The sequence below is a fragment of the Marinomonas arctica genome (assembly GCF_003259225.1).
Lineage (GTDB): Bacteria > Pseudomonadota > Gammaproteobacteria > Pseudomonadales > Marinomonadaceae > Marinomonas > Marinomonas arctica.
In genome coordinates this window covers 57672-173014 of record NZ_QHJF01000010.1, presented here as the reverse complement: position 1 = coordinate 173014, position 115343 = coordinate 57672, and the positions used below count along the sequence as shown (strand labels likewise).

109 protein-coding genes, 1 tRNA gene and 1 pseudogene (2 of these 111 cut by a window edge) are annotated in these 115343 nt (G+C 45.0%); 60 read left to right on the top strand and 51 right to left on the bottom strand.

Annotation, left to right across the window (positions count from 1 at the left end; all coding sequences use genetic code 11):
- The 5 genes in view from DK187_RS07955 to DK187_RS07935 are tightly spaced (at most 9 nt apart) and all read left to right on the top strand, a layout consistent with a single transcriptional unit that may run on beyond the window.
- On the top strand, window positions 1-338 hold the 3' portion of the coding sequence (locus tag DK187_RS07955) for a Na+/H+ antiporter subunit C (protein WP_111606809.1). The gene continues 28 nt to the left of window position 1, outside the view; the window shows 338 of its 366 coding nt (coding positions 29-366); its start codon lies beyond the left edge, outside the window; it ends in the stop codon at window positions 336-338.
- On the top strand, window positions 339-1850 hold the full coding sequence (locus tag DK187_RS07950) for a monovalent cation/H+ antiporter subunit D (protein ID WP_111606808.1): 1512 nt from the start codon (window positions 339-341) through the stop codon (window positions 1848-1850).
- Window positions 1847-2332: a Na+/H+ antiporter subunit E gene (locus DK187_RS07945; protein WP_111606807.1), complete on the top strand. Its 486-nt coding sequence runs from the start codon at window positions 1847-1849 to the stop codon at window positions 2330-2332. The genes DK187_RS07950 and DK187_RS07945 overlap by 4 nt, the downstream gene beginning before the upstream one ends.
- Window positions 2326-2595 carry a K+/H+ antiporter subunit F gene (locus DK187_RS07940; RefSeq protein WP_111606806.1) on the top strand — a complete coding sequence of 90 codons (270 nt, stop codon included), beginning with the start codon at window positions 2326-2328 and terminating at the stop codon, window positions 2593-2595. The genes DK187_RS07945 and DK187_RS07940 overlap by 7 nt, the downstream gene beginning before the upstream one ends.
- 9 nt (window positions 2596-2604) lie before the next feature.
- On the top strand, window positions 2605-2982 hold the full coding sequence (locus tag DK187_RS07935; protein ID WP_111606805.1) for a Na+/H+ antiporter subunit G: 378 nt from the start codon (window positions 2605-2607) through the stop codon (window positions 2980-2982).
- A gap of 67 nt (window positions 2983-3049) precedes the next feature.
- Here DK187_RS07935 and DK187_RS21385 read toward each other — a convergent pair whose 3' ends face one another.
- Entirely contained in the window at window positions 3050-3226 is a 177-nt protein-coding gene (locus tag DK187_RS21385) for an EAL domain-containing protein (protein ID WP_223232243.1), read from the bottom strand.
- A 133-nt stretch (window positions 3227-3359) separates the two neighbouring features.
- Between DK187_RS21385 and DK187_RS07925 the strand changes: the two are divergent.
- A pseudogene (locus DK187_RS07925) lies at window positions 3360-3565 on the top strand (transposase domain-containing protein); the annotation flags it as partial.
- Between the two features lie 59 nt (window positions 3566-3624).
- Window positions 3625-4566 (top strand): CaiB/BaiF CoA transferase family protein, encoded by a 942-nt coding sequence (locus tag DK187_RS07920; RefSeq protein ID WP_223232244.1) that lies wholly within the window; start codon window positions 3625-3627, stop codon window positions 4564-4566.
- Between the two features lie 120 nt (window positions 4567-4686).
- Here DK187_RS07920 and DK187_RS07915 read toward each other — a convergent pair whose 3' ends face one another.
- From DK187_RS07915 to DK187_RS07905, 3 genes are all read right to left on the bottom strand, one after another.
- Window positions 4687-6045: an MFS transporter gene (locus tag DK187_RS07915; protein WP_111606803.1), complete on the bottom strand. Its 1359-nt coding sequence runs from the start codon at window positions 6043-6045 to the stop codon at window positions 4687-4689.
- A 123-nt stretch (window positions 6046-6168) separates the two neighbouring features.
- A complete protein-coding gene (locus tag DK187_RS07910) occupies window positions 6169-7395 on the bottom strand; it encodes an MFS transporter (protein ID WP_111606802.1) in 1227 nt (408 codons plus the stop codon).
- Window positions 7396-7466: 71 nt separating this feature from the next.
- Window positions 7467-8486, bottom strand: coding sequence for a carbon-nitrogen hydrolase family protein (locus DK187_RS07905; protein WP_111606801.1), 1020 nt, complete (start codon window positions 8484-8486; stop codon window positions 7467-7469).
- A 683-nt stretch (window positions 8487-9169) separates the two neighbouring features.
- Between DK187_RS07905 and DK187_RS07900 the strand changes: the two genes are divergently transcribed.
- The 3 genes from DK187_RS07900 (at window position 9170) to DK187_RS07890 (ending at window position 12221) form a co-directional block, all read left to right on the top strand.
- Window positions 9170-10189 carry a TRAP transporter substrate-binding protein gene (locus DK187_RS07900; RefSeq protein WP_111606800.1) on the top strand — a complete coding sequence of 340 codons (1020 nt, stop codon included), beginning with the start codon at window positions 9170-9172 and terminating at the stop codon, window positions 10187-10189.
- 239 nt (window positions 10190-10428) lie between these two features.
- Window positions 10429-10938, top strand: a complete 510-nt coding sequence (locus DK187_RS07895) for a TRAP transporter small permease (RefSeq protein ID WP_111606799.1) — start codon at window positions 10429-10431, stop codon at window positions 10936-10938.
- The gene (locus DK187_RS07890) at window positions 10935-12221 is read left to right on the top strand and encodes a TRAP transporter large permease (protein WP_111606798.1); all 1287 of its coding nucleotides are present in this window, start codon (window positions 10935-10937) and stop codon (window positions 12219-12221) included. The genes DK187_RS07895 and DK187_RS07890 overlap by 4 nt, the downstream gene beginning before the upstream one ends.
- 175 nt (window positions 12222-12396) lie before the next feature.
- On the opposite strand, the gene DK187_RS21565 is transcribed toward DK187_RS07890, so the two are convergent.
- The 4 genes from DK187_RS21565 to mdlC form a co-directional block, all read right to left on the bottom strand.
- Window positions 12397-12528, bottom strand: a complete 132-nt coding sequence (locus DK187_RS21565; protein WP_373289521.1) for a helix-turn-helix domain-containing protein — start codon at window positions 12526-12528, stop codon at window positions 12397-12399.
- Between the two features lie 106 nt (window positions 12529-12634).
- Window positions 12635-13555 carry a helix-turn-helix domain-containing protein gene (locus DK187_RS07880; RefSeq protein ID WP_111606797.1) on the bottom strand — a complete coding sequence of 307 codons (921 nt, stop codon included), beginning with the start codon at window positions 13553-13555 and terminating at the stop codon, window positions 12635-12637.
- A 281-nt stretch (window positions 13556-13836) separates the two neighbouring features.
- Complete coding sequence (locus tag DK187_RS07875) at window positions 13837-14811, bottom strand: ketopantoate reductase family protein (RefSeq protein ID WP_111606796.1); 975 nt, start codon at window positions 14809-14811, stop codon at window positions 13837-13839.
- 33 nt (window positions 14812-14844) lie between these two features.
- On the bottom strand, window positions 14845-16431 hold the full coding sequence (gene mdlC, locus DK187_RS07870; protein ID WP_111606795.1) for a benzoylformate decarboxylase: 1587 nt from the start codon (window positions 16429-16431) through the stop codon (window positions 14845-14847).
- 101 nt (window positions 16432-16532) lie between these two features.
- Between mdlC and DK187_RS07865 the strand changes: the two genes are divergently transcribed.
- A complete protein-coding gene (locus tag DK187_RS07865) occupies window positions 16533-17426 on the top strand; it encodes a LysR family transcriptional regulator (protein ID WP_111606794.1) in 894 nt (297 codons plus the stop codon).
- A gap of 58 nt (window positions 17427-17484) precedes the next feature.
- Here the strand turns inward: DK187_RS07865 and DK187_RS07860 are convergent, their stop codons facing one another.
- From DK187_RS07860 to DK187_RS07810, 11 genes are all read right to left on the bottom strand, one after another.
- Window positions 17485-18732, bottom strand: a complete 1248-nt coding sequence (locus tag DK187_RS07860) for a methyl-accepting chemotaxis protein (RefSeq protein WP_162623483.1) — start codon at window positions 18730-18732, stop codon at window positions 17485-17487.
- Between the two features lie 2 nt (window positions 18733-18734).
- Window positions 18735-20804 carry a methylmalonyl-CoA mutase family protein gene (locus DK187_RS07855; protein ID WP_111606792.1) on the bottom strand — a complete coding sequence of 690 codons (2070 nt, stop codon included), beginning with the start codon at window positions 20802-20804 and terminating at the stop codon, window positions 18735-18737.
- Window positions 20801-21751 carry a Pnap_2097 family protein gene (locus DK187_RS07850; protein ID WP_111606791.1) on the bottom strand — a complete coding sequence of 317 codons (951 nt, stop codon included), beginning with the start codon at window positions 21749-21751 and terminating at the stop codon, window positions 20801-20803. Before DK187_RS07850 ends, DK187_RS07855 begins: the two co-directional genes overlap by 4 nt.
- Window position 21752: 1 nt before the next feature.
- Window positions 21753-23039, bottom strand: coding sequence for an MSMEG_0569 family flavin-dependent oxidoreductase (locus DK187_RS07845; RefSeq protein WP_111606790.1), 1287 nt, complete (start codon window positions 23037-23039; stop codon window positions 21753-21755).
- Window positions 23040-23050: 11 nt separating this feature from the next.
- Window positions 23051-23338, bottom strand: coding sequence for an MSMEG_0570 family nitrogen starvation response protein (locus tag DK187_RS07840; protein WP_111606789.1), 288 nt, complete (start codon window positions 23336-23338; stop codon window positions 23051-23053).
- Entirely contained in the window at window positions 23329-24321 is a 993-nt protein-coding gene (locus DK187_RS07835; protein ID WP_111606788.1) for a sll0787 family AIR synthase-like protein, read from the bottom strand. Before DK187_RS07835 ends, DK187_RS07840 begins: the two co-directional genes overlap by 10 nt.
- Window positions 24302-24934 (bottom strand): MSMEG_0567/Sll0786 family nitrogen starvation N-acetyltransferase, encoded by a 633-nt coding sequence (locus tag DK187_RS07830; protein WP_111606787.1) that lies wholly within the window; start codon window positions 24932-24934, stop codon window positions 24302-24304. Before DK187_RS07830 ends, DK187_RS07835 begins: the two co-directional genes overlap by 20 nt.
- Window positions 24921-26075 carry an MSMEG_0568 family radical SAM protein gene (locus DK187_RS07825; protein ID WP_111606786.1) on the bottom strand — a complete coding sequence of 385 codons (1155 nt, stop codon included), beginning with the start codon at window positions 26073-26075 and terminating at the stop codon, window positions 24921-24923. The genes DK187_RS07830 and DK187_RS07825 overlap by 14 nt, the downstream gene beginning before the upstream one ends.
- Entirely contained in the window at window positions 26032-27072 is a 1041-nt protein-coding gene (locus tag DK187_RS07820) for a Nit6803 family nitrilase (RefSeq protein ID WP_111606785.1), read from the bottom strand. Before DK187_RS07820 ends, DK187_RS07825 begins: the two co-directional genes overlap by 44 nt.
- Window positions 27073-27086: 14 nt before the next feature.
- Complete coding sequence (locus DK187_RS07815; RefSeq protein ID WP_100188205.1) at window positions 27087-27569, bottom strand: MSMEG_0572/Sll0783 family nitrogen starvation response protein; 483 nt, start codon at window positions 27567-27569, stop codon at window positions 27087-27089.
- Between the two features lie 382 nt (window positions 27570-27951).
- Window positions 27952-28875, bottom strand: coding sequence for a carbon-nitrogen hydrolase family protein (locus tag DK187_RS07810; protein ID WP_111606784.1), 924 nt, complete (start codon window positions 28873-28875; stop codon window positions 27952-27954).
- Window positions 28876-28958: 83 nt separating this feature from the next.
- Here DK187_RS07810 and DK187_RS07805 point away from each other — a divergent pair, with 83 nt between their 5' ends.
- The gene (locus DK187_RS07805; RefSeq protein ID WP_111606783.1) at window positions 28959-30359 is read left to right on the top strand and encodes an aminotransferase-like domain-containing protein; all 1401 of its coding nucleotides are present in this window, start codon (window positions 28959-28961) and stop codon (window positions 30357-30359) included.
- Between the two features lie 67 nt (window positions 30360-30426).
- On the opposite strand, the gene DK187_RS07800 is transcribed toward DK187_RS07805, so the two are convergent.
- The 3 genes from DK187_RS07800 to DK187_RS07790 all read right to left on the bottom strand — a co-directional run bounded on the left by DK187_RS07800 (window position 30427) and on the right by DK187_RS07790 (window position 33045).
- Window positions 30427-30552, bottom strand: coding sequence for a DUF2474 family protein (locus DK187_RS07800; protein ID WP_111606782.1), 126 nt, complete (start codon window positions 30550-30552; stop codon window positions 30427-30429).
- 73 nt (window positions 30553-30625) lie between these two features.
- Window positions 30626-31633, bottom strand: a complete 1008-nt coding sequence (gene cydB, locus DK187_RS07795; RefSeq protein WP_111606781.1) for a cytochrome d ubiquinol oxidase subunit II — start codon at window positions 31631-31633, stop codon at window positions 30626-30628.
- Between the two features lie 11 nt (window positions 31634-31644).
- Complete coding sequence (locus DK187_RS07790) at window positions 31645-33045, bottom strand: cytochrome ubiquinol oxidase subunit I (RefSeq protein WP_111606845.1); 1401 nt, start codon at window positions 33043-33045, stop codon at window positions 31645-31647.
- 141 nt (window positions 33046-33186) lie between these two features.
- On the opposite strand from DK187_RS07790, the gene DK187_RS07785 reads away from it, so the two are divergent.
- A complete protein-coding gene (locus DK187_RS07785) occupies window positions 33187-34596 on the top strand; it encodes an aminotransferase-like domain-containing protein (RefSeq protein ID WP_111606780.1) in 1410 nt (469 codons plus the stop codon).
- Window positions 34597-34615: 19 nt separating this feature from the next.
- Here the strand turns inward: DK187_RS07785 and DK187_RS07780 are convergent, their stop codons facing one another.
- From DK187_RS07780 to DK187_RS07765, 4 genes are all read right to left on the bottom strand, one after another.
- Window positions 34616-35113 (bottom strand): DUF934 domain-containing protein, encoded by a 498-nt coding sequence (locus DK187_RS07780; RefSeq protein ID WP_111606779.1) that lies wholly within the window; start codon window positions 35111-35113, stop codon window positions 34616-34618.
- Window position 35114: 1 nt separating this feature from the next.
- Window positions 35115-36773, bottom strand: coding sequence for a nitrite/sulfite reductase (locus DK187_RS07775; protein WP_111606778.1), 1659 nt, complete (start codon window positions 36771-36773; stop codon window positions 35115-35117).
- Between the two features lie 409 nt (window positions 36774-37182).
- Window positions 37183-37259 (bottom strand) — tRNA-Arg (locus tag DK187_RS07770).
- Window positions 37260-37462: 203 nt separating this feature from the next.
- On the bottom strand, window positions 37463-37756 hold the full coding sequence (locus DK187_RS07765) for a putative quinol monooxygenase (protein ID WP_111606777.1): 294 nt from the start codon (window positions 37754-37756) through the stop codon (window positions 37463-37465).
- Window positions 37757-37898: 142 nt separating this feature from the next.
- Here DK187_RS07765 and DK187_RS07760 point away from each other — a divergent pair, with 142 nt between their 5' ends.
- Window positions 37899-38270, top strand: a complete 372-nt coding sequence (locus DK187_RS07760) for a c-type cytochrome (protein WP_111606776.1) — start codon at window positions 37899-37901, stop codon at window positions 38268-38270.
- A gap of 50 nt (window positions 38271-38320) precedes the next feature.
- Here DK187_RS07760 and rep read toward each other — a convergent pair whose 3' ends face one another.
- The gene (rep, locus tag DK187_RS07755) at window positions 38321-40372 is read right to left on the bottom strand and encodes a DNA helicase Rep (RefSeq protein WP_111606775.1); all 2052 of its coding nucleotides are present in this window, start codon (window positions 40370-40372) and stop codon (window positions 38321-38323) included.
- A 232-nt stretch (window positions 40373-40604) separates the two neighbouring features.
- On the opposite strand from rep, the gene DK187_RS07750 reads away from it, so the two are divergent.
- The 6 genes from DK187_RS07750 to DK187_RS07725 are packed head-to-tail and all read left to right on the top strand — an operon-like array spanning window position 40605 to window position 45981.
- Window positions 40605-43076 (top strand): AHH domain-containing protein, encoded by a 2472-nt coding sequence (locus DK187_RS07750; RefSeq protein WP_162623482.1) that lies wholly within the window; start codon window positions 40605-40607, stop codon window positions 43074-43076.
- On the top strand, window positions 43073-43615 hold the full coding sequence (locus tag DK187_RS07745) for an imm11 family protein (RefSeq protein WP_111606773.1): 543 nt from the start codon (window positions 43073-43075) through the stop codon (window positions 43613-43615). Before DK187_RS07750 ends, DK187_RS07745 begins: the two co-directional genes overlap by 4 nt.
- Window positions 43616-43655: 40 nt before the next feature.
- On the top strand, window positions 43656-44204 hold the full coding sequence (locus DK187_RS07740) for an imm11 family protein (protein ID WP_111606772.1): 549 nt from the start codon (window positions 43656-43658) through the stop codon (window positions 44202-44204).
- Window positions 44205-44223: 19 nt separating this feature from the next.
- Complete coding sequence (locus DK187_RS07735; protein WP_111606771.1) at window positions 44224-44847, top strand: AHH domain-containing protein; 624 nt, start codon at window positions 44224-44226, stop codon at window positions 44845-44847.
- The gene (locus tag DK187_RS07730) at window positions 44848-45393 is read left to right on the top strand and encodes an imm11 family protein (protein WP_111606770.1); all 546 of its coding nucleotides are present in this window, start codon (window positions 44848-44850) and stop codon (window positions 45391-45393) included.
- Window positions 45394-45432: 39 nt separating this feature from the next.
- Window positions 45433-45981, top strand: a complete 549-nt coding sequence (locus DK187_RS07725; protein ID WP_111606769.1) for an imm11 family protein — start codon at window positions 45433-45435, stop codon at window positions 45979-45981.
- Between the two features lie 61 nt (window positions 45982-46042).
- Here the strand turns inward: DK187_RS07725 and DK187_RS07720 are convergent, their stop codons facing one another.
- Both DK187_RS07720 and DK187_RS07715 read right to left on the bottom strand, forming a co-directional pair.
- Window positions 46043-46972: a bile acid:sodium symporter family protein gene (locus DK187_RS07720; protein WP_111606768.1), complete on the bottom strand. Its 930-nt coding sequence runs from the start codon at window positions 46970-46972 to the stop codon at window positions 46043-46045.
- Window positions 46973-47200: 228 nt separating this feature from the next.
- Window positions 47201-48712 carry a YifB family Mg chelatase-like AAA ATPase gene (locus DK187_RS07715; RefSeq protein WP_111606767.1) on the bottom strand — a complete coding sequence of 504 codons (1512 nt, stop codon included), beginning with the start codon at window positions 48710-48712 and terminating at the stop codon, window positions 47201-47203.
- 94 nt (window positions 48713-48806) lie between these two features.
- Between DK187_RS07715 and DK187_RS07710 the strand changes: the two genes are divergently transcribed.
- Entirely contained in the window at window positions 48807-49028 is a 222-nt protein-coding gene (locus tag DK187_RS07710; protein ID WP_111606766.1) for a TIGR02450 family Trp-rich protein, read from the top strand.
- Window positions 49029-49083: 55 nt separating this feature from the next.
- Here DK187_RS07710 and DK187_RS07705 read toward each other — a convergent pair whose 3' ends face one another.
- Window positions 49084-49329 carry an accessory factor UbiK family protein gene (locus DK187_RS07705; RefSeq protein ID WP_111606844.1) on the bottom strand — a complete coding sequence of 82 codons (246 nt, stop codon included), beginning with the start codon at window positions 49327-49329 and terminating at the stop codon, window positions 49084-49086.
- A gap of 492 nt (window positions 49330-49821) precedes the next feature.
- Here DK187_RS07705 and glnK point away from each other — a divergent pair, with 492 nt between their 5' ends.
- The 4 genes from glnK to radA all read left to right on the top strand — a co-directional run bounded on the left by glnK (window position 49822) and on the right by radA (window position 54623).
- Window positions 49822-50160, top strand: a complete 339-nt coding sequence (glnK, locus tag DK187_RS07700; protein WP_012071322.1) for a P-II family nitrogen regulator — start codon at window positions 49822-49824, stop codon at window positions 50158-50160.
- 38 nt (window positions 50161-50198) lie between these two features.
- Window positions 50199-51464 (top strand): ammonium transporter, encoded by a 1266-nt coding sequence (locus DK187_RS07695; RefSeq protein ID WP_111606765.1) that lies wholly within the window; start codon window positions 50199-50201, stop codon window positions 51462-51464.
- 174 nt (window positions 51465-51638) lie between these two features.
- Window positions 51639-53171, top strand: coding sequence for a carbon-nitrogen hydrolase family protein (locus DK187_RS07690; protein ID WP_111606764.1), 1533 nt, complete (start codon window positions 51639-51641; stop codon window positions 53169-53171).
- Window positions 53172-53234: 63 nt separating this feature from the next.
- Window positions 53235-54623: a DNA repair protein RadA gene (gene radA, locus DK187_RS07685; RefSeq protein ID WP_111606763.1), complete on the top strand. Its 1389-nt coding sequence runs from the start codon at window positions 53235-53237 to the stop codon at window positions 54621-54623.
- On the opposite strand, the gene DK187_RS07680 is transcribed toward radA, so the two are convergent.
- The 3 genes from DK187_RS07680 to DK187_RS07670 form a co-directional block, all read right to left on the bottom strand.
- Window positions 54620-54904, bottom strand: a complete 285-nt coding sequence (locus DK187_RS07680) for a DUF1289 domain-containing protein (RefSeq protein WP_111606762.1) — start codon at window positions 54902-54904, stop codon at window positions 54620-54622. The genes radA and DK187_RS07680 overlap by 4 nt on opposite strands.
- Window positions 54905-54954: 50 nt before the next feature.
- Complete coding sequence (locus DK187_RS07675; protein ID WP_111606761.1) at window positions 54955-55569, bottom strand: COG3904 family protein; 615 nt, start codon at window positions 55567-55569, stop codon at window positions 54955-54957.
- A 132-nt stretch (window positions 55570-55701) separates the two neighbouring features.
- Window positions 55702-57192: a CoA-acylating methylmalonate-semialdehyde dehydrogenase gene (locus DK187_RS07670; RefSeq protein ID WP_111606760.1), complete on the bottom strand. Its 1491-nt coding sequence runs from the start codon at window positions 57190-57192 to the stop codon at window positions 55702-55704.
- Window positions 57193-57391: 199 nt separating this feature from the next.
- On the opposite strand from DK187_RS07670, the gene DK187_RS07665 reads away from it, so the two are divergent.
- From DK187_RS07665 to DK187_RS07650, 4 genes are all read left to right on the top strand, one after another.
- Window positions 57392-58297 (top strand): LysR family transcriptional regulator, encoded by a 906-nt coding sequence (locus DK187_RS07665; protein WP_111606759.1) that lies wholly within the window; start codon window positions 57392-57394, stop codon window positions 58295-58297.
- 116 nt (window positions 58298-58413) lie between these two features.
- A complete protein-coding gene (locus tag DK187_RS07660) occupies window positions 58414-59529 on the top strand; it encodes an efflux RND transporter periplasmic adaptor subunit (RefSeq protein ID WP_111606758.1) in 1116 nt (371 codons plus the stop codon).
- The gene (locus DK187_RS07655) at window positions 59529-62615 is read left to right on the top strand and encodes an efflux RND transporter permease subunit (protein ID WP_111606757.1); all 3087 of its coding nucleotides are present in this window, start codon (window positions 59529-59531) and stop codon (window positions 62613-62615) included. Before DK187_RS07660 ends, DK187_RS07655 begins: the two co-directional genes overlap by 1 nt.
- A gap of 83 nt (window positions 62616-62698) precedes the next feature.
- Window positions 62699-63679, top strand: a complete 981-nt coding sequence (locus DK187_RS07650; RefSeq protein WP_111606843.1) for a LysR family transcriptional regulator — start codon at window positions 62699-62701, stop codon at window positions 63677-63679.
- A 28-nt stretch (window positions 63680-63707) separates the two neighbouring features.
- Here DK187_RS07650 and DK187_RS07645 read toward each other — a convergent pair whose 3' ends face one another.
- Window positions 63708-63929 carry a DUF1653 domain-containing protein gene (locus DK187_RS07645; RefSeq protein ID WP_111606756.1) on the bottom strand — a complete coding sequence of 74 codons (222 nt, stop codon included), beginning with the start codon at window positions 63927-63929 and terminating at the stop codon, window positions 63708-63710.
- A gap of 182 nt (window positions 63930-64111) precedes the next feature.
- Here DK187_RS07645 and DK187_RS07640 point away from each other — a divergent pair, with 182 nt between their 5' ends.
- From DK187_RS07640 to gshA, 5 genes are all read left to right on the top strand, one after another.
- The gene (locus DK187_RS07640; protein WP_111606755.1) at window positions 64112-65125 is read left to right on the top strand and encodes an arginine N-succinyltransferase; all 1014 of its coding nucleotides are present in this window, start codon (window positions 64112-64114) and stop codon (window positions 65123-65125) included.
- Between the two features lie 68 nt (window positions 65126-65193).
- Entirely contained in the window at window positions 65194-66249 is a 1056-nt protein-coding gene (astA, locus tag DK187_RS07635) for an arginine N-succinyltransferase (RefSeq protein ID WP_111606754.1), read from the top strand.
- A 27-nt stretch (window positions 66250-66276) separates the two neighbouring features.
- Window positions 66277-67749: a succinylglutamate-semialdehyde dehydrogenase gene (gene astD / locus DK187_RS07630; protein ID WP_111606753.1), complete on the top strand. Its 1473-nt coding sequence runs from the start codon at window positions 66277-66279 to the stop codon at window positions 67747-67749.
- A 72-nt stretch (window positions 67750-67821) separates the two neighbouring features.
- The gene (gene astB / locus DK187_RS07625; protein ID WP_111606752.1) at window positions 67822-69168 is read left to right on the top strand and encodes an N-succinylarginine dihydrolase; all 1347 of its coding nucleotides are present in this window, start codon (window positions 67822-67824) and stop codon (window positions 69166-69168) included.
- 162 nt (window positions 69169-69330) lie between these two features.
- A complete protein-coding gene (gshA, locus tag DK187_RS07620; RefSeq protein WP_111606751.1) occupies window positions 69331-70923 on the top strand; it encodes a glutamate--cysteine ligase in 1593 nt (530 codons plus the stop codon).
- Between the two features lie 126 nt (window positions 70924-71049).
- On the opposite strand, the gene yihA is transcribed toward gshA, so the two are convergent.
- Window positions 71050-71694, bottom strand: a complete 645-nt coding sequence (gene yihA / locus DK187_RS07615; RefSeq protein ID WP_111606750.1) for a ribosome biogenesis GTP-binding protein YihA/YsxC — start codon at window positions 71692-71694, stop codon at window positions 71050-71052.
- Between the two features lie 236 nt (window positions 71695-71930).
- On the opposite strand from yihA, the gene DK187_RS07610 reads away from it, so the two are divergent.
- From DK187_RS07610 to lhpI, 9 genes are all read left to right on the top strand, one after another.
- Window positions 71931-72551 carry a thiol:disulfide interchange protein DsbA/DsbL gene (locus DK187_RS07610; RefSeq protein WP_111606749.1) on the top strand — a complete coding sequence of 207 codons (621 nt, stop codon included), beginning with the start codon at window positions 71931-71933 and terminating at the stop codon, window positions 72549-72551.
- 16 nt (window positions 72552-72567) lie between these two features.
- Entirely contained in the window at window positions 72568-74097 is a 1530-nt protein-coding gene (locus tag DK187_RS07605) for a GGDEF domain-containing protein (protein ID WP_111606748.1), read from the top strand.
- A 103-nt stretch (window positions 74098-74200) separates the two neighbouring features.
- The gene (gene ubiE, locus DK187_RS07600) at window positions 74201-74956 is read left to right on the top strand and encodes a bifunctional demethylmenaquinone methyltransferase/2-methoxy-6-polyprenyl-1,4-benzoquinol methylase UbiE (protein WP_111606747.1); all 756 of its coding nucleotides are present in this window, start codon (window positions 74201-74203) and stop codon (window positions 74954-74956) included.
- 2 nt (window positions 74957-74958) lie between these two features.
- A complete protein-coding gene (ubiB, locus tag DK187_RS07595) occupies window positions 74959-76602 on the top strand; it encodes a ubiquinone biosynthesis regulatory protein kinase UbiB (protein WP_111606746.1) in 1644 nt (547 codons plus the stop codon).
- 16 nt (window positions 76603-76618) lie between these two features.
- Complete coding sequence (locus tag DK187_RS07590) at window positions 76619-76951, top strand: phosphoribosyl-ATP diphosphatase (protein WP_111606745.1); 333 nt, start codon at window positions 76619-76621, stop codon at window positions 76949-76951.
- Between the two features lie 15 nt (window positions 76952-76966).
- Window positions 76967-77185: a Sec-independent protein translocase subunit TatA gene (tatA, locus tag DK187_RS07585; protein ID WP_111606744.1), complete on the top strand. Its 219-nt coding sequence runs from the start codon at window positions 76967-76969 to the stop codon at window positions 77183-77185.
- A 3-nt stretch (window positions 77186-77188) separates the two neighbouring features.
- Window positions 77189-77599, top strand: coding sequence for a Sec-independent protein translocase protein TatB (tatB, locus tag DK187_RS07580; RefSeq protein WP_111606743.1), 411 nt, complete (start codon window positions 77189-77191; stop codon window positions 77597-77599).
- A gap of 43 nt (window positions 77600-77642) precedes the next feature.
- Window positions 77643-78413: a twin-arginine translocase subunit TatC gene (gene tatC / locus DK187_RS07575; protein ID WP_111606742.1), complete on the top strand. Its 771-nt coding sequence runs from the start codon at window positions 77643-77645 to the stop codon at window positions 78411-78413.
- Window positions 78414-78571: 158 nt separating this feature from the next.
- Entirely contained in the window at window positions 78572-79522 is a 951-nt protein-coding gene (gene lhpI, locus DK187_RS07570; RefSeq protein WP_111606741.1) for a bifunctional Delta(1)-pyrroline-2-carboxylate/Delta(1)-piperideine-2-carboxylate reductase, read from the top strand.
- 18 nt (window positions 79523-79540) lie between these two features.
- Here the strand turns inward: lhpI and dtd are convergent, their stop codons facing one another.
- The 3 genes from dtd to thiI all read right to left on the bottom strand — a co-directional run bounded on the left by dtd (window position 79541) and on the right by thiI (window position 83677).
- Window positions 79541-79975: a D-aminoacyl-tRNA deacylase gene (dtd, locus tag DK187_RS07565; RefSeq protein ID WP_111606740.1), complete on the bottom strand. Its 435-nt coding sequence runs from the start codon at window positions 79973-79975 to the stop codon at window positions 79541-79543.
- 178 nt (window positions 79976-80153) lie between these two features.
- Complete coding sequence (typA, locus tag DK187_RS07560) at window positions 80154-81974, bottom strand: translational GTPase TypA (protein WP_111606739.1); 1821 nt, start codon at window positions 81972-81974, stop codon at window positions 80154-80156.
- A gap of 251 nt (window positions 81975-82225) precedes the next feature.
- Window positions 82226-83677, bottom strand: a complete 1452-nt coding sequence (thiI, locus tag DK187_RS07555) for a tRNA uracil 4-sulfurtransferase ThiI (RefSeq protein ID WP_111606738.1) — start codon at window positions 83675-83677, stop codon at window positions 82226-82228.
- A gap of 333 nt (window positions 83678-84010) precedes the next feature.
- Between thiI and glnA the strand changes: the two genes are divergently transcribed.
- The 5 genes from glnA to tsaC all read left to right on the top strand — a co-directional run bounded on the left by glnA (window position 84011) and on the right by tsaC (window position 89495).
- On the top strand, window positions 84011-85417 hold the full coding sequence (gene glnA, locus DK187_RS07550) for a glutamate--ammonia ligase (RefSeq protein ID WP_111606737.1): 1407 nt from the start codon (window positions 84011-84013) through the stop codon (window positions 85415-85417).
- A 272-nt stretch (window positions 85418-85689) separates the two neighbouring features.
- Window positions 85690-86775 carry a nitrogen regulation protein NR(II) gene (gene glnL / locus DK187_RS07545; RefSeq protein ID WP_111606842.1) on the top strand — a complete coding sequence of 362 codons (1086 nt, stop codon included), beginning with the start codon at window positions 85690-85692 and terminating at the stop codon, window positions 86773-86775.
- The gene (gene ntrC, locus DK187_RS07540; RefSeq protein ID WP_111606736.1) at window positions 86772-88205 is read left to right on the top strand and encodes a nitrogen regulation protein NR(I); all 1434 of its coding nucleotides are present in this window, start codon (window positions 86772-86774) and stop codon (window positions 88203-88205) included. Before glnL ends, ntrC begins: the two co-directional genes overlap by 4 nt.
- A 151-nt stretch (window positions 88206-88356) precedes the next feature.
- Window positions 88357-88737 carry a DUF3461 family protein gene (locus tag DK187_RS07535; RefSeq protein WP_111606735.1) on the top strand — a complete coding sequence of 127 codons (381 nt, stop codon included), beginning with the start codon at window positions 88357-88359 and terminating at the stop codon, window positions 88735-88737.
- A gap of 200 nt (window positions 88738-88937) precedes the next feature.
- A complete protein-coding gene (gene tsaC, locus DK187_RS07530; protein WP_111606734.1) occupies window positions 88938-89495 on the top strand; it encodes an L-threonylcarbamoyladenylate synthase type 1 TsaC in 558 nt (185 codons plus the stop codon).
- A 166-nt stretch (window positions 89496-89661) separates the two neighbouring features.
- On the opposite strand, the gene DK187_RS07525 is transcribed toward tsaC, so the two are convergent.
- From DK187_RS07525 to amaB, 12 genes are all read right to left on the bottom strand, one after another.
- On the bottom strand, window positions 89662-90375 hold the full coding sequence (locus tag DK187_RS07525; RefSeq protein ID WP_111606733.1) for an ABC transporter ATP-binding protein: 714 nt from the start codon (window positions 90373-90375) through the stop codon (window positions 89662-89664).
- Window positions 90372-91253 carry an ABC transporter ATP-binding protein gene (locus DK187_RS07520; RefSeq protein ID WP_111606732.1) on the bottom strand — a complete coding sequence of 294 codons (882 nt, stop codon included), beginning with the start codon at window positions 91251-91253 and terminating at the stop codon, window positions 90372-90374. The genes DK187_RS07525 and DK187_RS07520 overlap by 4 nt, the downstream gene beginning before the upstream one ends.
- On the bottom strand, window positions 91250-92524 hold the full coding sequence (livM, locus tag DK187_RS07515; protein WP_111606731.1) for a high-affinity branched-chain amino acid ABC transporter permease LivM: 1275 nt from the start codon (window positions 92522-92524) through the stop codon (window positions 91250-91252). Before livM ends, DK187_RS07520 begins: the two co-directional genes overlap by 4 nt.
- Complete coding sequence (locus DK187_RS07510; protein WP_111606730.1) at window positions 92525-93448, bottom strand: ABC transporter permease subunit; 924 nt, start codon at window positions 93446-93448, stop codon at window positions 92525-92527.
- A 109-nt stretch (window positions 93449-93557) separates the two neighbouring features.
- Entirely contained in the window at window positions 93558-94670 is a 1113-nt protein-coding gene (locus DK187_RS07505; protein ID WP_111606729.1) for a branched-chain amino acid ABC transporter substrate-binding protein, read from the bottom strand.
- 473 nt (window positions 94671-95143) lie between these two features.
- Entirely contained in the window at window positions 95144-96334 is a 1191-nt protein-coding gene (locus DK187_RS07500; protein ID WP_223232245.1) for a divergent polysaccharide deacetylase family protein, read from the bottom strand.
- A 42-nt stretch (window positions 96335-96376) separates the two neighbouring features.
- Entirely contained in the window at window positions 96377-97651 is a 1275-nt protein-coding gene (locus DK187_RS07495; RefSeq protein ID WP_111606728.1) for a S41 family peptidase, read from the bottom strand.
- A 52-nt stretch (window positions 97652-97703) separates the two neighbouring features.
- Entirely contained in the window at window positions 97704-98843 is a 1140-nt protein-coding gene (locus tag DK187_RS07490; protein WP_111606727.1) for a murein hydrolase activator EnvC family protein, read from the bottom strand.
- A 7-nt stretch (window positions 98844-98850) separates the two neighbouring features.
- The gene (gene gpmI / locus DK187_RS07485) at window positions 98851-100380 is read right to left on the bottom strand and encodes a 2,3-bisphosphoglycerate-independent phosphoglycerate mutase (protein ID WP_111606726.1); all 1530 of its coding nucleotides are present in this window, start codon (window positions 100378-100380) and stop codon (window positions 98851-98853) included.
- 111 nt (window positions 100381-100491) lie between these two features.
- Window positions 100492-101394: a LysR substrate-binding domain-containing protein gene (locus DK187_RS07480; RefSeq protein WP_111606725.1), complete on the bottom strand. Its 903-nt coding sequence runs from the start codon at window positions 101392-101394 to the stop codon at window positions 100492-100494.
- 227 nt (window positions 101395-101621) lie between these two features.
- Window positions 101622-102893, bottom strand: coding sequence for an NAD(P)/FAD-dependent oxidoreductase (locus DK187_RS07475; RefSeq protein WP_111606724.1), 1272 nt, complete (start codon window positions 102891-102893; stop codon window positions 101622-101624).
- Between the two features lie 81 nt (window positions 102894-102974).
- Window positions 102975-104519: an L-piperidine-6-carboxylate dehydrogenase gene (gene amaB, locus DK187_RS07470; RefSeq protein WP_111606723.1), complete on the bottom strand. Its 1545-nt coding sequence runs from the start codon at window positions 104517-104519 to the stop codon at window positions 102975-102977.
- Between the two features lie 192 nt (window positions 104520-104711).
- Between amaB and DK187_RS07465 the strand changes: the two genes are divergently transcribed.
- The 9 genes from DK187_RS07465 to DK187_RS07425 all read left to right on the top strand — a co-directional run bounded on the left by DK187_RS07465 (window position 104712) and on the right by DK187_RS07425 (window position 112091).
- Complete coding sequence (locus DK187_RS07465) at window positions 104712-105581, top strand: LysR family transcriptional regulator (RefSeq protein ID WP_111606722.1); 870 nt, start codon at window positions 104712-104714, stop codon at window positions 105579-105581.
- Window positions 105582-105679: 98 nt separating this feature from the next.
- Entirely contained in the window at window positions 105680-106483 is an 804-nt protein-coding gene (locus tag DK187_RS07460) for a DUF1338 domain-containing protein (RefSeq protein ID WP_111606721.1), read from the top strand.
- A gap of 210 nt (window positions 106484-106693) precedes the next feature.
- Complete coding sequence (locus tag DK187_RS07455) at window positions 106694-107113, top strand: rhodanese-like domain-containing protein (protein WP_223232246.1); 420 nt, start codon at window positions 106694-106696, stop codon at window positions 107111-107113.
- Window positions 107114-107124: 11 nt separating this feature from the next.
- The gene (gene grxC / locus DK187_RS07450) at window positions 107125-107379 is read left to right on the top strand and encodes a glutaredoxin 3 (protein ID WP_111606720.1); all 255 of its coding nucleotides are present in this window, start codon (window positions 107125-107127) and stop codon (window positions 107377-107379) included.
- Window positions 107380-107443: 64 nt separating this feature from the next.
- The gene (secB, locus tag DK187_RS07445) at window positions 107444-107917 is read left to right on the top strand and encodes a protein-export chaperone SecB (protein ID WP_111606719.1); all 474 of its coding nucleotides are present in this window, start codon (window positions 107444-107446) and stop codon (window positions 107915-107917) included.
- A 231-nt stretch (window positions 107918-108148) separates the two neighbouring features.
- Entirely contained in the window at window positions 108149-109816 is a 1668-nt protein-coding gene (locus DK187_RS07440) for a COG3014 family protein (RefSeq protein ID WP_111606718.1), read from the top strand.
- A gap of 70 nt (window positions 109817-109886) precedes the next feature.
- The gene (locus DK187_RS07435; protein WP_204355599.1) at window positions 109887-110513 is read left to right on the top strand and encodes a penicillin-binding protein activator LpoB; all 627 of its coding nucleotides are present in this window, start codon (window positions 109887-109889) and stop codon (window positions 110511-110513) included.
- A gap of 2 nt (window positions 110514-110515) precedes the next feature.
- Window positions 110516-111544, top strand: a complete 1029-nt coding sequence (locus DK187_RS07430) for an LPP20 family lipoprotein (protein ID WP_111606717.1) — start codon at window positions 110516-110518, stop codon at window positions 111542-111544.
- 214 nt (window positions 111545-111758) lie between these two features.
- Window positions 111759-112091 carry a PBPRA1643 family SWIM/SEC-C metal-binding motif protein gene (locus DK187_RS07425; protein ID WP_111606716.1) on the top strand — a complete coding sequence of 111 codons (333 nt, stop codon included), beginning with the start codon at window positions 111759-111761 and terminating at the stop codon, window positions 112089-112091.
- 89 nt (window positions 112092-112180) lie between these two features.
- Here DK187_RS07425 and pobA read toward each other — a convergent pair whose 3' ends face one another.
- Window positions 112181-113383 (bottom strand): 4-hydroxybenzoate 3-monooxygenase, encoded by a 1203-nt coding sequence (gene pobA, locus DK187_RS07420; protein WP_111606838.1) that lies wholly within the window; start codon window positions 113381-113383, stop codon window positions 112181-112183.
- A gap of 256 nt (window positions 113384-113639) precedes the next feature.
- Here pobA and DK187_RS07415 point away from each other — a divergent pair, with 256 nt between their 5' ends.
- From DK187_RS07415 to DK187_RS07405, 3 genes are all read left to right on the top strand, one after another.
- Entirely contained in the window at window positions 113640-114533 is an 894-nt protein-coding gene (locus tag DK187_RS07415; protein WP_111606715.1) for a helix-turn-helix domain-containing protein, read from the top strand.
- 106 nt (window positions 114534-114639) lie between these two features.
- Entirely contained in the window at window positions 114640-114828 is a 189-nt protein-coding gene (locus DK187_RS07410) for an RSP_7527 family protein (protein ID WP_111606714.1), read from the top strand.
- Between the two features lie 286 nt (window positions 114829-115114).
- Window positions 115115-115343 carry the 5' end (the start) of a GGDEF domain-containing protein gene (locus DK187_RS07405; RefSeq protein ID WP_111606713.1) on the top strand. 1538 nt of this gene lie beyond the right edge of the window, so only the first 229 of its 1767 coding nucleotides appear in the window; it begins with the start codon at window positions 115115-115117; its stop codon lies beyond the right edge, outside the window.

The window sequence follows — 115343 nt, the reverse complement described above, 5'->3', positions numbered from 1 at the left end:
GTTTGTTAACCGCTTGCGGCATTTTTCTGGCCTTAAGAGGCCGCACTTTTTCTGTGGTTATTGGTTTGACCCTGCTATCTTATGCGGTGAATTTATTTTTATTCGCCAGCGGTAGATTAAAACTGAATGCCGCCGCTGTGCTTGAGCAATCAGAGCAATACAGTGACCCTCTTCCACAAGCTCTGGTGCTGACCGCGATTGTTATCGGCTTCGCCATGACGGCTTTTGTGGTGATTTTAGCCATGCGTGCCAGAGCCGATTTAGGCAATGACCATGTTGACGGTACCATCCCAGAGCCACCCAATAATACGACGCAAAAATCCGGAGGGAGCCAATAAATGCAACATTTAAGCATTTTCCCTATTCTGATCCCTTTGTTGTTTGGCACCATCATGTTGCTGCCACCCATCTCTCGTGACATTCATGCACAACGTGTCACCTCGATCATTGGGACCTTATTCTTACTGATTTCTTGCGCCTTTTTGCTTTATCAAATTAATAACCAAGGCGTACAGCTCTATGCATTAGGCGGCTGGCAGGCGCCTTTTGGTATTGCTCTAGTGGCCGATAAAGTGTCTGGATTACTGGTATTACTAACGGCATTCTTAGCGTTTGCTGTCATGCTGTATGCGGTTGCAGGACAAGATAAGGGTGGCGCGTATTTTCATCCCTTGTTTATGTTCCAAATCATGGGCATTAACGGTGCTTTTTTAACGGGCGATATTTTTAACTTATTCGTCTTTTTTGAAGTCCTATTAATAGCCTCTTACGCTCTATTAATTCATGCTGGTGGTAAGCAAAAAACCCAAGCCGCTTTGCACTATGTGATTCTCAACCTTGTTGGTTCGAGTTTGTTTCTATTCGGACTTGGCATTTTGTATGGCACGCTTGGTACGCTCAATATGGCAGACATGGCCATTAAGGTTGGTCAGCTGCAAGGGGAAACCGCAACATTGGCCAAAACAGGCGCCCTGTTACTCTTGGTGGTGTTTGGTTTAAAAGCCGCTATGCTGCCCATGCATTTTTGGTTGCCTAAAACCTACGCCAGTGCGAGTGCGCCAGTTGCTGCGCTCTTCGCTATTATGACAAAGGTTGGGGTTTACAGTATTTTCCGTGTTTACACTGTGATTTTTGGTGAACACGCTGGAGAACTCGCGAATATTGCCACGCCATGGCTATGGCCTCTCGCTTTGTTAACCATCACGATTGGCAGCATTGGTGTGCTCGCCAGCCCAGGCATTAAAACGCTCAGTGCGAACTTGGTTATCGTTTCAAGCGGTAGTTTACTAGCTTGTGCCGCGATCAACTCCGAAGCCGCCACGTCTGCTGCATTGTATTATATGGTGCACAGTACACTGGCGTCGGCTGGGCTGTTTTTGCTCGCTGACATTATGGCTCGCCAGCGTGGTAAAGCGGAAGACAGATTTGTCCGCTCTCGCCCTTTTGTGCAGCCTAAGTTACTTGGTTTCGCGTTCGCTATTCTGGCTTTAGCCTTGGTTGGTATGCCGCCTCTGTCAGGCTTTGTCGGAAAAATAATGATACTGCAAGCGACTCAGTCAACAGCACAAACCATGTGGGTATGGCCGTTGATTTTACTGGGCAGTTTAGCCGCACTAGTTACCTTCTCCAGAGCTGGAACCACGCTGTTCTGGCGCCACAATGGCACTGTCTTAGCAGAAGCTGAACAAGCAAAGCCTATGGAAATAGCCAGTATCGTACTCTTGTTGTTGGCGGCCCCAGTGTTGGTGTTATTCGGTGGCGTCGTCAGTGAATTCACGCAACAAGCTGCGCATTACTTGCATGATATTCAGTCTTCTGCCTATGGGTTATTACCAGGAGTCACGCCATGAAGTTATTCCCAATGCCATTTCACAGCCTGTTACTTTTTGTGGTCTGGTTGTTATTGAATAATTCCATCAGCGCCGGTCACATCGTACTGGCGACCTTCTTCGCCATTACAATACCTTGGCTTGTTACAGGTATGCGGGATGAACACCCTAAAATTCTTAAGCCTTGGTTGGCTATTCGTTATGTGTTGATGGTCATGAAGGACATTTTGACCGCCAACGTAGAAGTCGCTTTGTTAATTGTTGGGCCAGTGAAAAAATTAAAACCTGGCTTTGTCGCCATTCCAATCGACGTTGACTCTGATTTGGGCATTACCATTCTGGCGAGCACCGTGTCGCTCACGCCAGGTACTGTCAGCGCGGAAGTATCGAAAGACAGAGCTTGGCTTTATGTCCATTCCCTTCATTTAGAAAATGAAGCAGAGCTGATTGAATCCGTTAAGCAACGTTATGAAAGGCCAATCAAGGAGATTTTCGGATGCTAAGTTATACCATCATTATTGTGGCCATTTGTATTTGCATCGCTTTGATTCTGAATTTATGGCGTTTGCTGCAAGGGCCAACAGCATCAGACCGAATTTTGGCGTTAGATACCATGTACATCAATGCCATTGCTCTGATTTTGTTGTATGGAATACACGTCAAAAGTGCGCTTTACTTTGAGGCGGCGGTATTAATCGCCATGCTTGGATTCGTCAGTACGGCGGCACTTTGTAAATACTTACTTCGCGGCGACATCATAGAATAAGGACAAGTTATGCCTTTTTATCTCGAAATTATTATTTGCGTATCCTTACTGACTGGCGGCGCTTTTTTGTTAATCGGTTCTTATGGGCTAGTGCGTTTGCCTGATATTTATATGCGCTTGCACAGCCCCACGAAAGCGTCCACCCTTGGTATTACCGGGGTGTTGGTGGCATCAATGATTTTTCAAAGCCACCTAAAAGGGTTTCTTTCGATTCAAGAACTCTTAATCACGCTGTTTTTGTTAATCACAGCACCAGTTGCTGCCAATATGATTGCCAAAACGGCGTTGCATTTTCGCACTAAACCTATCGATAAAACGCAAGGCCAAGAGTTAATGGAGACGATTAGAGATCGAAAATCGACTAAGCCTCCACACACTCCTCGCTAAGCAATAGAGCGACCTCACTGCTTTTCATGGGCTTATAGAAATAGTAGCCTTGAAAAACTTCGCAACCTCATGACTGTAACATGTCGGCTTGCTGAGCGGTTTCAACACCCTCAGCAACGATTCCGAGTTCCAAACTTCGTGCGAGGTGAATAATCGTTACGTAGATTTTGGCGTCTTCTGTGTGACTATCACACTCTTCCACAAATGACATAGTAGTGCTGTGTACAAAAATTCTCTTAGACATATCCTGTCTTGCGGTATAAGCGTCTGGGGAATAGCACCTTAATTTAGCTTTTTCCATCCGACATAGTTGTGATTTTTGGAGTCATCACTATGTTCAATACCAGCGATTCTTTACCTGTGATCCTGATCTGTGGGCCATAAAGCCCTTCGTTATTGGGCGTAAAAACTGGCTCTTCTCAAATACGGAAAACTGTGCCAAGGCGAGTGCGATGCTCTACAGCCTCATCGAAACAGCCAAAGCAAATGGGCTTATCCCTTACAATTACCTCGTCAGACTGTTTGAAAAACTGCCAAAAAGACAATAGAGGATCTGCTGCCTTGGAACGTTAAGCTAGGCTAGGTGGGATCGCCGGACGCTTACCAGAAAGTGATTGGCCTACGGGCCCTGTAAAGATGATCATGCACACCAAAGCTGGCGGTTCTGCCGATGTGTTTGTTGAAAACTATCGTCCAGGTGCTTTTGACGCCCTTGGTTTAGGTTATGAAGAGATGTCTAAACTGAATCCAAAGCTGATTTACTGCTCTATTTCTGCATTCGGCTCAAACGGCCCACGTCGAGAACAAACCGCTTATGACAACGTCATTCAAAGTTTTTCTGGCATGATGGCCATGACAGGTCACGGCGATGGCAGACCATTAAAAAGCGGCGCACCTGTGGTAGATTATGCCACTGGCACCACCGCTGCGTTTGCTATTTCAACGGCACTTTTTCAAAGAGAAAGAGAAGGCGGTAAAGGCCAATTTATTGATGTATCCATGCTTGACGTGGCGATGATCCTCTATAGTTCCCACCTAACCAGCTACATGTGGAATGGAAAGCACCCAGAACAAAAAGGCAATGTATTTCCTTTTGCCTCCATTGGTTGTTATGAAGCGGCAGACGCTCCGCTGATGATTGCCGCATCAAACTTAGCCCAGCAAAAAGCCTTATGGATCGCTCTTGAACGTGAAGATATGATCAAAACTAACAATAACCAGCGCTTAGACGGCCATGCCGAAGAAGCAGCAACGCTAGCCAGTATCATCAAAACCCAAACAGCCGATTATTGGGAAACGTTTCTAAACGAAAAACGCGTTCCAGCCTCTCGAATTCGTCGCATGGAAGAAGCTCTTGCCGATCCACAAGTCGCCGCTCGTAATGCGATACAAACGCTGAATGACCCAAACAGCCAAGTAAATGGCTTAAAGGTGCCAGTGTCTGCGTTTAATTTATCCAGCAGCCCTGCACAAGTGAACACAGCCCCTCAGCCAATTGGTGCACAAAGCATAGAACTACTCAAAGAACTTGGCTATTCAGAACAAGACATTGCCAACATGCGACAACAGGGAACGACTAACTAGAGGCATCCACTCCCTCTAGTTTTGATAGTGTGTTTATTAAAGGGCGAATAAAGTACTTTTATAAACAAAAAAGACACCTATCAAAGGTGTCTTTTCGTAAATTTGGTAACAAAATAATAGTTAAACAGCTCTTTTTTCGTTTTCTAAATCGTCTAAAATAGTTGGGGAAATTTTATCCAGATGATAAAAGCACAGCACGATAAAGGCCAAAATCGCCACCATCAATGGATACCAAATAGAAACAGATAAAATGGCATTGAGTGCGCTGTCTGGTTGAACTTCTAAGGAGCCAACATAATCCCCTGCCCCTAATATCCAGCCTACCATTGCCGTTCCTAAACCCACACCAACCTTAGAGCCAAAGCTACCCGCTGAATACACTAAACCTTCTGTTCGTTGTCCTGTTTTCCACTCACCGTATTCTACAGTGTCGGCCAAAATCGCAAAGAAAGAACCTATCAAGGGCGCAATACCAATACCTTTAATCACATTAGCCGCCAACACTAAATCCACATTATAAGGGTCTATTTGAATTAATAGATAGCTGATAGCCAAACAGACCAAACCAAACTGACAGGTCAAACGCTTACCCCAACACTTTACTATCTTGGGCATTAAAAACAACGTTGGAAATTGGGGAATGATAAGGCACATAATGATTGTGCCTATGATACTGGGGTCTTTCAGTATGTATTTTGCATAATAGACTGGTGAGTTAAAAGTTAATCCTATAATCACAAAAAATAATGTACCAAACAAAAGCGCTAACCACCAATATTTATTACGAACCAAAGCACCAAGGGCCGGTTTTAAATTATGTTGCTGAGGACTTTGTGCCTTTACGTTTTCCTTGGAAGACAAAAACGTAATCAAGAATAATATAGCGCTTACAATACTTAAAATAATAAAGGTGTATTGCCAGCCTTCTTTTCCACCACCAAAAAAGTTCACCAGTGGCATCACCAATTGCCCTACCGCAATCACACCAATATTAGCCATAAAAGCACGAGCAATATTCAGCAGAGATCGCTGGTATGGATTATTGGTGATCAGGGAATTTAAAACACCGTAAGGAATGTTAATGGCGGTATAGCACAAACTCACTAAGTTATAGGTGATAAAAATATACGCAACTTGCAGCGTTAAACTGTCTGATTCTGGAACAAAAAAGACCAAAGCAGCAGACACGCCAAAAGGAATTGCCATCCAAAGCAACCAAGGTCTCGCCTTACCAAAGCGACTCTTGGTTCTATCCACGACAATACCCATAATTATATCCGTTACACCATCAAAGATGCGTGAGACCAGCATCACAGTACCCACAATAGCAACTGGGATACTGACGATATCGGTATAAAAATATACTAAAAAGAAAGAAAAGCCCGTAAAAATAATATTACTGGCCAAATCTCCTACCCCATAACCTATACGGTTTTTTAATGGTATATGATCCGTTCCAAGGCTTGATTGCATGCCCATATGTGTCCCCAATTCTCTTGCTTTCCCCACTAATAATTGCAGGAAAATATTAAACCAAGGGCGCTTTCGCTTGACAATACAACCAAGGAAAGCGCTTAAATTTATAGTGTTACTCTTGTGACGCTATGCACTAGCCGCCATGTCCACTTTGCCAAACTTGGGTGAGGTTTCTAACAACATAAAGGAGCCAAGAAAAGCCAGACCAGCCAAGGCTGCCGCAAAGTAAAACGGTGCAACCAAACCATACATATCAGCCAACACCCCACTAATAGAAGGTCCTAAGAACCCCCCCATCAGTTCGGTGATACCCATCACAAGACCCAGCGTTCCAACCACATATTGACGAGGCACACTTTCTGATGGAACAGTCGCCATAACAATAGGAATGGCTCCTAATCCAAAATAAAACAAAAATAAACTGATCATCATGTAGGCTTGGCTCTCTGCCATATACAAAACGCTTAATGGACACAACAGAGCAATCAAGGCAAACAGACGAAAAACGCGAGCCCTGCCAAACATGTCAGATAAAAGAGGAACCAACAAACCAGAAATAACCGCCGATACACCTAACACACTCATGACACTGCCCATCTGAAATGAGCTATATCCAACCACCTTAGTCAAATACACAGGGATAAAAGTCAATTGTGAGAACATCCACGCCACCATTAAGCAAGACAGGCTAATACTCACCATCACGTTTTTATTATGCAGCAATTGCTCTAAACTAAAGGCCTTTGCATCGGTATTTTTTACTTTTACAACTGGGGTGTGAGGCGGCAACTTGATATATTTAAAAATCAGAAATGCCACTACCAGACCGGGCACGCCAGCTACAATAAAAGCCTGACGCCAGCCATAAGCTTCTGCGACGTAAATCAATACAACCGGCGCGATAACAGAGCCTAAAAGATTGCTCGCAGCATTTTGTACAAAGCCCATATTAAAACCACGGCGTTTTTCGGAAGACTCTTCAAGCAAGATAGATTGAGCAATCGGCAATACAGGACCCTCAGCAATGCCCATTAAAATCCGTACAATTAGCAGCATCATAAAGCTAGCAGCAATCGATGACAGCAGGGTAAAAAGGGAAAACAAAATAACAGATACAACCAAGACTTCTACCCGACGTCCAAACCTCGTGCAAAAGTTACTTAACACAAATCCTGAAATCGCCCAAGACATGGCCAGCGCCGACGCCAAAAGGCCAATTTGGGAGTTATTAATATCCAGTTCTTGAGTGATAAATGGCATCAAAAAATTGATGGATAACCTATCAACAAATACAAAACCGAACGTCAATCCCATAATAGCTAAGATTGAGTTCTCTCTACTCATGATTTTCATTTTGCGTTCCTTTTAGTTCTGAACTATTAAATAGATCCGTTATTATTTTATTACTTTCAGTACAAGAATTTTTATTCCTCTGTGCTTTCGTAGAGACTTTCACCTTCTTGTTCTTCTGCTTTCATCGATATAACTTCTTTTGTTTCATCTGCAACAATGCGTTTACGTCTGCCATCAAAAACAAGCTGATATACGTCTGGTCGAGAATAGTGGCCAGCACAATCTAAAAAATGTTTGCAGATATCAACCGTATCTAGATCAACTTCGGCGTATAAAATACCTTCTTCAGTTGGGTCCAATTTTTCACACAGTGCCTCGCCGCTGGGGCCGTAAATCACGCTATGACCGCCTCCAACGCTGATCAGCTCATGCTTTTCGGGCTTATCACATAGCTCATCCAACATGATTTGTGATAACACGGCAGATGGCGCTATGACGTAACAAGCGCCTTCGACGGCATAGCTACGGGACACGGCATTATTGACTTCCCAACCCATGCCACTTGAAAATTCATAGGTGGTAAAACTGGGCCAAGACGCCACATGAATCTGCTCATTTTGAGAAAACATGATGAATTTGTTCAAAGGTAGGACATGCTCCCAGCAGTTTAGAGCACCTAATCGACCCAGCTCGCTATCGTGAACTGCCATATCACTACCATCACCCTCACCAAAAACGGTGCGTTCAACATGAGTCGGTTTTAATTTACGACGCTGAGCAATGGTCTCGCCTTGACTGTTGATCAACCACTGAGCAATATAAAGCGAGCCGTTTTCCCTCTCAGACAAGCCCAACACAACATTAATATTGTATTCACGCGCGGCATCGCTGACTAATTTTGCACGGGGATCATCATAAGAAAGGGAATTTTTGTAATAACGAGAAATGAAACCAGAAGCCACAGCGGCAGCAGGAGTATCAAGCCAAATCCACCATGGGTACCCAGTTAGCCACAGCTCAGGAAAGGCAACGAGCTTAGCGCCAGCCTTCGAGGCTTCTTTAATAAATCGAATGGTTTTCTGAATACCAGCATCTAAGTTTAGAAATTCTGGCGCGGCTTGAACCGCCGCCACTTTATATTGAGTTAGCATAATCAACCTCACTTATTTCAAACAAGTTAGAGGTTAATCTTTTTTAAATAAAACGAGTGGTAAAATTAGGAATAAAAGGTTGGACTTTTTGACACGCAAAATTCTATTAGAAATCAAGCGTGACTATTAGATTACATAGATTTAATAAACACCAGCATACCTTTTCAATAATATTAATATTCTCTCCTTAAACTATATATTTTTTTAAGAATTCCCCCTCTAAAACGTGAAGAGTTCTTTACTTGGATAAATAATTCAGAGACTCACTTGAGAATAGTCTGAAAATCAAGTTTAGCCCTTCAACCCAAAAACCAGGTAATAGCCGAATAGCCGATGTCCCATCACATTTGTTTACACTTAAGTAACCTCTAAATTAACGAAAGTTGGAATAAGCACCCAAATAGAAGTAAAGCCCAACTTAAATCACTGACTGTAGAAGCGAATAGAGTGCGGAAGATGCTCAGAAAACTACCAAGTTTGCTCATAAGCTGCTATCTACATTATTGAAGGTAGTCTATCGCCTAGAATCATAATAAATAGTATCTATTTTTGTTAGAGATAATATTGATTTGTTTAATTTAAACATAAGGGATATCGTTGTTACGAGTTGAATTTACTAATAAATATCAATTTTAGAGCATTCAAATTAACTAATAAAAACAATAGTAATTATGAGGCAAAAAATGAAAAACATAGTTCAAAACTGTCTAGTAGCCGCATCTCTTTCTCTCGCCTCTGCCTCTGTTTTGGCAGAAACAACCATTCGTTTTGCACACATATGGCCAGCAACCTCCGACGTTCAAACTAAATTGTTTGATGAGTGGGCTAAAACAGTTATGAAAGAATCCAATGGCGAACTAAAAGTTGAGATGTACCCTTCTCAAACGCTTGTTAAAGCCAACAAAGCATACGATGGTGCAGTCAACGGCTTGGCAGATGTCAGTGCGGTCGTTCAAGGCTATAGTGCTGGACGATTCCCATTATCAGAAATAGTTCAACTACCTGGTGTCTCCTCATCGGCACTTCAAGGCGCGTGCATTTTTCAAACCCTTTATGATGAAGGGGACATTCGCCAAGAATACGATGATAGCCATATCCTTTTCTTATTTACCACTGGTCCAGCCTATCTTCACACAAGAGACAAAGATATTCAGAAACCAAGTGATTTTGAAGGCCTGAAAATCCGTCGCCCTAATGCAGTAGGTGGAGAGATGTTAGTCCAAATGGGAGCTTCTCCAGTTGGTATGTCCGCACCAGATATTTATCCATCGCTTGAGCGAGGCGTCATTGACGGCTTAAGTTTCCCTTTTGAAGCAATGAAAGTCTTTCGAGTGAATGAATTAGTGAATTATCATTTACAGATTCCCTATGCCAGCGGGCTTTTTGCAGTCACTATGAACAAGGGGGCTTATGCTCGTTTATCACCCGAAATAAAAAAAATCATTGATCAAAATAGCGGCATGAAATGGTCCATGAAAGCTGCAAATGTATTTCATCAACTAGATAAAGAAGGTCTTCAAGAAGCAAAAGACCAAGGCGATGTTATTCATACAATAAATGAACCCTTCAAAGATCCAGAATGGAGAGCAGTACTGCAAAAAGGTACTGAATCATACCTAAACCGCATTGAGGGAGAAGGACGTTCAACAGCACGTGATGTTTATAAAAAAGCAATGTCGCTTACTAATAAATGTAAGGCATAAATTAGCTTATCTTTTATATAGAAAAAGAGAGAAATCTATTTAGGTATTACCTAAAATGAATACTTTATATAAGCGTATTCCTTGGATAAATATCATACTTTTCTCTATTTTTATGGAGCCCTAGGTTCGAGTGAAAAAATAAAGACCAACAATATAATTTAAAGATTCATGCTTATATTGTTGGTTTGTTACCTCTGCGTAGATCCATTTAATTTCCCTGCAGTAGTAGGAGGTATTTAATGAAACTAATCGTTCAAATAATAGAGCGAATTACTCACATCATGCACTCATTAGGCGGTGTATTCTTAATAGCAATGATGACGGTCACTTTGGCTGATGTAATCACCAGAAGGGTATTTACAATGACAGGTGGCGCTGTAGATTTAACCTTCCTAGGCGGTATTGAAATTGTTCAATACAGTTTGCTTTTTACAGTGCTTTTCATTTTACCTCACTCAGTGAGCCGCTCGCAGGTCATCGTTGACTTGTTTACTGAGCGACTACAACCAAGAACTAAGCAAGCATTAGAAGGAGTTTATCTCTTTTGTTTTGGACTCATGGGCGTGGGGATGAGTTATAGCTTTTACCACCACTTTAACGAAGCAGCAGCGACTTATGAAACCACTTTGGATTTGATGATTCCATTGACCTATTTTTATGCTATTGCGTGTTTTGCAACCGTTATGCTGGCTATTTCCGCTGCGACCCACTCTTTTCAATTAATATTTTGTGGGAAAGCTAAGTCATGAGCACTTCAATTATCGGTCTTATTTGTATTGGCGTTATGTTGCTATTAATTGTGTTACGTGCACCAATTGCGTTGACCATGGCGCTAGTAGGATTCGTTGGCTTCGGATGGATTGTCGCGTTTGATCCAGCTATTTCTATTCTCGCAAGCGGTCCATTCGAAGCTCTGTCTAACTACAGTTTTAGCCCCATTCCTATGTTTATTCTAATGGGGGTGTTTGCGTCAAAAGCGGGTATGTCTCAAGAATTGTTCCAAGGAGCAAAGTCCATGTTTGGTAGCTGGCGCGGCGGTATGGCCTTAGCTGCTGTCACTTCTTGTGGAATTTTTTCCGCTATTTCAGGGTCCTCTTTGGCAACGGCGGCCAGTATGTCCCGCGTGGCACTGCCGGAAATGGAGAAAAACGGCTATGCCCCTACTTTAGCCACTGGCGTACTTGCTGCGGGCGGCACGCTGGGGATTATGATTCCACCTTCCATTGCCCTATTGCTATACGCGTTAATTACCGAGCAATCAGTTGGCGATATGTTTATTGCGGGCATCATACCTGGGATGCTTGGGTTAGTGATGTACGGATTAACAGTAGCCGTGCTAGTCACGTTATTTCCTCACATTGCTCAGCCAGGTCAGGCCACTACGCTAAAAGAGAAGTTACTGGGTTTAAAGGGTTTAGTGCCTTTTACTGGGGTCTTCTTATTTATCATTGGCGGTATTTATACGGGATGGTTCACACCAACTGAAGCGTCTGCCGTAGGCGCAGGAGCGACCTTGCTGATCGCTTTATCAAGAGGCATGGGGTTGCTACAGTTTAAAGAAGCGGTGGGTGAGACATTGGTTATGTCGGCGATGATTTTCTTTATGGTTATCGGCGCTGAGATCTTTGGTTATTTCTTATCTGTGTCACGTATTTCTTTTTCGCTGGTGGATTTCGTAGCCAGTTTGCACCTAAGTCCTTACATGGTGCTATTGTGCGTGCTTATCTTGTTTATGTTACTAGGGTGCGTAATGGACAGCATTGCAATGCTGTTGTTGGTGGTACCAGTGGTCTACCCTTTGGTCAGCGCTGCGGGATTTGACCCTATTTGGTTTGGTATTGTGGCTGTAATCACCGTAGAGCTTGGCTTGATTACCCCTCCTGTTGGAATGAACGTATTCGTAATAAAGTCGGTAGCGCCTCATATATCAATTGGTGATATGTATAAAGGTGTAATGCCGTTCGTTATTTCAGACTTATTACGTCTGGCACTCGTTGTCGCATTTCCTGTTTTAGCCATCGGTTTATTGTAGCAATATGAACTTGGAGTACAGTGCGCCTTTTTGTACCCCAAGATCAGCAAGCTCATATCACTTACTTAAGAAAAAAGGAACCGTGATCGTAGTTAAATACGTAAACGGATGCCTTGAGGTAAAAGCAGTCGACAATCCGAACAAAAAAAACCGTAAGCATACCCAAGTATTAGAGTCATACACTATGGAATAAATTGCTAGAGTAATGTGAATTTTTGCTTATTATGATAGCTAAATGAGTGCGATTTTTACAGCCAAATTTTCGAATTATATTATTGATTTGATTACGGACTGTCGTAGAACTAATGAATAGTTCATGTACAATTTAAAAATTAGAGCATTACTCATATCTTAACATCATACATAGAAAATAAAATCACCCACTCCTCTTTAAGCTTCAACTATTGGCCAGATTAAGAATATATAATGGGAGCTTTATTCAATCTAAACTCTTTTGGCGATAATCCTGTATAGCCCTTAAATTGCCTAGAAAAATAAGTGTTATCATAAAAGCAGTAGTCACTAGCGATAGAGCAAATCGTTTTTTTAGAGTTTTCAGGCGACAAAAGATCCGCCATCACATAATCCATTCGCATTTGAAAAATAAGCTTAAGCAGGGACAAGCCTTTTACACTCAATATTTTATTTAAGTACCTTGATGTATACCCCATTTTCTTAGCAATAAAATCAGGGGAGAGATACTCTTGTTTCAAATGATTTTCCACGAGCACAATCATTTCCTTCAGGAGATAAGAAACATGATCACTACTTTGAACAATATCACGGTCATCATTGGCACTTAACACTCCTGATATAAGACTCAAAAAGCTGCTTTCAACATAATTTGATAGCGCATTATCAGGAGGAGAGATCAATTCTAAATATGGATTAATTAAAGCTAAGTATGATGCGTCAATATGAGGATTTAATCTTGAATTCGTCTTAGATAAAAAAATATTTTCTGGCACAGACAGCTTATTCTGTGGAATATACAGGGTGTTTAGATTTACCCCATCTGACGTTTCTATCGAATAAAACTCACTGGCTCGACAAAAAAATGCCGAACCTGCTTGAAATTCAAATTGATCGTATTCGCGCTCTAGAAAACATTGACCAGATTTAACCGATGTAACCACAACCCCCTCTTGCGCTGAATGCACTGGTCGACGTACGACACGATGACGTGACGCATTGATATCACAAATCATCAGCTGCCCCAAACGCTTTTCAGCTAAGCCGCCTTCAAAATGGCAGTCGTTTTCTGCCATACACTCAAGGTTCAAAATGGAGCGGGATACACGTTGTTCAAACTCGCTTAACTTCATGGAATTCATGATTCATGCCTCCTAGAACATACTAAAAACAAGCAATATTCACACCAATTAAAGCCCCCAGTTATTATGTATAAATCATTGATAAATTTACGATTTATTCGGGTTAATTGATCAGAAACAAACTCTATTAAATGAGAACCATAATTGCGCTTTTTTTTGGTGCAGAAAAGTAACACTTTACCTTATATTGTGCAGCGTTCGATCTGAAAGAGAGGCCAAAAAAACCACCTTACCAGAGTTCCAATAAGGTGGCGAAAGAGTAAACCTTAGTCGTTGTCTTACTAAGACTTTTTATTCTTGGCAACTTGCTCAGAGAGTCGAACCAATTGTGCCAAGGTTTGATTCACTGGGGCTTGTAATCCCGCAAAGCATGCGGCTTCGACAATGGCACCATTAATAGCATCCACCTCCGTTGCTCGCGCCGCTTCAATGTCTTGCAACATAGAAGGCTTGTGGTTAGGGTGCTCACGCATGGCCATTTCCACATTGTTCCAAATATAGTTTTCATCCAAGGTTACGCCGTTAGCTTTCCCCACCCGCACAGTTTCATGGACTACCTGCTTAGCGAGTTCTTTAAACGCTGGCGACGGTGTTAGACCACCAGTAGACGAACCTGTAATGGAACAAATGGCGTTCAATGCCGCATTAAAGGCGACTTTCGACCAAATCACCGTCATAATTTCAGGATCAATATTGGTCGTGAGTTCCGCTTGATTAAACATATCAGACAAATCAGACAGCCACTCAGGATTATTTAACGTCGAATCCATAATGTGCGAACTGGATGGACCGTGCGATGCCACATGACCGGGACCTTTCAAATCGGCCGGAACCAATGTTGTACCCACCACAATTTGATCAGGGTTCACAAATTGACCTATACGTTCAGCATTGCCAAGGCCATTTTGTAGAGATAAAACAACCGTCTTGTCTGTCAAAATATGACGAATAGATTCCATCGCACCAATGGTATGAATTGTCTTAGTGAAAAGTACCACCAAGTCGGCTGACTGGATTACATCTTTTGCTAAGGCAGCGCGAGCTGGCATTTCATACGAACCATCATCGGTTTCCAGAACCACACCGCGCTGATTAATCAGCGCAATTTGCTCTGGATTAACATCAACAAATGTCACTTGATGGCCCGCTTTCGTCAGCATCCCACCAAAGTAACACCCCATTGCTCCAGCCCCGACCACAACAATATTCGGTTGCTGACCAAATGCACCAAAGTTTTTCTTGGTCTGTGTCGACATTTTGCATTACTCCTAAATCAATAAAATGACCGTCTAAGGCTCAATCGTTGTGGTTGGCACTTCAATTAACATCGGCCCCTTGGAAGACAGTGATTTTTTCAACGCAGCCCTAAACTCTTCGCGAGTCTTAGTTTCTATCGCTTCTACTCCATAGCCCTTAGCAATCGCACAAAAATCCAACCCTGGCACATCAAGACCCGGCGAAGTTTCAGCCCCCAATAAACGCGAGAACCAACGCAACGCACCATAGGTCCCATTCTTCAGAATAATAAACACCACGGGGACATTATATTGAGCTGCTGTCCATAATGCGGTAATGCCATAGTTCGCCGAGCCATCACCAATCACAGCAATCACTTGACGATCTGTGGCAAGCTGAGCACCCACGGCAGCTGGCAAACCGAACCCCAAACCACCCGACGCAGGAAAAAAATAACTGCCCGGATGACGCATCTCAACACGTTGCCAAAATGCGGTAACAGTCGATGTCGATTCTTTTACGTAAACAGCATCATTAGGAGCTAATTCATTAATGTCATCAAACACTTCTTCTGGCGCTAATGGCCCTTCTGATGTGGCAGGATAAGGCGCAGGTAAAGGCAGGCCTTGTGGCATCGGACGTGATGTTTGCTCGGTGTGTGCCAAAATACCTTCTAGCATAGCCGTGATATCCGCAACATAAGCGTTACCCATCGGCGCTCTTGCCGCTTCTTGTAGATCACAAGTAATCTGCACCAGCTCAGCTCCCTCAGGTAAATAGCGACCCGGTGCATGTTGGTGATAACGAAAAACCGGCGCGCCAATAACAATAATCAAGTCGTGTCCGGCTAATTTTTGTGAAATACCAGCAATGGCAGCCGATAACGCTCCTCTAAAGCTAGGGTGACGAGTTGGAAAAGGACAACGTGGGGCGGAAGGTGCCACCCAAACCGGTGCAGCAATTTTCTCTGCTAGCTCAACAGCCAAGTCATTGGCCAGATAAGCATCAACATCTGGCCCCAATACAAGTACCGGATTACTGGCTTGATTAATGCGCTGAGTCAAAGATGCCAATTGCTCAGGAGAAGGATTACCCGCCGTCGTGACGTCTCGCTGAGCCAATAACAAAGCATCGTCTTCAACCTCTTTGTCCCAGTCATCATGAGGAATGGAAACGTATACAGGGCCTTTTGCTGGCTGATTTGCCATATGGATGGCTTGACTAATCGCTCTTGGAACATCACCAGCCCAACACGGCTCATAGCTCCATTTTACCAAGGGTTTTGGAAGCTGAGCTGCCTCCACATTTGATAACATGGCTTCAACGCCAATGAGAGAGCGCGCTTGCTGGCCAGCCGTAATAATTAACGGGGAATGGGAATACCATGCATTCGTTAAGGCGCCCATAGCATTACCTGAGCCTGATGCGGCATGCAGATTGACCAAAGAAGGCTGACGACTTACCAAAGAGTAACCATCTGCAATCCCAACAACCACACCTTCATGCAGCGCAAGTATGTATTCAAAGTCTTCTGGGAAGTTTTTTAGAAAAGGCAGTTCGTTTGAACCTGGGTTGCCAAAGACTTTAAACATGCCATTTTTACGTAACAAAGCATACGTTGCTGAGTGTACTGTATTCATATTCCTTCTCTCTGATAAAATTCACGATTGAATAACCTTATCCCTCCTGCTTTAATTGAACAAATCGATATTTTTTCTAACCAAAATAGATAGTATTTATCATGTCAAATATAGACCTAAATCTTATTCGTACTTTTGTGATCCTGTATGAAACCCGAAGTGTGACTAAGACAGCTGATCTATTGTTTGTAACACAACCCTCCGTTAGCTATGCCCTATCTCGATTACGTGACCTATTCAAAGACAAGCTCTTCATTCGCAATAAAAACGGCATGGAGCCTACGGCTATCTCTCAACAACTTTATGAAGAATTCAGTCATTCTTTGAGCATGATAGAAAACACGGTGGCAAATGTTCAGACATTTGATCCCTTGGTATCTCATAAACGCTTTAGAGTCGCGATGACGGACTTGGGTGAAATGGCACTATTGCCTGCTATCTTCGCTCGCTTGCAAATAGAAGCGCCTAATATTGAAGTGAAAGTCATTCCACTGGAAATAGACAAAGTCGACGAATGGATGTCATCAGGAAAAATTGACGCGGTTATTTGCAGTCGTCCCATAGAAGGACAACACATACAACGTCATGTCATGCTTGAAGAACACTATGTCTGTGTACGCCACAAACAGTTTGCCTCAGATAAAAAATTAACCATGGAAGCGTTTATTGCACACAAACATGCGCTTGTTACAAATAACTTAGGTCATGGCGCGACAGAAGACGTATTGGCTCAAATTGGTGCTAAGCGAAAGATCAGCCTAGAAGTATCACACTTTTTGATTCTGCCTTCTGTCTTAGCAAAAGCCGACTTATTGGCGATACTTCCCTATCGCATCGCCCTCTTTTTTGCTCAGAACAATCAACTAGCCATTTACGATTTGCCCTTTGACGTCCCCGCCTTTAGCGTTGCCCTGCATTGGCAATCGCGTCACAACGAATCCGCCTCCCATCGCTGGTTTCGTGACCTCATTATCCGTGCCATTTCTGAGCCCTAACAACGAAAATATCAAGGGATTATTTATGCTCCTAACCATATGAACTCTGACAAAGCCTTTATGACCGCTGCAATAACTGATTAATAAAGAAAGTAGATTTTTCCCTTAACATCTTAGCTTGGCCATTTAGTGATTCTACCGATTGGCTCATCTGTAAGGCTTCGTCGTTGACGCTTTGCGCTTGATGATAAATCTCACTAGATGACTGCTGAGCATCCTCTGCTTGATGAACCAACACATTCAACCTTTCACGAATGTCGTGGGTCGACGTTCGTTGAAGCTGAACACTGTCGGCCACTTCTTGGGAAATATTATTAATCTGATTAATAATCACTGACGTGCTTTCTAATCCTTTGATGGTTTGTTCTATCGTGGTTCGAACCAATTCAATTTGATCGGAAATACTGTCGGTGGCTTGAGAAGTTTGCGAAGCAAGGTTTTTCACCTCTGACGCCACCACAGCAAAGCCTCGCCCTGCTTCACCAGCTCGGGCGGCTTCAATCGCCGCGTTCAAGGCCAAGAGATTGGTTTGATCCGCGATGGATTTTATTAACCCGATGACTTCGCCAATATTCACCGCCGCAGACGACATTTTCTGAATCAGAGCATCCGAACGCTGCGCCTCTTCAACACCACTTAAAGAAGCATCTGTTGCTTGAGAAATCTTTTCGGAGATCACTTTTGACCCTTCCCATAACTCTCCCACAGAGGTCGAAAGCGTTTGCATGTTTTGTGCCGAGGCATCGGTTATTTCCAAGGTTCGTTGCGCTTCTTTTAGTGTCGTTTGAATCGCTGTTACCAAATGCTCAGATGACGTATTGAGGCTGGCTGCCGATTCATTAATGTCATTGGAGACACTTTCTACATCGTCTTTAAATTGATTAGTAAAACCTTCTAACAGCTCTTTATTTTCCAAAATCGAAATCGTATAAGGCGTTTTACCCACCATGCTCAAGGTCACAATGGCGGATGTGGTAAAAGTACTGCCATCGGCTTTTTTATAGGTTAAACCACCACGCCAATATTGATACTTTTTCAGCTGAACTTTACCTTCATCCATCATCTCATCACGGGTTCTGCCGCCCGGCTGAACCTCATTCAAAATAGTATTAAGATGTTTACCCTTTAACTGAGCCGCCGATTTATAGCCTAGCGCCTTCAACATGGCGCTGTTCACAAAAGCCAAGCCTTTGTTTCGGCCTGAACCTAAGCAATTAATAAAAGCGGGAGACGATAAGCTTTCGATCACTTGATGACCAAGAGCTTGCTGACCAATGAATTGACTCAATAAAGTCGTTATTTTCATCTCTAACATCCTTTCATAATTCGCTGATTTTCAAACCGATTAACCTTTATCTTTGTTGCTACGACAAGAGTGTCATACAGACTAATAGCAATATCATTTAGGCTATGCTTCGCCGTAAAAACAACTTCAACGCCGATCTTCTCTAATGTATTTTTATCTGAGGTAGGAATCACGCCACCAACGAAAATGGGGCAATCAGTACGAATTTTTTGAGTGATTTGTGTAATAAAATGAATATGCGCTCCCGATAAAATCGATAAGCCAATACCATCGTATGGACACATCGCATCTTGCTGAATAATGTCGTCAATGCTCGCAAAAATGGGCAAGTAATCCACTTCGATACCAAGGTCTCGAAGTAAAGAGACAATCACTTTCGCACCTCGATCGTGGCCGTCCAATCCTACTTTAGCGATCAAAAAGCGCAGCGGTCGATCTAGCTGACTAGACAAGGTTTGATAGCGCTTAACTATGTCCGCATCAAGATGCGTGCAAAACGGCGCCGATTCTATGTACTCTGGTTTCAGGTAACGCGAGGCTTCATCAGTCAGCGCCTTGATGCATTCCCCAACGGTGGCTCTGACTCGGATTGCATCAATGGTAAAAGGCATGAGGTTTTGCTTGCTTCTCGCTGCGGCTTGCAACGCCTGCAAAGCACGTTTAACGGCACCATCATCACGCTTTAATTTTAACTGGGCGAGCTTTTTCGATTGTTGCAACAGCGTTTTGTCCGAGGCGATCACACGCTGATGTTGAGGGCTCGATGTCGGACTTTGATAGCAATTTTTGCCAACGATTTTTTTGTTTAGCGCCTCTTCGTCCATGGCGGTTTGTAACGCTTGCCGATGAATAAAAGTCGTTAATTGGCCCGATGCCACCAGCGCTAACACTCCGCCTTCTGTCTCTATGTTCTTTTGCATGGTTCGCACATACTCGATCATGCTTTGGGTCGCGCTTTCCATCATATAAGAACCGCCCCAAGGGTCGACTACATCGCCGATGCCTGTTTCATGTTGCAGAATGAATTGTGTTTCTAACGCCACTTTACTGGCTTGATCCGAAGGCAAAGAGATTGCTTCATCATAAGAGTTGGTATGCAGGGATTGCGTACCGCCGAAAACGCCAGCCATGGCTTCGATAGTTGTACGCACAATGTTATTGAGCGGTGAACTTTCGGTTAGCGACACACCCGAGGTTTGGCAATGCATTTTCAGCCGTTTAGCATTCTCGGAACGAATGCTAAACTCGTCTAATAACTCGCTCCATAAAAAGCGCGCGGCTCTTAACTTTGCCACCTCTTTATAGAAACTCATGCCAAGGCCAAAGAAAAAACTCAAGCGTTTAGCAACGAATTCAAGGTCGATACCTTGCTGCTGAAAGTGGGTTAAATACGCTCGCGCATTGGCCATAGTCAGCGCCAATTCAAGCTCTGGGGATGCTCCCGCTTCTTGGAAGTGATAACCCGAAATCGACATGCTATTAAAACGTGGCATGTGTGCAGAACAATAAGCCACCACGTCGGACACCACACCCATGGAAAAATCCGGTGAGTGAATATAGGTATTGCGGGCGATGTACTCTTTGAGAATATCATTTTGAATGGTACCGCTAAGCTTATCGGGTGCTACGCCCTGTTCTTCGGCAGCGACAATAAAACACGCCATAATGGGCAGTACTGCGCCATTCATCGTCATGGACACACTGACATTGCCAAGATCAATACCATCAAACAACACCGCCATGTCTTCAACAGAATCAATGGCGACGCCCGTTCGACCCACATCGGCGGCCGCCAGATCATGGTCCGAATCAAAACCTAAATGCGTGGGTAAATCAAACGCCACAGATAAACCCGTTTGCCCTTGCGACAAGGCGCGCTTAAAAAATGCATTGGTTTCCAGTGCTCCTTCAAAACCGGCGTACTGACGAATCGTCCAAGGCTTTTGCTGATACATTTTTTCATATGGGCCACGCACAAAAGGCGCCTTTCCATGGGCATCACGCCAAGAGTCAGCCGTTTCGGGTGCTACCGAATACACGCCTTCGATCTTGGCTAAAGAAGGCGCTTTCATGATTCGGCTCCTACATCTGTTGAGCTTTTTAAACTAGCTTGCTTCTCTTGAAACCGGACAAGTGAATGATCCAGAAATCGTTTTCGAGTGATGACATTGGCAATAAGAGCGTGATCCGATTGACGATAAAGACGTCCGCAATGGCTCAGCAATGAGGTGTCTTGATCAGCAGATGGCATGGCATACAGGTTGGCTTCTAATCCATCGTCTAGATTGATATTGCCGTAGTAACAAATAGTGCGTTCAACGGTTTGCCATAAGGCCAAGCGGTTTCGCTCAGAAGTGTGATTAAGCGCTTGTAAATCCGATTGTAAAAAACGCTCGGCGCGATCCATCACGGCTTGAAATTGCGCGAAATATAAAAAGTCCGCGCCATTAAAATCCGCATAAGGACAAGGCTGATAAACAAAAGGCTCCTCGCTGACAGATAACGCCGTATCTGGCAAAGTTCGCCCTGCTTTGTGCAGAGCCATCATTTGGCTTGCCGCCTTGTTGGCAGACCAATCGCCCTTCGCCATTTCGCTACGGGCAACACTTTGATTATTGCCAAGCTCGGATCGGCTGACAAAGCTGGATAACAATGCCACTTGAGCTATGCATTGCCTATCAGCCCCCACGCCTTCAAGGTAAAGGTCATGACGGCTATACGAGCGAGATGGCGAGACACGCGTCAGCTGCGTCTCAATCCATAATCGGCTGTTTTCAGTCACTTGATGCAATGCCGCGTTACTGATTTTCACCACGAGAAACGCGGCGTACATATGCCGATCTTGTTGGTCGACAAAGTTTGGAGCAGGTAAATCAAGGCGTTTTGCTAACGCAAGCCAATGTTGATGACCGCATTCTTTGAGTAGCCAGTTTTCACTCAAACCGCCCAAGGCTAACTGTGGCATCCCAATAAAATAGTCTTGCGAGATAGAAACGTAATCCATTGATTTTTCTGCCATATTAAGACGCCTCAGACAAAGATTCAGTCGATTCTTTTTCTTCTACAGCCTGACGAATCACATTGCTAAGGTAGGCCGCATCGGCCGCCACGCCAGAAAATCGACCTGATCCCCAAGTGTACAACCAAGGCAAACCAATAAAGTACACGCCTTTTTCGTTCGTCACACCACGGCGATGCACTGGCGCGCCCATGCCGTTGAAAACAGGTAAATCCAGCCAAGAAAAGTCTGGAGTAAAGCCAATACACCAAATAATACTGGTAATGCCAGAGACCGCTAAATCCAAGTTTTCACGCTCTTCTTTTGGTTCCCACACTGGCTGATATGTCGGTTCAACGGGGGCATTAATGCCATTTTTTTCGATATAAGCATCGATGCGCGCATTGATGTTTTTGTAGGTATCGTCAGCAGCGTCTAAATTCGCTGTTAAGTTGGGTTTGAAAATCAATTGGCCGTCTTGGTAATTTTCCATCAAACCAAACAGCTCCATGCCTTCCAAGGCAAATTTACGCAGGTCAATTTCTCGACCGCCGTCGCGCCCTGTAACATAGTGGTTGGTGTTATCACGAACCCCTTCACGCAATGGATGTTCATCCACAGATTTTTGGTAATAGCCCATGTCATCCAGCCATTCCACCACATCTTTACCGCGATATAAGCGAGCAACACGCGGTGCATTACCCGTCGCCAGAAAGACTTTTTTACCATCAATATGCAGATCTTCGGCGATTTGCGCGCCAGACTGACCCGACCCCACGACCAGCACCGCACCATCAGGCAATTGCTGTGAGTTTTTATATTGGTTAGAGTGAATCTGAAGTACGCTTTCTGGAATGCGTTCTGCCATGCGAGGAATAATCGGCTTCAAGTAGCCACCAGAGGCAATCACCACTTGGTCGCCCGTAAACTCCCCTTTTGTGGTAACCACACGGAATTGACCATTGTCCATTTTGCTGACTTTCTCAACGCTCACGCCTTCTAAAATTGGCGGTTTGACTTTGGCGGCAAAACGATCCAAATAGCCAATGATCTCTTCTCGCTTCATAAAGCCTTTTGGATCATTTCCATCATAAGGATGATTTGGCAGTTCACATTGCCAGTTAGGTGTTACCAAGGTGAAGGAATCCCAACGTTGGGTTTTCCAGCTGTGCATCATGGTATTTTTTTCAAAAATTAGATGGTCAATGTCCTGCTCTTGCAAGCAAGCACTCATGGACAAACCGGCTTGACCACCGCCGACAATTAATACGGAATAATGAGTAGGTTGGCTGTTTTGTGCAGTAGGCATAATGGTTTCCTCTAATCGATAAATCGTGTGACTTTCACAGATGCATTCGGTGTTGTTTGATAGCTGGCGCAGCGTGTCTTAATGACACTCAGTTGATCCATGGCGCTAGAACAGGCATAGCCAAAGCGCTCACGAACACGATTGCTCGCCGCGTTAAGCGCCGTTTCACTGGTCGTCAAAAATTCGCTTAATGGGTAATCCTTTCCCGCACTAAAGTGCTCTTTAATGACACTGGATGGGGAGTAACAGGCTTCGGTTTTGCCATCCGGCCAAACCACTTCAAATTGCACTACAGGCATAACACCCTCTCTTCTTCACGCGAATCTTGCTTATCTTGTCGAAAGCCCAAAAAGGCCGCTTGTTCAAAGTCCCAAAAGGTGACGTTTTGACCTTCGTCTATCACCTCAATGGAAGGTCGTTCTGTCACATGACCCATCGCGGCGGCATGAATGTCTCGGCTTTGAAAAAGCGCCACCACGTCATCCACCTTGTCAACTGGGCAAGTCATGACAAAACCAAAGCTGGGAAAGGCACATAGCCAGTCTGACCAACTCACTTGATCGGGTTTTGGAATCTGCCTTAAAAACACATCTGCGCCTTTTTGCGAGCAATCCATAAACATGGCTAAGGTGCCCAACAACCCAGCTTGACTGATGTCTTTACAGCCTGTTATCCAGCCTTTTTCAGCCAATAGCGGCAGTAATTCAAGGTCGTCTCGCAAGCGTTCAGCGGGGGCGTTCGTCGTAGCATTCCAATTAAGATACGGCGCGCGAAAAGCCCCTCTTTGATCCATGGCAACCACAATGGCATCCCCTGTGTTGGCATCGAAACTGGTTAACACTTGATTGGCATGCCCCAAAATCGAAACAGCTAACTGTGTGGTTTTGCTGTTATGGCTGGTATGACCACCCACAACAGGCACGCCATAAGTCGTAGATGCGGCGTTCATACCAGCAAAAATTTGCGCACTGACTTCGTCCTGCGCGCTCCACAAGGCATTCACCACCGCTTTTGCTCGACCGCCCATGGCGGCAATATCACTGACGTTGACCATAACGCCACACCAACCAGCAAACCAAGGATCCTGTGCGACAAAATCAGGCAGAAAGCCCTCTATCGCAAACAAGTCATAGCCGTTGGCGCTTTTCAGCACCGCCGTATCATCGCCATTTGAAAAACCCGACTCATTACGTTTTTCAAATGAAGAGATAACCGGCGCCAACGCCACCTTTGATGTCACACCGGGATAGTTGCGAACGATTTCAATGAGTTGTTGAAGCATAGGACGCCTCCCCAACACCGTGCGCTAAATCGGATTTGATTAGATTGGGTTCTAGGCCCAATAAATACGGGCTAACTTCTGTGTCTTTAACTGGACGACCAGAGACCCAAAAACCCAAGGATGGCTGGCTCAATGGTGGATAATGCTCAAGATCGGCCTGCATTTTGGCGTGCTTCATGCCATGAATATCTTGATACCCTGTCGTTGCCCAATGCAGCCGCTTAAACAGCACTTCGTTCTGCTCTTGCACCGTGGCTAAAAAGGTATGACAACCTAAGGTATTGGCGCTGGACACAGCAAGGCGAATCAAACTCGCGCCCAACACACCTTGGCGACGAAAGGCTTTTTTTACCGCCAAACGCGACCCCCACCAGAACCCCGGCTCAGGTTGATGAATCCGCACTGTGCCCACCACTTCTTCTGGCATCCCTAAGATTGACGTGGTGACAATCAATGGCTGCGCGATCAGATCAATATCGTCTCGATCATGCTCTTGGAACAGTCCCTGCTCTTCGCAAAATACTTCGCGGCGAATGCGATTGGCTTGTTCAATTTCCCAGGCATTGGTCGCCCATTTCACTTGGAATACACGACCTTGTTTAGGCTGAGACATCGGCAGCCTCCTTTTCAAATCGAGAAAGAGACGAGCAAGCACCACAGCGTGCGCAACCAGCTTTCACCTTGTCAGAAGTCATATCGAGGTTCACTAATTCTTGCGCCAAAGGACGCAATACTGCTTCCATAAACGACGCCGTTGGCGCAGGACGATCTTCTAACGGCGTACCGGAAATTGGCACAAAAGGCACCACAAAGGGATAAACGCCCATAGCAACCAACTTGCGACAGGTGTCGATGATGGTTTCTTCCGTGTCACCAAGGCCTGCCAAAATATAAGTGCTCACTTGCCCTCGCCCAAACACGGCGACGGCGTCTTCAAACGCTTGGAAATACTCTTCCAAAGACACTTCCGATTTACCCGGTGTGATGGTTTTGCGTAACTCGGGCGTAATCACTTCTAAATGCATGCCGAAGGAATCAATGCCCGCGTCTTTCATACGCTGATACCAAATCGGATCTTTTGGTGGCTCGCACTGACCTTGAATGGGCACATCAATTACAGCTTTAATGCCTTTAGCGCTTTCACACATGACTTTCGCCCCGCGATCAGCACCAGCGGGCGTGCCTGTGGTCATGACAATATGCTTGATGCCGTCCAATTCCACTGCGGCTTTTGCCACTTCGGCTAATTGTTCCGGAGTTTTGTGAGCAATGGTGCGCCCTGCCCGCAACGATTGACCAATGGAACAAAACTGACACGCTTTACGGCGGCTTTCGTAACGAATGCACGTTTGTAATACCGTAGTGGCGAGCACATCGGTGCTGTGCAAGGTGGCAATATGTGAATAGGGAATGCCATCAGCAGTGGATAATTTGTAAAACTCAGGGTCTTTGGCAAAAGTCACATCGGCCAGCGGAATACTGTTCGATAACAATTGAGAGACTGGCTTATTTTGCGTTGTATCGGTTACCTTGCCCATATTTTCATCAGACACGGTAAATGGTGATGCCCATGCCGTTTGGGTATAAATCGGCACCATTAACGTCGTGCCATCCACTGTGATCGCTTGATGATCGGATGGACCCGCACCACCACGGCGGCTAACGTGCTCCTGATCCAACGAGGTCAGACGCAAGCCTTTGGTTTGTAACTCAGTTAGGAATTGAGATGCTTTCATTTTGAGTTGTGTCGTCATGTGACTCTCCTCCATTGAATGATTCTGGTAACACTGAGGTACGAAAAGTGTCCGGCACAGACTCAGGCAAGCCTGCAACGTACCGGGATACTTGAGCATTCATATGTAAGCTCAAAAGCTCAGGGCGTGCGTAATGTCCAACAGAATCCATCATACGCTTACGCTTATCGATCAAACGGAAATCCAAATCTGCGTAGATAAAACCTTCACCTTGAGTCATAGGTGGAACAAGATGTTTGCCTTCTGGCGAAATGATCGCGGTATTACAACCATCTCTTAGGGCTTTTTGCATGGCTGGATCTGGAGTGATGCTTTGAATTTGTGCCTCTGTGAGCCAGCCGGTGGAATTAATCACGAAACAACCAGACTCTAAAGCATGATGACGAATAGTAACGTCCATTTGCTCGCCAAAGATCGGCCCCACTAACGATCCCGGAAATTGCGCGCAATGAATTTGCTCGTGTTGCGCCATTAACGAATAACGAGCCAATGGGTTGTAATGCTCCCAACAAGCTAAGGCACCGATTCGCCCCACTGCGGAATCAACCACTTTTAAACCAGAAGCGTCACCTTGACCCCAAATCATGCGCTCATGATAAGTCGGTGTAATTTTGCGACGCTTAAGAATCAGCTCGCCGGTTTTATCGAACACCAATTGGGTGTTGTATAAGCTGCCGTTATCGCGCTCATTCACACCGACTACGACTACCATTTGACGCTCTTTGGCTTTGTGACCAATGGCTTCGGTTGTCGCACTCGGCACTACAACGGCTTCTTGATACAAACGCAGATGCTCAGGGCCTTGGCTAACGGGTGGTAGCACAAACGAAAAATAAGGGTAATAAGGCATGAAGGTTTCAGGAAAAACGATGAGCTCTACCCCGCTCTCAGCCGCTTCATCAATCATATTCAGTACTTTGCGCAGCGTACCGGCCAAACTCTCCAAATCAGGAGAAATTTGGACGGCCGCGGCGCGAACGATTGGGTAATCACTCATCGCCGCGGCTCCTATTACATTGTCCAGGTATCAATGATCAACGCATTGTCACGACGATGCAGAAGTTTAAGATCCAATACATCCAATGGATTAATCGGTCTAATCCCTTCAATCAAAGAGCGTTCGCCGTGGCCATAAAGCGCTTGAAGAGCAAAACGACATGCGTAAACTTTCCCGCCTTCTGCCATAAATTTTTTCAACTGATTGTTGAAGTTCATGTGGCCTGGAAACGCTTCGTCCCCCAAAGTAGGAAAACCACGTTGTACACCCAAGTTCACCCCTGGGCCGTAAAGTAGAATGCTGGTTTCGTAGCCTTTACGAAGTAGACGGGTGGCTTGCAGCATGTTCACAAAGCCAATGGAACCTTCAAATGCAACAGTGTGAAAAGTCACTAAGGCTTTCTCACCCGCTTCCGCTTTCACGTCTTCAAAGACTTTTTCTTCGTAATCCACTAGGAAATCACCATCTTTGTTTAGTGTGTGTGTTACTTCTGGCATGTTTTCTCTCCAATCAAGTTGTTGTGTAAAAAACCGATGTGTTCAATTTCAACTTGAGTATTGCAACCGGAGTGCCAATGATCGCAAGAAAAAAAGCAATCAATGTGCGATAAAGCAAAACATGATTGAAAAAATTCACGAGAAAATTTTTAAAAAATCGATAAAACAGGTTTTAACCTAGATCTAACTTAACTTCTGCTTCGCACTATAAAGTTTCATAATGCTCAAACAGTCACCAATTGAGTGCAAAAAATGAACATAAAACAACGCTCAATCCATAAACGGAGAGGGAAAAGATTAGAAAAATGTGGAAAAATCAGGAAGAGAAATGAAAAAGGCAGATTCACAGTACCTGCCTTGGAATGCGCTATTGTTGATTAAACTATTTTTGAAACACCACACCGGACTTTGGGCGCTCGTCCACCGTAAGTTCAAAAATGTCTGGGCGCGAATAATGACCACATACATCTAAGTCATAACGAGCTTTAGAAATATCCGCAAGATCAATCAACGCGCTAAGCAAACCTTCTTTATCTTGCAATGGGCCAGCGAGAACATTGCCCATAGGATCGACAATAATACTGCCACCGCGAATTAGACGGCGTTGATTATCCCAATGAGGAACATCAATACCAAGTACTTCTGGCGAAGGCTGAATCTGACACGCACTCACCACAAAACAACGACCTTCGTGACCAATATGGCGCATGGAACTTTGCCAAATATCTCGCTCATCAACCGTTGGCGCGCACCAAATATCCACGCCTTTGGCATACATGGCAGCACGCAATAACGGCATATGGTTTTCCCAACAGATAGCTCCCCCCAATCGCCCTGCATGGCTTTCTACCACAGGTAAGGTCGAACCATCGCCCTGCCCCCAAATAAGACGCTCCGTTCCGGTGGGCATGAGTTTACGGTGTTTCGCTTCTAGGCCTTTCTCTGGCGTAAAGTACAAAGACGTACAATAAAGTGTGCTGCCACTGCGTTCAATCACACCAATGACAATGACGGCTTTGGTTCTTGCAGATAACCCAGCCAAAGCATCGGTTTCTTCGCCTGGTACAGTCACGGCGTTATCGAAATAAGCGGCAAATGTCTCACGGCCTTCATCGATTCGATAACCTAGGTAAGTACCAAAGGTTTCTCCTTTAGGATAACCACCGAGCAAGGCTTCCGGCATCACCACCAGCTTGGATTGAGAGGCAATAATTTGCTCTTCAAACGATAAGATATGCTCTAAAGTACGAGCTTTGCCCTCAGGATGAGAGCCAATTTGTAATGCGGAAATGGTAAACGCAGTCATATATTACTCCTTGGTATAAAGTTAGTTGGCAGATTGATTGCATAATAAAATCCAATCAATTCATTCACCTTAAAGAACCAACTATGTCGACATCACTTCTGGCCACTTGGAAAAAAGAACTCGATAACAAAGGCAAATACCCTGCCTACAAACGCATTGCCGAACTGATTAACGAAAACATCGAATCAGGAAAACTGCAACCACAAGATAAGCTGCCACCTATGCGCGATCTTGCTGAAGCCTTAGGGATTAATTACTCAACCGCTTCTCGCGCCTATAGCGAAGCGAAAAAGCGTGGACTCATCGACACTACCACAGGCTCTGGCAGTTTTGTCAAAGGCAAAGTTCCTGCAATAAAACCCAGCCTAGCGCCTTATGAGATGACCATGAATATGGCCATTGAACCAGCTATTCCTACCCTAATTGAAGAGATTAAAGACGGCGCGTTAAGCAGCATTGCCTCGGCAGGCTTATTAAGCAGTATTCGTTACCAAGATTTTGGTGGTAGCCCAGAAACCAAACAATGCTTTTTAGGATTAATAAAACGACGCGTGATAAATGCGACCTTAGATCGAGTGGTTTCTTGCCCTGGCATCCACAGTGGTTTAGTCGCTTTGGTCACTCAGTTATGCAGTAATCAGCAAATTATTTGTGTCGATAGCCTTACTTATCCAGGCATTAAGACCATCGCGGCTCAACTTGGCAAAACTCTATTTTCCTTGGAAAGAGACAATGATGGACCATTGGTAAATGCCTTTGAAGACGCTTGCAAAACCCACGATGTCGCCGCGCTGTATATCAACCCAACCATGCAAAATCCAACCTCGACCAGCATTTCAAAAAGTCGCCGAGAAGCGTTAGCAGACGTCGCTTTACGCTTTAGCATTCCAATAATCGAAGACGATGCTTATGGTTTAATCAGCCATGATTCGGCTCCTACCTTTGCGACGCTTGCACCAGAATTAACATATTATATCAATGGCTTATCTAAGTGCTTTGGTCCCGGAATGCGAACCGGCTTTATATTGTGCCCAACGCATCGTAAGGCCGAATACACAGCCGGCGCGTTACGCTCCTTGAATGTAATGGAAAACCCGATTATGCATGTCATTGTCTGTCGATGGATAAACGAAGGAACGTTAGATCACATGATCCAAGCAATAAAAAGAGAAGCCAATGCTCGTCAAGTGATGATCAAAGAGACGTTAAAAACACACAGCGTATCGATGGAAGAAAACGCCTTTCATTTTTGGATAAAACTGCCTAAACACCTAGGTTGGAACCCATCAGATTTGGCTACAAAGCTTCGTTCATTAGGGGTTAATGCGGTTTCTGGCGCGGCATTTGCCACAGACAACAACCCACCACTAGCGTTAAGAATTTGCTTTGGAGGTCCATCCTCAAGACAACATTGCCAAGAACAAATGACCATTTTATCCGAGCTACTCAACCAGCCTGCGCACTTAGCCAGAGTCATGTCTTAAAAAAGGGAGCGAGTTGAGCGCTCCCTTTCTAAAATCCAAAGGCTTTATTTCAAAGAAGCCTAAGCCTTTATTTGGCTTCCATTCCAGCCAAAGTCATACCAAAGCGTATAATCGTCGCCACCACTAAAAGTGAGCCAACGCCAAGCGCCCAAAAAATCAATAACCATTTAAATTGATGAAGACTTTTTTTCATCGTACTGTCCTCCAAACTAATTTCAGAAAAGGCTGACTCGCTGTAAAACACCAGCCCTTTTGTTATCTGCTTTCTAGTGATAACCGTCGGTATCTACCACTTTTCCACGAAACACTCGATAAGACCAAAAGGTATAAATCAAGATGACAGGCAAAATAAACACCACGCCGACTAAAGTAAATTTAAGGCTAGACGTTGGTGCCGCGGCCTGATAAATAGTAATGCTCGGTGGAATAATGTTTGGCCAAAGGCTGACACACAACCCCAAATACCCCAAAAACAACATGCATAAAGTACAAATGAAAGCGCGATATTCTTCTTTGGAATGCGCAGCCCCCATCAGCAAAAAAGCAAATGTAGCCGTGAAAATCGGCAAAGGTGCCAAATATATAATGTTCGACAAGTTAAACCATAAATCACGTACGCTTTCGTTAATCATTGGCGTGTAAATGCTGATGATAAACATACAAGCCGCAAGCAACAGAGTTAATGGCTTAATAAGTGCGCGCATTTTTTTCTGTAAACCATGCTCTGTTTTAATAACCAACCAGGTTACACCGAGCAATCCATAAGCAAACAGCAAACTAAAGCCGGTGAACAGGCTAAATGGACTCAACCAATCAAGTCCACCACCAGCGAACTCGCCATTTTCTACCTGAAAGCCAAGAATCACAGCGCCCATTGCCACACCCTGAGCAAAGGTGGCCATTAAAGAACCAACAAAGAATAGCTTGTCCCACATTGGACGATGAGACTCCGTGGCTTTAAAGCGAAACTCAAAGGCGACGCCACGCAAAATCAAACCAAATAACATCAGCAAAATCGGCCCATATAAGGCAGACAAAATCACCGAATACGCCATAGGAAACGCGGCTAATAAGCCAGCGCCACCCAATACAAGCCAAGTTTCGTTGCCATCCCAGACGGGGGCAACCGAGTTCACCATAATATCTCGTTCATGTTTGTCTTTAATAAAAGGAAACAGCAAGCCAATCCCTAAGTCAAAGCCATCTAAGAACACGTACATCATCAAACCAAAGCCGATGACAAAGGCCCAAATAGTCGGTAAATCAAAATGCATGACACTGTCTCCTAAATTTCTACGCCATCAGCGGCAGATAGCGGACGGGCGGGGCGTTTATTCAAATGTTCATCGTCTTCAAGTGTATAATCGTCTGCTGGGCCTTTGGTAATCAGCGCTAACATGTAACGCACGCCTACACCAAAAACACAAAGATACACCAACACAAAAATTAGCAACGACAAACTCATGGCAGTAACGCTATTGGGCGAGCCGGCATCCACAGTGCGTTGCAAACCATAAACTACCCAAGGCTGACGGCCTGTTTCTGTGACAAACCAGCCTGTAAGCATGGCGATTAGACCAGATGGGCCCATGGCAACACAGAAGCGCAGAAACCATCTTTTTTCGTAGATTTTGCCCTTTTTACGTAGCATCAATGCGGTAACAGCCAGCACAATCATCAAGATGCCAAGCGCCACCATAATACGAAAACTAAAGAAGACCACTGGCACATAAGGACGATCTTCCGGTGCGACAGAAGTGAGCGATGGAATATCCCCATCCAAAGAATGAGTCAAAATCAAACTGGCAAGATTCGGAATCTCAATCGCAAAATCGTTTCTTTCCTTTTCCATATTCGGCCAACCAAACAAGACCAGCGGAACGCCTTCACCTTTTTCGGTTTGATGCCAATGCCCTTCCATAGCGGCCACTTTAATTGGCTGATGCTCTAAAGTGTTTAAGCCATGTTGATCACCAACTATAACTTGCAAAGGCGCCGAAATAAGCAGCATCCACATTGCCATGGACAACATTTTTTTCGCGGCTGTTACATGCGTGCCTTTCAGCAAATGCCACGCGCCAGAAGCAGCGACCAACAAAGCAGTTGCTAGAAAGGCAGCCAAGCCCATGTGAACTAAACGATAAGGAAAAGAAGGGTTAAAAATGATCTCGAACCAATCGACTGGTACAACTCGGCCGTCAACAATATCGTAACCTTGAGGGGTTTGCATCCAACTGTTAGACGCCAAAATCCAAGTCATCGAGATTAAGGTTCCAATAGCGACCAATATAGTGGAGGCAAAATGTAGCTTTTTGCCGACTTTTTTCCAGCCAAACAACATAACGCCCAAAAAGCCAGCTTCAAGGAAAAAAGCTGTCATCACTTCATAACTCAGTAATGGACCGGTAATAGCCCCTGCGAAGTTTGAAAACTGGCTCCAGTTGGTGCCAAATTGATACGCCATCACAATGCCAGAAACAACGCCCATGGCGAAGTTAACCGCGAATATTTTCATCCAAAATCGGCATAAAGTCATGTAAATCGGCTTTCTGGTATACAACCACAAGCCTTCTAATACCGCCAAATAACTGGCGAGACCAATCGTAATAGCGGGAAAAATAATATGGAACGAGACGGTGAACGCGAATTGTATTCGCGCCAAATCAATAGCATTTAAATCAATCATTGTGCCCTGCCTATCTTTTACGCTACCAGAAAGCAAAATCGAAAAATAATTACCTTGCAGAGTGTAAGGCTTAAATAAATACATAACAGGCACAATAAATTAATTTAGAATAGGCACAGATACATTATTAGGGGTGCAACCATGAGTCAGTTTAAATACCTAGAGCTGGAACACTTGTTACGCAAGGACATTAGAGCCAACCATTTTTTACCCAGCGGAAAGCTTCCTTCTGTCCGAGAGCTATGCCAGAACTTGGGCTTTTCTAAAGCCACGGTGTTACATGCCTTACATCGACTCGAAGCAGAAGGGCTGATCTTTTCTAAGCCAAAATCAGGTTACTTTGTCAAAACAGTTACACCAAATGATCGACTCTCGCCAAAACGTATTAACCCACCCGCCGCGCCCAGAGACGTAACTGTCCCTGCCATTTTAAAAGACATCATGACGCGCAGTGCCGCCTTTGATATTTTGCCAACGGCTGGCGCTACCAATGATGCGAATCACCTAATCACTTTAAACCGACACTTAAGCAAAGCACTGCGCTCCAGACCCACTCAAAAAGCGCTTTACTACAACGACTCAAGCGGTGACATGCGCTTAAAAGACGCCATTGTGACTCACTATCGCCACCGTAGTTTGAATCAAGATCCATCACAGGTTTGCATTACTGGTGGTTGCCAACACGCCTTATTCATTTCCCTCATGGCAACATGCTCACCTGGTGATACTGTGGCCGTGGAATCTCCCGCATTTTATGGCGTACTGCAAATCATGGAACAACTCAAACTGAAAATTATCGAGGTCGCTGCTGACCCAGAAGAAGGTTTGAGCGTTGACGATTTGGCCGAAAAAATAACAGAGTGGCCAATAAAAGCCTGTATTGTGTCCCCAAATTATGCCACGCCCACTGGGGCATTTATGCCAGAAAAAGCACGCCGAGCGCTCATCAATCTAGCGGTCGAAAAAGATTTTTGCATCATAGAGGATGATATTTATGGGGATTTGGCTTTTCCGCCTTTTACTGCAGAACCCTTAAAAAAATTCGATCCTAACGGACAAGTTATTCTATGTGGTTCCTTCTCGAAAAGTTTATCACGAGATTTAAGGATTGGTTGGGTATTTGGTGGCAAATGGCACGACAAGATTACTCAATTGAAACTGGTTACCCAGCTATCCTCAAGCGAATCCATTCAGCAAGGGCTGGCGACATTTTTAGAAGAAGGTCATTACCGCCGCTACCTTGCTCAACAGGTCAATACGCTAAAGCAACAACAAAGAGAACTGATGATGTTATTAGATATCCATTGGAGTGACAACATTCGCTACACCCATGCCCAAGGCGGCATTTCTATGTGGATAGAATTAGATGAATCCATCAATACACAACGCAGTTATAACAAAGTATTAGAGCAAGGCGTGATTATGACACCCGGCTCACTTTTCTCGGCATCGGGTCAATATAAAAACTTTTTACGTTTAAGTTATATCCACCCGTTAACCGAACAAAGACAAGCCGCTGTCAAAAAGCTGTTTAGCGTACTACTTGGATAGGCTTTTTTAAACATAAAACCTAGCGACGAACCCGTTTATATAGCGGGTTCGGTTGCGATACGCTGCCACTATAAGTGACGGACAAACCTTTGACGCCTTTCGCCGCATCGTGTGGATCTTTGCCTTCTTTAATGGCAAAACTGTCGAAACCGCATTGACGCATTAGGCTCAATTGATCTCTTAGTACATCACCAAAGGCACGTAAATCCCCCTGATAATTTAACCGCTTACGCAATAAATACGCCGTCGAGTAGCCCCGCCCATCTTTAAAATCAGCGAAGAAAACACAGATAAACGATAACTTATCGATCTCGCCTTTTAATTCCATTGGATCATCATCAACGTCAATCCAAACGGCCGATGAGGCATTGTCACCTCGCTCAACTCGCGCTAACCAAGCTTTCATCGGTAAGATTTGATGGGGCTTAAGTGAGTCACAACCCTCTTCTAAAATGACCCAATCATCGGATTTATTAATCGTCATATCATTAGACTGAATACGGATAATATTCTTCATACTAAACTCCTACTGACTCATAAGCGGCCATCTTGAATGGTTCCAAACCAATACGTAAAAAGGTCTCATGAAACGTTTCTCTGTCATTTCGATTCGCTAGATACGCATTGGTTATGTTTTTAACCACTCTTGGCAGCGCGTCTTCACTCACCGCAGGACCAATCACTTTGCCGATTTGACTGTCTTTGCCTTGTGCTCCGCCAACGGTAATTTGGTAATAATCTTCGCCTGATTTATTCAGCCCTAGAATGCCGATATTACCAATATGGTGATGGGCGCAGGCATTAATACACCCAGATAAGTTAATACTGATATCACCAACTTCTAGTTGCTCTTCAATGCTGTAAACCTCAGCCACTTTTTTGGCGACGGGAAAAGAATGTGCTGTTGCCAAGTTACAATAACTCGCCCCTGGGCAAACAATCATATCGCTCACTAAACCCACATTCGGTAAAGCCAAACCCACTTCACATAAACTTAACCAGACATTGAAAAGATGCTTTTTCGGGATATCAGGCAGCACCACGTTTTGTTCGTGAGCAATGCGAATCACACCAAACCCATAAAGATCAGCAAGATCGGCTATACGCTGCATTTGCTCAGCATTCAAATCGCCTGGCGTGTTGGTAGGAAACTTGGTAGAAATCGCCACAGACGCATAACCACTGACTTTATGAGGTTTCACGCTGCGTGATACCCAAGCAGAAAACTCATCGTTACTTGCTATATGATTGCCGTATTTAAGATCGGTATCATCTAAAGTTTTGTAAAGTGGCGACAAGAACTGAGAAGCCACGCGGCTTAATTCATCATCGGTGAGCGTAGAAAAACTCTCACGAATTTGCAGCCATTCGGCTTCCACTTCTTCACGAAAAGCATCTACACCTAATGAATGTATAAGAATTTTAATACGTGCTTTGTATTTATTATCTCGTCGTCCATAACGATTAAAAACTCGAAGAACTGCCTCTATATAAGACAATACTTCCGACCAATGCAGATCGTCTTTTACCGCTTTATTCAAGAAAGGCGTACGACCTAGTCCTCCACCAACCATAACCTGAAAACGCAATGTTTCTTCTTCGTCACGATACAAATACAAACCAATATCGTGCATACGAACCGCCGCACGGTCTTCCTTGCTGGAACTAACCGCAATTTTGAATTTGCGAGGCAAGAACAAAAACTCAGGGTTTACTGTCGCCCATTGACGAATAATCTCAGCAAAAATACGCGGGTCATATTCTTCATCGGGAGCAACGCCCGCATAAGCTTCGGTAGTCACATTACGCACACAGTTACCCGATGTTTGAATAGCATGCATATCAATAGATGCCAAATGCGCTAAAATATCTGGCGTATCAGCTAGCTCAATCCAGTTGAATTGAATATTTTGACGAGTAGTAAAGTGCCCATAACCACGGTCAAATTCGTTGGCAATGAACGCTAAACCTCGCATTTGATCACTGGATAACGCACCATAGGGAATAGCGATGCGCATCATATAAGCGTGTTTTTGCAAATACAGTCCGTTTTGCAAACGCAATGGCAAAAACTCGTCTTCCGTTAATTCGCCGCTCATCCGACGCGCCACTTGATCGCGAAACTCTTCTACGCGCTCGTTAACCAACGCCCTATCATATTCATCGTATCGATACATTGATGCCAACCTCCTCAATAACAGATTTTTTGAAGAAAAGTATCAGCAATACATTGTCTCTAATAGGACAAGAAAAAAGAAAAATCATCGGTACAGATTTAAACAACAAATAAAGAAACGACTTAACATAGGGATTACTTTAATTGTATGAACTTCCTAAACTTTACCTACATCTTTCTTGAGTAAGCATGAAAGCGGAATCGATGAACCGTTTTTAGACAAAACAGTTCATTTTTTTGAAAGACGAAATGTAGACACATGAAAAAACTCATAAAAAGTTTTTTAGGAGGTGTCCCAATTTTGTCCCATGAAGAAAAAATGTGTTGTATAGACCCAAAGAAAAATGAAGTTTATTTTCTTATAAAGCCAGTAAATACAAGGATTACAGAGTTGGTGATCATTATCAAAATGGTACGCCCGAGAGGATTTGAACCTCCGACCTTCGCCTCCGGAGGGCGACGCTCTATCCAGCTGAGCTACGGGCGCATTAGGGTTGTCTGACGGGGATATGTTTGCATGGAGCAAAGTAGGCCAGAACAAATTTGAGTGCGTATTCTAAAGGAAATCCCTCAGGATTCCAGTGCTTAATACAATAATGTTAGCTCAAAGTGTTGATATTCTGTTTTTGCGCTAAGATTTCGGACGACGACCGAGTCTATGGTCGCTGTCCGATGGTGTTTTCGCCATGATTAGCCAATGGCGTGCATTTCTTTGACGACAAATTCGTTTACTAGGTCATCCGCTAGGGCAATGTAGGCTTTGATGTGCGCACTTTCCATGTGGTCATGCCAGACGTCGTAGCCTGTCCAACGCTCTAAAAACACAAAGACATTTGGATCTTGGTTATCTTGATGTAGGTCGTACTGCAAACACCCCGCTTCAGCTCGAGTTGGCGCGACCAAGTCTAATAAAGCGTTTTTTAAGGGTTCCGCTTTACCTGTTTTCGCAGTGATGGTGGCCACTAAAGTGAGCACATTTTCCATTGTCATTCTCCATTACAGTACCAGACTGTTTTACAACGTGTGTATTGTCATTGCCTAACCATGACCGAATAGTCATCTGTCAGTACGGTTTTATCGTATAATGATTTGGCTGTTAAGTCCTTAATCGAAAGAAGGAAGTACCGTGTTTTTTATCAGTCTGTTGCGTTCTTATTGGCCTCTTGCTCTATCGTTTGGCGTTTGTTTTCTCGCGCTCTTGCCCTTACATAGTCAAGCCTCTGGGGAAACAAACACCACAGCACAACCCTATTCTGGTCGCCCAGTGACGCAGATTTATAACACTTATTGTATTGCTTGCCATGTCAATGGCGTTGCGGGGGCGCCGCGTATAGGTCATGCCGAAGAGTGGCAGCCACGTATTGATAAAGGCATAGACACGCTTCTGGCGAACGCCATTAAAGGCTTCAATGCGATGCCTCCTCGAGGAATTTGCTCAAACTGTAGCGACGAGGAGCTACGACACACCATTCTGTACATGATTGATCAAAGCCAATAGCTGATGGCTAACTACGCGTCTTTCTGCTTGGCTTTCTGCTGGGCATTCCGTTATGAATTCAGCATGGCTTTTAATGCCGATAAAGACGCGAGGCCACGTTCTTTTTTCGCGCTTTCACCTTCGTCACCGCGCCCTTCCCAGACCAAGTCTTCTTCTGGCAATTCGTCTAAGAATCGGCTCGGCATGCAGTCGATTTCTTCACCATACTGACGGCGTTTGGCCGCTAAGGTGATGCATAAGGTTTTTTTCGCTCGGGTGATGCCTACGTAAGCCAAACGGCGCTCTTCTTCAATGTCGTCGTTTTCAATGCTGTTTCTGTGCGGTAAAAGTTCTTCTTCGCAGCCGATTAAGAAAACGTGAGGGTACTCTAAGCCTTTGGAAGCATGCAGTGTTAACAGCTGAACCTTGTCTTCGTCTTCCTCTTCTTCTTGGCGTTCTAACATGTCGATTAATAACAGTTTACTGATGGCTTGATCCAAGCCTGCGCTTTCGTCCTCTTCCCAAGCAGACTCCATCATGCGCTGGATAGAGTCCAGCAGGAAACGCACGTTTTCAATACGACGTTCCGCCGCTTTTGTCGATGAGGTTTGTTCCTGAATCCAACTGTAGTAATCCATATCATGGATCATTTGCTCTATCACAGGCACAGGCGACGCACCGCCTTCTAAACGCTTACGTAATGTAGAGAGCCAACGTTCAAAATCTTGTAAGCTTTTTAATGAGCGCCCAGTAATACTGTCTTCTAATTCTTTATAGCCCGACGCTTCGAACAGGCTGACACCGCGCTCGGTGGCAAGGTTGCCGACTTTTTCTAACGTGGCTGGGCCAATTTCTCGACGCGGTAAGTTAACAATGCGTAAAAATGCGTTGTCGTCTAATGGGTTGACCAAAAGACGTAAATAGCCCATTAAGTCTTTGATTTCGGCGCGGGAGAAAAAAGACGTGCCGCCGTTCATCTTGTAGGGAATGCGATAGGCTTGCAGTTTGATTTCCAATAGTCGTGCTTGGTGGTTACCACGATACAGGATGGCAAAATCTCGATACGGAATATCATGACGTAGATGTCGAGATTGGATTTCTGCCGCAACACGTTCGGATTCAGCGTCTTCGTTACGTGTCACCATGATACGGATCGGGTCGCCCTCTTCGTGATCACTCCACAAAGCTTTGTCGTAAATGTGTGGGTTGTTGGCAATCAAGGTATTGGCGGCTTTGAGGATACGTTTGGTGGAACGATAGTTTTGTTCCAGTTTCACCAGTTTTAAATTGGGGTAATCCACCGACAAACGTTCCAAGTTTTCTGGACGTGCCCCACGCCAGGCGTAAATGGATTGATCGTCATCTCCCACTAGGGTAAAACAGCGACGAAAGCCCGCTAGTAAGCGAATCAATTCATACTGACTGGCGTTGGTGTCTTGGCACTCATCCACCAGCAAGTAGCGTACTTTTTTCTGCCAACGCTCTCGCAAGTCTTCATCGGCCATTAATAAGCTGACGGGCAGTAATATTAAATCGTCAAAGTCTACGGCATTGTATGCGCGTAAATAACGCTGATATTGCACGTAGACCTGTGCCGCTAACAAAAATTCTTCTGTGTCCGCATTGGTGATGGCTTCTTGTGGGGTCGTGAGATCGTTTTTCCAATTGGAAATGGTGTTCTGACAATACGCCGCCGCGTCCATTTGACCATTGAATTCTTTATCCAAAATTTCTTTGACTAAACTGAGCGAGTCTTGGGAGTCAAATAGGGTAAAACCTTCTTTTAGGCCAGCACGACGATATTCTTTGCGAAGAATCCGTAACCCCAAATTGTGGAAAGTCGAAATACTCAAACCTCGGCTTTCTTGCTTTGATAACATGCCAACCACACGCTCTTTCATTTCACGTGCAGCTTTGTTGGTAAAGGTTACTGCAATGATGCTATTGGCTTTAAAGCCACAAGTTTGGATCAAATAGGCGATTTTCGTCGTAATTACACTGGTTTTTCCTGAGCCTGCGCCTGCCAATACCAGCAAAGGGCCATCGATTTGTTTGACGGCATCCAATTGACGTTCGTTTAGATTACGCAGACGTTGGGCTATGGAGAGTAATGGTTCGCTCATGGAAAACTCAGGCTCTGGCTATTAAAAATCAGGCGTAAGTGTACCCGACAATCGCTCGTCTCGCACTGGGATAAAAACCATCAGAGAAAAAACAGAAGTTTAGAATCTAGTAACAACCCCATGAGCACTAAGAAAGCAGAATAAAATCACACTACCTTTACAGTAATCGCGCTTTATTCATCACAATGCCTCACTTAAAATGCTGCGATCAGCATTTGGAAAGGATTCTAATATGGCTTATCGCCTTATTTCTACACCTGAACATATCTCATCTTACGAGCTTCCGATGATAGAAGCGGATATCGCCAATCTCCCCGAAGCAGTTTTACGCGAATTAGCCGACAAAGGGCAATCAAACCAAAGTCTGTTGAATACGCTCAATACAGGCCAATGCTTAGTAGTGTGCGAGCAACCTCGTGTGCCCTTATTTCTAGAAAATAAAGATCGTGAATTTGGAGATCCCGATTGGTTGTTAAACCCCTCAGCATCGACTCAAATTACCTCACACCTATCTCATATTACCTATGCAACGGAAGAGAAAGAGCCCGCTATAGCATCGGGAAGGACTGAAACGTCTGGCGCTGGACTCTATACCTTACATGAAGAGCCCGTTGTCGCCATCCCCCTATCGGAACGTATCGCCAAGCAACGGCAGGAGCGTTATAAGGCTCTGGATGAAGCTGACAATAAACAATACGTACAAGCTCGCTTTTTCTACTGTGCCAATCAAGGCAAGCAAATGAAATATGGTAACTGGACGGGCGAACGTCAACCTGTGGCGGATGTGTCATGGCGCTTATTGCAAGGCGAAAAGGAAATAGCTTCAGGTGTGACTGATCAAAGTGGTGAAGTTTATGTCGATAAACTATTAAACAGTAACGTTTGTGTACTTCACTATAACCTTCCCCAGACAGCACCTCAAAAAATAACGGTCAAAACAAATGACTGCACCTATATCCAGCTGCCTTCTTTTGTTTTAACCCATGTTTACGATGACCTAGAAAACACCCCTGTTCCTGAAACGCCCTTTAATATTACTTTATCTAATAACACGATCATTAGTGGTAAAACCGATAGTAAGGGTCAAGTGGTCATGGGCCCGTTAGAGGCCGATGTGACTCAAGTAGAGTTTTATCCAGAAGACAGTGAAGAAGAAATAGACAGCTCTCTAAAGACATTAAACCAACAACTGGAAGATCAACTTGCCCTGTATGCGGAAGCCTTAGCAGAGGATATTGTTAGCGAATACGCTCCAAGTCATATGGAGCCAACGGCTGAAGAAACAGAAGAACAAGCTAGGATAGAACAAATCCGAACGGATTTTGAAAAGGCCGTCGCGGATAAAATTAACGAACTGAAGCAACAGGCGGCGGAATTCGACGGACAAACTTGGTATCAAAAAACATGGGATATCGCCTTGGCGGCAGGTGAAGGTGGCATGAACGGCGTCACCGAGTATCTACCTGACCTAGGGTCTTTCGGTGAACTCCTAGATAAGATGCAATTAGACGTACCGCCACAAGTTGTCATTAAAGCCTTAGCAACAGGCGATGTAGATGAACTAGAACGAGCCTTTCAACAATGGCAAGCCAGAGCGGGAGATGACTATGCCGAAGCCTCTGCTCAGATGGAAATGGTGCTAATTCTACTGAAAGACAGCCATGTACGAGAGACACTGTTAAGTTTACCGCAACGCTTTTTAGAAGCAGCCCCCACAGATGCCCTTGTCGCAATGACGGCTTCACAAGCCACTCAAACAGGGATAGATGTCACCGCGGTAAGTGGTGCCACGGCGTTTGGTGCAGCACTCGGTGGTGTGGCAGCCCCTATAACTGGCGGCGTGGCTGTATCCGCAACCCTAGGACGAAAGTCCGCTAAAATAGCCGAACAAATATCCGATACCATCATGTCTTTGTCAGAAGCCTTGGTCAAAAAGCGCAATAAGCGTACGGACTCAATAAATGGCCACAGTAAACACAGCCAAACCCCAAACCAGGGCAAAGAAAAAGACCACGAACCGAAACACTGTCAATGGCAAGACTGCAAAACCAAGCACGATAAAACCATTAAATACGTGAACAACGGACGCACCACCCGACGCTTGGGCTTTAACAAACAGTGGGAAAACGAGCAATTACAACCTTGGTTGTCACAAGGCGCTGGGCAAGCCTTACCAGCACCTTTTCACGACCCAAAACATGACTCGTGGGAATTAGGCTTTAAAGGCTTTATCAGTCCTATTTCCCGACAGCGGATGAAACAGTCTGCGGCCAACCCAAGCGCAGGCAGCCCCTACCCAGTGCAAGGCCACCACCTGATTCCCGTCAGTGTTTTTGGCTCTACACAGTTTAAAAAATTAAGAAAAAATATACGTCTCATTGGCTGGGATGTGAATGATCCGGAAAACGGTATTTTCTTACCTGTCTTGGCACCGGATATATTGCGACATGACCTACAGATACATCGTGGGCCACATCCTAATGATTATCACCAAGCAGTTGAGTTGGAATTAGAAAAAATAACAGAAAAATGCTTAAACTATTGTAAAACAGGTAATCAAAATCAGCTAAAGAAACAATTAAATAGCTTATCAGAAGATATTAAAGAATTTATTGAAGATTGGGATCAAAAATATTTATTACGTGGAGATAGTATGCAAATCAAGAAAACTCTTCAAAAAATACAAAAAGGAGAGGAAAAATGAAGTATTGGATACTTTGGCCCACAAAAGAAGGTTTACGAGTACTTGCCGATATAAAAATAGATTACTTCAATCAAAAAACATATGTAGATAGTACTCATAAAGAAAGTGAAATAATCGGAGATTTAAATGTAGATTATCCACTGTTTTCAGGCATAGCAGGCCAAGTATTCAGTCAGCGTCTAATTAACGAAATTGCCAAGTTCAACCCAGAAGGGGTGATATTTCAACCTATTACATTAAAGCTGCCAGACGGCTCGTTTAATCATACTTGGTGCAAAATCGTCGTTTCTGCTCATGTAGATTGCATTGATTTTAAGTCTTCTACATTAAAAATGGATGAAGATGGCTCCATACGACGAATTAAGAAATTAGTATTAAATGAAGAAAAAGCAGACCGTGCCGGCTACGACATCTTTCGTCTGCACGATGAGTTCCCCCGAATTGTAATAAGCGACCGCATTAAACAGGCGATTGAATCGGTGAACCCAACTGGTATTTGTTTTGAACCCACCGATGGCAGTGACCCAGACTGGTGCTGATTCCAAATATTCCCTTCTTACCACACGAGACCATACTATTATGAGCACAAAAAACACCTTTTGGCGCTGGGAAAAAATGCCAGTGGTTAATGAATTAACGGTAAGAACCATCACGGTTTTTGACCGTGATCGAGACATAGTCATACTAAAGCCCAATGACGATATGGATGCTGGACCTTATCTAGAAGGCGAGATTCATACCGATCAACTCAATGTGATGTTCGATGACGAACTTGTGTTACACGCACGCTTTACGGAATGCTTCGAGGACAAACAAGACCGAGATGTCACTGTAAGGCCGGTAGAGTTTCACCTAAACGACGAGCAACAAGACACAGAAAGCTGGATTCACATCTCCATCGTGGGACGTGTATTGGCTATAGACTATCAAGCCTCGGCCTATACAGTGGATGACGATAACAGCATCAAAAGCATTGAGCATTTAGTCTTGGATCATGCCAATATCGAACGCTCAGGCATGCACATCTTTCGTATCTATGGTTTTGAAGATTGGATCCTAGTCAGCGACACCTTAAAACAACAGCTGCAAACCATGAACATCAGCGGCATGCGGTTTTTGCCAGTTTAGTTTTTGATATAAAAATAGCATGGACGAACGCATCACCCGACGCTTGGGCTTTAACAGACAGTGGGAAAACGAGCAATTACAACCTTGGTTGTCACAAGGGACAGGGCAAGCCTTGCCAACCCCTTTTCATGACCCAAAACATGACGCGTGGGAATTAGGCTTTAAAGGCTTTATTAGCCCTGTTTCCCGACAGCGGATGAAACAGTCAGCGGCCAACCCAAGCGCAGGTAGCCCCTACCCTGTGCAAGGCCATCACCTGATTCCGGTTAGTGTTTTTGGTTCTACACAGTTTAAAAAATTAAGAAAAAATATACGTCTCATTGGCTGGGATGTGAATGATCCGGAAAACGGTATTTTCTTACCTGTCTTGGCACCGGATATGCTACGACATAACCTACAAATGCACCGTGGGCCGCATCCAAATGATTACCACCAAGCAGTTGAGCTGGAGTTAGAACAGATAGCAGAAAAGTGCTTAGACTATTGTAAAACAGGAAATCAAAAGCAGCTAATAAAACAGATAAATAAGTTATCAAAACGCATTGCTTCAAAAATACAAAATTGGGATCCTGATTACTTATTGCGTGAAGATAGTATAGAGGTCAAAAAATCTCTCAATAAAATGCTAGCCGGAGAAAAATAAATGAAATATTGGATGCCTTGGCCCAAAAAAGAAGGGTTACGAATACTTGCCGATATAAAAATAGATTACTTCAATCAAAAAACATATGTAGATAGTACTCATAAAGACAGTGAAATAATCGGAGATTTAAATGTAGATTATCCACTATTTTCAGGCATAGCAGGACAAGTATTTAGTCAGCGACTAATTAACAAAATCGCCAAATTCGACCCAGAAGGAGTAACATTTCAACCTATTAAGTTAAAGCTACCAGATGGTTCAGTTAATAATAACTGGTGCAAAATCGTCGTATCTGCTCATGTTGATTGTATTGACTTTAAACGATCTGAATTAGACTTAGATGAGGAGACTGGTTTGATCGATTTTGTCGATAAACTGGTTTTAAATGAAGAAAAAGCAGACCGTGCCGGATACGACATCTTTCGTTTGCATGGACGCTTTACCTCTATTGTTGTGAGCGACCGCATTAAACAAGCCATTGAATCCGTGAACCCTATCGGCATCCGATTTAAACCCACCGATGGCAGTGACCCAGACTGGTATTGATTCTAAACATTCCCTTTTTACCGCATGAGACATGATGTTATGAGCACAAAAAACACCTTTTGGCGTTGGAAAAAAATGCCAGTGGTTAACGAGTTAACAGTAAAGACCATCACGGTTTTTGACCGTGATCGAGACATAGTAATACTGAAACCCAATGACGAGATTGAAGCGGAACCTTATTTAAAAGGCGAGATTCAGACCGACCAACTCAATGTGATGTTTGATGACGAGCTTGTATTACACTCCCGTTTTACGGAGTGCTTCGAGGATAAACAAGACCGAGATGTCACCGTAAGGCCGGTAGAGTTTCACCTAAACGACGAGCAACAAGATACAGAAAGTTGGATTCATATCTCCATCGTGGGACGCGTATTGGCCATGGACTATCAACACTCAGCCTATACGGTAGATGACGATAACAGCATCAAAAGTATTGAACAGTTAGTCTTGGATTATGCCAATATCGAACGCTCTGGCATGCACATCTTTCGTATCTACGGTTTTGAAGACTGGATTCTAGTCAGCGACACCTTAAAACAACAGCTGCAAGCCATGAACATCAGCGGCATGCGGTTTTTGCCAGTTTAGGTAATAAATACAAAAAAGGGACGCTCAAATGGCACCCCTTTTTTGACGCTAAGCAAATGTCTTATTTATCGGTATCTTGAGCGTTGCTTTCAGCAACAGGTCGACGGCTCCAATAGCTCGCCAACAAAGACCCTGAAATATTGTGCCAAACGCTGAAAATGGTGCCAGGTAAGGCCGCCATTGGCGTGAAAAACTTCACAGCAAGCGCCGCCGCTAAACCAGAGTTTTGCAAGCCCACTTCGAAGGCGATGGTACGACAAACACGCGCATCAAATCCCAGCCAGTATGTCACCCAATAGCCTAAGGTCAAACCAATGGCATTATGCAAAATCACCGCTGCGGCGACGATCATACCAACTTGAACGATCTTCGAAGCACTCAAAGCCACGACAATGGCAATAATCAACACGATGGCAAACATGGAGATATAAGGAAAAATCGGTTCGGCTTTGCGGACAAACTTCGAGAAGAAGGTATTAATCAGTACGCCACCAGCAACGGGCAAGAGTACAATTTTGAACAAGCTCATTAGCATTGACGCAACTGGCACGTCGACGCTTTGCCCTATCATCAGCGAGACTAGGAATGGCGTTAACACCACGCCAAGCAGCGTCGAAATCGCCGTCATAGAAATCGACAAGGCGGTATCGCCTTTTGCCAGATAACACATGACGTTCGATGACGTACCACCTGCCACGCTGCCAACCAGCAACATGCCCACGGTCAATTCGGTATCAAAGCCAAAAGCAAAAGCCACACAAAACGCCGCAATGGGCATCACCAAGAATTGCAACAACACACCCACGCCGACGGCTTTACCGTTTTTCAATACTTGTTTGAAATCCGCAGGACTTAAGGTCAAGCCCATGGCCAACATAATGATGGTTAACAAAGGAACAATCTGAGAACTCAAGCCAGTAAACAAACTTGGCTGTAAAAAGGCGACGCCGGAAAGCAATAACGCCCAAAGGGGGAAAAGCTGAATAACCATAATACAAAACTCCACGTATGCCATTCGCCCTTGCCGCCAAGAACTCAGCAAACACGAATACGCAACCACTATTTAATTATTATGCGTCCCAAAACGGGAGGAGGATTGTAACCAAATGACCTAGGTTAAAACAGCTTTTATCGCCCACCTAAAAGAATCTAAACCCGTCAGCAGCATGCTGTATTAAGGCATAACGTCATGTCCTGCCTGTTGAAATAGGCATAAGGCTTAAGAAGAGATAACCATGGACAAGGTTTTTTCCATTTTGCGGTAACTCAACGACTCCATTAAATGCGCTCTGGTCACGGGCGAGTCATTTAAGTCAGCCAAGGTCAAAGCCACTTTTAATACTCGATGATAGGCCCGTGCAGACAGTTTAAGTTTTTCTAGGGCGTGTTGCATAAATTGCTTATCGTCGTCGCTTAATGCACAAATGGCTTCGAGTTGACGCCCACTCAATAAGGCATTTTGTACGCCTTGTCGAACTCTTTGCCTAGCCACCGCTCTTTCCACTCGTTCACGTACACTGGCACTAGACTCGCCTTCTTCTTGAGCATTGACCAAGACATCAGACGGTAAAGGTGGCACCTCCACATGCAAGTCGATACGATCCAAAAACGGTGCAGAGAGTTTTTTGAGGTATTTTTGGCTGGCGCTGGATTGGTAATAGTCCTGCCCGCCATTATAAGCTTCGTTACTGGCGTTCATTGCGGCCACCAGTTGGAAGCGCGCTGGAAAAGACATCTGCCCACGCGCACGGGAGATATGCACTTCGCCGTTTTCTAATGGCTCTCGCAACACTTCCAATACTTTGCGGTCAAATTCGGGCAACTCATCAAGAAAGAGCACGCCACAATGGGCCAGGGAGGCTTCACCCGGCTTAGGAATCGAGCCGCCACCCACCAAGGCGGCCGCCGAACAAGAATGGTGCGGCGAGCGGAATGGCCGTTCAGACCAATGCCAATCCAGCCCCATTTTTCGCCCCGCTACCGATTGGACAGACGCCACAGCCAGTGCCTCAGCTTCTGTCATGGCTGGCATAATACTAGGCAAGCGTGACGCTAACATGGTTTTGCCTGTGCCTGCTGGCCCAATAAATAATAGGTTATGACCGCCCGCAGCGGCCACTTCTAGGGCCCGTCTTGCTTGGTATTGACCCTTTACATCACGCATGTCTTTATGATCTAAAGGCAAAGGCTCCGCGGGTTTCGATACGCAAGTTGGCAACTGGGTTTGTTTTAATAGATGCGCTGTTACTTGAGTAAGGTGTTTGGCAAACACCGCGTTCCCTTCCACCAGCGCCGCTTCTTGCTGATTATCATCGGGCAGGATCAATTGTCGATTGGCATGGTGACAGGCGATAGCGGATGGCAAGAGACCAGAGACCCCGCGAATCTCTCCTGATAGTGCTAGCTCACCAATAAACTCAGTATCCCGTAAGCTTATGTCACCCAGCTGACCCGATGCGGCCAATACACTAATAGCAATGGCCAAATCATAACGGCCACCTTCTTTGGGCAAATCCGCGGGCGCTAAGTTTATCGTGACGCGCCGCGTCGGCCATTCAAAATGGCTATTGATAATGGCGCTGCGCACCCGGTCTTTTGCTTCTCGCACCGCCGCTTCAGGTAAACCAACAATGTTCAGTGCAGGAAGGCCGTTGGAAATATGCGTTTCCACGGTGACCAAAGGGGAAGACACGCCCACACGGGCACGGCTGTAGATGGTGGCTAAACTCATAATCTCTCCTTGATATCATTATTTCTTGTGTGAAAAGCAATCCAGCGCTTCACAAATGTCGTATACAGTTTTACATGGTTAATGAGTGGATCTAATGGCAAAAAACCCAATAAACCCCAACAAGCTGCTTTTGTCCAAGTGGACCTCTACATCGCCACAGCAGAAAGAAAAGCATTTCATCGTCACCCAATTAATAAGAGACGACGAAGAGACTGTGACAGAATGCGTGCTTGAGGCGGTGATAAACAAACAGCAGTACATTCACCCTTGGCGTGACCTAACGTCAGCGGACCATTGGCAACAAGGCTGGAAGTGATCAGCTACTCGCTTTCAGCTTTAACAAAGGCGCTCACCCTTATGAGCGCCTTTTTTTATTTTTTACTCGACTGCTCCATCTCATTTAGGCGCGCTTCAAGCACCGCCAGTTTCTCACGGTATTTTGCAAGCATCGCAGCCTGTACTTCAAATTCTTCTCGGGTAACAAGGTCCATTTTGCTTAATGTATTGCGAGCCACTTCATGCAACTGTGCTTGAATCTCTTCTTTTGGCAGTTTACCTAACGTCTCGGCGGCTTGCCCCAAACCGGTACCAAGCTGCTTTATAAATTGATCTATCATGTCATTCTCATTTTTCATCGTCATAATGCTCAATAGTATAGAGGCCAAAGTAAGGTGCAAACAAGTTATCTGCCAAGGCTTCTCTTTAAATCAACGGAACCATTTGACTACACCACCCTAAATCGCCTCTTTTTTGTGCGTAAAATTAAAAAATACCGTCTTGCCATCACCAAGAATCCTCTAAATAAGGCACAAAATAGGGCTGTTTAAAAATACGCTTTCTTGAACAGAAGCAACAAGATAGAGCGTCATTCATGAAATCCCTCTTGCTGTCAGACAATATTTGCACCAATAAAATGCAGCATTTGATGAACACACCCCAATATGCCGCACAATACTAAGCCATCTTGCACTCTTTTTAATTTCAAGAAATCGACAAAATCCTTACAAAGCCCTTATTACATAGGGATATCGATATATGGCACGCATATTGAATAAAGCTAAATACCTGCGATACGACAATAAAACTGACTTTTTAAGGAGACAGTGGGTATGAAGCTTATAACTGCCATCATCAAGCCATTTAAACTCGATGATGTTCGAGAAGCGCTTTCTGAAATCGGTGTTCAAGGTATCACCGTGACAGAAGTGAAAGGTTTCGGACGTCAAAAAGGCCACACAGAACTATACCGCGGCGCTGAATATGTCGTCGATTTTTTACCGAAAGTAAAAATCGAATTGGCCATTGCAGACGAAATGACAGACCAAGTGGTTGAAGCCATTACTGGCGCAGCAAACACAGGCAAAATCGGCGACGGTAAGATCTTTATCGTTAACCTTGAACAAGCGGTTCGTATTCGTACCGGCGAGACTGGTGTAGAAGCAGTTTAAGACTGCTCGAATTATACAAGCCTTTAGGGGGGCGAAACATGCAAGACCAAATTTTTCACTTACAATATGCCATGGATACCTTTTATTTCTTGGTGTGTGGCGCGCTGGTTATGTGGATGGCAGCCGGATTTGCCATGTTGGAAGCGGGTTTAGTACGCGCTAAAAACACCACGGAAATTCTTACTAAGAACGTGGCCCTGTTTGCCATTTCTTGCATCATGTACCTAGTGTGCGGCTACTCCATCATGTACGGTGGCAACTGGTTCCTAACGGGTATTCAAGACGTTGATGTTGCTTCTACCCTAACGGACTTTGCTGGTCGTGAGGGTGGATTCGAAGGCGGCTCCATTTACTCTGGTGCGTCTGACTTCTTCTTCCAAGTGGTATTCGTTGCGACAGCCATGTCTATCGTATCGGGTGCGGTTGCTGAACGTATGAAGCTTTGGGCTTTCCTAGTCTTTGCCGTGGTGATGACAGGTTTCATCTATCCAATGGAAGGTAATTGGACATGGGGCGGCGGTTCTGTATTCGGTATGTTCAGCCTTGGCGACCTAGGTTTCACTGACTTTGCAGGTTCTGGTATCGTTCATATGGCAGGTGCCTCTGCGGCTCTCGCTGGTGTATTGGTTCTGGGTGCTCGTAAAGGCAAATATGGTCCTAACGGTGAAGTCCGTGCCATTCCTGGTGCTAACCTACCACTAGCAACGCTAGGTACATTCATCCTTTGGATGGGTTGGTTCGGTTTCAACGGCGGTTCTGTTCTAAAACTTGGCGATATCGCTAACGCAAACGCGGTTGCTATGGTGTTCTTGAACACGAACGCAGCAGCGGCAGGTGGTGCAATTGGCGCGCTTATTCTCGCTCGTATTCTGTTTGGTAAAGCCGATCTAACCATGCTTCTAAACGGCGCATTGGCAGGTTTGGTTGCTATCACGGCAGGTCCTGATACACCGTCTGCACTAGGTGCAACGCTAATCGGTCTTGTGGGCGGTTTGATTGTGGTTGTGTCTATCCTGACCCTAGACAAGCTTAAAATTGATGATCCAGTGGGCGCGATCTCTGTTCACGGTGTGGTGGGTCTTTGGGGCTTGCTAGCGGTACCACTGACTAATGATGGCACTACGTTCGGCGGACAAATCGCGGGCGCATTGACAATCTTTGTTTGGGTATTCGTAACAAGCTTAGTGGTTTGGTTGGTCATCAAAGCCATCATGGGTGTTCGCGTTACTGAAGAAGAAGAGTACGAAGGTGTTGACCTTTCTGAATGTGGTATGGAAGCGTACCCAGAATTCAGCAAAAAATAATCTTTTCTTAAAACAATATTGAACGTCGAAAACCCTCGCTCTAGCGGGGGTTTTCTTTTTTATTGCCAACTAGAATCACGTTTCCCCTTCTCATACAGACCACAAAACTACTTACTCACGCCGATACGCGTTATCATAGCGTCATACAGTTAATGAAAATCCAAAGGAACGACAATGCACGACGATTTACATTTAACCATTCGTAACCTAACTAATGATGATTACGACGAAATTAAAGTACTGATGGATAAGGTCTATCATGACATTGGCGGCGCTTGGCCTAAACATACTATCCACCAGCTCATCAGTGTTTTCCCGGAAGGCCAAATTTGTTTAGAAGATCATGGCAAAATTGTCGGTCTTGCTTTGTCCGTTCAGGTTAGCTACCAACGTTTCAGCAACCCTCATACCTATGACGATCTGGTTGATCAAAAAGAAAATATTTTAAACGACCCTATGGGCGATGCTATGTATGGCCTAGACGCCCTAATCGCACCAGAGTACCGAGGCTACCGTCTTGGTCGTCGTTTGTACGAAGCTCGAAAAGAACTCTGTCGTCAGCATAATCTGCGCGCTATCTTAGCGGGCGGTCGTATCCCCAATTATCACGAACATGCCCACGAGATGAGTGCAGCGGAATACTTAGAAGCGGTTCGAGAACGTAAAATTTACGATCCTATTTTAACCTTCCAATTGTCTAACGACTTCCAAGTCACACGTTTGTTGAAGCGCTACATGCCAGAAGATGAAAAGTCTCAAGGCTACGCCACTTTATTGGAATGGAAAAACATCTTCTTCGAGCCAGATACCAACGTCATTCGCTCGCGTAAAACCCAAGTGCGTATCGGTGCGATTCAATGGCAAATGCGTGAAGTAGAAAGCGTTGACGAGCTATTGAAGCAAGTCGAATACTTTATCGATGCGGTGTCCGACTACAAAAGTGACTTTGTTTTGTTCCCTGAGTTCTTCAATGCGCCACTGATTGGCCTGAGTCCAGATCAAAGCAACCAAACCGAAGCCATTCGCTTTTTGGCGAGCTTCACTGATCGCTTTATCAATGAAATGTCACAGTTTGCGGTCAGTTACAATATCAACGTTATTACGGGTTCGATGCCTGTTATCGAAGACGAGATTGTGTATAACGTCAGTTATTTATGTCGTCGTGATGGTACGGTTGAAGAGCAGAAAAAAATCCACATTACCCCTCATGAACGTCGTGATTGGGTCATCGAAGGTGGTAACGATTTACGCGTTTTCAACACCGATGCGGGCCGCGTCGGTATTTTGATTTGCTACGATGTGGAATTTCCTGAGTTGGGCCGCTTGCTGGCGGCACAAGATATGGACATTTTATTTGTTCCATTCTGGACCGATACGAAAAATGGTTACTTACGTGTGCGACGTTGTGCTCAAGCACGCGCCATTGAAAACGAATGTTATGTGGTGATTTGCGGTAGCTGTGGCAACCTTCCACAGGTCGAAAACCTAGATATTCAGTACGCCCAAAGCTCGGTTTTCTCACCGTCTGATTTCTCTTATCCACACGATGCGGTGATGGCAGAAACCACGCCAAACACGGAAATGATCATGTTTTCTGATTTGGATTTGGACAAGCTGAAACTGACTCGCAGCGAAGGTTCGGTAAACAATCTGAAAGACCGTCGCACCGATCTTTATTCGGTCATCTGGAATAAACCGAAATCGTAAAAGTCGTTTCTGCCTGTGATAACATGGACGTTATCACAACACTTCATTCTATTAGAGATTCTCATGGCCAAAGCAAAAACTGCCTTTGTATGTAATGAATGCGGCGCTGACTACGCAAAATGGCAAGGACAATGCCAAGCATGCGGTGCGTGGAACTCCCTATCTGAAATCCGTTTAACATCGAGTAAAACCTCTGCCCGCGTCTCCGCGAGCCAAGATCCACGTTATCAAGGTTACGCTGGTGCGGTGACAGGTATCCAGAATTTATCTGACGTAGATTTAGGTGATGTGCCACGTTTTAGCTCTGGCGCAAACGAATTTGATCGTGTATTGGGTGGTGGTTTGGTGCCCGGTGGTGTGGTGCTAATTGGTGGTCACCCAGGTGCCGGCAAAAGTACCTTATTACTGCAAACCATGTGTTGGTTAGCTCAGCAACAAAGCGCCCTGTATGTCACCGGTGAGGAATCCCTTCAGCAAGTCGCGATGCGAGCGCAGCGCCTTGGTTTACCGACTCAAAACCTGAAAATGCTGTCGGAAACCAACGTGGAAGCGATTTTAAACATCGCTCAACAAGTCAAACCCAAAGTCATGGTGATCGACTCGATTCAAGTCATGCATTTGGATGGCGTAGAATCGGCTCCGGGGAGTGTGTCGCAAGTACGTGAAAGCGCAGCGGTATTAACACGCTTTGCCAAGCAAACCCAAACCGCGGTGCTGCTTGTCGGTCATGTTACGAAAGACGGCTCTTTGGCTGGACCAAAAGTTCTTGAGCACATGGTGGATTGCTCTGTCTTGCTAGAAGGCTCAGAAGATTCCCGCTTTCGTACCCTGCGCGGGATGAAAAACCGATTTGGTGCGGTGAATGAGTTAGGCGTGTTTGCCATGCTCGAAAATGGCTTAAAAGAAGTCAAAAACCCCAGTTCAATTTTCTTAAACCGTAGTAAACATCCCGCTGCCGGCAGCCTAGTGATGGTGGTTTGGGAAGGCACTCGCCCTCTTTTGGTGGAACTGCAAGCGCTGGTCGATGATTCGGCATTAGGTAACCCAAGACGCGTCACGGTGGGCTTTGACCATAATCGTCTGGCTATGTTGTTGGCCGTATTGCACAAGCATGGCGGCCTACTGACATCGGATCAAGATGTGTACCTAAACGTGGTCGGCGGCGTGAAAGTTTTGGAAACCAGTGCCGATCTTGCTGCCATCGCAGCGGTCGTGTCGAGTTTCCGTGACAGAGTATTACCCCATGACTTAGTGGTACTGGGTGAAGTGGGATTGTCGGGAGAGATTCGCCCTGTTCCCTCAGGACAAGAACGCATTAGTGAAGCGGCCAAACATGGTTTCACACGAGCCGTCGTTCCCAAAGCCAACTGCCCGAAAAAGCCCATTGAAGGCATGAAGGTGATTGGCGTAGAACGCTTATCGGAAGCGCTTGATGCGATTTTCGAGAATTAGTCGTTCGTTAACTCAAAAAGATCGACGATGGGGTCATCTTCCATGCCATAAGGCAATGCCTTAGCTGAGTCCGCTTCCAATCGATCTTGGCGGGCTTTGATTAAACGCGCTCGGCGTTGTTTGCATAGGTCAAGTACATGATGACGCGCTTCATTGGTTAACGAAAACCAGTGAAAGCGCTCTTCTCGACTGCGCAAGCAACCTTTACAGAAGCCCGTCTTACTGTTTTCGCACACACCACGGCAGGGGCTTTCTATGGTGAACAGTTCAATTTGCTCCATAACCCCTCACTTGTTCATCTTATTGGTGTCTCTAGGCTATTTTTATCGCACTACTGCGTGGCCAGCTGAAAATCGTACACTTCTTCCGGTGATAACAAATACACTCTATCAGCAGGCGCAGCGTCTAGTGAAAACCAATAAAATCGCTCTGGCACACCCATTTCTAAATAAAAATTCACGTAGGTGGCGTGTATAGGATCTGTTACGTTGAGTGTCGTCGCGGCGATTTTTGTGCCATCTGACCAAGCATGCACCCCAACACCTGCTCCAGCCCCGATGCTTCTCTCCACGCCACCTAAAAATAAATCAACACCACCAGAAAGCACATACCCAGTTGGTGCAATATGGGTATTTAAACCGAGATGCCGAATCAGGCGCGCACCTTGCATTGTCGCTCGCTGGTCAACTGAACCTGGCACATCCACCAAGACAATATCCGTCACATTTGGGTTTTTACGCACCAGATCACTCAACTGTTGCACCAGATCATGGCCCAAAACACCCGATAGATAAGCCGAATTACCTTCCACTTCGATGCTCAGTATATTGTCTGCTTGTGGCTCCAAACGCTTCTCGACTGGCGCCGCACAACCCACCAATATCACCACGGCCAGCAGCGGTAACCATGATGCTATTCGGTTTATTGGAAAAGCCTTATTTGTCATACACCATCCTGTGATTTAAAGGTTTCTACACAATAGTAGACCATAAAAACCCCAAAAAATAGCCACCCCTAATAAAACGGGCAGCTATTAAAAAGCACTTTTCATAAAAAATGCCTGGGATAAGCCATTCGTTTAGGAAGGAAAAGAAAAGCTCTTACCTTCACGAACGCCAGCTGATGGCCAACGCTGAGTAATGGTTTTGCGCTTAGTATAAAAACGCACCGCATCCGGGCCATAAGCGTGTAGGTCCCCAAACAAAGAGCGTTTCCAACCGCCGAAACTGTGGTACGCCACGGGCACAGGCAAAGGCACATTGATGCCAACCATGCCTACTTCAATATGGTCAGAGAAATATCGCGCGGCTTCTCCATCACGGGTAAAGATACAAGTACCATTGCCATATTCATGGTCATTAATTAATGTCATGGCCTCTTCCATGGTATCGACTCGAACCACTTGTAATACGGGACCAAAAATCTCTTGCTGATAGCTGTCCATCTCTTTGGTCACGCCATCAATCAGCGTTGCGCCCACAAAAAAACCCTTTTCGTACCCTGCAACCTGAGGATGACGCCCATCCACCACGACTGTGGCACCTTGAGATTCCGCGCTGTCAATAAACCCTACTACTTTGTCTTTGTGTTCCTTGGTAATAACAGGGCCAAAGTCATTGGTTTTGTCTGAGCATTCACCCACTTTAAGCGGCTTCATGGCAGCGGCCATTTTATTCACCAAGGCATCGCCTGCCGCTTTCCCCACCGCGACGGCGACGGACAAGGCCATACAACGTTCACCAGACGAACCAAACGCCGCACCAAGGAGCTGACTGACCACGTTATCCATGTCTGCATCTGGCATCACAATAGCGTGGTTTTTGGCACCGCCGAGGGCTTGGCAGCGTTTGCCATTGGCGCTGGCTTTGCTGTAAATGTATTCCGCAATCGGAGTCGAACCGACAAAGCTCACGGCTTTGACTCGCTTATCTTCCAATAAGGTATCTACCGCTACTTTATCGCCATTGACCACATTAAATACACCGGCTGGTAAGCCAGCTTCGTGTAATAACTCAGCAATAAATAACGCCGTGCTTGGATCACGCTCCGAGGGTTTTAAAACGAAGGTATTTCCGCACACAATCGCCATTGGAAACATCCATAAAGGCACCATAGCAGGAAAGTTAAAAGGTGTGATACCTGCCACCACACCTAATGGTTGAAACTCACTCCAAGAATCAATGTTTGGGCCAACGTTTTTACTGTACTCACCTTTTAGTAACTCTGGCGCGCCACAGGCGTATTCCACGTTTTCAATACCGCGCTGCAACTCTCCTGCTGCATCATGACAAATTTTGCCATGCTCAGCGCCAATCAGCTCACAGATTTTATCCGCGTGTTTTTCTAATAACGCCTTGTAGTTAAACATGATACGAGCACGCTTTAAGGGCGGAGTATTGCGCCATTCTGGGTAAGCGGCTTGAGCCGCTGTAATCGCGTCTTCAACGGTTTCTCGTGAAGCAATGGCCACTTTTTTCGCCACCGTCCCAGTCGCTGGATTAAATACATCTTGGGTACGTTCAGCTTGTTCTGAGTACTTACCGTTTATCAAATGCCCAATGATTTCCATGGTGACTCCCCACTCTAAAAAATTCGATTTCGTGGTTTAACTCAATACGATAAAAGAGAAAAACACCGTCTGTTGACACTACTATGCCTATGGGAATAGATTATAAAAAGTCGAATTTATTAACGCTTAGTTAATCATTTACTTAACTATAAATCGAATGGATGATGCCCCATTATCAATGGGCACAAAGGGGAAGAAGGTGAACCAATTTCATAGCCAAATAAGCGACGCAGACCTGCGTATATTGCGCATTTTTCGTACTGTGGTTGAATGCGGCGGTTTTTCCGCGGCAGAGGTTGAGCTAAACATCAGTCGTGCCGCGATTAGCATTGCCATATCCGACTTGGAAACTCGCTTAGGCTTTCGACTTTGCCAGCGAGGACGCTCTGGCTTTTCTCTTACCAACGAAGGCAGTCAGGTATATGATTACACGTTGCAGCTGTTGTCTTCGATAGAGGACTTTAGGACCAATATCAACGCCCTTCACCAGCATTTGAAAGGCGAACTGAATATTGGCATCACTGACAATCTTGTAACGCTCCCTCACACTCGAATTACACGCACACTGGCCAGCCTGAAAGATAAGGGACCGCAAGTGACGATCAATATTCGCATGATCCCACCGACCGACATAGAGCGTGGCGTATTAGATGGTCGCTTGCACGTTGGTATCGTACCAGACTTAAAAATCCTCAGTGGTTTGGACTACCATCCTCTTTATGAGGAAACCTCCAAGCTCTATTGCAGCGATACGCATCCGTTATTCACAATGGCGGATCAGACCTTTTCAAAAGCCAAACTCAAAGAGTTTGACGCCGTATTGCCCGCCTATGCTCAAACCCCAGAAATAAAAGCCCAACACCAACCGCTTACAGCAAGCGCGACGGCCACGGACAGAGAGGGCATTGCTTTTCTTATTTTAACCGGACGTTATATCGGCTTCTTACCCGATCATGTCGCTGAACGCTGGATACGTGATGGAAGAATGCGCGCTATTTTGCCAGAACAATGTCATTACATTACACAATTCTCCGCGATTACACGAAAAGGCGCACGCGCTAACCTAATATTGGAAACCTTTTTAAAAGAATTAGAAAAAACATAACCAGATATTCATTTATAGCATATCTTTAATATATATTTAAAAATTCATATCCTTATACAAGAGATATAAAATGGATTCATTATCGTATCCTGATCTTCTAATATATGGAGTCATACATGAAGTGCGTAAAGCGAAGCAAACTAATAATAGGGGTCACCTTTGCGGCCTCGCTGTTTTTAACGGCCTGCTCATCCGATCAAAACGATGACGCGGTTGTCGAAAAAGACATTGTCCGCCCGGTGAAACTGATCACTATTGAATCAACCGATGCGATTAACATTCGACGCTTTCCCGCTGAACTAAAGGCCAGCGAAGAAGCCGATCTGGCGTTTCGGGTTGGTGGCCAATTGATGCAGCTCAACGTTGTATCAGGCCAACGAGTGAAAAAAGGCGAGCTACTGGCTTCTCTAGATCCTACCGATTTCAAATTACAAGTTGAACTTGCCCAAGCGAATCAATATTTAGCCGACGCACAATTCAAACGCATTCAAACCATTTTCAAGCAAAACGCCACCACAAAATCCGAATATGACTCCGCGAAAGCTTCATTAGACCAAGCCAATAACGCTTTGCAGTCGGCCAAAAACCAAATGCAATACACGCAAGTTTTTGCCCCTTTTGATGGCGTCATTGCGTCTGTCGATACCGAAAACTTCCAGTATGTCAGCGCCACACAAACCTTGATGCACATTCAAAACATCGACAACCTCGACGTTGAGTTCCAAGTCCCTGAGAGTCTTGTGGTCAGCATCAAAAGTACCAAATCCGATTACAGGGCAAAAGTGGTGGTTGATGTCGCACCGGAAGAAGAACTTTACGGCACCTACAAAGAACACAATACCACACCTGATAACACCACCATGGCGTATGACGTCACGTTAAAACTGATCAGACAAGGTAAAACAGTCAATACGCTACTGCCCGGTATGACAGCAAACGTTGATCTAGATCTCAGTGCTATTTTGGGCACCAAAAAACACATTACGGTGCCCGTCGAGGCCGTACTGCGTCATGAAGACACCAACACAGGACAATCCAGCAGCACGGTTTGGGTGTTCAATGGCGAGACAAATAAGCTAGAAGCTCGCACTGTTACCCTCGGTTCCTTACAAGGCAACAATGTCGAAATTATCTCAGGCTTAAATGCCGGTGAACAAATCGTGGCGGCGGGTGTTTATAGCCTAACCGATACCATGCAAGTTCGTCCTTGGACACGTGAGCGAGGCCTATAATGGATATTGCAGCCTATTTTATAAATCGTAAAGTCACCAGTTGGATGGTCACGCTGATTCTACTGGTCGGTGGTATCATTGCGTTTACCAACTTAGGACAACTTGAAGACCCAGAGTTTACCATCAAGGACTCCTTGGTCATCACGTATTATCCTGGCGCGTCTCCAGAACAGGTCGAAGAAGAAGTCACGTATCCCATTGAGCGTGAATTACAAAACTTGCCCTATGTGGATAAAATCACGTCTACTTCAAAAGCGGGTTACTCTAAAGTTCAGTTAACGATTAAAGACACTTATCGCGCCCAAGAACTAAAACAGATTTGGGACGAAGTGCGTAAAAAAATTCGTGATATATCTGGCAGTTTTCCAACCGGCGTTGCTACACCCATTGTCGTTGATGATTTTGGCGATGTGTATGGTGTCATGCTGGCCGTTCACGGTGAGGGCTACCCTTACAAGGATTTAGAAAACTACGTGGATTACGTCAAACGAGAATTGGTTCTTGTTGATGGCGTTGCCAAAGTCACCGTGGCAGGCGAGCAAGACGAACAAGTTACGATTGAAATTTCACGCGCCAAACTAGCCAATATGGGCATTGCACCCAGTCAATTAGAAGATCTGTTGAAAAATCAAAACAGTGTATCCAATGCGGGCAAAGTAAAAGTGGGCAGTGAATACATTCGTATCAGCCCAACAGGCGAATTCCAAGACATCTCGGAATTGGAAAACCTGATTGTTGGTACGCCCATTGATGGCAACCTAATCCGCTTAAAAGACATAGCGACCATTAAACGCGAATACGCGGAGCCTGAAACGCATATTGTTGGGTTTAATGGTTCAAAATCACTGTTGTTAGGGGTTTCTTTTTCGGCCAATGTGAACGTGGTAGAAATCGGTAAAGCCTTAGAAGAACGAATTGCTGAGCTAAAATACCAGCAACCGATCGGACTCAGCATGGAGCCTATTTACTTCCAATCTAAAGAAGTAGATCGCTCAGTCTCTAACTTTTTACTCAACCTAGTCGAAGCCGTTGGTATCGTTATTCTGGTACTCTTGGTTTTCATGGGCATTCGCTCTGGCATCTTGATCGGTATTATTCTTTTATTGACTATCCTTGGCACTTTTATTGTCATGGACTATTTCAAAATCAACCTGCAGCGCATCTCGCTTGGTGGGCTTATTATCGCCTTGGGGATGCTGGTCGATAACGCCATCGTGGTCACCGAAGGGGTACTGATTGGCTTACAAAGAGGCATGACCAAGCTGCAAGCTGCCAGTGCCGTCGTAAAACAAACCAAATGGCCATTACTCGGTGCTACCGTCATTGCCATCACCGCCTTTGCGCCAATTGGTTTGTCCCCTGATGCCGTGGGCGAGTTTGTTGGCTCGTTGTTCTATGTATTGTTAATTTCCCTGTTCTTAAGCTGGATTACCGCCATCACACTGACGCCGTTTTTCTGTGATCTGTTCTTCAAAGAGAGCATTGCAAAAGCCAAGGCCAGTGATGCAGAAGCAGATAAGGTAGACCCATACCAAGGCTTTATATTTACTGGTTACAAATGGCTGCTAGACAAAGCCATGCACTACCGTTGGATGACTGTCATTCTCTTAGTTGGTTGTTTGGTGGTATCGGGATGGGCATTCCAGTTTGTTAAACAAGCGTTCTTTCCACCTTCAACCACGCCGATGTTCTATATGGACATTCAAATGCCTGAAGGCACCCACATAGAAGACACCTATAAAAAAGTACAAGATATTGAACAAGACTTGTTGCAGGACGACCGTATTGAGAACGTCACCTCTACAACAGGACAAGGTGCCCTTCGCTTCATGCTGACCTATGAAGCCGAACAAGAAAACGCCAGCTACGCGCAATTTATTGTTCGAACCAAAACGGAAGAATCGATACCAGGCTTATTTAAAGAGCTTCATTACAAGATGCAACAAGAGTACCCAGAGCTGGAGGTCAAATTACAGCGCTTGCAGTTAGGCCCCTCCACCGGTGCCAAACTTGAAACACGTATCAGCGGGCCAGATCCGAAGGTTCTGCGTCAGTTGAGCGCACAAGTGCAGGAAATTTACCGTGCTGATGGCGGACTAGAGAGCATTAAAGACGATTGGCGCCAGCCTGTGAAAGTGCTTCGCCCTATCTTTAATGATGCTCAAGCTCGACGTTTAGGCATCAGTAAAACCGAACTGGACGATGTCCTATTAACGAATTTTACCGGTTCTCAAATCGGTTTATACCGTGAAGGGACGGATCTGTTACCGATTGTACGCAAAGCACCAGAGAACGAGCGCGTATCAATAGATCAAATCCGTGATCTGCAAATTTACAGTCCAGCATCGGGTTCTTATGTCACATTGTCGACGCTAGTGTCTGGTTTTGAAACGGTCTGGGAAGATCCGATCATCGAACGTCGAGATCGTAAACGTACCATTACGGTGATGGCAGATCCTAAAATTTTAGGAGATGAAACCGCCATGTCGATCTTCAGTCGCACGCGTGGAGCGATTGAAGCGATTAAGTTGCCACCAGGTTATACACTAGAATGGGGTGGCGAATACGAGAGCAGTACTGACGCTCAGGCCAACATATTTAAGGCGTTACCCTTGGGTTACCTGTTTATGTTTATCATCACGATATTGCTGTTTAACTCAATTCGTGTGCCACTGACGATTTGGTTCTGTGTACCTTTAGCCCTGATCGGTGTCTCTACTGGCTTACTGGTGATGAACTCCGCTTTCAGCTTTATGGCACTACTCGGATTCTTGAGTTTATCGGGCATGACGGTGAAAAATGGTATCGTACTTGCTGATCAAATCAATTATGAACTTGATCAAGGCACCGAAAAATACGAAGCCATCTTCAACTCTGCTGTCAGTCGTGTTCGACCTGTCTGTATGGCCGCCGTCACGACGATTCTGGGGATGATTCCATTGCTATTTGATGGTTTCTTTGAAGGCATGGCAGTGGTTATTTCCTTTGGTCTAGGCTTTGCGACCATTTTGACACTCATTGCGGTACCCGTGTTTTACACCTTACTATTCCGTGTCAAATATCGTCACCATAGCGAATTCGACTAACCGCTAGCTACTTTGATAGAGCCTTAATGCCCCTGGGCATTAAGGCTCTTGATTTACAATTACGCTATCTTATCGAGAAGATTATGCACCTAGACGACATTTTAAAGCTGGACATAAAACTACTCGTTGCTTTCGTTACCATCATGGAAGAAGGCAGTGTGTCACGGGCGGCCGAAAGACTGAATGTGACTCAGCCTGCACTCAGTAAGAGCCTACAAAGACTACGTGAACTCTTCAAGGACTCACTCTTCACACGTCAGGCTTATGGTTTAACGCCCACAGCAAGAGCATCCGAGTTACATGATTTGATTCAACCGATTTTGAGCTCTCTCTCAGAACTCATGAGCCCCAATTCTCTGGACTTAAAAACCCTAGATAGACGCTTCAAACTGCGTGCTGACGAAGGCGATTTGGAAAACTTTATTGAGCCCCTGCTGGCATCCTTGCAATATCAAGCCCCTAATTTACGCTTATCCATCAGCTCATGGGGAGACTCCCAGCTGGATGAACTGGTTTCTGGCAATGTCGATTTAGGTATTATGCGCGTCAGTGAAACACCGGGAAATGTGCGCAGCAAGCTAATCGGTTGCATGGAAGCCTGTATTGTATTAAGTGAAGCACACCCACTCTTTCACAAAGACGAGGTGACACTAGAAGAACTGCTGCGTCATAAAGTCGTCACCCACCACTTACGCAGCCACCGCCATAGCTCTTTTTCAAAGACCGAACAAAAGTTGAAGCAACAAGGCCACATCATACAGCCTAGCTTAGAGACAGATAGCTTAATGGTCGCCATGCAAGCGGTAAAGCGCGGTATGGCCTTGGTCACCTCACGCTCTATCGGTGATTTGTTCCTACAAGTGATGTGTGAAAAAGCCCATTTTTACCCAGTGAAGTTATTGCCTATCCCAAAAGAAGTATTAGATATAGACGAACATAAAGGACGTCATCCTATCCACATTTTTTGGCATGAACGCTTTAACAATGATCTTGCGCACCGCTGGTTGAGAGAACAGATTATTTACTTTATGCGTGAATCCCCTTGGATGCATCCGCCAACCTAAAGAAACGACTCTGATCACAATAGCCTAGTTATCCCGCGTCGCGCTGCGCACGAAGAAAATCAAAACGCGGGATATTTTCGCCATTAATGCATACGGTTTCTTGAAACATGCTCAGTGGTCTTGCCCACCAGCCAAACTCACCATACAACGCTTGATACACCACTAATTCTTCTTCCGTTTCACTGTGTTTAACCACACGCTCTACCCAATATAGAGTCCCTTTATAATGTTGATAAACACCTTGCCTCATATTCAAAACCGCCATACTTTAAAAAAATCGACCAAATCAAGCCAATAAGCAGAAAAATCTGTCGCAAATACAAAAGTTTCCATCTTACAGCTCATCTCGAACTCAGCAATAATACTCAGCATCTAGAAGAAGACACTAAAGAACTCTCATTCAGTGTCCACAATGAATAATAGGATGACCCTATGTACCTTGTACGTCCAGCGGACTTTGCTGATTTACCAGCTTTGGAACGCCTTGCCCAGCAAGCTGGCATTGGTATCACCAACTTCCCAGCCAATAGAGAACGCTTGAACGACAAAATTGCCTCTTCACGCCGCTCTTTGCAAACCGACGTGATACAGCCAGGAAACGAATCCTACTTGTTTGTGTTGGTGAATACCATTAAGGGCGACATCGTCGGTTGTTGTGGGATTGATGCCATGGTGGGTGTTGACACCCCATTTTACAGCTATCGCATCGACGAAGTCGTACATGCCTCACCACAGCTGCAAATTCATAATCGCATTCCGGCCCTTTTTTTATGCCATGACTACAGTGGAACAAGCAGACTCATTGCACTGGTGGTCGATAAAGCTCACCAGAACCCGACCGCCATGTCCCTGTTGTCCAAAGCACGATTGCTGTTCATTGCTCGCTATCCAGAACGCTTTACCAAACGTTTATTTGCCGAACTGCGTGGCGAAAATGACAAGCAAGGTCAATCTGCATTTTGGGATGCGCTTGGCAAACATTTTTTTACCATGGACTTTAAAAAAGCAGACTATCTTTCTGGGGTCAGTAACAAGCACTTTATCGCTGAATTAATGCCACGCTATCCGATTTATGTGCCAACTTTGCCTGAGGCCGCACAAGACGTCATAGGTGTCGTCCATGAAGAGTCCAGTCAGAGTGCTGACATTCTTCTCAACGAAGGCTTCGAATTCCGTGGTTACGTGGATATTTTTGATGCTGGACCCACCATAGAGGCCCGCACAGAAAGCCTTCACACTATCGCCCAGCAAAAAATGGGCAAAGCGTTAACGCTGACCGAAAGCAGTAAGGGCCCGATGCATCTTATTTCAGCAGGACATCTGGACACCTTCCGAGTCACGGCCGCTTCCGCTGAGCCACAAGTCGCGGGATTAGCACTGGAGAAAACCACTCAAGACGAATTGGGCATCTCCTCTGGAAGCCGAATCCAATGGGTCGCTCTATAATATCAATAATAATCTATAAAGATTTTTGCGCCGCCAACAGCGCTCAATTATAAAAAAGGATACTCATCATGATGGTCATACGCCCTATCTGTCAAAATGACCTAAAGTCACTTTATCGACTCGCGGAGAAGACAGGCATTGGTTTTACCTCCTTGGTCACGGACGAAGCCGTACTGCAAAAAAAAATTGACGGTGCCATACGCTCTTTTGCCAAAGAAAATGTTGTATCACCAAGCAATGAAGACTATTTAATGGTGCTAGAAGACAGCACCACAGGAGACATTGTCGGCACCTGTGGCATATTGGCAACCGTTGGTTTAGACGAGCCCTTTTACAGCTATCACCTCGGTACCATTACCCATGCTTCAAGAGAATTAGGCGTTCACAATGCCATTCCGACGCTGATACTCAATAACGACTTCACCGGCTGCAGCGAAATTTGCACCTTATTTTTAGAAGAAAACTACCGCCATTCTAAAAACGGCCAGTTACTGTCAAAAGCGCGCTTTATGTTCATGGCGCAATTTCCTGAACGTTTTACGGAAAAAGTCTTCGCGGAAATGCGAGGTGTCAGTGATGAAAACGGTGTATCGCCTTTTTGGGAAAGCCTTGGTCGTCATTTTTTTTCCATTGACTTCAAGGAAGCGGATGAATTAACCGCCCAAGGTAACAAGCAATTTATCGCTGAGCTAATGCCCAATAATCCTGTTTATGTGAACTTACTGCCGCAGGCGGCTCGAGACGTACTTGGACAAGTTCACCAAAACACCGTTCCAGCTCGTCGCTTATTAGAACAAGAAGGCTTTCGCTACGAAAACTATGTGGACATTTTTGACGGTGGCCCAAGTTTAGAAGCTCGTGTCCAAGATATCCGTGCGGTGCGCGATAGTCGTCTTTGTCTGGCCAACATTGGCCAACCTAAGGGACTCTGCAACACACCAAATGAAGGCTGTTTCTACCTTGTGTCGAATGCCAAAGTAAAAGATTTCCGCTGCATTTTAATCCAGCGATCCATACCTCCGGGGAGTGCGATGACTCTCACTCAAGAAGAAGCAGACAGCCTTTGCATTATCAATAAAGAACCCGTACGCATTGTCGAACTATCAGCTTATTCAGGACATTAATCGGGCACCTTTAAAAGGAGAAGCACCATGAAACAAGCACATTATATTAATGGACAATGGGTCGCAGGCGAAGGCTTGCTATTGCACTCTATCGACCCAGCGGATGGTAGTCTTGTATGGCAAGCTAACACGGCCACTTCAGATCAGGTAGATGAGGCGATGAAAGCCGCTCGCGCTGCCTTTCCTGCTTGGGCCAATCGCCCTTTAAAAGAACGTTTAGCCATCATTGACACCTTTGCAACACTCGTCAAAGAGCACAGCGAAGAGATTGCCACAGCAATTAGCCGAGAAACAGGCAAACCAATCTGGGAAACCCGTACCGAAGCCGCCGCCATGGTCGGTAAAGTCGCCATCTCTATACAGGCTTACCACGAACGGACAGGGGAAAAAACCACGCCGATGCCGGGTGCCACAGCGCGACTACGCCATCGCCCACACGGTGTCGTTGCGGTGTTTGGTCCTTATAACTTTCCGGGGCATTTGCCAAACGGCCATATCGTCCCAGCGCTGATTGCAGGCAATACAGTGGTCTTTAAGCCCAGCGAACAGGCTCCCGCGACATCGGATGTGATTGTTCAACTATGGGAAAAAGCGGGGTTACCCGCTGGCGTGCTTAATTTGCTTCAAGGGGAGCGCGACACGGGCGTCGCCTTAGCAAACCACCCAGAAATCGACGGATTATTCTTCACCGGCAGCCCTCAAGTTGGTCACATTTTACATAAAGACTTTGCTGGGCATCCGGGCAAAATCTTAGCCTTAGAAATGGGCGGCAATAACCCCTTGTTGGTGTCTGAAAAAGTCGCGAATCAACGCGCGGCGGTACATGAGATCATTCAATCGGCGTTTATTTCTGCGGGACAACGCTGCACTTGCGCACGTCGTTTATTATTGCCTAAAGGCAAGCTAGGCGATGCCATTTTGCACGCTTTAGTAACGGCAACCAAAGCGCTAAAAATTGATCGCTTTGACGCTGACGAACAGCCTTTTATGGGCCCTGTAGTATCCGCACAAGCCGCGGACGGTTTACTGCAAGCCTACCAAAAACTGATCAAATTAGGCGCCTCTCCAATTCTAGAAATGACCCGCGGCGATCGCCAAACGGGCTTTGTTACACCAGGCATTATCGATGCCACCGACATGCTAGACGCGCTTCCAGATCAAGAATATTTCGGACCATTGCTGACTGTGATTCGCTATGACTCGCTGGATCAAGCCATGAGCATCGCTAATAACACAAAATTTGGCTTATCGGCCGGTATTTTGTCCGACGATGCGACCGAATACGAATGGTTCTTGCAGCATAGCCGAGCAGGCATTATCAACTGGAACCGCCAAACGACAGGCGCATCAAGTAATGCACCATTTGGTGGTACAGGCGCCAGCGGCAACCACAGAGCCAGCGCTTACTATGCCGCCGATTATTGCGCCTACCCCGTTGCCAGCATCGAAGCCGACAGCTTAACCATGCCAGAAAAACTGGGACACGGTATCACGCTTTAGAGCTCTATCTAGAACAAAATAGACAACTTAAATTCAGATGCAACTTAAATTCAGGCATAACAAGAGGCCATTATGAACACTGCGACAGAAGCCAATTTTGACGGTTTAGTGGGCCCAACCCACAACTACAGCGGCCTATCTTTTGGTAACGTCGCGTCGTTGAATAACTCCGCACGCCCATCCAACCCAAAAGCCGCCGCCAAGCAAGGCCTAGTCAAGATGAAAGCCCTAGCGGATATGGGGTTTGTGCAAGGCGTGCTCGCGCCCCACGAACGTCCACACATTCCAACGTTACGTCGTTTGGGTTTTTCTGGCAGTGATGCCAATATATTAGAACAAGCTGCCAAACACGCACCCAAGCTGCTTGCTGCGGTTAGTTCTGCGTCCTGTATGTGGACCGCCAATGCTGCAACCGTCTCACCAAGTGGCGACACCAGTGACCGACGTGTGCATTTTACACCGGCAAATTTAGTGAATAAATTCCACCGCTCCATCGAGCACGAAACCACTGGCGCAATTTTACGAGCAACGTTTAGAGACGAGCAATACTTCGCCCATCACCCCGCTTTACCCAGTGTTGATCATTTTGGCGATGAAGGGGCGGCCAACCATACGCGTTTTTGTCATGGGTATGGCGAGCAAGGCATTGAATTCTTTGTCTATGGTATGGAAGCCTTTAATAACAACGCGGCCAAACCAGCTAAATTCCCTGCGCGCCATACGTTAGAAGCGTCGCAAGCGGTTGCTCGTCGTCACGGCTTATCGGCGAATCAAGTGGTTTATGCTCAGCAAAATCCCGACGTTATTGACGCTGGCGTGTTTCACAATGACGTGATCGCGGTTGGCAATCGCAACGCACACTTTTACCACCAAGAAGCGTTCTTAGACACGACCAAAATGAAACAAGACTTACTCAAGGCGTGGGGCGATAGGGCATCGCAATTGCACCTGATTGAAGTACCAAGCCATGCTGTGTCCGTTCAAGACTGCATTCAGTCTTATCTATTTAATAGCCAACTACTCAGCCGTGGCGATGACGATATGGTGCTGGTGGTACCCGGTGAATGTGAAAATAATCCGGCCGTTTGGGCGTATTTAAACAGCCTAGTTGCAGGCCAATCACCGATTAATGAAATCAAAGTTTTCGACCTCAAACAAAGCATGAGCAACGGCGGTGGTCCAGCTTGCCTTCGACTTCGCGTTGCTTTAACGCAAACTGAGCAAGCGGCGATTAATCCATCCACTATCATGAACAACACATTGTTTGAACGTTTAAATATCTGGGTAGATAAACACTATCGAGACGAACTGCACGAACAGGATTTGGCGGACCCTCAACTGCTAATAGAAAGCCGTACCGCGTTGGATGAACTCACCAAAATATTGGATTTAGGTCACGTTTATGAATTTCAGACCTGATTTATCCTTCGCCAAAGGGATCTAGAACACACTTAAGAGAAACACAGGCCATGAATTCTGTAATTAATGCGCACAGAGTATCTCTTGCTTGCTGCGAATAAGCTCTGCCGAGTACAATCCTTGCAAATTAAATTTGGCCTTATTCAATAGAAGGAAGACTTCTTGACCACCTTATCCGATGCTTTGCAAGCGTTGGCAGTCCACTGCCAACAAGCCGCGACAACATCAGCACTCACCTTCCACCGTGGTGTGGAACGTGAAGCGTTGCGAGTTGATCGCACTGAGGGCCGCATTTCTCATAAGCCCCACCCAAAAACATTAGGCTCAGCACTGACTCACAGTTCCATTACCACGGATTATTCTGAATCTCTCATGGAATTTATCACAGGCGTTCATCCAAGTGTGGAAGGGGTCATCAAGGAGCTAGAAGACATTCACAATCTAGTTAACCATGAGCTATTCCAACAAGACGAATGTTTGTGGCCCGCGAGTATGCCTTGTTACCTTGCTGGTAATGATGATGTGCCGATTGCCTACTATGGCGAATCCAACACAGGCAAACTAAAACGCGTTTACCGTGAAGGTTTATCCAATCGTTATGGCCGCATCATGCAATGCATTGCGGGTATGCACTATAACTTTTCCTTTGACAAAGACTTCTGGCTATTTTTAGAACAACACAAAGGCAAAACGACATTATCCGCCAGCGAAAAACAAGCCTTCCAATCTGATAGTTATTTCGCTTTGATTCGCAATTTCCGCCGTAGCTCTTGGATGCTTTCATTATTATTCGGGGCCTCTCCGGCCATCGACGACAGTTTTTTACCCAAAAAGCCAGACAGTTTAACATCGCTTGAAAAGCACACGTGGTTTGGTCCGAAGGCAACGTCACTTCGTATGAGCGATCTTGGCTATCAAAACAAAGCCCAAGCCGATCTGTACGTCTGTTATAACGAAGTCGATACCTATATCAGTACGATCAAAAATGCGTTACGCACACCGTATCAACGTTACCAAGACATCGGCGTAAAAGTGGACGGGCAATATCGTCAGCTTAATAGCAATCTGTTGCAAATTGAAAACGAATATTACAGTGATATTCGTCCAAAACGTGTTACGCAACCTGGCGAACACCCAAGCGCCGCCTTGCATGCAAGAGGGGTTGAATACATTGAAGTGCGCATTATGGACTTAGATCCAAGTTCTTCTATCGGTATGCAATCGTCTACCTTGTATTTTATTGATGTGTTTTTGCTCTACTGCATGTTGCGTGGCGACGAGCATCTTGGCAGTGAAGAATGCAAACAACTGCGTAAAATGCAGCAAGAAATTGCTTCCCATGGTCGTGACTTAGAGATGGACTTTGATTTTGGCCAAGGCCCGATTAAATTGCGTCACAAAGCCGAGCAGATGCTTGATGAGTTGACCCAAGTTGCGGATTTCTTGTCGGCAAAAACAGGCAATGCAGCCTATCAGCAAGCAGTAGCGATCCAAAAAGAGAAACTGGCTGACGAAACCCAACTGCCTTCTGCGCAATTGTTAGCGCGTTGCAAAGCACAACAAGGCTATCAAAGTGCCATGTTGGCGTTGTCAAAAGAACAACAAGCTCAATGGATGGCTTGCCCATTAACACAGGAACTGACTCGTGAGTTTATGGACAAAGCAGAACGCTCTTTACAAGACCAAGCAGCCATTGAAGCCGCGGATGAAGTGGACTTTGATACTTTCCTAGCGGCGTATTTAACACCACAATGAGTGTATTGTAGATCGTGGCTTTAGCGCGTCGAGGAATTTGGTTTGGCGTTACCCGTTTTTGACGGCCTCAATGCCGACCTACATAATTTTGTGTAGGTCGGCATTTAGGCCAACATTTTTGTTTTATTAAGCGTTTGGTGATACTGGAATATCTTCAAGATTATCAAGCACTAACCATTCTGCCAGTTTCGTGCGCAACTCATCGACACCATCACCACTTAAAGAAGAAAAAGTCTGTACTGAACCATCAACGCCCAATGTTTTAATCACACGCTGTACAGCCAACATGGTCGATTTAGCTGGCCCACGTTTTAACTTATCAGACTTAGTTAATAACACATGCACTTTCATGCGGTTAGATTTCGCCCAGTCGAGCATCATTTCATCAAACTCTTTCAGTGGATGACGAATATCCATCACCAATACCACGCCCGCTAATGAACGACGATTCATCAAGTAGTCTTGCATGTGCGCTTGCCATACTTTTTTCATGGCTATCGGCACTTTCGCAAAACCATAACCAGGAAGGTCAATAAGACGACGATCATCAACATTAAGCCCAAAACAGTTAATCAACTGTGTTCGACCGGGCGTCTTAGACGTACGCGCCAACTTACGTTGATTCGTTAAGGTATTTAAGGCGGTAGATTTCCCCGCATTCGAGCGTCCTGCGAATGCCACTTCGACACCTTGGTCTAAAGGACATTGAGAAAGTTTTTCAGCACTTTTAATAAAATGTGCGGATTGGAAAGTAGAGTCAAAAGGGGTCATAAGTTGATATTCATCAGTAGATTCGAATTGGCATTTAGGTTTATTTCATTTGCTGTATATAATGCCAGCAAACACGATGATATGCCATGTTGTTCAAAGCAAAAGGAGACGTGTGTAAATTTCATGTAAACTTACTGGAAAATCAGCGCGCTAGAGCCCTGATAGAATCGTATTCTGCTGAAATTCTGTGCATCATGTATGAATACCTTATAAATAGATATAACTAGGAGCACTCCATGATAAAGTTTTTGTCAGCACTGATCTTTTCTTTACTGATTCCTCTCTCTGCATCAGCTGCGGAATACAGTGATGGTAATGGTTATACAACCATCAAAACCCCTGTGAGAACCAGTGATCCAAATAAAATCGAAGTCACCGAAATCTTTTGGTATGGCTGCCCACACTGCTACAGCCTAGAGCCTCTTGTGCAAGCATGGAAAAAAGACTTGCCAAGCGATGTTGACTTCAAATACTTGCCTGCTGTCTTTGGACGTGGCTGGTTAGCACACGCAAAAGCCTTTTATGTCGCTGATCTCCTTGGTATGGAAGATAAAATTCGTGCGGACCTGTTTAATGCTATCCATGTTGAGCGCCGTAATCTAAACTCAGAAGACGCGTTGGCACGCTTTTTTGCCGACTACGGTGTTAACGAAGATGACTTCCGTAAACAGTATGACTCTTTTGCCGTCAACAGTCGCCTAAGCCAAGCCGATGCAAAAATACGTGCCTACGGCGCACGTGGCGTTCCAGGCATTATTGTCAATGGTAAGTATTTAGTCAGTGCAGAAAGCGCCAATGGCAATGAAAACATTTTTAAAGTGGTTGACTTCTTAATCGAGCAAGAACGTCAAAAATAGTAGGACATAAGGCAATATGACGGAATCATCCAGTGACAAACTGATTGAAGTGTTACGCAAAGCGGTTTCTAGAACCAGTATGCTGGCTGAAGGAAACGACCCAAAACTTGATTCCGTCGTACGCCAAATACGGCAAGCCATTACCAAAGGCGCCAATGCTGAAGAGATACAAGAGGTTCTTAACAATGCAGAGCCTCTATTAATTCAAAGCGACGAGGCATTAGCAAACCGAGCCAGACAAATTCGAATCGCCTTAGAAGAACTTATCAACCTCCTTGAAAGGCAAGAAAGTAAACGCGTCCCCCAAAACGAAAAGAAGCAACTCGAAGCGCAAATACGTTTACATTGGCAGTCTTCTTCGCAATGGCCTCAGCTGTTAAAAGGCTTTCTTACTCTAGCAGAAAACACCCTCAATCAAGCTGAAGTCGATCCCGCACGCAGTTCGTTTTTTAAACGCTTATTCAATCGAAACCGTAGCACAAGCGACTCACAAAAAAATGATCAAGACATCATGATGCAAATTAGCCATACTTTGGCAGGCCTCATGAACAATTTATCCCTGCCTAGTCATTACGACGAAGACGTTGTCGACTTAAAAAAAGCCCTACTCGGCAATAATAATTTACAGCAACTACCGACCTTGCTGGACGAAGTTATCAGCCTGATTATGATTGCGATTGGCAAAAACCAAGAAAGTCTGACCAATTACCTTAATCAACTCAATAAGCAACTGGCGAGCATCAACGAATCTATTTCCAGCAGCTACTTTTCACAGAAATCCTTATCGGAAAGCCGTGAAGGATTTAGTTCAACGCTACAAAAACAAGTGAACGACACATCTAAAGCTGTCAACAGTGCCGATGATCTTGATAGCCTGAAAAACATTATTAATGACAGATTATCGACCATTTCTAACACCATGACGGAATACAAAACCCAAATGGTCGAGCAAGAAAAGCATGCCACCCAGTCCATCACATTACTTAAAAATAAAGTCACCCGGATGGAAAAAGACACGGTATCCTTGCGCTCGTTATTACAAGAAAAACTGGCCCAAGCGATGACAGACACCCTAACAGACTTACCGAACCGTACGGCCTACCAAGACACCATTTTGCCCTTGTGCAAAGTCACACAGAAAACCCAAAAATCACTTTGTTTGGCCGTTTGTGACATTGACCATTTTAAAAAAGTGAATGACACGTGGGGGCATCTAGCGGGCGACAAAGTCCTTAGGCTGGTACCAAAACAAATACGCAGTGTTCTTCACAAGGCTGATATGATATTTCGTTATGGTGGTGAGGAGTTCGTTATTATCTTTCCCAACACCACGCTCGCTCAAGCCATAGAACGCGCAGACGCCATCCGCCTTGCGGTTGCCAAGGCCCCTTTTAATATGCAAGGTGAACCCATTTCTATCTCCGTATCAATAGGTGTGGCGGAATTACATACTCACGAAGAACCAGAATCCTTGTTCTCAAGAGCCGACAAACAGCTCTATTTAGCGAAAGAAGCCGGACGAAATAAAGTCATGGCACATAAATAATACGGATAAAATAAAGCAGTACCCGTGCCTTGCCGACGCGGTTACAATAACCGCTTAAATAAAGAATATGGCGCATGATAACGCCAGTAGGATGAAGTAGTTTATGCAAGACGATCAGAAAAAAACCACTGACTTTGGCTTTAAAGAAATTCCGACAGATGAAAAAGTAAAAGCGGTCGCACAAGTTTTTCACTCCGTAGCCGCAAAATACGACATCATGAACGACTTGATGTCCGGTGGTATCCATCGCCTCTGGAAACGTCATACTATTAGTCAATCTGGTGTCCGCGCTGGGCATTGCGTTCTTGATATCGCTGGCGGAACGGGGGATTTAACACTTAAATTTTCTCGTCTTGTAGGCACACAAGGTCAGGTTATTCTCGCTGATATCAACGACTCTATGCTAAAAGTCGGTCGTGATAAGCTTGCTAACCAAGGTGTGGTCGGTAACGTTAAATTTGTCCAAGCCAATGCCGAGGCGCTGCCATTTCCTGACGATACGTTTGACTGCATTACCATTGCCTTTGGTTTACGCAATGTGACGGATAAATCCAAAGCACTCGCCTCTATGTACCGTGTATTAAAGCCAGGTGGACGTTTATTGGTGCTTGAATTTTCTAAGCCTGAATCCGAACTTTTATCACAAGTCTACGATCAATACTCTTTCCGTTTGCTACCAGCCATGGGTAAGTTGATCGCTAATGACGCAGACAGTTACCGCTATCTTGCTGAGTCCATTCGCATGCATCCGGACCAAGAAACGCTAAAAAGCATGATGGATGATGTTGGTTTTGAGCGTACCAGTTACCAAAACTTAACCGGCGGCATTGTTGCGCTTCATAAAGGATTTAAATTCTAGTTATGTTAACCAGTGTTTTTCGCTTATTGCGTATTGTATTTACCGTCGTTCGATTTCGCCTTGATGTCTTTATTCCTTTTGGTCTACTGCCTTGGTACGTTCGTTATACGCTTGGCGCTGTGTGCGCTATTGGCCGCAAACGCGCACAGCAAAATAGAGGTGAGCGACTGCGACTGGCGCTAGAGTCTCTGGGCCCTATTTTTGTGAAATTCGGACAAATTTTATCCACTAGGCGTGATTTACTGGATGACGACATTGCTGATGAACTGGCCAAGCTTCAGGACAAAGTGCCTGCTTTTCCGGGCCATGTCGCTCAAGCCATTATTGAAAGAGATTTAAAAGCCCCAGTTTCCGAACTGTTTGCTAAATTTTCAGCCACCCCATTAGCTTCCGCCTCCATTGCTCAGGTTCATACGGCGACGTTGCATTCCGGCGAAGAAGTGGTGGTGAAAGTCATTCGCCCTGATATCGAAAAAACCATTAGCAAAGACATTCGTTTGCTTTACACCTTAGCCCATCTTGTGGCGAATATGAGCGCCGATGGTCGTCGTTTACGACCAGTAGAGGTAGTAACCGACTACGAATACACGATTTTAGATGAGCTAGACCTTGCCAAAGAAGCTGGCAATACCGGTTTATTGCAGCGTAACTTTACTCACTCCGATCTGCTTTATGTGCCGCAAGTGTATTGGGATTTCAGTCATCGCAATGTCATGGTGATGGAACGTATTTCAGGCATTCCTGTTGCCGATATCGCGGCCCTGAACAAAGCCAATGTGGACATGAAATGCTTGGCGGAACGTGGTGTTGAAATATTTTTCACTCAAGTTTTCTCACACAGTTTCTTCCATGCTGATATGCATCCCGGTAATATTTTTGTTGACGTCAGTAACCCTAAGAAACCGAAATATATCGCCATTGATTGCGCGATCATGGGCAGCCTAGACGACGCTGATAAGAGCTACTTAGCACGAAATCTTCTGGCCTTTTTTCAGCGTGATTACCGCTTAGTCGCCGAACTGCATGTGGAAAGTGGCTGGGTACCAAAAGGCACTCCTGTACACGCCTTTGAATCGGCTATCCGCAGTGTATGTGAACCCATGTTTGCTAAACCACTGAAAGACATTTCTTTTGGCCAAGTGCTAATTGGCTTATTCCAAACAGCACGACGCTTTAACATGGAAGTACAACCGCAATTGGTTTTATTGGAAAAAACGTTATTGAACATAGAAGGTTTGGGGCGTCAACTGTACCCAGATTTGGATCTATGGGTAACGGCAAAGCCCTTCTTAGAAAAATGGATGAGTGAACAAATGGGGCCAAAACGTGTCATGGAAGAAGTGCGCAAACAAGCACCACAGTGGGCTGGCCAATTACCACAAATTCCTAACCTGATTTATACGGCATTGTCACAACTGTCTCATCAAGAAGAACGTATGCAGGCACAAACTCAAGCCATTGAGCAGCTTAGTAAGGAATTACAAAAAGGACGTAAAAATATCCCCTTTCGTTTATTGGGCATATTGAGTTTGGCAAGCGCTTGGATGGTGACAGACCCTGAGTCACTAGAACACTTACAAACCGCTGATATAGCTAGTCTAGGCTTATTTCTTGTGGGCCTTTACCTACTTGTCTTAAAACCGTAACATTCGAGAGATTATAATGAGATCCGATGTATTGGCTGAGTTAGCAGCCACTCTAGAACAACGTAAAACCGCCGCCGCAGATTCTTCTTATGTTGCTAGTCTACACGCAAAGGGATTAAATAAGATCCTAGAAAAGGTAGGCGAAGAAAGCATTGAAACCATCATTGCTGCGAAAGACGCTGTCATCTCTGGCGATAAGTCTGATTTGATTTATGAAACAGCAGATCTCTGGTTTCACACACTTGTCATGCTATCTCATTTGGATATTGGCCCAGAGGCGATATTGGATGAATTAGCACGTCGATTCAACTTGTCTGGCTTAGACGAAAAAGCCAATCGTAACAAATAAAAACGGGAGAAAAATATGTTCGGTGGAATCAGTATTTGGCAACTTTTGATCGTATTAGCCATCCTAATCCTTATCTTTGGCACCAAAAAACTTAAAAACCTTGGGTCAGACCTAGGCGGTGCCGTAAAAGGCTTTAAAGAAGCCGTTGATAAAGACGACAAAGCAGAAGATGACAAAGTCGCCCAGCACAAAGTGATTGATGCTGATGTCAAAAAAGACGATAAGAGCGCCTAAGCTGTGTTCGACATTGGCTTTTCTGAACTGCTGGTTGTTTTCGTCGTAGGCCTATTAGTACTCGGCCCCGAACGTTTGCCTCATGCCGCTAAAATGGCTGGGTTGTGGGTGCGTAAAATCAAGCGCAGCATTAATTCCGTACAAAGGGAAATTAATGCTCAGCTAGACCAAGAGGAACTGCAGCAAAAAATCAGTGAAACGAATCAACGCCTTTTAAAAGAGGAACGGGCGATTCAAAACACGATTTTACCCATGGCAACTCAAGAACCTGTTGCTGAGCATAAAGACGCTCAAGCGAACATCGAAGCAGAAAAAGCACCGTTATCAGATAAACCAAAAGCAGACAAAGCAACAGAGATCGATCAACCGGCCAGCCATACAGAGAAAACGCCTGAAACCACATCTCGCCCTTAACGGAACGAACTTTGACAAACTATACGCGGACATGTGACGCATTATGAGTACAGATTCTTCAAATCAAGCCCCATTGGTTGCTCATCTTCTCGAGCTTAGAAATCGTTTACTAAAATCGGTTTTAGCAATACTGATTTTATTTGTTGGTCTGTATGCGTTTGCCAACGACTTATACCTTATTGTGTCTGAACCATTACGACTTTTGCTACCTCCTGGCAGCTCATTAATAGCAACAGAAGTCGCTTCGCCTTTTTTAGCGCCTCTAAAGCTAACATTCTTTGTCGCTGTTTTGTTGTCCGTGCCTTACACCTTGTACCAAGCTTGGTCTTTTATTGCACCCGCCTTGTATAAGAACGAAAAACAAATTGCGATTCCTTTGCTCGTCTCCAGTATCTTCCTTTTTTATGCTGGCGTGTTGTTTGCTTATTATATTGTATTGCCATTGATTTTTGGCTTCTTCACTACCGTAGGGCCTGGTGAAGTCACTGTCATGACCGACATTAATAATTATTTAAATTTCGTTCTCAAACTCTTCTTTGCGTTTGGTGTGACATTTGAAATTCCTGTTGCCACCTACTTACTCATCAAAGCAGGTGTAACCACTGTCGCAGCGTTATCAAAAAAACGCCCTTATATTTTTCTAGGCTGTTTTGTTGTTGGCATGTTGATCACGCCTCCTGATATTTTCTCGCAAACCTTGCTCGCCATACCTATGTGGCTGTTGTTTGAATTGGGACTTTTGGCGGGGCGCACTGTTAAAGTGGTTGTTGATGGTAGCGAAGAGCAAAGCGAAAGCGCTCAGTCGACTCAGTAAAGCCTCACACTTACGCATCATTTTTTAGAGCACCTAGACTGAGTTTAGGTGCTCTTTTCTATATCACCGCCCTCTCTCAACAAAACGAGCCTTCATCGATTCATGCCAGAGTGCTATTGTGATGAATAACCCAACGTATATTGAGAGGCTTTTCCGCTATGCAGATAATAAATGCGAATGCTGTCAACCAAGTGTTGAGCTTTGAGACACTGATTCCTGCGATTGAAACAACATTCCAGCAGAGTTTTGGAATGCCACAAAGACAAATATACCCTTTGCCCGGCGGCTCGGCGGATAAGCATGATACGTTTGCGGTTCTTCCCGCTTGGACAGAAGAAGTATTGGGCGTAAAGTCCTTCACTCATTACCCAGAAAACCCAGACAAAGGACGCCTCACTGTCGCCGCCCAAGTGTTACTGTTTTCTCGACCAACTGGCGCACCGCTTGCCCTTGTCGATGGCACCAGTCTAACGTATTGGCGAACCGCGGCTGTATCGGCTCTGGCTGCAAGCTATATGGCAAAGAAAGATGCCTGCACACTGCTCTTGTTTGGCACTGGAGAATTAGCGCCTTATATGGCACTCGCCCATGCCAGTGTTCGACCACTTCATACCATTTATGTTCATGGTCGCTCAGAAGAGAAAATGCGCAAGGTACAACAACAAATCAAACGTATTCGCCCTGACCTTAACGTAGAGGTGTGTGTGCATTACGAAGAGGTGATTACTGGCGTCGATATCATCAGTTGCGCCACTGGCAGCCCAACCCCCTTATTTAAAAGCGCTTCTCTTGCCGCTGGCACTCATATAGATCTAGTGGGTAATCACCATCGGCACTGTCGAGAATGCGACTCCGCTACCGTTAAAATGTCACATGTCATTGTCGATAGCCTCTTGAATGTATTAAACGAAGCGGGGGATATTTTAATCCCACTGGAGGAGGCCTGCATCAAGGAAGATCACCTTCAAGGTGAACTTGCGCAGCTGTGTAATGGGACAATAAAAGGTCGACTCAACAACAGCCAAACCACTTTATTTAAGTCGGTTGGCACTGCCCTTGCCGATGTGGCCAGTGCCTATCATGTTTACCAGTTACTGAATCGTCCGTAAATCAATCAAATATAAGGCTTAGTCAAGCATAAAGGTAACAGGGCCATCATTGGTAAAAGAGACTTTCATGTCGGCCCCAAAGCGCCCTGTTTCAACCTTGCTGTATTGAGCACGCACTTTATTCACAAAGTCATTAAACAAGCGCTCTCCCTCTTCTGGAATAGCAGCCGTCGAAAAGCCAGGACGCAAACCTTTCTTGGTGTCAGCCGCTAAGGTAAATTGCGATACCAACAAGACACCACCAGAGACTTGCTGAACATTTAAGTTCATTTTGCCCTCTTCATCACTAAACATACGGTACTTCAACAATTTATCAGCCAGCCTTTGAGTGTCCGTCTCGGTATCACCTTTCTCAATACCGACCAATACTAGCTGACCATGATCAATTGCGCCGATGATGTCACCATCAACAACAACGCTCGCCTTTAACGCTCGCTGTACCAAGACTTTCATCCCTATCTCCCTTTACTTACTAATACTTACCCAGCTAAATAAAACACCTGACTTTAACAAAGTTTAGAAAAAACAAAAGCGCCCGAAGGCGCTTCTGTCGCTCACGAATTCATTTGCATGAATTCATTTGCTGCTGCTCTTTGTAAAGGGTACTTTCATACCTTTTCAAAAATCGCTATCACTTACGACCAGCGCGTTTACGCTCGTTTTCAGTCAATAGTTTTTTACGAATACGAATACTGACTGGCGTCACTTCTACCAACTCGTCGTCTTCGATAAACTCAAGTGCTTGTTCAAGCGTGTGACGAATCGGTGGCGTCAAGGTCAAAGCTTCATCCGTACCAGAGGCACGCATGTTCGTTAACTGCTTACCCTTAACTGGGTTAACCGTTAAGTCATTATCGCGTGAATGAAGACCGATAACCTGACCTTCGTATACTTCAACCGCGTGACCCAAGAACAAACGACCACGGCTTTGTAGGTTAAACAAAGCAAACGCGGCTGTTTTACCCGTCACCATGCTGACCAACACACCGTTCTGACGGCCACCCACATCACCGTCTTTTACCGGACCGTAATGATCAAATACGCTGGTCATGATACCAGAGCCAGAAGTGAGTGTTAGGAACAAACCACGGAAACCGATTAGACCACGAGAAGGCGCCATGAATTCAAGACGCACACGGCCTTTTCCATCGGGTTCCATGTTGGTCAATTCCGCTTTACGCAAACCAAGCTCTTCCATGATAGAACCTTGATGCTGCTCTTCAACGTCGATAACGACACGCTCAAAAGGTTCTTGGATTTTGCCATCGACTTCTTTTTGAACCACTTCAGGACGGGAAACCCCCATCTCAAAGCCTTCACGACGCATGTTTTCAATCAATACGGAAAGATGCAACTCGCCACGACCAGATACAATAAATTTATCCGGTGTTTCGCCTTGGCGAACACGCAATGCTACGTTGTGAATAAGCTCTCGATCAAGACGATCTGCAATATTACGAGTGGTAATAAATTTACCTTCTTTACCCGCAAAAGGAGAATCGTTGACCATGAAGGTCATGCTAACCGTCGGCTCATCCACTGACAAGGCTGGCAATGCTTCCACACAATCAGGATTACACAAGGTATCAGAGATACTTAGGCCATCAATACCCGTGATACAAACGATATCACCTGCACCGGCTTTATCGGTATCAACACGTGCTAGACCATGATAGCCCTTCACGTTTAGTACTTTACCTTTACGCTCTTTACCATCGGCAGACTTAACAACAACCTGCTGGTTTGGAGACAAACTACCACGTGTGATACGGCCGATACCGATAACGCCTACATAAGCATCGTAATCCAATGCAGAAATCTGCATTTGGAACATACCATCTGGGTCAACATCTGGCACAGGCACACTGTCTACAATCATTTGGTACAGCGGTGTCATGTCTTCTGCCATGTTCTCTGGATCATTACCAGAAATACCATTGATAGCAGACGCGTAAATCACAGGGAAATCTAACTGCTCTTCTGTTGCACCAAGGCTGTCGAACAAATCAAATACTTGATCCATAACCCAATCAGGACGAGCACCTGGACGGTCAATTTTGTTGATAACAACGATAGGACGAAGGCCACGCTCAAACGCTTTTGACGTTACAAAACGCGTTTGTGGCATTGGGCCATCAACGGCGTCAACCAACAAAAGTACAGAGTCAACCATAGACAATACACGCTCAACCTCACCACCAAAATCGGCGTGTCCAGGTGTGTCTACGATATTAATACGGTAGTCGTGCCACATGATTGACGTGTTTTTCGCCAAAATAGTAATACCACGTTCTTTTTCTTGGTCGTTAGAATCCATGATTCGTTCAGAACCTTGATCTTTACGATCCAATGTGCCAGATTGGCTTAATAGCTGATCAACCAAGGTTGTTTTACCATGGTCAACGTGGGCAATAATAGCTACGTTACGTAACTTATTGATATCATTAGACATTTATAGTTCTCTGCGTTTAGCGTGAGCAAAAAGATGTAACGCCGCTTGATACGAACAGGTATGCCCTTCAAGCGTCTCGAATCTTGGTGCGGGGTAAAATTCGCGCAATTATACTCTTATATTGATCAATATCCCATTAAAGTGACAAAAAAAGTCCTCTAAATAATTCAATAGAGCGATAATACACATGCGTATATAAACCATAACATTTTTTTACTACACAAATGCTACCGTTTGTAAGAGTGTTAAATTCAGGGCAAATAGACCCCTACGTTTCCGTGCCCTTTGCCTAATAAATAAGACGCTTGCATTCGACTCATAACACCTTTGCCACAATACAATAAATGCGTCACCTCTCGCTCTAAATCGCTCCAGCTAGATTCTAAGGCAAAGAAGGGGATGGCTTTAACAGGCCGACCACTGACTTTTAGTGGACGATTACTTACTTCGTCTGGGTGGCGAATATCAATAATGACTTCGTCACCAACCGGCATGCGGACCACAGGCACATCACCTTGATATTGTTTTGCCACATCGTCCATTACATTCTGGATGGATACAATGCTTGCATTCGCTATGGCCTGTTCCAAAACCTCAAAGTTAAAATTGGCTTCTTGCTTTTCAACACGATGCATTTTTGCTCGTGTCGTTGGTTTTACAGAAATAACACCACAGAATTCCGGCATACTGGCCGCAAAAGGAGCCGTACCAATCTCAATCGCCTTATCAATTATTTCCTGCTTATTCGTGGTAATCAAAGGACGTAACACCAATTCTTCCGTCACTTGATCAATCACTTTTAAGTTCATTAGCGTTTGGCTAGATACCTGAGCCACACTTTCCCCCGTGACTAGGGCTTTCGCCCCCACCTCTTTCATTAACTGAGAAGCAGCACGTAACATCATGCGTTTTAAAATAACGCCCATTTCGGAATTGTCGACTTTGGTTAAGATTTCACCGACAACCGCTTCAAAAGGTACGGTAATGAATTTCACATTTAATGCCGAGCCGTATTTTTCCCAAATAAAATTGGATACTTGCTTAACACCTATTTCGTGGGCATCGCCACCGAGATTAAAAAAACAAAAATGCGTCTTCAAACCACGGCTCATGGTCAAATAAGAGCTCACTGTTGAGTCATAACCACCTGACATCAATGATAACACAGGGTCTTGGGAGCCAAGTGGGTATCCTCCAAGACCTTTAACTCGCTGTTCAATCATCCACACTCGATTGTCTCGAATATCAATAGGCACCAATACTTCAGGATCTTTTAAGCGTACTGCCAGAGCGCCACAACGAGCTCTCAAGCAACCACCAATGTATCGTTCCGCATCAATGGAAGTAAAATCATGCTGACCAACACGCTTTACGCGAACCGCAAACACAGCCCCTTTAATGACATCCCCATAAGAAGCAGCCGCTTGCTCGACAATATCATCAAGATCTGTCAGCGGGAATTCGCGAACATATTGAAAATGCGCGATGCCAGCAATGTTGGACAGTGCCTGGATAAAATCTTCTCGTCGCTCCTCCCTATCTGAAAACACCTCAATAAAGTCCCAATTACCCGAAACAATCACATCAGAGTCATATTTTTTAAGCACCAACTTAATGTTGTGCTTAAGCTGCTTAATAAACGCTTTTCTAACAGGACGACTTTTGATAGTGATTTCTGCAAAGAACTTAACAATAAATTTCATAGGAGATGCAATTCATACCGGAGATTATAAAGACAGACGAATATTATAAAGAAAAGCGTCTCGATACGAAAACACCAAAAACGCACCAACAATGAACAAAGACACACCTTATCGCACCAAAATAATACATTATGACTTTTTTAAAGCCCTTTTTTGGCAACCAATAAGTGCACTGAAAAATTTAAAATGGTTATCCTATTGTAATATAAGGGTTTATTAGACCGCACAAAATTCTGGCACAAGTTATGCTTTATATTCGACAAATGGCGCTTTATATTGAAGCACTCTATAAACGAAAAGTAATTTCGCTTTCACTACGACTGGAGAACAATTATGTCAAACAAGACCCTTGCCTTGATTGCTGAGCATGACGCGAAGTGGGTTGACCTTCGCTTTACCGATTTTAAAGGTAAAGAACAACACGTAACTATTCCAGCTATTACGGTAGATGAAGAGTTTTTTGAAAACGGTCAGATGTTTGATGGTTCTTCCATTACTGGCTGGAAAGGCATTAACGAATCCGACATGATCATGTCTCCTCAAGATGATACCGCTGTTATCGACCCTTTCACTGAAGAATCAACGGTTATCGTTCGTTGTAACATCATTGAACCTTCTACCATGCAAGGTTATGACCGCGACCCTCGTTCTGTTGCCCTTCGCGCAGAAGAGTTCCTTAAGTCAACAGGTCTTGGCGACACAGCATTCTTCGGTCCAGAGCCAGAATTCTTCATTTTTGATGATGTAAAATGGAAAACTGACATGTCAGGTTGTTCTGTAGAGATCAACTCTGAAGAAGCCGCTTGGTCTTCTAACAAGAAATTTGAAGGCGGCAACATGGGCCACCGTCCTTTCGTAAAAGGCGGCTATTTCCCAGTACCACCAGTTGATTCTCATCACGATCTTCGTGGCGCTATGTGTAACGCTATGGAAAGTATGGGTCTTGTTATTGAAGTACACCACCACGAAGTGGCAACGGCTGGACAAAACGAAATCGGTGTTAAATTTAACACTCTCGTTAAAAAAGCCGACGAAGTTCAAATCCTTAAGTACTGCGTACACAACGTAGCTCACGCTTACGGAAAAACAGCGACTTTCATGCCAAAACCAATCGTTGGCGATAACGGTTCTGGTATGCACGTTCACCAATCTTTCTGGAAAGATGGCCAAAACCAATTTGCTGGCGACCAATACGCTGGCCTATCTGAAATGGCGCTTTATTACATCGGCGGTATCATCAAGCACGCTAAAGCGTTGAACGCGTTCACTAACGCTTCAACGAACTCTTACAAGCGTCTTGTGCCTCACTTCGAAGCACCAGTTATGCTAGCTTACTCAGCTCGCAACCGTTCAGCGTCTATCCGTATCCCATACGTTGCGAGCCCTAAAGGCAAACGTATTGAAGCGCGTTTCCCTGATCCAACCGCTAACCCATACCTAGCATTCGCTGCTATGTTGATGGCTGGTATTGATGGTATCAAAAACAAGATTCACCCTGGCGATGCAGCAGACAAAGACTTGTATGACCTACCAGCAGAAGAAGCATTGGCGATTCCTACTGTGGCAAGCAGCTTGGAAGAAGCACTTAAATGTCTAGACGAAGGCCGTGCATTCCTAACACAAGGCGGTGTATTCTCTGACGACATGATTGATGCTTACATTGCTATGAAAACAGCAGAAGCTCGCCGTGTGTCTATGACAACTCACCCACTTGAGTTTGAATTGTACTACAGCGCGTAAGCTCAAAAGGCATCCGAATACCATAAAGCCTCGACCTCGTTCGAGGCTTTTTTTTGAGCATATTTCGGATTTTTTTTGCCCAAAAATAAACGCGACCATTCAAGTGCACTATAATGGTGCTATAAATTAATTTCTTTACATAAAAACCTTAACAAACAAGCCGTTTTATCATGCCCAATGTTGGTTCGTTTTTTGCAATTAATCTAGCGTATAGAAAAAGCAGACTTTAAATAGCAACAAAAATGCAGGAGTCAACAGATGAGGCACATACTGTGTATAGCTTATTAATCGACCATTTATCTACCGCCGTTATTCAGCTGAGCGACAAACTAGAGATTGAATATTTAAATCCTGCTGCTGAAATGTTACTTGCTGTCAGCCGTCGTCGAATTTATGGCAATGATTTAGGTGCGGCTTTTCGCGAAGACGAAGACAGCATTCAAGCGCTGTACGCTGCTATCAAATCAGGCCATCCATTTACTAAGCGTGAAGCAGAAATAGAATGTCATAACAATAAAAAGCTTTTTTGTGACTACACCGTCACACCGATCATGGGAACCTCTAACGATACAGAAAGCATCATCATAGAACTCTATCCTAGGGACAGGATGAAACGGATTTCGCAGGAAGACGAAATCATTGCCAACCATGAAACCAGTAAAGAGCTGGTCCGTGGACTCGCACATGAGATCAAAAACCCACTCGGAGGCATCCGTGGGGCGGCACAGTTAATCAGTCGCGCCTTCACCGACGAAGCATTGAACGATTACACACAGGTCATCATTGAAGAATCAGATCGTTTACGTGACCTTGTTGACCGACTCCTAGGGCCACGACAACTGCCGAAAAACAAACCTCTCAACATTCACAAAGTGATTGAACGCGTAAGACAGCTCATTTCGGTTGAAACCGATAACCAAGTTGAATTGATTCGAGATTATGACCCCAGCATTCCAGACTTAATTGGTGATGAATCTCAACTTATACAAGCTTTACTCAACATCACCAGAAACGCCATGCAAGCACTGATGGATGATGAAGATAACCGCCATAAAACCATTCATATGGTGACACGTGCATTACGCCAATTCACCATCGGCTCTAAACGTCATCGTTTGGTATGCAAAATCAGCATTATTGATAATGGCCCAGGTATTCCAGAAGCCATTCTCAAAACCCTCTTTTACCCCATGGTCAGCGGACGAGCCGATGGAACAGGCTTAGGGCTGTCTATCGCGCAATCCGTTATTCATCAGCACCATGGCATTATTGAATGCAACAGTTACCCGAAAAAAACCGAATTTAATATATTAATTCCCATTGAGACGACAGTCCAAGACCAGGAGAAACACTCATGACACCAGAAGAAACCGTATGGATTGTTGACGACGATCGCTCTATTCGCTGGGTACTAGAGAAAACGTTAGAACAAGAAGGGATTCAATGTCGCCTGTTTGATTCAGCTGAAAATCTTGTCAATATGATTGATAAAGAACAGCCAAGCGCCATTATCAGTGACATCCGTATGCCGGGTATGGATGGCTTAAAGCTGTTAGAAAAACTGCAAAAAGATCATCCCTATTTGCCTGTCATCATCATGACAGCACACTCTGATCTTGAAAGTGCCGTCGCTTCTTATCAAGGTGGGGCATTTGAATACTTACCTAAGCCATTTGATGTTGAAGAAGCCGTCAGTCTTGTTAAACGCGCTATGCTGCACCACCGTAATGCCAGACCTAGCACGGACAATATGGAAATTGAAGCCGAGCCGCAGGTAGACAAAGAAATTATCGGTGAAGCACCCGCTATGCAGGAAGTGTTTCGTGCTATCGGCCGACTCGCAAAATCGAATATTACTGTATTAATTAACGGTGAATCAGGAACAGGTAAGGAGCTCGTCGCACAGGCTTTGCACACCCACAGTCCTCGTTCTGCTAATCCTTTTATCGCTCTTAATATGGCGGCCATTCCACACGATTTAATTGAATCGGAATTATTTGGTCATGAAAAAGGCGCCTTCACAGGGGCAAATACACAACGTCGCGGTCGTTTCGAACAAGCCAACGGCGGCACTCTCTTTTTGGACGAAATTGGTGACATGCCGGCAGAAACGCAAACCCGCCTGCTGCGCGTCCTAGCGGATGGTGAATTTTATCGAGTGGGGGGTCACACTCCCGTTAAAGTGGATGTTCGAATCATCGCCGCCACCCACCAAAACCTAGAAAATCTGGTACAGAAAGGATCATTTCGTGAGGATTTGTTTCATCGCCTAAACGTCATTCGAATTCATTTACCTAAACTCGCAGAAAGACGCGAGGATATTCCCAAATTAGCCCGTCATTTCTTAAGTCGCGCCGCAGAAGAGCTAGCCGTTGAGCCAAAGCAGCTGACCAAAGAAACAGAAAACTATCTGACTCAACTTGACTGGCCTGGTAACGTTCGCCAATTAGAAAACACCTGCCGCTGGTTAATCGTTATGGCGTCTGGCCGTGAAGTTTTGGTGGAAGATTTGCCCCCTGAACTACTTGCCGCGGTTCCTCATGAACAACCTTTTGCTTCATGGGAAGAAGCGCTTAAAAACTGGGTAGATAACACCCTAGCCACAGGGCAAAAAGGCATTCTAGATCAAGCTGTACCAAAGTTTGAGCGAATTATGATCGAAACCGCTCTTGCCCATACTGGTGGACGCAGACGAGACGCCTCGTTGTTATTGGGTTGGGGACGCAACACCTTGACTCGAAAAATCAAGGAGCTAAACATTGACCACGCGGAACACGACGAAGATTAAAACATCCCGATGAAAAAAGTAATGCAGGTCAATCTATTCATGATTTGCCTGCATTATCTCCGTTTTCCACTATTTTGGACTTGCTTTTACCGACACAATCCCCTACTAATTAAAGACTATTAAATGATCACTAATAAACGGGAAAATGGTTATGTATCCAACACTTCAGTCCATGGGTATCACCAGCATACAGGACATTGAAAAATTTACTTTGCGTTACGAAGGCGGACACGACGTATTAAAAATTTATTACCGTCGTGAAAAAGGGTCTCTACTACCTAAAAGCAAAAAGTTTAAATTTGGTCGCTCAACCAAAACTGTTCTAGCCGATGGCGGTCAACAAACTTATCGACAAGTACAAGAACCGTCTCTCATTGTGTTACGTGCAATGGAAGAGCTAGAAAAGATTGTTGGCAAACAACATGAAAGCAAAGCCACTAAAGAAGATTTGATCAAAGAGTTGGAACATTTAGAAAAAGTGGTCAACAGCAAGATCGAAGAAATAAAGACAAAAATTCAAGCCATGGAATAATTTCCTGCTAATGTCTGCAGCTAGCATTTTCTTTTTTAGCTGGATTGCTTACTCAATCCAGCATCAAGAGAAAGTGCTTGCTAGCCCGACAGCAAAAATCCCGCTACAATCCTGCGTTCTGCAAAAGATCATTGTGTGATGTTTCGCGTGTGTTAGTGTCTCTAAAAATCCCTTATATAAAGTCGTTTGAGTCTGAATTTATGCATCTTGTTACCTCTACCTCTGAACTTGCTGACATTATCCGCAATGGCGGCGTCATTGCTTACCCAACAGAAGCAGTCTGGGGATTGGGTTGTGACCCTTTTAACGAAGCAGCGGTAAGACGTATTTTGACGTTAAAATCGCGTCCGGAAGAAAAAGGGCTAATCTTGATTGCTGGTGCACAAGAAGAGTTGACACCTTGGCTCGAGACCCTAGACGCTCATGCCGCACAGCGCCTGATCAGTGTGAACGACACACCCACGTCTTGGGTTGTGCCTGATACACATATTACACCCAGCTGGGTAAGAGGAGAGCATCAGAGTGTTGCTATTCGCCTTTCTCAACACCTACCTGTGCAACGCCTTTGTCAGGCGTTTCAAGGGGTAATCGTGTCGACTTCAGCGAACCCCGCAGGACTGGAGCCAGCCCTTAGCGCGGAAGAAGTACACGCCTATTTTGGGGATAAAATAGACGCCATTTATCATGCCCCTTTAGGCGGCGCATCAAAACCTTCTCAAGTGAGAGACATCCTAACAGACCAACTGTTTCGTGTTTAGCGATTAAAACGCACACTGTATTGGCTCATCCATACAGTTTCTGTGTAAAAACGCCTTTTTTATCCACAATTCAAATGATGAAACAAAAAAGCCATACGACATTCTTTGTGAATGAAGTATGGCCTTGTATGTAATCGCGATAACACCAAGTCTTTTGTTTTACCGTCTAGTGCCCACCCAAATAGGCTTCTCGCACTTCTGGGTTCACCAAAAGCTCGGCACCCGTACCTGTCATCTTAATCTCACCGTTCACCATAACGTAACCGCGATTCGCCAGTTTTAGGGCGTGGTTCGCATTTTGTTCGACCAGAAAGATCGTCATACCAGTACTGGCGACGTCTTTTAGGATCTGAAAAATCTGCTTCACGATAATCGGTGCGAGTCCTAAACTAGGCTCATCCAATAACAGCAATTTGGGTCGGCTCATTAATGCACGGGCAATCGCCAACATTTGTTGTTCGCCGCCGGACATGGTTGATGCCCTCTGATTGCGACGCTCTAACAAACGTGGAAACATCTCAAACATGCGCTGCATGTCCTTTTCCGCATGCTCCATACCTATCGGTATTGTCCCCATCAGCAAGTTCTCTTCTACCGACATACTGGGAAAAATACGGCGCCCTTCAGGGGATTGAGCCAAACCGTTGGACGCCACATAGTGGGCCGATTTTTGCGAAATATCTTCGCCGCGGTAAATAATTTCACCAGAAGAAATACGCGGCTGCCCAAAAATAGACATCAAAAGCGTCGACTTGCCCGCGCCATTTGCCCCAATCAAGGTGACTATTTCACCTTCATCGATCGTCAAAGACACCTTCTTTAATGCTTGAATTGGACCATAATGCACATCGACGTCTTTAAACTGCATTAAAGTAGTCATAGTGTCACCTCTTCATCTTCTTCTGCACCAAGATACGCCGCAATCACTTTAGGATTATTTTTGATTTCGTCAGGGCCTCCTTTGGCAATGACCTCACCATGATCCAATACGACGATGTAATCAGAAATATCCATGACCATGCCCATATCATGTTCAATGAGAAGTACCGTCGTGTTGTGTTGATCACGCAATACACGAATCATTTTTGTCAACGCTTCTGTTTCGGAAGGGTTCAGACCTGCGGCAGGCTCATCTAAGCAAACAATCTCTGGGTTCGTACACATAGCACGAGCAATCTCTAAACGGCGCTGCTGACCATAGGAAAGCTCTCCCGCCAAACGATTGGCGGATCCCACTAAATCAACCACTCCCAACCAGTAAAAAGCACGCTCTAGCGCTTCCTCTTCAGATTTTCGGTAGCCTTTCGTATTCAGAATCCCCGCGATCAGACTGCGATTGACGCGCATATGCTGAGCCACTAACAAATTTTCTACCACAGACATTTCTTTAAACAAGCGAATGTTTTGAAATGTCCGCGACAGACCCGCACGGTTTACCAAATGCGAGCCGCCAAACATCTTGTATTTAAGACGAGAAAAAAAGGCAACCGGAGAGAAAAAATCCGTCATCTGGAAAGGCTCGCCCAGTACTTTAATAATACTGGTCTCTTTGCCACCTGCAGACAAAATAATCTTGCCTCCCGTTGCTTTGTAAAAGCCCGTCAGACAGTTAAATACCGTGGTTTTGCCAGCGCCATTTGGACCAATAAGAGCAGATACCGATCCGCGCTTAATATTAAACGTCACATCATTCAGCGCCTTAATACCACCAAAATGCATCACCAAGTTTTCTACTGCTAAAACATTTTCTTGGCTCATTTCACTACCCCTTTTCTCGCAGCAAAACCAGTCCGCGTAACACGAACAATACCTCGAGGTTTCCAAATCATCATCACCACCATCAAAATACCGAACATCAAAACACGGTATTCTGCAAATTCCCTTAACATTTCAGGCAACACGGTCAAACAGAAAGCCGCTATCACTACCCCCAATGTGGACCCCATTCCGCCTAACACGACAATCGCTAAAATAAGTGCCGATTCAAAAAAGGTGAAAGAAGAAGGGTTAACAAAACCTTGGTAAGTGGCGAAAAACACACCCGCTAGGCCACCAGTGGAAGCACCTAGCATAAAAGCAGAAAGCTTCACTAATACGTGGTTCAAACCCAGTGAACGACACGCTATCTCGTCTTCGCGAAGCGCTTCCCAAGCACGGCCTATTGGCATTTTTACCAGACGATGTTTGATGAAGAGCACAGCCCATACGACAGCAAACAAGACGATATAAATAAACATATATCGATACGCAGAATCGTAGGGAATATTAAAGAACTCATGAAACGTGCTACCGTCTCTTGACCGGCGCGTAAACTCTAGCCCAAAAAAGGTTGGCATCGGTGCGGATACACCATTTGGACCGTGGGTGAAAGAAGCCCAGTTTGTTAACACTAAGCGAATAATTTCCCCGAAACCCAAGGTCACAATCGCCAAATAATCACCGTGCATACGCAACACGGGGAAACCCAATATCGCGCCGGCAATAGCCGCCATTAGGGCCGCTATTGGCAACATAGACCAAAAGCCCAGCCCTAGATTTTCATAACCCAATGCCAGACCATAAGCACCGATAGCATAAAAGCCCACAAAACCTAGGTCCAATAAGCCTGCAAGCCCAACGACTATGTTGAGACCCAAGCCAAGCAAGACGTAGATCAAACCTAGAATCACGACGGTTAACACATATTTTGAGGCGATGAATGGCACAAGCAAACCAATCGCTATCACCAGAGGAATAATCCACACCATTTTGGATTTATGCCCTGGTGGCAGCACCGTCGCACCATCATTGCTGTTGGCATAACGGAACGCCATGGCGATGCCTTTTTCTGTTTGAAAAAAGCTAGACATGGCAAAGCGCCCAATGATAACCACCAACACCATCCAAGCCACTTTGTCGAACTCAGCATTGAAGCTATAGCCATCCAACACCACACCGACAATCGGACCGAATAAAATCAAGGCCATAAAACCAGCGATTAAGGCATCGATACTACTTTTTTTAAAATTAATTCCGACAGATTGGCTCATTTATACTTTCTCCACTTCAGGTTTGCCGAGAAGGCCACTTGGGCGAATAATCAAAATGAGAACTAACAAAGAAAATGAGAAAACATCTTTGTAATCAGAACTAATTAACCCAGCAAACAAGGCCTCAGATAAACCCAGAATCAGTCCACCTAGCATGGCGCCAGGCAAAGAACCTATGCCGCCTAAAACCGCCGCAGTAAAAGCCTTAATGCCGATAATGAAGCCAATATAAAAATCGAACGCGCCATAGTCCAGCGTAATCAAAACACCAGCCAACGCTGCCATTGTGGCACCAATAACAAACACAGTTGAAATAATTTTATCGGTGTCGATGCCCAAAATTGAGGCCATTTTTCGATCTTGTTGAGTCGCACGACACATACGACCCAGTTTGGTTTTTTGAATAACGTAAGTCAGAATCCCCATGCCAGCAAAAGCGGCAATAAGAATAAAGACTTTCATGTAAGTAATCTGTACAAAGCCATCACCGACGTGAAAACGCAACGCGCCAGTCAACATAGTGGGAACACCCTGTTGATTTGCACCTTGGCTTAACTGTACATAATTTTGCAATATCAAAGACATACCGATTGCCGAGATCAATACGGCTAGGCGGCTGGAATTACGCAATGGACGATAAGCCACACGTTCAATCACCCACCCATAAGCACCCGTTACGACAATCGTTAAAAAGAGCGTGCCGATTATGACAACAAGAAAAGATTCAAAACCTAAAAAGGTTAACAAGGCACTGATCAGTGCAATAGCGATCGCAGTAATATAAGAAGACACCATGTAGACATCGCCATGGGCGAAGTTAATCATGCCGATAATGCCATACACCATGGTGTAACCGATCGCAATGAGCCCATAAACAGAGCCAAGGGTAAGACCGTTTACCAACTGCTGGAGAACGATATCCATCGTAAGACCTCGTGGGGATTTTTGAACAGGAAGAACATGTTTACCAACACAATCCTTGGTCAGTAAACATGTATTAGTTATGCCTAAAAAATAACAACTAGCGTAAAAATCACTCTACTACGCTATATTTACCTTGAGCATCCCACTCGTACATAACGTAGTCGGAAACGGTCAAATCGCCTTTTTCATCAAAGTCCTTTTTACCCATTACGGTATCTACAGAGTGCGTTTTAAGCCACTCGGCACCTTTGATCGGATCTAGATTATTGTTGGCCAAAGCGGCAACAGCGACTTGCATAGCGGTATATGAGTAAAGCGTGTAACCCTCTGGCTCATAGCCTGCATCGCGGAATTCTTTGATTACTTTAGCACCAGAAGGGTAAGACGTTGGTGGCGCACCAAATGTCATTAATACACCATCTACGTATTCTGGAGAACCGGCAACAGATACAAACTCATCGGATACGATACCATCACCTGAAATGAAGATGGCTTTAGAACCTTGTTCACGTAGTTGACGAACCAATGGACCGGCTTCAGAGTGAAGTCCACCAAAGTACACAACGTCTGCATCGACTGAGCGAATCTTAGTAATCAAGGCGTTAAAGTCTTTTTCACCACGCGTCAAACCTTCGTACATGACTTCGTTTACGCCATAAGCATTCAGTGTGGACTTCATTGCATCAGCTAGACCCTTACCATAAGTGTCTTTGTCATGGATGACAGCAACACGTTTAGCGCCTAACTTATCGACGATATAACTGGCAGCCACGTCACCTTGCTGATCGTCACGACCACAAACACGGAAAACGTTTGGTAAACCTTGATCTGTTAACGTTGGGTTCGTAGAGGCAGGTGTTACCATGATAACACCTGCTTCTTCGTAAATTTTGGACGCTGGAATAGAAGAAGAGGAACAGAAATGACCCACCACAGCTAAAGCGCCATCGGAGTCAACTAGGCGGTTGGCCACAGACACCGCTTGTTTTGGCTCACAGGCATCGTCCGCTTTCACCAATGTTATCATTTCACCATTGATGCCACCTGCGGCATTGATGTCTTGAGCGGCTTTTTCAGCCCCTTTCCATAACTGCTCACCAAAGGCCGCATAAGCACCAGTATGAGGACCCGCGACACCGATAACGACATCCGCTTGAGCCAGCGTCGCCGCACCAGCAACAGCAAGAGAAATTAATGTTTTTCTAACAACCGCATTTGACATAAGAAAAGCCTCTATTCGTTTTGTGTTTTATCGTTATTATTCAAAAGCAAGAAGCGTTCCAATAATTTAAGCCCAAAGAAAAAGCAGAAAATATGGAACTTTCACAGCAACTATCCAAAAAATGTGCACTGGAATGAAGCTACACATTAATATCAGTCTAAAGTTTGGTCAATAGTAGTGCAGATAAATATTACAAATAACCTAGGAGAAATTCTGTGGCGCAAAAAAAATACAAAATAAATCACTAGAATTATTTAAATTTATGGTTTTTTAAACTATTCGATAAGGAGATTTGCACCAAGCAGGCGCAAGATATTAGCGGGCAAAAAGAAAGGGCAAAAAATGATGTCATTAGGCCTATTGTGAAAAATCACACTCAATATAATCTAGTACAAAAAACCAATAATAAATTGATAAAAACTCGGTTTTTTTATCAAAAAACTCCGACTTCATTAAAAATCGGAGCTTTTCGCTTATTTTGTTTCAGACGTGGTCGGCTTAGAAGGAGGAGAAGTGACCAATAATTCAGAAATCCTCACTAAACGAACCCCATCTCGCTCTAAATCACTTAGACGCTTCTTGAGATATGCCGTGGTTTCTGGATAAGGGTGCCCTATCGCTAAAGCACTTCCATGACGTTTAGCCAGTTTTATGAGACGAGAAAATTGCTTATCAATCGCCTCTTCCGTGCGGATATTGTCTAAAAATACGTCCCGGCCAACCGTTCTTAACCCATATTCTTGTGCGGTTTTTTTCGCCACACTTTGAGCGCTGGTTAAACTATCAATAAAAAACAAGGATCGGTCTTTTAACGTTTCCATGACCCATTCCATTGAGTGGACCTTAGTGGTTAACAAACTGCCCATGTGATTATTTACCCCTTGAATACCAGGCAAACTGTCCAAATCTTTGCTTAACGTGCTTTTTAATTCCTCTTCCGTCATGCTCGCATACAAACCACCAGGACCAAGTTTTAACTCTCGCTGATTTTCCATTGGCGCATGCAAAAGCGTAATGCGGCGTTGTTTCTGTGAGGTCAGCGCGGTTTGCAAAGCAAAAGGCGTACTTGGCAGAATCGCTAATGCCACTTCAGTTGGTAGCAATAAAGACGATTCCATGCCATCTCGACTGTAACCAAGATCATCAATCAAAATCGCTATTTGTGGCATTTTGGGGTGCACGTCAACCGCTAACATTTTGGCCGGCGTGATTATTTTTTTCGGAGAATCAGTGGAAACAGGCTTAGGGACTGAAAGCAGGCTCTCATTAGGGACGACATCCAGCAGAACGGGGACATCTAACAAAGGCGCAATAGAAGGTTTCCATGGCGCCTCTTGCGGATCTTGTAAAATGGAAGGGTAAGAATCAGATGGCACACGAGTCTCAGTTGTGTTTTCTGGTTCTAACAACACCGGTCCCAAATGCTCTGGCAAAATGATCGGCTCTTTCTCGGAAGGCGTCTTGTCTGACACCACCATGACACCTTCCTGTGACGCCACCATGCCCTCTTCTGACGCACTCACGTCATCCGATGATTCGACAACATGTCGCTTGTCCGCCAAAGAGTCATCCAGATAATCAGGATCAGCCTCCGATGCATAGACTCCTCCAGACAAGGCGAATAAAAACCCTGCAAGCAACCACACTTTCTTAATATCAAACAAAGGAGTCTTTACCCCAACAATACATTTGTGAAAAACAGATCGCTATTTCTGCACTAATTTAGGCAAGGTTTTCAGAATCGTAACCGCTTGAAACAATTGAAAATCTGTTTTTGCCAATTCACCAATATCGGACAAAACGTCCGCACTGGTTCGTTCTTTACCGCCCGTACCATTTCCTAAATGCCCTTTTAGCTCAGACTCTTTCACCAAAAACGGGTCTTTATCAAAGGTTAATGTCGCTTGTGGCACAATCAGATCGGGCGTAATACCCTGAGCTTGGATAGAACGACCATTTGGCGTGTAATATAAGGCGGTGGTTAATTTTACCGCATCACCATTGGATAAGGGAACCACTGTTTGAACAGAGCCTTTACCAAACGTTTCCGTGCCTAACACCACTGCACGCTGATGATCCTGTAAAGCACCAGCAACAATTTCTGACGCCGACGCAGAGCCATCGTTTACCATAACAACAACAGGAATTTGCTTAAATTTTGTATTTTTCGCAGTGGCCTTAAACTGACTTTTCGACATCTCATGACGCCCACTGGTATAAACGATCATACCTTTATCAATAAAAGCGTCTACCACCCCAACAGCACTTTGCAAAACACCACCGGGATTATTACGCAAATCTAAGACAACCCCTTGAATTTTACTTTGTGCTGCGAGTTTATCGATGGCTTCATAAAACTCGATGTCGCTATCACCTTGGAATTGACTGATGCGAAAATAAGCGATTCCCGTGTCTAACCACTTAGCCGTCACACTGGCGTCTTCAACCAAACGACGTGTTAACTCGTAATGTTTAATTTCACCGTCTCGCTCGATATCCAGCGAAACAGTAGAACCCACTTCACCACGCATGAGCGTCACAATATCTTGCATACCCAAGTCAGTAATTAACGTATTATCAATTTTGATAATAACATCACCAGGCAAAATCCCAGCCTCGGCAGCAGCGGAGCCATCCACAGGCGTGACTATGGTCAATCGCTTGTCTTTCATCTCGACTTCAACACCAATGCCCGCATAATTACCAGAGGTCAGCTCATTAAAATCGGCCAATTCTGTTTTCGTAAAATATTCGGAATGCGGATCAAGACCAGAGACCATGCCTTTTAGCGCTTTATGAAGTATGTCCTCATCAGACAGTGTTTCAACGTAACCCTCGCGAATGGTTTCGAAGGTTTCAACAAAGGATTGAATCTCGGCAGTAGGCAATTTAGATGCTTGTTTAGTATCCGCAGAAAAAGCCGGCTGAACCAATAGCACCATAAACAAAACGGGTATTCGTTGACGCAAAATATTGATCATATTACTTCCTATGACTTTTTTACTAGCAGCGGAACTGGGACGGTCATGCACGTTACCCAGCATCTATCCAAGAAAGTGGTTTTAATGGCGTACCATTATGGCGAATTGCAAAAAATAAAGCAGCATCCGGACGACCACCAGTACTGCCAGCCATGGCGACAGTATCATTGGCTCCCACCCATTCTCCTACTTCTTTTAATAAACTTTGGTTATAACCGTACAGTGACATATAGCCATCACCATGGTCTAAGATGAGTAGAAAGCCGAAACCACGCATCCAGTCAGAAAACACGACACGCCCTGAAAATATAGCGTGAACAGGCTCGCCTTCTTTCGCTCTAAGCGTCACTCCACCCAAATTGATACTGCCCGTTGTGGGCAAAGTCGCCAACGTCTTTAACGGCCTCACTAACTTGCCACGTTGGGATGAAAAAGGCACATCTTGATCAGGGATTTTCACATCCGCCAGTGCTTCTTCTAAGCGTTGCAGCATGTCCTGTAAGTTCTGTTGATCCTGCAATAATTGCTTAGAACGTTTATCGCCTTGGGCTAGATCCTGATCAAGCTTTACCAATAAATTACGGCGTTCAGTTTGTTGACTTAGCAGGCGACTGCGCTCTTCTTTAAGCTGACTCTCTTCTTTGGCTTGTTGGGCTCGATGACTGCGAATGCTATTTTCAACCAAACTGAGATCGTTCACCTCATTCACAAACCCGTTGATCAAGGACTGCCTTGCCGTAGAAAAATAGCGATTATATTGCACTAAACGCTGCGCTTCTTCAGAGGTATTTCCATTTAATAACAACTTAATGCTTTCTTCATTACCGGAACGATAAACCGCCCTTAATTGGGCGGCTATTTGTTCATTTTGCTGTTGGATACTAAGCTGAAGGGAACGCTGCTGGACTCTTAATTCGCCCAGCTGCTCGTCACCTTTTTTTAAGCTTTCCTGAATTTCTTGGATTTTTTTAAGCAGTGCCTGAATGTCTTTTTCTTTGCCTTCAAGTTGCTTCTCTACATCCGATCGCTCAGACTTTAAATCCTTTAGCCAGCTATTGAGCTTTTGCAAATCTTTTTGCAACGCTTGTATTTGTTGCTTGGCTTCTTCAGGCGTTTGCGGTTCACCTGCTGTCCAACCTAAGCTGGGCAGCAAGCACAAACACAAAAGCAAACTACGAAATAGTAAGACCATTACCGCCTCATGCCCGTGTGAGCAAGCTCACACCTGTCATTTCTGCTGGCTTGTCCATTCCCATCATGTCGAGTAACGTTGGGGCAAGGTCACACAATGCCCCTTCTTTGATACCCAAACCTTGCGTAGGAGAAAACAGCACTAGAGGCACAGGGCCAATCGTATGAGAGGTTAAGGGCTGAGAACCATCATCGCTCAACATTTGCTCTACGTTACCGTGATCGGCAGTAATCAAACATTGACCACCATTCACTTTCAACGCCTCGATAATTCGACCCAAGCAAGCATCTACCGCTTCTACGGCTTTAACGGCGGCGTCAAAAATACCGCTGTGCCCCACCATGTCGCCGTTGGCAAAGTTACAAATAATGGTGTCATATTTGCCCGCTGTGATGACTTCAACCAGTTTGTCTGTGACTTCTGGTGCGCTCATTTCAGGCTTCAGGTCGTAAGTCGCCACATTGGGAGACGGGATCAACTCACGTTCTTCACCATCAAACAAAGCTTCTTCGCCACCATTAAAAAAGAACGTCACGTGAGCGTATTTTTCGGTTTCGGCAATGCGTAATTGTTTTTTGCCATGCTTGGCTAGCACTTCACCCAAGGTATTGGTTAACGCCACAGGCGGAAACGCCACATCTGCTTTAATATCCGATGAAAATTCAGTGAAAGTCACAAACGCTGCCAGTTTTGGATAAACGGCACGAGTGAAGCCATCAAAGTCGGCATCGGTAAAAGCACGCGTTAATTGACGCGCACGATCCGGACGGAAGTTAGCAAAAATCATCGCGTCGCCATCTTGAACTGGTACCGCGTCACCAACGACAGTCGCTTTGACAAACTCATCGTTTTCATCACGATCATAAGCGGCTTGAATCGCGCTCTCTGCCGTGTCCGCTTGAAACTCACCTTTACCTAACACAATAGCATCGTAAGCGGTTTGTACACGATCCCAGCGATTATCACGGTCCATAGCAAAATAACGTCCTGTTAGCGTCGCGATTTTACCCACACCCAACTCGGCCAATTTTGCTTCTAACTCAGCTCGTGGGGTTTGAGCGGAACGTGGTGGTGTGTCTCGGCCATCGGTAAAACCATGCACATAAACCGCTTTGGCACCACGTTTTGCAGCCAATTCACACATCGCCATGATTTGCTCATGATGACTATGAACACCACCGTCGGATAACAAACCAAGAATATGCACCGCTTTACCTGCAGCAACCGCTTTGTCCACTGCGTTCACTAGGGCTTGGTTTTCAAAAAATGACCCATCTTCAATGGCTTTGCCAATACGAGTAAAGTTTTGGTAAACCACTCGACCCGCACCTAAATTCATGTGCCCCACTTCGGAATTACCCATTTGGCCTTCAGGCAGCCCGACCGCTAAGCCAGACGTTTTGATGAGTGTATGCGGATGACCATTCCACAACGCGTCCCAGTTAGGCGTGTTAGCTGCGGCAATGGCATTGGAGGTAGAGGTTTCGCTGTATCCCCATCCGTCAAGGATGAAGAGAGCTGTGGTTTTTTTGTTCATGTTAATCTATCCCGTAAATTGATCATGAGTATGACTTGATACTATCACAGGCTTGTAATTTAGTTACAGAGTAGCGTGGCTATTCAGACTATTAATTTCACTAATCACGCACTAAGCCTCATTTCGTTTTGTCAGTAACCAGTCACGAAAAATCACTACTTGCTCAAGATCTGCTTTATCAACTGGGTACGACAAAAGGTACTCATGGGGGGTCGAGACAGCGCTACCAAAAGGCGCTACCAGTTCGCCATTCTGTAGACTACGTTCCGCCAATATTGTGGGCATAATCGCAATGCCCATGCTGTTTTTCGCGGCTTCAAGCAACATATGAAAATGCGCGAAAGACGCCCCAGCAAAGGAACCACTTTCTAAGCCTTGCGCTACCATCCAGTCAGGCCATGCATTGATTCGGGATGATAAATGCAGAAAAGGGAATAAGGTGACATCTTCGACTCGCCATGACTCAGTGGATTTATTAGCAATTCGTTTCAATAACGCAGGTGAGACCACCGCGACCACTTTTTCCTTCATCAATTGATGAGAAATCGCACGAGGCCAATGATCACCACCATAATGCAAAATAATATCAATACTTTCTGGATCGATCTTAGCGGCATCGTCTAAGGAACGAACCTTAATTTGAAATTGTGGGTGAGCGGTTTGAAATTCTGCAAGAAGTGGCATCAGCCAATAAGATGCCAAGGTAGGCAAAGCTGAAATAGTCAGAGTGGTTTTTTCATCTTCGCGATGCAACATACGCAAACACGCATTTTCCATCCCATCTAGTAACGGCACCACTTCTTTGTAATAAGCCGCGCCCGTTCCGGTTAACACCAAGCGTTTATTAAGACGAATAAACAAATCTCGTGACAAGAATTCTTCAAGGTTACGAATTTGACGGCTGACGGCACTTTGAGTGAGATGCAACTCTTCCGCGGCTTTTGTGAAACTTAAATGTCGTACGGACGCTTCAAAACATTTTAGTGCAGTTGACGATGGGATATAACGGCGCATGTAGGCGTTACTCATTCACATAAATAAAAAGGCATAAATAAAAAGACAAAAAACGCAAGCAAACACAAGAAGATAATAACTGTATCCTATATCAGATGTATTCCCAACCAGTAAAATAAAAAACGCACCATAAAGATGCGTTTTATTATCAGCGTTATTCACTGTGAACTTACATGACGGCCAAACTAATCGACACCTTGCATGATGTCGCGAGCTTAGTCATCATTCTAATCCAAAGCATGTGACTGCTGCCCAATATGATACGTATGCGCTCCCACTTCGTAAAACAAACGTTTCAACTCACGAAACGAAATGTCTCTCAGTACTGTGGTCGGTATCGACAAACTTTCTCTTCGACCCGAAAGCCACTCAGCCAACTCCGCACCAACCACTGTGCCAGGCCCAATTCCCCGACCGCTGTAACCGGCCACACTAAACAAGCCCTTTTCTAATTGTTGGCAATGAGGTAAATGATCTTCACTGTAAGCAATTTTTCCCGTCCAACAGTAATCCCATTGCACTTTACTTAAAATGGGAAAGAGTTCGGTAACACGTTGTGTAGCCCAGTTAGACAACACGCTGCCCTCGCCGCCCATGCCACCAAAGACTAAGCGACCTTGTTGGTCTAAGCGGAAAGAACTCATCACGGTACAGGTATCCCAGACGCCTTCTTTATTTGGAAGAATACTGGCCAACTGCGCTTCACTTAAAGGCTTGGTTGCCAATTGAGAATAAAAAATCGGCACAAATTTGCGCGCTTGCTCTTTCACGCCAAATTCACTGTAAGCGTTCGTCGCAAGCATCACTTTTTCAGCGTGTACCTGCCCCTTTTCCGTGTGCAAAACCCAACCGTTGTCTGCAGGTTCGATTTTACTCACAGGAGATTGGTCAAATAGCTTAGCTCCCTCTTTTAACGCGGCGTGAGCCAACCCACGAGCGTAGGCCAAAGGTTGAATCGTGCCGGCGCGTGGATCAAACAAGGCGGAATTAAATTTACTCGAACCGATACGAACTTGCGCTTCGGCGGCGTCCAACAACTGAACAGGCGCACCACGCTTCTGCATTTGTTCACAACGACGCTGTAATTGTGCCAAACCTGATTTCCCCACGCCTGCATGTAGGGTGCCATTGCGAACGGGCTCACATTGAATGTCATATTCTTTTATGAGGCCATAGACAAACTCGGGCGCCGCTGCGAGAGCCTTGTACATAATGCTTCCCGCTTCTGTTCCAATGGCATTATCCAACTGGTCGGGTTCTAACCAAACACCAGCGTTCGCCAAGCCAACATTACGTCCGGATCCTCCAAAGCCCACTTCTTGAGCTTCAATCACAGCAACAGAAATGCCGAATTTAGCTAAATGTAATGCCGCTGAAAGCCCCGTAAAACCCGCGCCAACAATCACCACTTCGACATCAACGCGCCCTTCAAGAGGCGCCAACACAGGCGCCGCTGGAGAGCTGGCGCGCCACAAAGAATTGCAGATTTTATCAGACATAAAATGACCTCATCAGGACATTGGCCAGAACGCAAATAGGCGAGAAAAAGTCTCGCCTATTGAGTTACCTAATCCGGTGTATTACTCAAAAATGATTCCCTGAGCTAATGGCAAATCACCACCATAGTTCACTGTATTTGTGGTACGACGCATGTAGTTTCTCCACGCATCCGAACCCGACTCACGACCGCCACCGGTTTCTTTTTCACCACCGAACGCACCGCCAATCTCGGCACCAGACGTACCAATGTTCACGTTGGCAATACCACAGTCAGACCCTGCTGGAGACATGAACATTTCGGCTTCACGCATGCTTTCAGTAAAGACAGCAGACGATAACCCCTGTGGCACTTCGTTTTGAATTTCGATGGCCTCTTCAAAGGTGTTATACGTCAATACATACAGGATAGGCGCAAAGGTTTCTTCATGAACAATTGGCGCATCGTGAGCAATACGAACAATCGCAGGACGCACATAAAAACCACCCGCCGGAACGCCTTCGGTCACACGTTCGCCACCGCAGACAATCTCGCCACCTTGTTTTTTCGCGGTTTCTAGGGCCGCTTGCATACGATTAAAGCTACCTTCATCAATCAGTGGCCCAACCAAATTACCTTCAACAATTGGACTGCCCACACGAAGCGAACCATAAGATTTCGCCAAACGCTCAACCAAGCCATCCACGATAGATTCATGGGTAATCAGACGACGCAATGTGGTACAACGCTGACCCGCTGTTCCGGCCGCCGAGAAAACAATCGCACGCAGCGCAAGATCCAAATCCGCGGTATTAGACACAATCATCGCGTTGTTACCGCCAAGCTCTAACAAAGAACGACCTAAGCGACCCGCAACGGTTTTTGCCACCGCACGGCCCATTGCCGTCGAACCTGTCGCGGAAACCAGCGGGAAGGTCTCGCTTGCCGCAATCGCTTCACCAAGATCGCGGTCACCAATCATCACAGACACCGCCGCTTTAGGAATATCAGGCATGTCAGCAATCACATTTTGCGCGATTTGGTACATCGCCAAGGCACACAAGGGGGCTTTTTCAGAGGGTTTCAATAGGATTGGGTCACCACACACCAGACCCAGCATCGCATTCCATGCCCACACTGCCATCGGGAAGTTAAACGCTGTGATCACCGCAACAGGACCCAGTGGATGCCATTGCTCCATCATACGATGGCCTGGACGCTCCGACACAATAGACAAGCCATGCAACATCCGAGATTGACCAACAGCAAAGTCACACACGTCGATCCACTCTTGTACTTCACCCAAGGCTTCAGGAGCAATTTTGCCAGCTTCTAAGGAGATCACTTGCGCCAATTCGTTTTTGTACTTACGCGCTTCTTCGCCAATACGACGGACTAATTCGCCTCGACGTGGCGCTGGAATCACACGTAATGCTTTAAACGCGTCTTTTAGTTCAGCATTTACCTTGTCTAGCTGAGCTGGAGTCGCATTGTTAAAGGTAGACAATGCCTTACCATCGATTGGACTGTGAGCGGAAAAAGTGCTGCCTTCACCCAAAGCAAGTGTATTACCGGTTAATACGCTGTAAAAAGTATCGCCTTGTTTTAGGCTATTTACGCCCAACGTTTCTAAGCAAGTAAGTGACATAGGAACCTCTAATATTTATGTATAAATTGAACTTAACTTTCTTCACCTTAACCAGCCTAGAGCAGAATGAGAAATACCGTTTTCCTGCTAGTGGTCTAGTTTTTTCCTATAGCCAGACAATTTTCCTATAGGTATATTAGAAAGACATAGAACGCCATTTTTGCAAGAACCACCTTTATAAAGAGCACACAGATGGACATTCGATCGTTACGTTATTTTATTGCTGTTTACGAAGAGCGCAGCTTAAGCGCCGCCGCCAAGCGTTGCTTCGTTGCGCAACCGTCGATTTCCACCACGGTAGCCCAATTAGAAGATGATCTAGGCACCAAGCTCTTTGTTCGCCATTCCAAAGGCGTATCGCCCACTGACAGCGGCTCACAGCTTTACCCCCATGCTTGTAAAATGGTCAGCGATCTCAGCGCCATGCGCAGTCTATTTATCGAAACGCCCACACCGCTGGCCCTGTCTATTTCATTAACGCCGTTTTTATCGGGTGCGCTGATCAGCCAAGTCATCAAAACCATGCTGGATGAAGTCCATGGGCTGACCTTAAAGCTTGTCGATGAATCAGAAAGTGCCGACTTGCGTTTTACCTGCCAACGCTATACCAGCGAAGAAGACGTGTTTTATCCGTTATGGGAAGACGACTATGTTATCGCCATGCCGCTGGATCATTGGCTAGCAGACTTTCCTTCGCTGTCCATTAAACAAATCGATAAACAGCCTTTTATTTCACGCACACCGTGCGACATTTTGGAATCATGGAACTACTTGATGCAAAAACAAGAACTCACCACCGATGTTCGTGCTCAAGTAAAAACAGAAGAATACGCGTTAGATTTGGTCGCGGCGGGACTGGGCATCTCGTTAATCCCAGAGCATTCCTCACGAGGCCGCAACGATCTGTGCTTACGACCGTTGAACGATGTGAAATTAAAGCGTGTGGTGGGCCTAGCGCACAAAAAAGAACGCAGCTTTCCGGCACACCTAATCAACACGATTCTGACCGCCAAGCAGCAATTATTAATCAATAAAAATCCGACTGAGATTCGGCTCGCATAACTTTTACGCATCACAAGGTGCGTTTTTACCTTTTGCATTACCACTGACCATTGCACTAAAGTAGCGGAATCGATCTAACATTCATGGCAGGAAACCTTATGACTCCAACCGATTTTTTCGCATCCTTGTGGGATCATTACACAGCCGTTACCCCACAGGCTCAACGCATCCAAGCATTATTCAAAAGCCATGGTGAAAACGTACTGAACGATCATGTGGCCTTTCGCACGTTTAATAACTCACCGATCTCGTTAGAAAAGTTAGAACCACAGCTAGAAGCCATTGGCTACAAAGCTTATGGGGCGTTTCGTTTCGAAAACAAACACCTAAAAGCACGCTGTTACCAGCACCAAACGGATGTGGATTCGCCCAAGATTTTTTTATCTGAGCTCTTAGTAGAAGAGCTGCCAGCGAACTGCCAAGAGATTATTGGTCAGTTCATTGCCCAAATCCCAGCCGATGCCGTACAGACGCCGGCTATTTTCTGGGCAGGTAGATTGTGGCAAACACCCACAGAGGCCGAATACCTAACCCTTGCCGAGCACAGTGAATACGCGGCTTGGTTGTCTACCATGGGATTACAAGCCAACCATTTCACTGTCAGCATTAACCATTTGGAGACATTCCCAACCATTGAGGATGTTAATACACTCGTTCAAAGCGAAGGCTACGCACTCAACCAAGTCGGTGGTTTGGTAAAAGGGTCGCCTGAACTCTTTCTTGAGCAATCGTCCACCATGGCTGACAAAATCGATTTCACTTTTGCCGATGGCAAACAAAAAACCATTCCAAGCTGTTTTTATGAATTTGCCCGTCGTCATGTTATGCCTAATGGCAAACTGTTCGACAGCTTCATCGAAGGCAACGCCGATAAAATCTTTGATTCCACCAGCGCAAAGTAACAATCCGGCAAATGAAAAGCGTATAACGAGCCCAAGCGGCTCGTTTTTACTGTTTCAGCCTAGCTCAGTTGCCTCTTTGTCATATTCCCATGCTAGAAACCTTTTAAACGAGTCTTTGAGGCACGCTAATCACACAAAGCTTTCTGAGAGTCTGTACCGATTCTACTGGCCGTGTATAATGCTCGCAGTTTAAACATGGGCCTTACGATTATGATGAACCAACTTATTGAATTTTCTATCAACCACTGGGAAATGGTCGCTGTCTTTTTAGCGATACTTGCTACACTACTGTTTGTTGAGAGCAAAGGCGGTGCGCAGGGGCTAACCCCTTCGGCAGCAACCAATCTGATGAATAATGAAGATGCCGTTGTTGTTGATATTCGTCCAGAAAAGGAGTTCAACACCGGTCACATTACGGGTGCAATGAATATTCCTGCTACTAAAATGCAGGACAATTTAAAGCGTCTTGAAAAACACAAAGACACTCCAATCATTATTGTTTGTAAGTCGGGCATCACGTCTGGCGCCAGCGCAAAAGACCTCAAAAAAGCGGGCTTTAGTAAAATATACAAACTTCAAGGTGGTATTGTAGAATGGCAATCATCTAACCTACCACTAGTGAAAGGATAAGAGAGAATATTATGGCCACTGTCACTATCTATTCGAGCGATTACTGTCCGTTTTGCGTCAGAGCTAAACAATTATTAACGGCAAAAAATGTTGCCTTTAATGAGATCCGTGTAGACGGAGAACGTGAATTACGACAAGAAATGATGGAAAAAAGCGGTCGCCATACTGTCCCACAAATTTGGATCGGTGAACGACATGTCGGCGGCTGTGATGATCTTTATGCCCTTGAGCGTGAGCAAAAACTGGACGCTTTACTAGCGCAGTAATGCCTGAAAATATGACTTCATTCACCCAATAATAAAACGAAACCATTAACAAAAAGGAACCAAGATGTCCGATACAGCTGAAACACCAGAAGCACAAGAAGCGCAAACACCACAACTTTCCATGCAGCGCGTGTTTTTAAAAGACATTTCTTTTGAATCTCCTCGTTCACCCATGATTTTCCAAGAAGAATGGAAACCAGAAGTCGGCTTAGAGTTGAACACAAAAAGCCGTCAAGTGGGCGAAAGCGTCTACGAAATCGTTCTAGAAATTACCGTCACGGTAAAAAACAATGGCAACACAGGCTATTTGGTTCAAGTTCAACAAGGCGGTCTGTTCGTTATTTCTGGCCTTAACGACCAACAACTTCATCACGCATTGGGAGCATTCTGCCCTGCGACACTGTTCCCTTATGCCCGTGAAAACATTGACGCTGTTGTGGTAAAAGGCAGTTTCCCTGCGATTATGCTTGCGCCTATCAATTTTGATGCGCTTTATATCGAAAGCCTACAAAAGCAACAAGCGGAAACCAAGCAATAATACGAGCGAATGGCGAAAGCAAATAGACGTTAAGAAAAAGAGGCTACTGCCTCTTTTTTTGTTGCATAATAAGCATCTTGAGATCATCCAACACAACGGAAGCTGTGATGAAAAAGAAAAAAAAGCCTTGTCCGAATTGTCTAAGAGCCCGCTGGCTTATACTCTATTTGGGGTGTTTTGCCTTACTCACCCTTCTTTTTGCCAATCAGTTCTTAGAAAAAGGAATGTGACGTGAAGTGGCTATTCCTTTGGGCAAGCGTTTGCTTTTTAGCTGGCTGCGCCACCTATAAACAAGATATCGATGCAGGGTTAAGCTTAGCCAAAGAAGGCGAATGGAAAGCCGCAGAAGAAAAGCTAGAAGGTGTACTCAATAACCCACAAGATAAACTGCTGTACTATATGGAAGCTGGCGCTCTAGCCCAAAACCAAGGCGATTTTGAGCGCAGTAATACTCTGTTAGAACAGGCTGAAAAGTTAAGTGATACATTTTTCCCAGAAAATTTTTCCAATCGCTCTTGGGCACTATTAACCAACCCTAGACAAAGTGATTATCGCGGTAGTGGTATAGAAGGTGTTTACATTAGCTACCTTAAATCCCTCAATTACCTTGCGCTAGCAGAACAAGAAGCAGACACACGTCAGAAGCGTCAGCTGCAGGATGCGGCCTTGGTTGAAGTACGTCGTATCGACATCAAACTGAATGAAATTCGCGCACAAAATCCAAGCTATCAAGATCTTAACGCAAAAGAAAACCAAGCCTTTTACATGAAAGCGCTTAGCTGGTTAGGTAACTTTTACACCGGCGGACGCGATACGGATAAATTTATCTATCGTGATGATGCCTGGGCGCGCTACATGGAAGGTTTACAGTATGAAATAAGCGGTGAATACGACGACGCTCGAATTAGCTATCAAAAAGCCGCCAACCTCTACCAAGATGGCTACGCAAAACAATACGATTTACCCGCTATAACAGCGGAACGCGCTTGGCTGGATACGATTCGCATGATGCAGAAAAGCGGTTACAGCCAAGATGAGATCCAACAGCACATTAACACCAAGCTCTCTCCAGCCATGCAAGAAACGCTCAAACAATACCATGATGGTGAGTCTGAGCTGGTGATTTTAGAACATCAGGGGTTTATCCCAGACAAAAGCGAAATGACCTTATTGTTGTATGCCGATCCACGTGCTTATTCCTTGGTTTTAGAGCCGCTGCACGGGGGTGGAACCACTCAAGCGAATGATTCGTTCCGTTGGTTTACCATGGTCTATGCAGATATCAATCCGCTTAATCTCATTGCGAATTACAAGGCTGGTGGCGCTTGGGGAACCTTTTCAGGCATTTTTACCAAGCGCGTGATTCTTGGCCGCCCTGTTTGGCAGCAACTCAGCGCCACCCATGTCGATAAACTACTTACCGAACAACCCATACGTGTTACTGTGCCATATTATGGTCGTTTCACATTGGACCAACACCAACCCACATTGCAAGTGAGCACGGAGGCCGTTACGCCTGTTAAAAACAGTATCCGCATGACCTCTCTCGCTGACATCGCTTTTCAAGAGCAGCTGGCACAAGCACAACGAGACATCTATGAAGGTTTAGTAAGAGAACTATTGCGCAGCTGGTTGGCGTATCAGGTATCATCCAATGTACAGGATAAAAACGCGGCGTTGATTTTAAATCTGATTGGACAAGTCGCTGTGTTTGCGTCTTCCGCCGCGGACACTAGAAATTGGCTAACGTTACCCGCGCAAGTTAGATTAACACGAACACCATTGCCTCCAGGCGAATACACACCAGATTATCAGGTAAATCAGAAGACCTTTTCTCTTGGTAAGGTACATCTAGAAGCAAACAAAATTAAAGTGTGGAATCTACGCAACCCTAACTAAATTCGTTAAACTCAGAGGTTATTGGTTACACTCTTAACCACAAGCCAAAACGCACGTAAGGAAAATACTCATGCTCATCGCGACACCCAAACATTCCAAATGGACAGTCCTGTCATTAAAGGGTCTATTTACTCTCTTTATGGCAATGCTGTTAACCGCCTGCTCTGGCAGTGTTAAACGTCTGGATACGAACGAAGACGTTATGCTATCGGATCGCTGGAATGACACCGATTCCCGCCTTGTAGCAGAAGAAATGATGGGCGACATGCTCACTTTTCCATGGTTCCGTGATTACAATTTTAGCAATAAAGGGAATCCAACGGTCATAGTACAAAGTATTCGCAATAAAACCTCTGAACATATTCCTGTCGAGACCTTTATTAACGACATCAAACGCAGTTTATTGCGTGCCGGTAAAGTTGACTTTGTTGTGTCTGGTGCCGAGCGAGACGACGTTCGCGCGGAACGTGAAGAACAAGAACTTAATGCCGCACCGGATACCGTTGCGAAATTTGGTCTTGAGCAAGGGGCTGGGTTCGCGTTATCTGGCACCATCAACTCGATTGTTGATTCCAATGGCGACCAGCGTGTTAGCTTCTATCAGGTCGATTTAAAATTGATTGATATGACCACCAACCGCGAAGTCTGGAACGGTCAGAAGAAGATCAAAAAATTGGCGGATAAAGGCTTTTTCTAATCATGCAACGCTTTGCGCTTCCTACTCAACGATACAGCCTATTATTAGCTGGGCTACTGCTCTGCTTAACAGGCTGTTCGAGCGTCAATACACAATCGGCTCAGAGTGAGGAGAGCCTACCCAGCTGGGTCATGTCTCCTCCTCAAAGCAACACACATTTGTATGGCGTAGGCAGCGCAACGCGCATTGAAAACATTGCCTTGGCTTTCACTCAAGCCGAGCAAAACGGCAATTTACAGATTGCGCAGCAGCTTCGTACCCAAGTCAGCCAAGTGAATACGCAAGATACCCAAGTCAGATCTGGACAAGGCGCTGAGCAGGTTTCAAAAATTCAAACGGCCTACACACAAATCACCACCGCCCCCATAGAGCTAGAGCAAACGGTTAATGAACAACGTTTTGCTGATAAGAACTATGTATACGCACTACAATCGATTGATCGTAGCCGTATTGTTGCCAAGCTAAAAATAGCCATAAACGACACAGACGACATGATTCGCAAACTCGCGACGTCATTGACGCAAACAGAAGACCACTATCCTGCGCCGCAGGACTGGCAAACCTTTATGCAACTCATCCCCTACTTTGCCCAACGCAAATTCTATAAAGATGAGCTCAGTCTGTATTCGACCGAGCGTCTCCCATCTGGCAAAGCCGACACAGAGATACAAGACATAGAACAGCGACTCAACCAAGCACTGACCCATTATGGTTTTGATGTATCCGCCACAAGACAAGCCGACCATCTTGCCAGCGCGCTTTCACATTTTGGACTAACGCCAAAAAGCGGCTCTTTGTTCACACTGAATAGTCGAACGGCGCAACATCACGAAGAACAAGATGGACGTTTTTATGTCTTTGAAGATGGCACATTAGAACTAATAGACCCTGCAGGCACGCGATTGGCATCGTGGACAGTGAGCGCTAGAGGCATTGCGAAGAATCTAGACAAGGCTCAAGAACAGGCGACGATTAACTGGGCAAATCAAGCCATAGAAGCCCTGTTTACTTGGTTAACACGTTTGAGTTAATTGACGGGGTTAAATAGAACAGTCCAGCACAATACCCACTATCTTGTATATTGTTGATCATCGGCATGCTAGACATTTCTGCCCTAGTGGCTAACAGGCGAGCCTCCTTTATGCAAAGCCACATCGAATACGCGCTAAGCACTCTAAACTCTGTTAAACTGCGTGGCCTTTAGTTGCTCACTGTGAGTGGCTTTACACATCATTAGGAACACCAGTGTCAAAATTCTTTTATCGCGGCAAACCCGATATTATGGGAAAACATAATTTAGGCAATTATCAGCCTAAGCCGAAAGTAAAATATGGTAGCGAAGAAAATCCGCTGGTTTTACAAGTGCAAAGCGCCGAGCGTGAGCAAGAAATAAGCGCCATACTGATCGCTAACCATTTATTTGCAGAGATTCGCATCGACAGTGAAGCCGCGGAGGACATTACGGCTTTAGATGTAGCGCTTAACAAACCCGCGCCTCAAATTGTTGAAAAAACACCTCAACGTAATGACCCATGTCCATGTGGGAGCGGCAAAAAATACAAAAAATGCTGTGGTTAAACACACCAAGCAATTTTTTTATAAAAAATTAGCGGCCACTATAGCTATTATAGGGCCGCTAAATTTTAGCTATCTATCGATATTAACGCTCAAGACAGATCTTCATAAGGCAAACCAACATATTGCATCGCAATAATACGACGACCCGCTTCCGTGTCAGTGTAAAAGTTAAGCTCCGAACTCATAAACTTCTCATAAGTCGCGGCGTCCGTGTCGTGTACATCGCCTTGACCAAAGTCGTGCAGCATACTGGTCATCCACCAAGAGAAACGCTCCCCGTGCCAAACACGACGCAAACAAATGTCTGAGTACTGAGAAATACAGTCTTTGTCGCCATCTTTGTAAACACGCTTCATGACTTTGTTTAACGTGGCCACATCAGACGCCGCTAGGTTCAATCCCTTAGCGCCGGTTGGAGGCACGATGTGGGCCGCGTCACCGACCAAAAACAAATTTCCGTATTGCATTGGTTCACAAACAAAAGAGCGTAATGGCGCAATACTTTTTTCGATACTTGGACCCGTCACTAGCTTCGCAGCCACGTCATCCGGAAGACGACGTTTTAGCTCTGTCCAGAAATCTTCATCGCTCCAATCTTCCACTTTATCTGTAAGAGGAACTTGAAGGTAATAACGCGAACGCGTTGCCGAACGCATGCTGGTCATGGCAAAACCACGGTCTGTTTTACAGTAAATCAATTCATGATTGACAGGAGGTGTATCGGAAAGTACGCCCAACCAGCCAAATGGATAAACACGCTCAAACTCTTTACGAGACGACTCAGGGATAGTTTGACGTGAGACGCCATGGAAACCATCACAACCCGCTATATAATCACAGTCGAGCCTATGCTGCTCACCATTTTGCTCAAACGTCACATAAGGGGTATCGGTTTTCACATCGTGTAATGCCACATTACTGGATTCATAGTAGGTCGTGAGACCGGCTTTCTGACGCGCTTCCATCAAATCGCGAGTCACTTCCGTTTGACCATAGACCATGACGGTACTGCCGCCGGTGAGTTTTTCTAATTCAATCTGCACGCGTTTATTGTTAAACGCTAACTCAACACCTGTATGAATTTGGCCCTCTCGATCCATGCGCTCACCGACACCAGCTTCACGAAGCAAGTCCGTCATGCCCTGTTCAAGCACGCCTGCACGGATGCGTCCCAGAATGTACTCGCCTGAAGCGCGCTCAATAATAACGTTATCAATGCCTTGCTTTGCTAACAATTGACCTAGCAACAAGCCAGATGGACCTGCGCCAATAATCGCCACTTGTGTTTTCATCATGCTCTCCAATTTATTGTTATTTTTTGACAAGGGGTTAATGCCCCTATCTAGTGCTATCCATAATGAAAGATTCAGCGTGGTTTCGTTAGGTGATTTATGATCAAAAAATTGTACTTTTTGATCATTTTTCATTTTTAAGCGCAGCACTTATGTTTCAATAAAAAATGACTTCTTAGGGATTTTGGCATATAAAAGTCGCTATATATCCGATTATTTTGTGTTTTTTACATCATTAGAAAGAGATTATTCCATCATGTCACGCGCCTCCAACATCCCACACTTTGGACTTTATGGTGAATCCAGCTGGATTAATGATCCGGAGTTTTTTCACATCGAAGACATAGAATCGCGCAGTGGTCACCTTGGCTGGAAAATCAATCCGCATCGGCACGCACAACTTTTCCAGATTCTTATTTTGAAATCCGGTGAAGCCAAAGTTCAGTTAGATGAACAACAATACAAGCTTCAAGGGGCATGGGCCATTATTGTGCCCGCTGGTGTGGTGCACGGTTTTCGTTTTGCCCCCGACACCGATGGACGGGTCATTAGCATCGCGGAACCCTTGCTTGAAGACGCCTACAAAGAAAAAGCGGCCAAATTTATTCAACCGCTGCTCAGCCAAGCGTGTTACATTGACTTTAATGATCATCGCAATGTGTTTTCTGAACTTTGGCCACTGATTCAACAACTCGAAAGTGAATCCGCGTTCATTCGTGAAGGAAGAGGCTTGATGAGTGAATACCTCATTAAAGCCATCTTACTGTTACTCTATCGTCAACATGCCAACGGCAAGGTTGGAAGCGCAAATAAAACCGAAAGCAGTCATGCGCAATGGTTAAAAGAATTAATCGAAAAACACTATCGCGAACACTGGACCAGTGATCAATATGCCCAAGCTTTAGGCACCTCCACCAGCCGTTTAAATAGACTCTGCAAAACCACTTTTAATCAAAGTGTGCTGGACCTGATTCATGACCGCATTCTGGTTGAGGCCAAGCGCAGTCTGATTTATACCGTACGTTCGGTGGAAGAAATAAGCTACGACTTGGGTTTTAAAGACCCTGGTTACTTTTCACGTTTTTTTAAACGCTCAACCGGTCTTCCTCCTGGAAAATTCAGAACATTAAGTAACCAACCATCAATATGATGAATTTTTCTAACCTATTAGCTGAAAATTGATCGTTTGCTGAATAATTGGTCAAAACCTAGAATAACAAGTGTCAAATATGACTGCATTTTTTAGGAGAATGACCATGAAAAACGATATGAAATACGACACATTCGGCAACCTTGATACAGATTACTATGTAGAAAAAGCCTATGAGTTACGTCGTGCTTACTACGCAGCTGCCATCAAAAAAGCCAGTGCAAGCGTAAAAGCTTTGTTTGTAAAACTAACCACGAATCGCACGGTAAAAACATCAGCGCAACCACAGCACTAAGTCTCTACGTCTACGTTATTTGCACTTTTCGCTGCCGTTGTGACTTGTCTGAAAAAGACAAAATCAACAGCCGCTGTCGAAACAAATAACGGAATGGCAGACCGTACCCCATGTTTCCGATGATCGAACGGCAAGAATAACAAATCGATCCGGTAACAGGGTTATCACTGCAAAATACCTTCTTCAAGCTCCCCCATCCCCAGCTTTTTTAGTCATCAAAACGTCATAAATATGACATAAAATTCGTTCTTAGATACTTCTTTAACCAAGACAGTTTTGAGACGAAATGAGCCAAATCGACGACCATGCTCTACTTGAGAAAATCCTTTTAAATGGGTTGATCACACCATACTTCCAGCCTATTTACGATTTAACAAATGGTGAAATATACGGGCACGAAGCCCTGTCTCGTGGACCAATGAATTCCACACTGTTCTCTCCTGATCCATTATTCACAGTGGCTCAGCAGCAAGGAAAGCTGCATAAATTAGAGTTACTTTGTCGTGAAAAAGCGC

Bases quoted from the DNA above. Each gene is read 5' to 3' on its own strand.
- DK187_RS07610 (WP_111606749.1), top strand. From the start codon at position 71,931: ATGATAAAGTTTTTGTCAGCACTGATCTTTTCTTTACTGATTCCTCTC.
- DK187_RS07525 (WP_111606733.1), bottom strand. From the start codon at position 90,375: ATGACTACTTTAATGCAGTTTAAAGACGTCGATGTGCATTATGGTCCA.
- DK187_RS07765 (WP_111606777.1), bottom strand. From the start codon at position 37,756: ATGGAAAATGTGCTCACTTTAGTGGCCACCATCACTGCGAAAACAGGT.
- DK187_RS07455 (WP_223232246.1), top strand. From the start codon at position 106,694: ATGATGAACCAACTTATTGAATTTTCTATCAACCACTGGGAAATGGTC.
- DK187_RS07915 (WP_111606803.1), bottom strand. From the start codon at position 6,045: ATGGGCATGCAATCAAGCCTTGGAACGGATCATATACCATTAAAAAAC.
- glnA (WP_111606737.1), top strand. From the start codon at position 84,011: ATGTCAAACAAGACCCTTGCCTTGATTGCTGAGCATGACGCGAAGTGG.
- DK187_RS07800 (WP_111606782.1), bottom strand. From the start codon at position 30,552: ATGAAAAAAAGTCTTCATCAATTTAAATGGTTATTGATTTTTTGGGCG.
- DK187_RS07750 (WP_162623482.1), top strand. From the start codon at position 40,605: ATGGCTTATCGCCTTATTTCTACACCTGAACATATCTCATCTTACGAG.
- rep (WP_111606775.1), bottom strand. From the start codon at position 40,372: ATGAGCGAACCATTACTCTCCATAGCCCAACGTCTGCGTAATCTAAAC.
- livM (WP_111606731.1), bottom strand. From the start codon at position 92,524: ATGAGCCAATCTGTCGGAATTAATTTTAAAAAAAGTAGTATCGATGCC.
- DK187_RS07650 (WP_111606843.1), top strand. From the start codon at position 62,699: ATGCACCTAGACGACATTTTAAAGCTGGACATAAAACTACTCGTTGCT.
- DK187_RS07790 (WP_111606845.1), bottom strand. From the start codon at position 33,045: ATGATTGATTTAAATGCTATTGATTTGGCGCGAATACAATTCGCGTTC.
- DK187_RS07855 (WP_111606792.1), bottom strand. From the start codon at position 20,804: ATGAAAGCGCCTTCTTTAGCCAAGATCGAAGGCGTGTATTCGGTAGCA.
- DK187_RS07510 (WP_111606730.1), bottom strand. From the start codon at position 93,448: ATGGATATCGTTCTCCAGCAGTTGGTAAACGGTCTTACCCTTGGCTCT.
- DK187_RS07490 (WP_111606727.1), bottom strand. From the start codon at position 98,843: ATGGTCTTACTATTTCGTAGTTTGCTTTTGTGTTTGTGCTTGCTGCCC.
- DK187_RS07520 (WP_111606732.1), bottom strand. From the start codon at position 91,253: ATGAGCCAAGAAAATGTTTTAGCAGTAGAAAACTTGGTGATGCATTTT.
- DK187_RS07645 (WP_111606756.1), bottom strand. From the start codon at position 63,929: ATGAGGCAAGGTGTTTATCAACATTATAAAGGGACTCTATATTGGGTA.
- DK187_RS07730 (WP_111606770.1), top strand. From the start codon at position 44,848: ATGAAATATTGGATGCCTTGGCCCAAAAAAGAAGGGTTACGAATACTT.
- DK187_RS07840 (WP_111606789.1), bottom strand. From the start codon at position 23,338: ATGCCTGTAGTGCAATTTGAAGTGGTTTGGCCGGATGGCAAAACCGAA.
- DK187_RS07740 (WP_111606772.1), top strand. From the start codon at position 43,656: ATGAGCACAAAAAACACCTTTTGGCGCTGGGAAAAAATGCCAGTGGTT.
- DK187_RS07415 (WP_111606715.1), top strand. From the start codon at position 113,640: ATGTCACGCGCCTCCAACATCCCACACTTTGGACTTTATGGTGAATCC.
- DK187_RS07810 (WP_111606784.1), bottom strand. From the start codon at position 28,875: ATGACTGCGTTTACCATTTCCGCATTACAAATTGGCTCTCATCCTGAG.
- mdlC (WP_111606795.1), bottom strand. From the start codon at position 16,431: ATGAATACAGTACACTCAGCAACGTATGCTTTGTTACGTAAAAATGGC.
- DK187_RS07805 (WP_111606783.1), top strand. From the start codon at position 28,959: ATGTCGACATCACTTCTGGCCACTTGGAAAAAAGAACTCGATAACAAA.
- DK187_RS07475 (WP_111606724.1), bottom strand. From the start codon at position 102,893: ATGTCTGATAAAATCTGCAATTCTTTGTGGCGCGCCAGCTCTCCAGCG.
- DK187_RS07480 (WP_111606725.1), bottom strand. From the start codon at position 101,394: ATGCGCCGTTATATCCCATCGTCAACTGCACTAAAATGTTTTGAAGCG.
- DK187_RS07850 (WP_111606791.1), bottom strand. From the start codon at position 21,751: ATGGCAGAAAAATCAATGGATTACGTTTCTATCTCGCAAGACTATTTT.
- astD (WP_111606753.1), top strand. From the start codon at position 66,277: ATGAAACAAGCACATTATATTAATGGACAATGGGTCGCAGGCGAAGGC.
- secB (WP_111606719.1), top strand. From the start codon at position 107,444: ATGTCCGATACAGCTGAAACACCAGAAGCACAAGAAGCGCAAACACCA.
- DK187_RS07920 (WP_223232244.1), top strand. From the start codon at position 3,625: ATGCACACCAAAGCTGGCGGTTCTGCCGATGTGTTTGTTGAAAACTAT.
- DK187_RS07825 (WP_111606786.1), bottom strand. From the start codon at position 26,075: ATGACGACACAACTCAAAATGAAAGCATCTCAATTCCTAACTGAGTTA.
- DK187_RS07715 (WP_111606767.1), bottom strand. From the start codon at position 48,712: ATGAGTTTAGCCACCATCTACAGCCGTGCCCGTGTGGGCGTGTCTTCC.
- DK187_RS07785 (WP_111606780.1), top strand. From the start codon at position 33,187: ATGAGTCAGTTTAAATACCTAGAGCTGGAACACTTGTTACGCAAGGAC.
- DK187_RS07710 (WP_111606766.1), top strand. From the start codon at position 48,807: ATGGCAAAAAACCCAATAAACCCCAACAAGCTGCTTTTGTCCAAGTGG.
- DK187_RS07670 (WP_111606760.1), bottom strand. From the start codon at position 57,192: ATGGAAATCATTGGGCATTTGATAAACGGTAAGTACTCAGAACAAGCT.
- amaB (WP_111606723.1), bottom strand. From the start codon at position 104,519: ATGTCACTTACTTGCTTAGAAACGTTGGGCGTAAATAGCCTAAAACAA.
- thiI (WP_111606738.1), bottom strand. From the start codon at position 83,677: ATGAAATTTATTGTTAAGTTCTTTGCAGAAATCACTATCAAAAGTCGT.
- DK187_RS07690 (WP_111606764.1), top strand. From the start codon at position 51,639: ATGCACGACGATTTACATTTAACCATTCGTAACCTAACTAATGATGAT.
- typA (WP_111606739.1), bottom strand. From the start codon at position 81,974: ATGTCTAATGATATCAATAAGTTACGTAACGTAGCTATTATTGCCCAC.
- DK187_RS07935 (WP_111606805.1), top strand. From the start codon at position 2,605: ATGCCTTTTTATCTCGAAATTATTATTTGCGTATCCTTACTGACTGGC.
- pobA (WP_111606838.1), bottom strand. From the start codon at position 113,383: ATGAAAACACAAGTGGCGATTATTGGCGCAGGTCCATCTGGCTTGTTG.
- astB (WP_111606752.1), top strand. From the start codon at position 67,822: ATGAACACTGCGACAGAAGCCAATTTTGACGGTTTAGTGGGCCCAACC.
- DK187_RS07660 (WP_111606758.1), top strand. From the start codon at position 58,414: ATGAAGTGCGTAAAGCGAAGCAAACTAATAATAGGGGTCACCTTTGCG.
- DK187_RS07830 (WP_111606787.1), bottom strand. From the start codon at position 24,934: ATGTCTCAGCCTAAACAAGGTCGTGTATTCCAAGTGAAATGGGCGACC.
- DK187_RS07465 (WP_111606722.1), top strand. From the start codon at position 104,712: ATGGACATTCGATCGTTACGTTATTTTATTGCTGTTTACGAAGAGCGC.
- DK187_RS07745 (WP_111606773.1), top strand. From the start codon at position 43,073: ATGAAGTATTGGATACTTTGGCCCACAAAAGAAGGTTTACGAGTACTT.
- grxC (WP_111606720.1), top strand. From the start codon at position 107,125: ATGGCCACTGTCACTATCTATTCGAGCGATTACTGTCCGTTTTGCGTC.
- DK187_RS07720 (WP_111606768.1), bottom strand. From the start codon at position 46,972: ATGGTTATTCAGCTTTTCCCCCTTTGGGCGTTATTGCTTTCCGGCGTC.
- DK187_RS07775 (WP_111606778.1), bottom strand. From the start codon at position 36,773: ATGTATCGATACGATGAATATGATAGGGCGTTGGTTAACGAGCGCGTA.
- ubiE (WP_111606747.1), top strand. From the start codon at position 74,201: ATGCAAGACGATCAGAAAAAAACCACTGACTTTGGCTTTAAAGAAATT.
- yihA (WP_111606750.1), bottom strand. From the start codon at position 71,694: ATGACCCCTTTTGACTCTACTTTCCAATCCGCACATTTTATTAAAAGT.
- DK187_RS07910 (WP_111606802.1), bottom strand. From the start codon at position 7,395: ATGAAAATCATGAGTAGAGAGAACTCAATCTTAGCTATTATGGGATTG.
- ubiB (WP_111606746.1), top strand. From the start codon at position 74,959: ATGTTAACCAGTGTTTTTCGCTTATTGCGTATTGTATTTACCGTCGTT.
- DK187_RS07865 (WP_111606794.1), top strand. From the start codon at position 16,533: ATGTCAAATATAGACCTAAATCTTATTCGTACTTTTGTGATCCTGTAT.
- cydB (WP_111606781.1), bottom strand. From the start codon at position 31,633: ATGCATTTTGATTTACCGACTATTTGGGCCTTTGTCATCGGCTTTGGT.
- DK187_RS07590 (WP_111606745.1), top strand. From the start codon at position 76,619: ATGAGATCCGATGTATTGGCTGAGTTAGCAGCCACTCTAGAACAACGT.
- dtd (WP_111606740.1), bottom strand. From the start codon at position 79,975: ATGAAAGTCTTGGTACAGCGAGCGTTAAAGGCGAGCGTTGTTGTTGAT.
- tsaC (WP_111606734.1), top strand. From the start codon at position 88,938: ATGCATCTTGTTACCTCTACCTCTGAACTTGCTGACATTATCCGCAAT.
- DK187_RS07640 (WP_111606755.1), top strand. From the start codon at position 64,112: ATGTACCTTGTACGTCCAGCGGACTTTGCTGATTTACCAGCTTTGGAA.
- DK187_RS07675 (WP_111606761.1), bottom strand. From the start codon at position 55,569: ATGACAAATAAGGCTTTTCCAATAAACCGAATAGCATCATGGTTACCG.
- DK187_RS07820 (WP_111606785.1), bottom strand. From the start codon at position 27,072: ATGAGTGATTACCCAATCGTTCGCGCCGCGGCCGTCCAAATTTCTCCT.
- DK187_RS07680 (WP_111606762.1), bottom strand. From the start codon at position 54,904: ATGGAGCAAATTGAACTGTTCACCATAGAAAGCCCCTGCCGTGGTGTG.
- DK187_RS07430 (WP_111606717.1), top strand. From the start codon at position 110,516: ATGCAACGCTTTGCGCTTCCTACTCAACGATACAGCCTATTATTAGCT.
- DK187_RS07655 (WP_111606757.1), top strand. From the start codon at position 59,529: ATGGATATTGCAGCCTATTTTATAAATCGTAAAGTCACCAGTTGGATG.
- DK187_RS07835 (WP_111606788.1), bottom strand. From the start codon at position 24,321: ATGCTTCAACAACTCATTGAAATCGTTCGCAACTATCCCGGTGTGACA.
- gpmI (WP_111606726.1), bottom strand. From the start codon at position 100,380: ATGAACAAAAAAACCACAGCTCTCTTCATCCTTGACGGATGGGGATAC.
- DK187_RS07900 (WP_111606800.1), top strand. From the start codon at position 9,170: ATGAAAAACATAGTTCAAAACTGTCTAGTAGCCGCATCTCTTTCTCTC.
- tatA (WP_111606744.1), top strand. From the start codon at position 76,967: ATGTTCGGTGGAATCAGTATTTGGCAACTTTTGATCGTATTAGCCATC.
- DK187_RS07890 (WP_111606798.1), top strand. From the start codon at position 10,935: ATGAGCACTTCAATTATCGGTCTTATTTGTATTGGCGTTATGTTGCTA.
- DK187_RS07725 (WP_111606769.1), top strand. From the start codon at position 45,433: ATGAGCACAAAAAACACCTTTTGGCGTTGGAAAAAAATGCCAGTGGTT.
- DK187_RS07410 (WP_111606714.1), top strand. From the start codon at position 114,640: ATGAAAAACGATATGAAATACGACACATTCGGCAACCTTGATACAGAT.
- DK187_RS21385 (WP_223232243.1), bottom strand. From the start codon at position 3,226: ATGTCTAAGAGAATTTTTGTACACAGCACTACTATGTCATTTGTGGAA.
- DK187_RS07605 (WP_111606748.1), top strand. From the start codon at position 72,568: ATGACGGAATCATCCAGTGACAAACTGATTGAAGTGTTACGCAAAGCG.
- DK187_RS07875 (WP_111606796.1), bottom strand. From the start codon at position 14,811: ATGTCGACACAGACCAAGAAAAACTTTGGTGCATTTGGTCAGCAACCG.
- DK187_RS07860 (WP_162623483.1), bottom strand. From the start codon at position 18,732: ATGAAAATAACGACTTTATTGAGTCAATTCATTGGTCAGCAAGCTCTT.
- DK187_RS07780 (WP_111606779.1), bottom strand. From the start codon at position 35,113: ATGAAGAATATTATCCGTATTCAGTCTAATGATATGACGATTAATAAA.
- DK187_RS07880 (WP_111606797.1), bottom strand. From the start codon at position 13,555: ATGAATTCCATGAAGTTAAGCGAGTTTGAACAACGTGTATCCCGCTCC.
- DK187_RS07895 (WP_111606799.1), top strand. From the start codon at position 10,429: ATGAAACTAATCGTTCAAATAATAGAGCGAATTACTCACATCATGCAC.
- DK187_RS07940 (WP_111606806.1), top strand. From the start codon at position 2,326: ATGCTAAGTTATACCATCATTATTGTGGCCATTTGTATTTGCATCGCT.
- DK187_RS07735 (WP_111606771.1), top strand. From the start codon at position 44,224: ATGGACGAACGCATCACCCGACGCTTGGGCTTTAACAGACAGTGGGAA.
- DK187_RS07945 (WP_111606807.1), top strand. From the start codon at position 1,847: ATGAAGTTATTCCCAATGCCATTTCACAGCCTGTTACTTTTTGTGGTC.
- DK187_RS07845 (WP_111606790.1), bottom strand. From the start codon at position 23,039: ATGCCTACTGCACAAAACAGCCAACCTACTCATTATTCCGTATTAATT.
- DK187_RS07535 (WP_111606735.1), top strand. From the start codon at position 88,357: ATGTATCCAACACTTCAGTCCATGGGTATCACCAGCATACAGGACATT.
- DK187_RS07905 (WP_111606801.1), bottom strand. From the start codon at position 8,486: ATGCTAACTCAATATAAAGTGGCGGCGGTTCAAGCCGCGCCAGAATTT.
- lhpI (WP_111606741.1), top strand. From the start codon at position 78,572: ATGCAGATAATAAATGCGAATGCTGTCAACCAAGTGTTGAGCTTTGAG.
- DK187_RS07505 (WP_111606729.1), bottom strand. From the start codon at position 94,670: ATGTCAAATGCGGTTGTTAGAAAAACATTAATTTCTCTTGCTGTTGCT.
- astA (WP_111606754.1), top strand. From the start codon at position 65,194: ATGATGGTCATACGCCCTATCTGTCAAAATGACCTAAAGTCACTTTAT.
- DK187_RS07695 (WP_111606765.1), top strand. From the start codon at position 50,199: ATGCAAGACCAAATTTTTCACTTACAATATGCCATGGATACCTTTTAT.
- tatC (WP_111606742.1), top strand. From the start codon at position 77,643: ATGAGTACAGATTCTTCAAATCAAGCCCCATTGGTTGCTCATCTTCTC.
- DK187_RS07950 (WP_111606808.1), top strand. From the start codon at position 339: ATGCAACATTTAAGCATTTTCCCTATTCTGATCCCTTTGTTGTTTGGC.
- DK187_RS07495 (WP_111606728.1), bottom strand. From the start codon at position 97,651: ATGATCAATATTTTGCGTCAACGAATACCCGTTTTGTTTATGGTGCTA.
- DK187_RS07815 (WP_100188205.1), bottom strand. From the start codon at position 27,569: ATGCCAGAAGTAACACACACACTAAACAAAGATGGTGATTTCCTAGTG.
- DK187_RS07435 (WP_204355599.1), top strand. From the start codon at position 109,887: ATGCTCATCGCGACACCCAAACATTCCAAATGGACAGTCCTGTCATTA.
- ntrC (WP_111606736.1), top strand. From the start codon at position 86,772: ATGACACCAGAAGAAACCGTATGGATTGTTGACGACGATCGCTCTATT.
- DK187_RS07705 (WP_111606844.1), bottom strand. From the start codon at position 49,329: ATGATAGATCAATTTATAAAGCAGCTTGGTACCGGTTTGGGGCAAGCC.
- DK187_RS07460 (WP_111606721.1), top strand. From the start codon at position 105,680: ATGACTCCAACCGATTTTTTCGCATCCTTGTGGGATCATTACACAGCC.
- glnK (WP_012071322.1), top strand. From the start codon at position 49,822: ATGAAGCTTATAACTGCCATCATCAAGCCATTTAAACTCGATGATGTT.
- radA (WP_111606763.1), top strand. From the start codon at position 53,235: ATGGCCAAAGCAAAAACTGCCTTTGTATGTAATGAATGCGGCGCTGAC.